Raw genomic sequence first — 103,818 nt, forward strand, 5'->3', positions numbered from 1 at the left:
GTTCTCGTTTGGAGGCACCCGTTTCGGCGGCAACTGCGGCGCACGCATTTTTGAGGCGTTCCCCCGCATTCACCCGTTCGAGGACGAGACTTACCACGTCTTGCGCCTGCGGAGTTTCGAGAGGCTCGGCGCCAGCAACCACAATCACGATTTCGCCGCGCACCTGGGTTTTGTGCGCCCAGTCGGCGAGTTCGTTCAGGGTGCCGCGCAGGGTTTCTTCGTGCAATTTGGTGAGTTCGCGGCATACGACGGCACGCCGTTCTCCTCCGAAAACCCGGGCAAAATCTGTGAGCGTGGCGGCTACACGATGCGGCGATTCATAGAAAATCATGGTGCGCTCTTCCGCCGCCAGGGAGTTCAGCCTTCTTGTACGTTCTGAGCCTTTACGCGCCAGGAACCCCTCAAAGGTGAACCGTCCGGTGGGCAGTCCAGAGAGCGCGAGCGCAGTCAATGCCGCTGAGGGACCGGGGATCACGGTCACCGGCAGGTCGGCGTCGGCAACGGCGGATGCGGCAACATAGCCGGGGTCTGAGATGGTTGGCATACCGGCATCTGAGAGCAGCAGAACTGTGTTACCGTCACTGACCGCTTGCACGAGCTGGGCACTGCGTTCCGCCTCGTTATGGTCGTGATTTACGATAATTCGTCCCGTGGTGCGCACCCCCAGCCCGGAGGCAAGGGTGCGGAGCTTTCGAGTGTCTTCGACGGCGATCACGTCGGCGGTAGTGAGCGTCTGCCGTAACCGGTCGCTGGCGTCTGAGAGGTTGCCGATGGGGGTCCCGCCGAGGATGAGAATACCTTCCTCACGCTCATCAGACGCTAGGGGCTGCGTTGTTCTATCGGCGGAGGTGGTACTTTGTGTATCGCGCTCATACATTTCGTTTTCGCTCACTCCCCCAGTGTATCGTGTGTGCTTTTCATCTCGGAGGTGCTCTATGCCGCCATAGCGCTTAGTTCCGCATGATGTCGGGGTAGTTTTATAGATTTTATATATGGTGTGAGCCAGGTTTTTGTGGTTTCAGGTATTGTCAAGAAGACGTGGAGGCTTACACCCTATAGGATTGATAGGTGATGTTAACCGCTAGTCTTTCTTTTACGAAGTCCAGAGTGCAGTACTCTCTGTCGAATCTTTTCGAGGCTCTGGGCGTCGCCCGTGTTTCGCTGCCCCGTTGGGGCTGGCTTGCACCGACCCTGATTGTACTCTTAGCGGGTGTGCTGCGTTTTTATAACCTGGCACACCCAAATGCAATTGTCTTTGACGAAACCTACTATGCCAAGGACGCCTATTCGTACCTGCACTACGGATATGAAGTTTCGTGGTCGAGCGGCGTGGATCACGCATTCGCTTCGGGGGATTTTAGCGGTATCTTGCCGGATAGCCCCGAGTATGTGGTGCACCCGCCCCTGGGTAAGTGGATGATTGCCTGGGGAATGGCGATTTTTGGTGAGAACGCCTTCGGTTGGCGTGTGAGTGCCGCGATTATTGGTACGCTCGCGGTGGCGCTTCTGGCGGTTGCCGGGTGGCTCATGTTCCGTTCTGTCACTGTGGCCTCTATCGCTGCGCTGTTGGGCGCCGTTGATGGTTTGATGTTTGTGGAATCCCGTCTGGCGCTTCTCGATATTTTCCAGATGTTCTGGATTTTAGCGACTTTTGTCTGTCTGCTTCTTGACCGACAAACAGCGCGTAGAAGGCTCGCGGCGAATGTTATGAAGATTGTGGATGCGCACGGCGAGTCGGGCTTGCAGAAGGTTGTTTTCGGCCCCGGCTCTGGTCTGCACCTGTGGCGGTTTGCCGCCGGTATATGCGCCGGTGCCGCCGTAGCGGTGAAGTGGAACTCTCTGTTCTTTATTGCCGCGATGGGTGTGCTGACGGTGTTTTGGGATATGAATGCGCGGCGCATTCTAGGGTTGAAAAATTGGGGTCTTGTCGCTCTGATTCGAGAGGGTATTCCTGCGTTTATTCAGATGATTGGCGTGGGTCTTATCGTCTATCTGACCACCTGGATTGGTTGGTTTAAGTCGTCAAACGCTTTCTACCGCCACTGGAGTAATCAGTTCCCCGATTCGGGTGCTGTGAAGTGGCTTCCCGAGGATTTGCGCCTACTCTGGGAGTATCATACATCCGCGTTTAAGTTCCATTCGGGGCTCAGCAGTGAACATCGCTACGCTTCGCAGGCTTGGCAGTGGCTTATTCTGGGGCACCCGACGTCGTACTACTATGAGGCGCCAAAGTTTGGGGAAAAAGGATGCACGGCGCTCAACTGTTCGCAAGCGATCCTCAATATTGGTAACCCGCTGATCTGGTGGGTGTTTATTCCGGCGATAATTCTCGCCCTAGTCATTTTTATCCTGAAGCGCGACTGGCGTTTTGGGGCTCTTTTGCTGGTTTTCGCCGCAGGCTATCTGCCGTGGTTCCTCTACCCGAACCGCACCATGTTCTTCTTCTACGCTCTCTCCTTTGAGCCTTTCCTCCTCATCCTCTTGGCGGGTTGTTTGGGCGTACTTTTGGGGAATCGTACCAGTTCCGTCAGACGCGTGCGCGTGGGCGTTTTGTGCGTAGGTGTATACCTGACGGCGGTTCTACTGGTGAGCGCATACTTCTGGCCTCTGTGGACTGGGCAGGTTATCCCGTATGAGCAGTGGTACGGGCATATGTGGATTCCGACCTGGATTTAGCGGCGGCATTCCCCAATAACCCGGGTCCAATCAGGATGCCGTACGAAAAAGGCTCTTGAGGTGAACAGGCGTTAGAAACAACGATTTGTTCACCTCAAGAGCCTTTTTATGCCGTAGGGACGTGTGCCGGGTACCCGCTAAGCCTCGATGTCGCCGTCACGTTCGGCGCGCATCGCCTTGATTTTCTGGCGAATCTGGTAGCGCTCTTTGTAGTACCGATTTTCCTTCACGAGGCGGTACCGTGTGGGCCAGGTGAACGCCAGCAGCACACCGATTATCAGCAAGGTTATCACCACAATGGCGAGCGCAGCATCAATCCAGAATTGCGGCGGGTATAGGCGAATGAGCGTATCACTCATGCGGAACTGCCAGTTGCCCTGCGGGAAGAAGGTCGTGTGGAAGGTGGTAAAGAGCCATTCCCAGCTGGTAGCGCCTATGATACCTAGCACCACGAGCATAATAACGGTAGCCCAGGCGCCAATGTACAGGCTGCGGCGGATAGTGCCGGGGGCGCGTTCCTTCAGCGAAATACTGCCGATTAAGGCCAGCACGCAGAATACCGCCACAGCGATGGTTGCGAAGAGCAAGACTCGTTTGACGTCGTGCATATGCTGAATTTCACTCTGGAGGAATGCCGGGGTGTTTGCCGGTCCGGTGGTGGCTTTCGCCAGGTAGTCTTCGGGGGCTAGGTTGGTCACGTAGTCCAGCCCATAGGAGCCCAGCCGCATGCGTTCGGCGAGGTCGAATCCGTAGCTGTCTTCGGGGAATCCGGGCCTGCGGTATTCCAGCCAGAGGAATGGTGCGGACGCGACGGCCCGAATAGCGATCATGAGCGAGAGAAGCGGTACCGCTGCCGCGATGAGGGCGGCACGGAACTTGAGCAGGTGTGGGCGTTCGGCGGCGGCTTCTTGTGCCGCGTCTTCTTCCCAAGCATTTGAAGTTTCGACGGTACGGGTTGTTTGCGTGCGGTATTTGGGGCGTGAACTCAGCGAGCCGGTTGAGATTTTTGTTCCCTTCTCCACGGTCACTAGGGTGGATTTTTGGGGTTTGTTATCGGCATCTTGGCTGGGTTCTGAGGCGGGTGTATCCGGCGCAGCTGCCTTTTCTACCGGAGCCGCGTCTTCGTTCTTTTTCTCGTCAAACTTCTGCACTAAAGTACTGAGCGTGGGGTGCTTCGGAGTTCCCTTTGCCTCACGAATGAGAGGAACAAACCCGGTTGAGACGCTGGTGTAGGTACGTACCCGCTGCCCTACGCTTTCCCCTTCCTGCTGACTCGTGTCATATACGCCGGATGCTAGATCGCTGGGAATATCGGGGTTGTCTGCAAAATCCGGAGCTTCGGTGTACATCTGTGCCGATGCTCCCAGCAGTGATTCGGGTGTTCTTTGTGTTGCGGGGGCGGAAGCACGCGCCGCCGCTTCTTCAACGGTTTCGGTGCCGATCGCGGAGCGTAGCGTGTCCCAGGCTTTCTGCCCTGAGGATACGGTACCGCTGTGACTTTCCTGTGCCATAGGTGTCTTTTCTGAATAGAGTGGTATAGATAGGGTGTTTGTCCTATTTTCATAGGAGAGGAACCTTCCGCTGAGCGGCGGAAGGTTCCTATGAAGGTTGTGAAGAGGCTGGCAGTACCTCAGGTTCGTTCAGCTCTAAGCTCCACCGTGTAGACGACTCGCCATCCTTGCGGTGCGGTTAATCGTGCCGCATGATAATCGCACAGATCGTAAGCGTGTGGCTCGCGGTACTCGGACAGCGGGCCGATCGTCGCCGTAGAGTCAGCGTATGAGTAGCTGAGGGTCACCGTGGCTTCATGTTGACAGGTCTGCCGGGAGCAGTGTCTAACTTTCTGCATGGGTACTGTTGTGCCTTCCTAGCGCCTTAGCTTGCCTGCTTACGTAGCCGGCGACGCTCGCGTTCTGAGAGACCGCCCCATATTCCGAAGCGCTCATCATTGTCCATTGCATATTTTAGACACTCTTCACGAACGGGGCACGATTCGCAGACGCGTTTAGCGTCACGAGTAGACCCTCCTTTTTCAGGGAAAAAGGCTTCTGGGTCGGTTTGGGCACACAGCGCATCAGTTTGCCAGGCGAGCTCTCCGTCATCACCTTCAGTTCCGTACATGCCTGCGGCGGCGGCCCACATATCGAGGCCTTCGACGCAGGTAAACATGTTGCCTACCTCAACTGTGGAAGCCGCAAAGCTACCTTCCTCAGTGGTTGCATCGGCAACGCTCAGGAACATATTTGCTTGTTCTTCTAGGGATTGCGCGGTTTGCATAGTATGTTGGCGGGTTCCGCCTGTGCGTTCACCGGCAATACCGGTGCTCAGGCGTGAATACCCAGCACAGGTGTATGAACCCATAGTTTTTCCTTCCGTGTTCTCATTGGCTAGATGAGTCTGCGGTGATTCGTTGGTGTGCAAACGAATCTTTTTGGCTCTGTAGATTTATAGTTTTTGGGCATGAAAGATGTTTCTGCAAATAAACCTACATAACTATTAGAAGGGCGACACGCCCATTCGTCAAACTGGACTTACAACTTTTATCCGTGTATGTGCAGATCACCGTCAAATATTTCAATGTTTATACGGTGTTAGACCACAAAATAATTACTTCATCGTGAAAGTTTTGGGCGTTATCTTCTGTATACATATTTTCCCCCACACCCCCTCCAAAACCCCCGAGATTACGCCTCGAACGAAGCTCTTTCAAACTCCTAAACACCTAGTCAAAACAGGTTTTTTATATCCTATTCAAAACCTAATCGTGTCACTTATTACATTTTAATAACTCATCCTCAAGATATTTTATGAACTTTACGCCCGTAATGCGCTCGTAATATAACTTCAGCATCCTTAAGAGTATATTTGCATCGCACGCAAATTTATGACTACAAATACTTTCTTCTTCAACTGTTATGACGTCAGGAAAAATATCTCATGATGTGGTCGCGTGTACTGCCGAAAGTAATATCATGCATCGAAATTTTGGGGAGTTTACACACGGTAAAGTTATTCTATGGCTGAAAATTTACTCTCGACCGTGGCAAATGCCCGCTCATTCACGCGTATTTTCGATGCTCTCGCGCGTGTGCAGACCCCCGCCCTTATCTGGCATGCCCGCGGGGGTGAACGCATCGAACTTTCCGGTCGCGTCTTCATGAATTGGGTGACAAAGAGCGCAAATCTTCTGGTGAATGAGTGCGAAGTTACCGAGGAATCTGGGGTGCAGATTACGGCTCCCCTGCACTGGCGTTTTATGGTTCTCGCCTGCGCGACTCTCTACGCTGGCGGCTGCTTCGACGATGAAGAACCGCTTGTAGGTGCCTCAGATACCACCGATCATGCTCAGAACCTCAATAACCCCGACTATCTTCTTCTCGTTGATCGCGGGCCTCTCTCGATGCGCTACCTTGGAGCCCTTCACGAGGCCGAGTCAATGATCGATGCCGAAGTTCTCGACTTCTGCGCGCTCGTGCGCAGCGAGGCTGACCAGTTCATCGGCTTGCCAGCTTCGACCTTAGCGCCCGTGGGCAATAACTTAACATCGGCAGAGCTAACGGCACGAGTGCTCTCTCGGGCACATGAACATGCTGGTCACGATTACCGTCTTCCTTCAGGGGAACGAGCATTAGCGCTTCGTCTTCGCCTTCCCTCAGAGTTCGACTCGGCACCCTCAGCCCTCATGATCGTGACAGAGGCGCTTGCCTGCCTCATCGCGGGTTATGCCGTATTCCTACCCGATCCGCTGGCTGAGTTTACCGATACCGAGTTAGACCCGCTCCTGCGTTCTGAGCGAGCTCTAGATCTCACCTTGGATCACCCTTAGAAAACGGCAGCGTAGTTCGCTCAGAGGGTAAAAACACTGCGGCGGATTCTCATAAAAAGAATCCGCCGCGGTATACAAACAGTCTATTTATTTATGAACGTTTACCGGTAGAGGGCTTATCAACATCGGTAATTTCAACGTTCTGTTGCGAACGCTGGGCCTGTGCCGCAGGGTCTACCACGGGAACCGAGCCGGTCAGCACGCCCGTCGCCTGGTTCAGAATGTACCCCAATTCTTCGTGCTCGGTAGCGTCCCCTTCATCCACCTGTTTACGGTGCTTGCCGTAAACCCAGAAACGGTAGAGGAAGTACCGCAGAATTGTTCCCAGCGCGGTGCCGATAATCGTACCGGAGATAAACGATGCTTCCGGCGAACGCAGCCCCAACACGTAGTTAGTGAAGAACACGCATCCGGCCTCAACCAAAATGCCAAGAATATTTACAAGGGCAAATTCGATGCCCTCACGTTTCCAGTTCTCGGATCGGTCTTCGCGGAAGGTCCACAGGCGGTTCATAATCCATGCAAAGATGGTAGCTACAACGCTGGCAATTACTTTTGCCTTGGTATGTGCGTTCTCGAAAGGACCAAGCATCAGCGCCCACACCACGGCGGCGTTTACCAAGAATGCGGCACCGCCAACGGTACCGAATTTGAGTACCTCTAGACCGTAGGTATTCCACAGTGATTTAAGACGATCACCCAGTGTAGAGCGAGAGTCTGAAGCCATATTCTCCATCTTTTCTGCCCGTTAAGATGACCTGGGCGTCTGTGAGTTAAATTTTGATAGCATCCCTAAAATACTAGTACAGCCGATCCCGTTTTACCTTATTTTATTGAGTTTTATCATGCACTTCCCAGGTTATTTTCAAGTCTGCGGTGCGGAATACTACCGATATTTGTGGGCATAAGAGTACACTTGAGTGATGTGACTTACCCTGTAACTGGACCTGTACTTGGCGTTATCGGAGGCGGCCAGCTGGCACGCATGATGGCTCCCGCAGCAACAAACCTTGGATTTGACCTTCATATTCTCGCTGAAAGCCCTACGGTGGGCGCTGTAGCAGCGGTGCGAAGCGCACCCGTGGGAGATTATAAGGATTTAGAGACTCTGCGGGAGTTCGCTCGTGGCAAAGATGTTATTACATTCGACCACGAGCATGTTCCCACCGAATTTTTGCACACGCTTATTGCTGAGGGGGTAAATGTACAGCCGCATCCGGATGCGCTGCAATATGCCCAGGATAAGCTCATGATGCGCCAGGCTGTAGAAGATCTTGGACTACCGAACCCGCGCTGGGCACGCGTTGAAACTTTGGATGAGCTTCTCACCTTTGGCGATGAGATCGGCTGGCCCGTGGTTTTGAAGACCCCGCGCGGCGGCTATGACGGCAAGGGCGTGATGGTGCTGGATTCTCCTCAGCACGCCCGTGAGCAGGCCGTTGCCTGGTTTGATGAGCTTCCTCACCGCACCGATTTTTCGGCGCTTTTGGCGGAGGAAAAGGTTCCGTTCACCCGCGAGCTTTCCGCTCTCGTGGCGCGCCGCGAGAGTGGGCAGGTTCTCCCCTGGCCTGTCGTAGAGACAATTCAGGTGAATTCGGTCTGTGATGAAGTTATTGCACCCGCACCGAGCCTCTCCCCCGCGATCGCCCGGGCGGCATCCGATGCAGCCGTTACCCTAGCCACCGAACTTGGGGTTACCGGCGTAATGGCGGCGGAACTCTTCGAGGTTCCGGGCTCTTCAGCAGGCTTCTACATTAATGAACTCGCGATGCGCCCGCACAATACCGGACACTGGACTCAGGAAGGTTCGGTAACCAGTCAGTTTGAGCAGCATCTGCGTGCGGTACTCGATATGCCGTTGGGCGCAACTACTATGCGCGACGAAGTTGCCATTATGAAGAATTACCTGGGCGGCGAGAATGAAGATATTTTCGGTGTGTACCCGCTTGCGCTCAGTGCCGAGCCACGCGCCAAAATTCATTTTTACGGTAAAGAAACCCGCCCAGGACGTAAAATTGGTCATGTGAATATTACCGGTCGGGCAGCTGAGACTCGGGCGCTACGCGATGCCGCCGCGAATGTGGCATCTATTGTGCGCGACGGTCGCCCGCTCTAAGAGTTTGCCGGTATATTTCGTGTCCGTAGTGTCTTATTAGCTCACAGGAAGGATTGTTCATGAGCTCCCCGTACGATTCAGATAAGCCCGTTGTTGGCGTTGTGATGGGGTCAGATTCCGACTGGTCCATCATGGAAGAGGCCGCTACGGTTCTTGAAGAATTCGGCATCCCCTATGAAGCGGATGTCGTCTCAGCACACCGTATGCCTGAAGATATGATCGCCTACGGTCAGCAGGCTCATCAGCGCGGTATTCGCGTAATCATCGCCGGTGCCGGCGGGGCAGCGCACCTTCCCGGCATGCTCGCCTCGGTTACCGCATTGCCCGTTATTGGTGTCCCGGTGCGGCTGAAGAATCTCGACGGCATGGATTCCCTGCTTTCTATCGTGCAGATGCCCGCGGGCGTTCCGGTAGCAACCGTATCCATCAACGGCGCACGTAATGCGGGACTTCTGGCGCTGCGCATCCTAGGATGCGCCACCGACGATTTCGCGCAACAGGTGCACTCCGATCTTCTCGATTTCTCGAAGGATCTGCGCCAGAGCGCGGTAGATAAGGGAACGGCTCTGCGTGCTAAGCTCGCCGAGCATCGCGCCCAAGTTGCCGAAGAAGAAAAAGTACAGGCACCGGCCGCTCCCAAACCCGCTCCAACCGCCGACTCTACACGTGATGAAGGGGACGAACCGCAGGCTTACGTACCCTAATGTATGGTCGTTTCTCGGTGTTATCGAGCCGTTCCGTATCTTCACGGAACGGCTCGTATTTTATCTACTTCCAAGGTCGCCTTCGCTCAGCGTAACCTGCGGTTGAGGCTAAAATAGTTGAATGAGCAATATTCTTCAATCCGATATTTGGGCACGTTTTCAGCAGTCTCTTGGTCATACCGTTATTCGCCACGAAGGCGAAGGCTGGTCCTATCTCGCTACCGTTGAGGGCGGGCGCACCGGCAAGTATCTTTACAGCCCCTACGGCCCGGTGGCACAGAGTGCGCAGGCTTTCGATGCCGCGCTCGACTCGCTGAAAGAAGAAGCAAAGGCTCATGGGTGCCTGTTTGTGCGCATCGAACCAATTGACTCCGCTATCTGGGGTTCGCAGGATGCAGCAGAGTTCCTGAAGGCACGCGGCGCTGCGTTGGCACCGCGCCAGGTTCAGCCTTCACACACGCAGATTATTGATCTTTCCGGCGACGAAGCTGCAATTTTGAAGGATATGAAGTCCAATAACCGCAATCTGCACCGTAATATCCACAAAAAAGGTGTCAGCATTGAGGTGTCTCAGAACCCCGAGGATATGAAGGTGCTCTTCACGTTCCTCTCTGAGACCGCCGACCGCAACGGGTTCAACCGTCAGCAGGACGACTATCTGATGCAGGTGGCAAAGACCCTCATGCCTGCCGATGCCGCATCCCTCTATATTGCTCAGCTGACCGGCGAGGATGGTTCCAAGGAGCCTATCGCGGCGGCATTTGTCTACGATTCAGACGATACACGCACCTATGCCCACGCGGCGGCCTCTTTTGCGCATCGTAAGCTCTCAGCAGGCATTCCGGTAGTGACCAATTTCATCTTGGACGCTAAAGCAAAGGGTCTGAAATATGTGGATCTTTTCGGCATCGCACCCGAAGATCAGCCTGATCACGAATGGGCGGGGTTCACCAAATTTAAGAAGTCTTTCGGCGGGCGTTCGGTTGAGTACCCCGGAACCTGGGACATTCCGGTGAACACGCTAGGCTACCGCGCCTACGGCTACGCATACCGCGCGCGTCCCGCACTCAAGAAAGCACTGGGAACCGCTCAGGAAACCGCGAAATCTACAGTAGCTAAGGTTCGCGCACGCCTGAAAAAATAACGATACTTCGGCAGCCTAGGTTCCCAGGCAGACCACGCTCGTACAATAAAGCTTGTGCCGCACTCTCAATGATTGAGAGTGCGGCACAAGCTTTATATCAAGGCGTTACTTTGTATGCGACAGAATCTCGCGCAGGCGAGAAAGGCGATGCTCAGCTTCCACGATACGCACGGTTCCCGAGGAGGAACGCATAACGAGCGACTGGGTGGTCACAATATTCTTGCCGTAGCGCACCCCGCGCAGCAGCTTGCCGTCGGTAATACCGGTTGCAGCGAAGAAGCAGTTATCGCTGGTGACCAGATCGTCAGTTGTGAGGATGCGATCAAGATCGTGCCCCGCAGCGAGCGCCTTCTCACGCTCGGCATCGTCGGTGGGTGCTAAGCGACCCTGAATTACGCCTCCGGTGGCCTTAATAGCGCACGCGGCGACGATACCTTCAGGGGTTCCACCGGTACCGAGCATCACATCAACGCCGGTTCCTTCACGGCAGGCCGCGATAGCTCCCGCAACATCGCCGTCAAGGATAATGCGGGTACGTGCACCGGCATTACGAATCTCTTCAATGAGCTTAGCGTGACGCGGACGATCCAGAACGCACACGGTCAGTTCGCTTACGTTCTTACCCTGTGCCTTAGCGACCAAGTGAAGGTTCTGTTTGACGGGCAGGCGAAGATCTACGAACTCTGCGGCTTCGGGCCCGGTCACCAGTTTTTCCATGTAGAACACGGCGGAGGGGTCGAACATAGAACCGCCGTCTGCCACCGCGATGACGGAGAGGGCGTTGTCCATGCCCAATGCGGTCAGACGAGTTCCGTCGATGGGATCTACCGCAATATCGAGGTTAGGGCCGATACCATCGCCAACAACTTCGCCGTTGAATAGCATGGGAGCCTTATCTTTTTCGCCCTCGCCGATCACAACGGTTCCGTTGAAGTGCACGGTCGAGAGACGGTAGCGCATCGCGTCCACGGCGGCACCGTCCGCGCGGTTCTTATCGCCTGCGCCCACCCAGGGACCGGATGCGATGGCTGCGGCCTCGGTGGCGCGCACCAATTCCATAGCTAGGTTGCGGTCGGCGTGGTTATTATCTTCAGTCATTGCTCACCTTCGAGGTCGTTGTCATGGCCGGCTGGCTGGTTCGTTCCAGCGCTTTGAACCGGCACCTCCTGTTTACTAGCATAACGCGCCCGGCGGAATGTTCGCGTGTATTGAACGGGTTTGCGGGGGCGCATGTACCGTGGTGAACATCCGCCCAGGTGGGTGTGGGAAACGGCATGTCTTAGAGCATATGAGAGAATGTGTGAGTGGAAAACTCTCAGAATCACGCGCATACACCGGCTGAGAGCGATGGTCAGAACGCTCATGCGCCGAAGGCTCACGCAGATGCTTCTACCGATTCATCTGTTGTGCCACAAATTACACAAAAACAGGCGAAACGCATTAATGCTCCGGCGCGCAATATGATTATTTCGATGCTGGCGATGGTGGCTATTCTCATTCCGGTGCTCTGGCTCATGCCACAGCCGGATAAGAATCCGTACCGCCCGCAGGTGAATTTATCGCAGGTCGCGGCTGAATCTACCCAGCAGGCGGGTTTTCCGGTGGCGGTACCGCAGCTTGAGAGTTGGCACTATAACTACGCGCGGTGGACGGGTAATACTCCCGATAATATCCCATACTTTAAGAGCGGACAGGTGACCAGTAAAAATCATTTTATTGAGTTGATCCAAGCGAAGGATACAAACCCTACCTGGGTGGCTCAACAGGTCGATAACGCTGCGAAACAGGGCACCGAATCTATTGGCGGCGTGGAGTGGGAAGTACGTTCAGCCACCTCGAAGAAGAACAGTGAAAAAGTGTACTCCTACGTGGCGCAGGTGCCTTACAGTGACGGCAAAACGACAACCGTGATACTCACCGGCACGGCAGACCCGGCGGAGTTCGCCCAGTTGGCGGATGCGACGGTCGCCTATATGAAAGCGCCGACGATGACGGTCTCCCCGGGTGCATCCAATACTTCTAATATTTCGTGATTTTCTCTAGCAAAATGTACGGTCTGCTTTCGGTAAAATAGAGGGAAGATACCTCTCACTTTAAGGAGCCTGCTCATGGGTTCTCGTCCGGTTCAACCCACCGCTGAGTATGTGTTGGAACGCCTGCAGGAGGGTAACGCACGCTTTGTACGGGGCGAGCTTTCGCATCCGCACCAGGATATGGCACGTCGCGACGAACTCACGGGTGGACAATTTCCTATCACTACGATTTTTGGGTGTGCGGATTCGCGTACGCCACCGGAACATATCTTTGACCTGGGTCTTGGCGATGCCTTTGTGGTACGCACCGCAGGGCAGGTTCTTGATGAAGGTGCCCTTGGTTCACTGGAATATTCCATTACCCAGTTCAAGACGCCGGTACTGATCATTATGGGCCATCAGTCTTGTGGAGCTGTTCAGGCTACCTGCTCGTCGGTGGAATCGGGGCAGCTTCCGGGCGGATTTATTACGCGAGTAGTTGAGACTATTCAGCCTACGGTGCTGGCCCAAGAACTTCCCCACGGCGAGAAGCCAAGCCAGCATATGAACGAGATGGTACGGGCTCATACGTCTGCGACAGTTTCCCGTCTGCTTCAGGAATCGCGCATTATTGCCGATGCAGTTGCTCGCGGCGAGACCATTGTGCTGGGCTACTTCTATCATTTGGATTCCGGCGCGGTCGATATTGTCTTTGACTCGCGCGAGATGAAGTAGTTCCCATGCGTTTTATATACGAAGGAGGCGGTGGTCGCTGCCTCCTTCGTGTTATCTACCCGAGAGAACCAACATAACCCCAGAAGCTCCAACAGGCTTTACTTGAGTTCATACGGTACCGCCACACAACCCCACAGCGTGGTGAGTATCATCATGCACGGTATTTCCCAAATGTTCCGATTTTTACACGAAGGGTATGAAAACCCGCCATTTTGCGCCCTAAACTAGAGTTATGGCTGAAAATATTGAATACCGCATTGAACATGACACCATGGGCGAAGTTCGCGTGCCCGCCAACGCACTCTACCGTGCACAGACTCAGCGCGCGGTCGATAACTTCCCGATTTCGGGGCAGACCCTCGAATCAGCCCATATTCGCGCTCTTGCCCTCGTTAAGAAGGCAGCCGCGACCGCCAATGAGGAACTTCAGGTGCTCGATGCTGAGCGCGCCCAGGCTATCCGCGAGGCGGCGGATCTGGTGGCAACCGGTGAGTACGACGAGCATTTCCCCATTGACGTCTTCCAGACCGGTTCGGGCACCTCGTCGAATATGAACACCAACGAGGTTCTGGCAACGCTGGCAACCCGTTCCCTGGAATCACGGGGCATTGAAGTTCACCCCAATGACCACGTGAATGCTTCTCAGTCTTCCAACGATGTTTTCCCCACCTCCGTTCACGTTGCCGTGACCGAGGCACTGGTCAAAGAGCTGGTCCCTTCCCTTGAAGTTCTCGCTGCATCGCTGGAAAAGAAGTCCGCAGAGTTCAAGGACGTCGTCAAGTCCGGACGCACCCACCTGATGGATGCAACCCCTATTACCTTAGGCCAGGAATTCTCGGGCTACGCCGCTACCGTACGTTACGGCATCGAACGTGTGAACGCTTCCCTGCCCCGTGTGGCTGAGGTTCCCCTAGGGGGCACCGCTGTGGGTACCGGTATCAATACCCCGGCGGGCTTTTCGGCACGTGTGATTGAGCTGCTTGCTGAAGAAACCGGTCTACCCCTGACTGAGGCACGTAACCACTTTGAGGCGCAGGCAAACCGCGACGGTCTGGTTGAGGTTTCCGGTCAGCTGCGCACCCTCGCATACGGTCTGATGAAAATCAGCAACGATATCCGTTGGATGGGTTCAGGCCCGAACACCGGTTTAGGCGAGCTGCACATCCCCGATCTGCAGCCCGGCTCTTCCATCATGCCCGGCAAGGTAAACCCGGTGATTTGTGAGGCTACTATTCAGGTTGCGGCACAGGTAATTGGTAATGATGCGACCATCGCGCTTTCCTCCACCAACGGAGCCTTCGAGCTGAACGTGGGCATTCCGGTGATGGCGGCTAACCTGCTCCAGTCCATCCGTCTGCTCGCCAACGTTTCTCGCGTGGCGGCTGAGAAGATGATCGACGGCCTGAGCGCCAACGTAGAGCGTTGCCGCTTCCTGGCGGAAGCATCGCCCTCGACCGTAACCCCGCTGAATAAGCTCATCGGGTACGAGGCCGCCGCAAAGATTGCCAAGTATTCCGTGGCAAACAAGGTCACTGTGCGCGATGCCGTGGTGGCTTTAGGCTACGTTGAACGCGGTGAAGTCACTGAGGCTCAGCTCGACGAAGCCCTAGACGTCACCAAGATGCTGGGAAACTTCTAAGCCGAATAATTTCGCAGCAACGTATACGATCGTTAAAAACTCGGGTGTGGCGATACCTGCCTCAAGGTATCGTCACACCCGATTCTTTAGCACCATTTTAGTGCCCTGATTCTAAACGCCTATATGTGGTTTGGTGCATAGTCTTAGCTGAACTGCCTCCAGGCAGATACATTACGCAGATTTGACCGAGCCATCGCCACAGCCTCAGCTGCCCCGCGATTCAATGCAATTTTAGAGAGTGAAGTGGCAAACCCAACAATCTGTTTTGCCTCTACCTCCGGCGGCATTGAAAGGGCATTGGGGTCAGTGATGATCTCAACAAGAGAGGGGCCCTGGTGCGCAAGCGCGGTCTGAAATGCGCCTTCCAGATCCTCGGCTTTTTCAACACGTTGTGCTTGAAAACCTGCGGCAGCTGCAATATCCGCATAATTGACGAGAGGCACATCTACACCGAAGTCTTCAAACCCTTGGACTAGCTGTTCAAGCTTCACCATGCCCAATGTGGAGTTGTTGAAAACCACAATGGTCAGCGGAAGGTTGTACATGGATGCGGTAAGGATATCTCCCAAAAGCATGGACAGTCCACCATCGCCCGAGACCGAAATAACCTGACGTTCGGGCATAGCGACCTGTGCGCCCAGAGCCATCGGCAACGCATTTGCCATGGAGCCGTGAAGGAAGGATCCCAGCAGGCGGCGTTTACCGTTAGGGGTAATATATCGCGCGGTCCATACATTGCACATACCGGTGTCGGCGGTGAAGATAGCATCATCGGCAGCTACCTCGTCCAGCACAGCCGCAGCGAATTCGGGGTGAATCTTTCCTTTGGAAGGATTGCGGGTATAAGCGCCGACGACCTTCGTCATGATCTTTTCGTTTTTCTTCAAAAGCTTCTCAAGGAACTTGCGGTCGCTCTTACGGTTCACATGAGGGATAACAGCCTTTAACGTTGCCGCAACATCCGCTTCTATCAGCAGGTCGGTATTGGTACGGCGTCCTAAGACTTCGCCCGCGCGGTCAATCTGGACGGTCTGCACGTTGGGCAAAAATTGGTCATAGGGAAAATCGGTTCCCAAGAGAAGCATCAGGTCAGATTCCTTCATGCCCTCAGCCGCTTCACCATATCCCAAAAGACCGGTCATTCCCACATCGAAAGGATTGTCGTACTGAATGTATTCTTTACCGCGCATCGTGTGTCCTACGGGAGCTGCGGCGAGGTCGGCAAGCTGAACAACCTCGTCATGCGCCCCGGCAACACCGGCGCCAGCAAAAATAGAGACCTTTTCGGCGGTGTTAATCCGATCAGCAAGATCGCGCACAGTCGCTTCATCAGGAATAATAGTACCGGGGCGATAATCGCCCCAGGCGGGTACACTATCGACGGCATCCTGAATTGCAATATCTCCAGGAATCGTCACAACAGCTACCCCACCACGCGCAATGGCGTGGCGCATCCCGGAGTTGATGATGCGTAGCGTCTGGTGCCCTGAAACCGCCATCTCGTTGTAGACCGAGCAGTCTTCAAAGATGCGTTCGGGGTGAGTCTCCTGAAAATATCCGGTACCGATCTGCTCGGATGGAATATGAGAGGCAATCGCCAGAACGGGGGCGTGAGAGCGCTGTGCATCGTAGAGACCGTTGATGAGATGGGTGTTACCCGGCCCGCACGAGCCAGCACATACAGCAAGTTTGCCAGTCACCTGCGCCTCAGCGCTTGCGGCGAATGCGGCGGCTTCTTCATGCCGCACGTGAATCCAGTCGATACCGCCGTTCTGCGTGCCGCCCGAGGCACGTACCGCATCCACAATAGGGTTCAGGGAATCCCCCACTACCCCGTAGATACGCTCAACGCCTGCTTCGATGAGCTGAGCAATCATTTGTTCTGCTAAATTCATAGTCGTCTCTTCGTCTCCTCTATACTCTTCAGGTAGAAAGCACCTTTAGAAAAGCGTTTTCTAAGCATTAAGCCTATCTCAGTTTCTTATCTAATTACAGGTCTTGCTCTTGAGAATTCCTGGGCATATATGAGTGAGAAAGATACATATGTAGCTGTTCATGAGGAGCGGAGAATGGCGGTTGTAGTCACGCGCATACTCATAGAATTTCAGACATACGCTCAAAGGCCCAAGTGGTGGGAGGTTTCTGCCTAGTCAGAAACCTCCCACCATTTGGGCTTAATCCGCACTGCACGGGCGGATAGATAAATCTCTATCTCAGAATTTTGCTCGGTCTATTTGCCTTGTTCGTACTGATAGATGAGTTCCGCGAAGTCGGCGCGAGTAACGGCGCCATCGGGCTGGAACCAGCTTTCAGACCAGAAAACTAGGCCCTTCTTCTTCAGCCAAGTACTCTCCCGGTAGAACGGGGAATCAGCCGTCATATCGGCATACAGGGATTGTTCCGGTAGGTTCACGCCAGGTTCCCCAGCGTAACGGTACAAAAACGCAGCCATACTGGCGTGAGATGCAGCCGCCTCGGGGCGGAAATGACCGTCACTCCAACCGAAGCTGATACCGCTTTCACGTGCCCAAATAATCTCCCGGTAGTGCGGGTGTTCCGGGGTAACATCCACATAGGGAGACTCCTGCGGAAGAGTAACATGAGGGCTTCCTGCCAGGCGGTAGAGGGCCACAACGGATTGTTCGCGGGTTATAGCATCGTAGGGGCGGTAATAGCCGTCCGCGCTATCGACAAGCTGCCGCTGCGAAGCCCAAAGAATCGCATCACGATGTGCGGTACGATCGCGCACATCCTTGAAATCCGATTCGGGTGTAGGTTTCTCACCGGGTGCGGGTTTGGGGTTTGGTGCGGGTTCGGGGCCCGGCTGGGGCTCTGCCGGTTTGGGATTTGGAACCGGTTGATCCGCAGTCGTTAACGGGAGCTTTTGGTGGGCTTCGAAGATAACATCGTCCTTCGGGTCCTTTGGATATACCCCCGTACTAAGCTCGTATACGTGCCCGGTTTTGAGGGTATTCGCGGGAATGGTGAAGGTGGTCTGGAAGGTACCGTCGGTAAAGCCATCGTAGAGGTCTTTCTCTTCCACCCGGTAGGTATAATCCACTGGATGAGTGAGAACCGCGCCCGTTGGTTTGCCAGTCTTCTGGTCTATCTCGTTAATAACGAGGTTCATACTCTGACCCTGTATCTCGGCGTTGCCAGAGCCGTAATATCCAGTACCGGTCACAGTAATCTCGGTATCGATGGTCGGGTTCACAGCGGGAACGCTCACGTTCAGCTGCGGTGCTTTACTCTCCGAGGAAAACTCAACATCCAGGTATTCAGTCAAAGCGTTGTTTGCCAACGTTCCGTCGGGATTGATGACCTGGGTTCCGATGCGGTAGCTGCGGCGTGCATCCAGACCTGCCGGATAGGGAAGCGCAGTTTCAAAGAGGCCGCTCTGCGAGAGCTCATCGGCAGAAACTTTCACCGATGACACGGTTCTTTCCTGAGTAACAACCTGACCTCTGGGCCAATCACCCTCAATAAGAGAAACCTGCAAGTATCCGCCTTGAGGAATAAACTTTGGGTCATAGCCGGTACCGCGCACCTTCACGGAGTCTTCCACCAACGAGTTAGGCTTACCCTCGACTTCCAGATTGGTGTTCTGGCGTGCGACCAGCACCGGTGCCTGGGTGTTGTATGCCGTGGTGGGCAAGATTTCATATCCTTGCGCCTGCTGCGTTGTCGAGGTCAGGGTACTGCTGACGACGTAATCGAGTTCCGGATGGAATTCGTTCAGCGGCAGCGGCTGGGTATTCAAATAGACCTCAAAGGTTCCGTCATGAATCTGCGATGCGGGAACATTCACATACCCCAGGTTATATACGCCGTATTCCGTAGTGAAATATGGGGAATTAGCTGGTGTATCTGAAGGGGTAACTTTGAGGCTGACCTGCTGATCTGCCGCCACACCGTAGAAACCGGTTCCTTTGATTTTGAGCGTCTTCCCGTAGTAGGGGTTGACTTCATCGGGGGTTTCGACCACGAGCTGCGGAGTTGCTTGAGGTTCCTGATCGGCCACAACCTGCGGGGTCACCGTAGCGGTGGATACAGGGGTTGAAGCACCAGGATCAGTGACAGCTCCCGCTGGGGTCAGCGGAAGCACTAAAGCGCCTGCCACCACGAGGGCACAGGCGCTACGTCCGAGAGCATTTCTGGCTCTTCCGGGCGATTCGTTAGGTGAATTGTTTGTAGGGTAGATAAGAGACATTATTATTCTCCATTTGTATAGATGTGGTTGGGAGTGAGCGAGTTAAATCTCTCAACACTCATATTCACCTTATCAAAGCTTTAACTCAAAATACAGGGTTTTCCTATTTAAAAATTTCTTCTGACACATAATTTAATTTTTATCCTAGCAATGCACACACTATAAATATTACCCACCCATCCAACCTACTTCCCTGAAATATCAACGATATATACCCCATAAAGCAACATATACTTTTCATAAATACACCACATGCTCATTATCACAATGTTATGCACAGGTTTATTTTTAACGGTGTGTTGCATCTGAAAAATACATAGATATTTTCGGTGGTAATCTTCTATAATTTACAGATTTTAGATTTTTACAAGAAGCCGAAATTAATGCATAAAACCCCCATTTTTATTTTTTCTCAGATATGAACAACGGTAAATACGAGAAAAATACTTAGATACAACCTTGGGAGTACACACGGTCTCCAACGCATCACACACAGGTATACACAGGCGCGCAGCTCACTTGCCTTGAGGACACGAGAGGGAATAATTTAGCGATTACCGAGAGGATTCAGGTCCATCTTTGGGTGCGTGAGATACATAGTCAAAACGGCAATGTCCGTCATAGTTCAACGCCGCATCAATGCGGTCAAGCATCCGCTCAGAGAGCATAGAACGCTCCTGAGGATCCGTCACATCTACCCATCGCACCTGGGAAGATTCCTCGTCATTCACTCGTGCCTGTCCGGATACCCACCGGCACAAAAACGTGTGATCTAAAAACTGGCAGCGATCCCCGTTGCTAAAGCGCATCGCGGGGTCAGCCTTGACCTGAGCAAGCTCTAGAACCTCAATACGCACGCCCGCCTCCTCATAGGCTTCACGTATGCAGGTAAGCGCCGGGTTCTCGCCAGGATCGACAATACCCGTCACGGGAGTCCACCTGCCGTTATCGCTGCGTTTAACCAGCAGTACCTTGCCATCCTCATCGCGACGGATCACTGCGGTAGCGCCCGAAAGCCATAAATATTCGTGACCAATTTTCTTGCGTAAATTCACGATGTACTCGGGGGTAGGCATCAAAGACCCTTTCGTCGATCGGTGGTTTTGGCCCGAGGCCTTTAGAACGATAGGAATGAGTAGCTTGGCACCAAAACCGCCGCTATCATTCCTATCAGCATAAACGGTCCGAAGGCTATGCGGGTGCGCCGTGTAACGGACCTGCTCAGTACCAAGACCACGGTGCATAATCCGCCCACAACAAAGGTCACCAACGTCGCCCACAATAGGTTAGCCCACGAGAAGTAGCCAATGAGCCCGCCAAGCGCGAGAGCAAGTTTCACGTCCCCTCGGCCCAGCGCCCCGAAGGAGAGCATCCTCATCAGGACGTAGAAGGCCCAAAGTACAAGACCACTCCCCCATACACGCAGGATAGTTCCCCACTGACCACTCAGAGCAGCAATAACCGGCAAAGCGGTGTGGGTGGCAAACACGAAAGGAAATACGATGCGGTTTGGTAGCCTGTGTTTCCGCAGATCCCAGCCCCATAGTTTTACCGTGCACCCAGCTGCGTACAGCAGATAAAGAATCAGCAGAATACCGGCGATACAGCCGGATACTCCCTGTGTAAAGAGTTTCGAGAGTTCTTGAAGCATGAGTGGCTAAGATCCAAAGCGGCGGGTGCGACCCGCATAATCCCGCAGGGCACGCAAGAAATCTACCCGCGTAAAATCAGGCCAGAGAGCCTGGCAGAAATAGAATTCCGAGTAGGCGCTTTGCCAGGTCAGAAAGCCCGAGAGGCGCTGCTCACCAGAGGTACGAATCAGTAGATCAGGATCGGGCATATCGCGGGTGTACAAGCGACGCGAAATATCCTCGACGTTCAGGGTACCTGCCAGATCGCGCATCGAGCGGCCCTGAACCTCGGCGTCAAGAATAAGTTCACGCACCGCATCCACAATTTCTTGGCGTCCGCCATAGCCAACCGCGATATTCACGCGCACCCCTGGCAGGGGCGCGGTCTCTGCTATAACCCGCTCCAGGGTGTTGCGAAGCTCGTGGGGAATAAGGGAAACATTACCAACCGCGTGCACGGGTCCCTGCTGCGCGGTATGCAGCCGCTGCAAAAATTCGTCGATAACGGCAATAAGCCCGGTAAGTTCATCGGCGGGTCGGTTGAGATTTTCGGTCGAGAGCATATATAACGTGACCTGAGGTATGCCCAAATCGGCGCACCAGCCCAGAAAGTCAATGATGCGCTCGGCCCCCGCCGCGTGCCCCTCACGGGTGCTCAGCCCCCGCTGTGCGGCCCAACGCCGGTTGCCGTCCACCAGCACACCGATGTGTGTGGGAAGCATCTGCGGGGTTAAAGAAGTTGCCATAGAGCGTTCATAGACGCTCGGTTCCGGGGAGGTTCCCGGTTCAGAGGGAACCCCGTGCACGGTAATAACGGGCAGCGCCAGAGTATCAGCGGGTGCCATGCTGATCGTCCTCGGACTCTGTATCCTGCTGGGCTTGGGCTTGCTCGGCCTCTTGAGCGGCTGCATATTGTGCACGGTACCGCAGACGGCGAGTACGCCGGGTCATGTCGATACCAAGAATAATGACGAGGAGGGATAGCGCCGCAGTCGCAAAGAAACCGCCAATACCGGGCGAACCTGCAACAGACCCATCGGGGTTGGCGGCTGGGGTGTTATCTGCTGCAAGCGCAACACCGTGAGCGGCAAATGCCACAAGGTCGGGGGCTGTGGCGAGCGTATCAAGAATGAGGTGGCTCATGACTATCCTTCTGAACATTCCGGTTTCTAGCGGTAAGCCGGTCATGTGTGATTGTCTAAGTCTTCATTCTACCGCGTGACATCTTGTATATTCCCGCCTGAGGTTCATGTTTCAGCTGGGAATGCGCCAAGAGTTTAGCTATGTTCACAGTACTCAAGGCCTGCAAGCCTCTGCATCGCCAAGGGGCACCGCATGATCGCTTGCGGAGGCTATAGGCTAGAAAAATATACCGTCACTCAGGGAATGCTCCGGCAGAGTTACCGGCACCCGCGAGTCGATAAGTGTATAGTCCTCCCAGGGCCAAATATGCTTCTGCTCATCGGTAGAGATCGCAAAGAAAATACCTTGCGGATCCACCTGTGAGGAGTGCGATAAAAGCGCCTGATCCCGATGGATGAAGTAGTCACTGCAGAGAATTCGCGTGGTGGTTTCGTGCCTGGTGCCGTCTTGTGCATCATTGAAACGGTGCGCCATATGTTCGATGAAACCTTCAAACACGCTTTCACCTCGCTGATCGAGCAGGTACTCGTGCAGAGCGACGGTGCGTTCAGGGTTGAAGGCACGATCATAGTAAAGCTTTAGGGGTTTCCAGGGCTCGCCTTCCCCCACGTATGCTTCGGGGTCACCAGCCTTTTCGTATGCCTCGACGGCAACCTTATGAGTCATGATGTGGTCGGGGTGCGGGTATCCTCCCACCTCGTCATAGCTGAGAATAATATGAGGCCTGTACTCGCGTACGAGTCTTACCAACGGTGCGGCAGCCTGTTCGAGAGGCAGTGTACCGAAGCTGCCGAAAGAAAGTGGGGGAAGAGGGTCGCCTTCAGGCAGACCGGAGTCCATGAACCCTATCCATCGATGTTCGATGCCTAAAATCTCAGCAGCACGAGCCATTTCGGTGCGGCGTAATCCGGGCAGGTCACGGTGTGCTCTGGGAGCGTTACGAATTTCTTCGTTGAGGATGTCCCCGCGTTCACCGCCTGTCATAGTGGCAACCATATAGCGGGCGCCGCGGAAGGTATAAGCGGCAGCAGTCGCGGAACCTTTAGAGGATTCGTCGTCCGGGTGAGCGTGGACGGCTAGGATACGCAGCCCTGCGTATTCCTCATCAAGAGGTTTAAGATCCTGCACTGCGGGATGTTCAGGCAGAATTGCTTTGATTTTTTCTAGCGCGTCGCTCACGTTAATCCTTATGATGACAAAGGGCTTATACTGTGGGGTTTAAAATGGTAGAGATTAAGAGCATCTCCTAAAAGTGTAATCATACAGAAATAGCGCAAGAAAACCACCCTAAATGAAACATTATGACGGTGTAAAGTATCGTGGTACAGGCCATCTTCTGTACCGTATCGTCCACTAGACACCACGAGAAGAAAGCTATGACAGATCCTTCACACACGCAGGCGAGCGAATCGGCAGCTGCCGATTCTCATGCCGATGCCCTAGCGCAGCGCTACGGCGCTAAACCTGTTCGGCAGCGTGCTCTCTCCACGCGAATGTGGGTGCTTCTTGCTGCCTGTATTACGGTTGTGGCGGGCGCTTTTGTGGTGTGGGTACAGATGGATTCTCAATCCCGCCCGAGTGCACGCGATACCGGGTTTACCCTCATTAGCAATGACGAGGCACAGGGGCGTTTTGAACTCTCTAAAAACCCACAAGACACCGCGGTTTGTTCGCTTAAGGCGCTTAATTCTTCCCGTGTTGCGGTGGGATGGGCCGACGTCGAAATTGGTCCTAACAGCGCCGAGCAGGGCAACACCCGAGTCACACAACACAGCGCGAACCTGCGCATACTCTCGGAGGCAACCACGGTTACCGTGGATTCCTGTCGGCTTAAATAGCCGTATCACACCCACGATTCGGTGAGCGCTCAGCGAAATGATACACGCCCTAACACTCAGATATTTAGGGCATGTGTACTTTCTGCCCTAAAATAGGGTGATACTTTCCAGGGGAGAACCCCCAGACCAACGCGCCGGTTTATACCGGAGCATAACCAAAGGAGAAGCATGGCTGAAAGCAACGGCGCATGGCTCACTCAGGACGCATACGATCGGCTGACTCAGGAGCTTGAATATCTCTCAGGTCCGTATCGTCAAGAAATCGTTGACCGCATCGCCGCCGCTCGCGACGAGGGAGACTTGCGTGAGAACGGCGGATACCATGCGGCACGCGATGAGCAGGGTAAAAACGAAGCTCGCATCAACCAGCTTAAGCATCTTCTGGAAAACGCCCAGGTAGGAGACGCCCCCAGCGATGACGGTGTGGTTGCCCTCGGCATGGTTATTGAGGCCGAAGTAGCTTCCCGTTCTATGAAGTTCCTGCTGGGCTCTCGCGAAATTGAGGAGACTCTGCCCGCTAACTCTGATTTGAAGGTCTTCTCGGAAAAGTCTCCGATGGGTGCGGCGATTCTGGGGGCCAAAGAAGGCGATGAAGTCACCTATCTTGCTCCCAACGGCAAGGAATTGACCGCGAAGATTGTTTCAGTCAAGCCTTTCCAGGGCTAGAGTCACGAAGCTTTAAACGCACGGTGGGGTTCGGTTATATGACCGAACCCCACCTTTATATCCTGTGGTTTTATGCCAGATGACCTCTCAAAAATTAGTACACCACGATGGGTTTGAAGCCTTCTTCCTCCAAGGCCGAGATAACCTGACGGCAGTGTTCCACACCTTTGGTTTCCATATCGATCGTAATAGAGACATCGCCCATCGACAGAGAACCGCCCACGCGCGTGTGATCCACGCCGGTAACATTCGCATCGTTCTCCGAAATGATGCGCGAGATCGTCGCCAGCTCACCCGGACGGTCTGAGAGCATCATCTTAATCGTCATATACCGACCCGCCGCCGAAAGACCACGCTGAATCACCTTCAGCATGAGCATCGGGTCAATATTGCCGCCCGAGAGCACACACACAACAGTTCCCAAATCGCCGTATGTTTCCTTGAGTTTGCCGTTCATGAGCGCCGCCACCGGAACTGATCCGGCGGGTTCAACCACCAGCTTATTGCGTTCCATCAAGAAGATAAGGGCCCTGGCGATATCGTCTTCACTCACCGTCGCTACATCGTCGACAAGCTTCTTGATAATGGAAAACGGCAACTGACCGGGGCGCCCCACAGCAATGCCATCTGCAATCGTCGAGACCTTCTTCAGCGGGACAAGCGCATCCGCAGCCAAGGAAAGCGGATATGCCGCCGCATGCTCAGCCTGCACACCAATAATGCGGATCTTTTTACCTAACTGTTCTTCCTTCGCACGGACCGCCGCCGAAAGACCAGCGAGCAGGCCGCCTCCGCCAACACCTACAATGATGGTATCGACCTCAGGCACCTGTTCCAGGATTTCCAAACCGATCGTTCCCTGACCCGCGATAATATCTTCATTATCGAAGGGATGCACAAACACCGCGCCGGTTTCTTCGGCATAGCGTTTTGCTTCAGCCAGCGCTTCGTCCACGGTCGTACCATGCAGTTCGACCTCGGCACCGTGGTCGCGGGTTGCGGTTACCTTCGGAAGGGCTGCACCTAGAGGCATGTATATACGCGCCTTGATACCCAGTTTCGCCGCTGCAAGAGCAACACCCTGCGCGTGGTTACCCGCAGATGCGGCCACCACGCCACGCTTCTTTTCTGCATCGCTGAGTTTTGCCATACGCACATAGGCACCACGTACTTTGAAGGAGCCAGCACGCTGCAAATTCTCACACTTGAAGAAAACTTCCGACCCCAGTTTGAGGCTCAGAGCACGAGAATGCGCCACAGGGGTTCGCTCGATAACCCCGTCGAGGAGCGACGCTGCTGTCTCGATATTCTCCAAGGTTACGGGTAGGTCGGTTAGGTGTGCGTTCACATCGGATCCGTTCTGTACGCTCTCATCAGCTTCTGCCATCTATTTTAAGCGATGAAGAAGCCTAATACAGAACAGAAAAGCCCGCGTTGTTCATCTCACGCGGGCTTTTCTAGAGGGAAACTGCACGATTACATATCGGCTTTGGAAGGCGAGACAGTTTTAGTCACCTGTGCAGAGCTAGTCTCAGGTACGGCGCCTTCGGAATCGTCCTCACCACGAATCACTCCCCGCGCCTGCGCAACAGATTTCTGTACTTTTTCTTCACGCTTCTTTGATTTCTCACGGCGCTCAATCTCATGCGGGAAGAGGAACTCTTCACGGCGCAACTCCGGGTCATCCTCCCACTGCCGTGCAGCCAAGTAGCGCACAACCGAATTCACAACGGCGAGCACGGGAACCGCAAAAAGCGCACCCGCTGCACCGAAAATCATGGAGCCGCCTGCCACCGCAAAAATCACGGCGAGCGGATGCAGCGAGACCGCTTTTCCCATGATGAGCGGCTGCAGAATATGCGATTCGAGCTGCTGTACCAAAAGCACAATGCCGATCATAATAAGTGCCTGAATCGGTCCCAAAGCTACCAGTGCCAGTAGGACGGCGACAGCCCCAGAAATAAGGGCGCCGATAACCGGGATGAAAGACCCTAAGAAAACCAGAACGCCCAGCGGAATCGCCAGCGGAACCCCCAAAATGGCGGCACCAACACCAATGCCCACAGCATCAATAGCGGCCACCAAGATCTGCACCCGCACATACGCGCCCAAAGACTTCCACCCTGCGCGACCCGCGCCGTTCACCGCATCACGTGACTGTTTCGGGAAGAGCTTGACGATAAACAGCCAGATGCGCTCTCCCTCCATCAGGAAGAAGACGAGGGTAAAAAGAGTAATAAGCACGCCGGTGGCAAACTCCGCAGCGGTAGAACCAACCTCTGATACGCTCCGCAAAACGGTTGAGGGGTTATTGCTTACCGCCTGTTCTATCTGATGAAGAATCTGGTTAAGCTGATCAGCGCCCAGCTCATACCCCATGCTCTTAAGCCAGTCCACGAGCTGCTGATACCCTTGAATGGCGTTGTTGGTAAGCGAGACAAACCCCCGCACAAGCTGCTGCCCGGTAAGGGCCAGTAAAGCGGCAATTCCTAAAATCATGCCAAGTTCGGCAATAGCGGTCGCACCGCCAGCACGAATACCGTGCTTACGCATAGCGTAGACGGCGGGGCCTAGAAGCGCAGCCAAAAGCGCAGCCACCATCGCCGAAATAATCAGCAGAGACACCTTTGAAAGCCCCTGCCATACAAGCCACACGGCACCGACCACCACGATCAGACGCCATGACCATGCCGCTGCGGTATTAAGAGCGTAGGGTACGCCGGTACGGGCTAATTTCTGTGCCCGCGCATCCTGTTCGCTCTCCCCTGCCGTTAAGTTTTGATGCGTGCTGCCGGTGTTCTGTCCGGCTACGGATTCGCTCACTCAAATCTCCTGAAAAGTCGGTGCTATAGAAATCGTCTCTCGCCCATGCCGTTGCTGCGGCATATAGTTATTCCGCAAGTCTAGCAGGCTCAAAACAAAGAATCGGCGGCACCCACCGGTTGTGAATACCGCCGTATCCTCAATACTGTTAGTCCCTGTTGACCATTTCGTTGATGTACATGAGAATACGCAGAATCTCAATGTACAGCCAGACCAGCGATGCGGTCAGGCCGAATGCCAAACGCCACGACTCGCGCTCGGGAAGACCTGCTTCCACCGCCTCGGCAGTGTTGGTGAAGTCCAGCAGAAGCGAGTAGGTTGCCATAGCAACAGTAAATAGCCCCACAATCAGGCCCAGCGGAATACCGCCGATGCTCAAGCTGCCCAGGGGCGAACCAAACAGACCCGCACCAAGCCAGGAAACAATGCCGTAGATCAGGTAAGCGAACATGCCGATCATGAAGATCTTGGTCATCTTCGGGGTAGCACGGATCTTACCGTTTGCGAAGAGAGCCAAGGTAAGACCGGCGACAATCACGCTAGCCAGCAAAGCCTGAATAGCGATACCCGGGTAGCTCTTATTGAGCAGACCGGATATACCACCCAAAAGCAGACCTTCGGACACGGAGTACAGCATAACCAGAGCCGGGGAAACCTTACGCTTGACGGCGTTAACGATACCCAGGATCAGACCTGCGATAAGTCCCACGAACATGAGGTAGGGCAGATACCAGGAAACTGCGGCACCGAGCACCACAAGAGCCAGGTTCAGACCGGTCTTCATGATCACGTCGTTCATGGTGAGGCGGTCGCCCTCGGCAACGGGAGCATAGCCGGGCTGTGCATACGGATCGTACTGCGCCTGCTGGTACTGGTCATAGTTCGCTTGCTGCGGCTGAGCATAAGGCTGCTCGTACTGAGCATACTGGTTCGGCTGCGGCTGACCATAACCGTAGGTCTGCTGACCGTACTGCTGCGGTTCACTGGAGTAGTTCGGCTGTGCCTGATACTGACCCTGCGACGAGGAACCACCCGCACCAAAACGCCCGAAACGGGGATCGCCTTGCCTATTTTGCTTGGCGATTGAATTAATAAACGGGTTACCCGCCATCATTCTCTCCTTCGGTGAGATTTACAAAGAGTTTCTCAATATTCTATCGAATTCTGAGAAATTCCGGGGATTATTCCTCCATAAAAGCTCATATTCCAGGGTAATTTTGAGGTGCCATCATGTCTTTTTCACCCTAAGCTGTACTCCCCCACAGTTTAAGACTTCTGCAGGCTCTCAAAATTATGGATCTCACTCAAACTAGCCAGTTGTTGATTCGCGAAGCGGCCGCGAGTGAAAGCAAAGCCAGAATCAGGAAGCCCACCAGCAAAAGTATGAGAGTGGTGAACGCCAAGGGGAAAGCGCCAATAACAGGTCCCAGGCTTGCTCCCGCAAACAGAACAAAACCGTTAAGCGCCATGCCGCTGGCACGATGCGGCACCGCTGCATCGCCATAGAGAGTAATCATCGAGGGAATTGCTAAAGCAACACCCGCAACATAGATGAGGCTGCATATGACGATGCCAGCAAGTACCTGTGCGCACAGTACCCCGCCCAGCAGTCCAAGAACAGATAAAACGTATCCAAGCTGCGCCACGCAAAGAACCCCATATTTTTTCGCATAAGAACCCGCATAAAGGCTTATCAGCATTGCCGGAAAGGCAGCAAGACGCACCCAAACAATGCCAGATGCCGCAACTCCCAGGGTTTCAAGATGCCGCCCAAGCCCCGTATATAAGGCTACAAAGACGAAAAGAAGGGTTATATGGGCAAGACCGTACAAGAGGAAAATAGGCTTGGCACATAAGGAGCCGAGGGTCACGTATTGTTTCCACAACGATGTCGTTTGTCCAGTGCGGGGGCGCTCAAGCATCGTACATAGAACTAGGGAAACGGTTCCGATAAAAATAAGACCGCACAGCCCGAAGAACCATCGCCAGCCAAGGCTCAGGGCAATAATAGAGGCGAGTACTTGCCCGAAAATTCCAGCCGCTAAGAACGCAGTGGACATTGCACCGATAGTTCGGGGGCGATCGGCGGGCAGTACAGATTCCGTGAGATACGCCAGGGCGACAGGTGCGAATCCAGCGGCAGTCATACCTTGGCAAGTCCGAAGAATAGCGAGCACGCCGAGCGTAGGAGCGAAGGCGCATCCAAAAGTGGCTAGGGTAAGCACGCTCAGGGAGATTACTATAACCCTTTTTCGTCCGTAACGATCCGAAACCGGTCCCCAGATCAGGAACCCCACAGCATAGGCAAGACTGAAACACAGTGACAAGGCGAACGTTGCATCAGTTCGAAAGGTAGACGAAACCGGGGCAAGTAGCGGTATAGAAGCGTATAGCTGCGCCAGAATAAACAGCGCCGTAGATACCAGAATTGCTACTGCAGTCCGTGTAGCAGGATATTCTTCGGAGACTGAAGACACCGATGCAGTGGTGCTTGTTGTCGTGTTCTCTGCATGGTAATACATGAGTAAACTCCAATCCAACGGAAGCGTTGGAATTAACCCTAGTACCATTAAGACGTAAATTGCAACCATAACGTTGGAACTATCGAAAGAGGGTATTACAGATGATGGCTTGGGATACCGAAAGTACGAAACAAAAGATCAAAGATGCGGCTCTCGCCGAATTTACCGCACATGGCCCCGATGGGACGACCGTGGAGCGTATCGCCAAGAGGGCGAAGGTCAATAAGGAGCGTATCTACAACTATTTCGGAAATAAACAAGAGCTCTTCAGGGGCATTCTGTGCGAAGAGCTCGAACAAATCGCCCAAACCGTTGGTCTCACGTCATTTGCCTCAGAAGATATTGGTGATTACGCCGGACGCATGTACGACTACCACCGTGAACATCCCGATCTAATGCGTCTGCTGCGCTGGGAATCCCTCACAATTGATGGTGAAGTCCCCCATGAGAAATACAGGCGCGGTCACTACACCTTCAAAGCGAATGCGGTGCGCGCTGGGCAAGAGGCAGGTTCCGTCACGGACGATATAGACGCCGCCTATCTTGTACTTTTTATTCTCGCTATCGTGGGGTGGTGGTCGGCTATGCCGCAGGTATCTCGCATGCTCTGCGGCGAACCGACCGAAGAGGAACACCGCAAACGTCGCGCCGCCGTAGTGGAGGCAGCGCGGAGGCTAGGGCGCCCACATTGCAAGTCGGATAAGAGCTAAACTCCTTTATTGGTACGGGGGGCTTACCCGTCTAATTCGTCGAGCATGCTCTCTAAATAGTCGAGCACCGCACCGTCATTATGCGAGCCGATCACCCGCTGAGACACAGTCTTGAGCTCGCCTGAAGCGTGGGCCATTGCCACACCGGTACCGGCGAACGAGAGCATCTCAAGATCGTTATCGCTATCGCCAAAGGCTACTATCTGAGTAGGGGTTATCCGCAAACGATCACACAGGTCTTTCAGCCCCGTTGCCTTATTCACACCGGCACGCACCAGGTCGATTGCACCGAAACCACTAACGAGCGGGGTTACCGTCTGCGGCAGGGTACGCCGTAACTGTGCTGTAGCATCCGGCAGATCCCGATGCGTTACTTGCAGAGAAAATTTGATGGGAACACCACGCACCTGCTCGTAAGAGCTAATACGCTCGGTTCCGGGATAAAACATACTGGCAAAAGCGAAGGGATCAATATTCTGCGGCAACGGCTTACCCTGCACCTCAAAATAGTCCCGGATAATGTTCATAACCGCTTTTTCGCGGTTTTCCAGTATAAAGCTGCTCTCTGCCGTACACACAACGATCCCAAGCTGAGGCATACCGTTCAGTATCTCGTACACACGCGGCAGATCCTCGGCAGCAAAATGATGCACCGCAAGTTCCCCGGAATCATCCGCTACATAGGCACCATTTTCTGCGATATAAATAATGTCTCGATGTTCAAAACCATGCATATACTGGCATAATTTCGTGTAGGTATTTCCGCTTGCCACCACAAAATAAATTCCATGCCGAGACAAGCGGGTTAGGATTCTCTCAAAACGCTCAACATCGAACGTCTTATCATCATTCAGGAAAGTACCATCCATGTCTACGGCAACCATACGCACGGGCTTGTTGCTGCGGTTTTCCTGCTGTGTGGGCATTGGGGTTCCTCTAATAATCGGCATGTACAAAGGCTACGTTTATAAACACAAGCTGACTGTACGCGGGAGAGAATATCGTTCTGCTCCGCACATTTCTCCATTCATTTTAGTTTCTTTATATACACAAATCGTGTGACATCACCAAAAATTCCCCCTTTACGGGCGTTTTCTTTCTATACTGTGAAAAGCATTCACTCTATGCACACATACAATCTCTAGGAATCATTGATGTTAAAAATACTGTCATCGCGCTCTGGTGCGCATGTCTTTTGGACCTCTGCATCAGGTCAAGGGCATTCCTTGAAACTCGGCACAAGATTTTCCGCAGCTTTTCTAGCCCTAGGACTTGCGCTGAGCGGATGCTCCTCTGAAACTATCACAATTTCTGAGTCAACCGTCTCTGCGCCCAGCACCCCCTCAGCGAACTCGGTAGCTGAACATTCTTCTACTTCTTCACAAAGCGCAGAGGCCTCACAGCAACCCACGGTTTCCGCGCAGGAATCGGAACAAACACCCACCGTGACTGAGGTAGGTGAATCACCTGAAGAGAATAATGCCGATACTTCGACGGCTCATCCGGGTTCCCAAATTCGCCCCGGAACCGTCACTATCGTCAATCCCGATACCAGCTCCGTTGAGCCTCAAGGAACGGCGCCTATAGGATCTGACGAGGCTAGTGAGGCCCTGCGCATCCTCAATACCCTTCCCGTTAAAGGCCGCGCCCCTAAGACCGGGTACTCCCGTGCCCAATTCGGAGATGCCTGGAGCGATATCGACCATAACGGATGCGATACCCGCAATGACATTCTCAACCGGGATCTCACCGCAAAACAGCATAAAAACTCTCGCGGATGCGTGGTGATATCGGGCATTCTTAACGATCCTTACACCGGGAAGGTCATCAATTTCATGCGTGGGAAAGATACCTCGGAGCAGGTTCAGATCGACCACGTTGTGGCACTTTCTGATGCCTGGCAGTCGGGCGCTCAGGAGATTTCGGCTCAAGAACGCTTACAACTCGCCAATGATCCCGAAAACCTTCTGGCAGTTGATGGCCCTGCGAATCAGCAGAAAAGCGATTCGGATGCCGCCACCTGGCTGCCAGCAAACGCATCGTTCCGCTGCTCTTATGTGGCACGTCAGATTCGGGTGAAAGCTAAGTACCACCTGTGGGTCAAACCAGCCGAAAAAGAGGCTATGATCAACGTTCTTACACCCTGCGCAGGAGCCGCAGCGAAGCCTGCTCCTGTGCCCCAGGTGGATACGCCTCCCGCACAGAACCCCGCCCCGGCTTTGGCATTTCAAACCTGCGCTGATGCCCGTGCTGCGGGATATCGTAATATGCACCGCGGTGCACCGGGGTATTCCGACCATCTTGATCGTGACGGTGACGGCATAGCATGCGAGTCACGCTAAGTCTCTGAGCCTTACCTCCGTCTACACTCACCTACAGATACACATACCCCCGCCCTGACAAGCAGTAAGGGCGGGGGTTTACTGTCACAATTCTTCATCTTGAGGTCCATATAGACTCTTTAAGAGTGCAGCATCACGCCGAACCTGTGTTTAAGCTGTGTAGAACCTATGTAAAAAAGATTTATAGATGTTTACCTTTGTTTGATAAAACTTTACCTGACAACCTTGTAGTCATGAAGAATGAAATAACTAAATCTGTTGGCACCCTAATTTTCCGCGTAGCGCTGGGCTTCACCTTTGTCATGCACGGTTTCCAGAAGGCATTCCTGATCGGTCCCGCAGCAGAAGGTGCAGCGTTCGCCAAAATGGGTATTCCTGCACCCGAGCTTTCGGCGTACTTTACCATTGGTGCCGAGCTTATTGGCGGAGCTCTCTTGATCCTTGGTTTAGGAACTCGTTTTGCGGCCGCCGCCATCGCAATCGCTATGGCAGGTGCTTTTATTTTTGTTCACATCAACGACCCCTTCATCACCGATCAGAAGACCGGCGCAGGCTTCGAGTACGTTTTCGTCTTGGGCATGGCAGCTATCATGTTCATTCTAACCGGTGGAGGCAGGTACTCACTAGATTCGTTCTTCAGTCGCAATAAGGCTTAACCGCCTGAGCATTCTTCCAGAACGTATCTATCACTCATTCGTCTACCCACCCGGAAGGCACCGTCGTCGCGACGGTGCCTTCTTTATATACCGTGGATTCTCCCCTACCCAGCGATCCCATGATTCTCATAAGGTAGAGATACACTCGCCTCCCAAGGCATACAAATAGCCCGTCGCATCCGAATACACATTGGATGCGACGGGCTATTATAGTGTGCCCCCAGTGGGACTCGAACCCACACTGGACGGATTTTAAGTCCGCTGCCTCTGCCAATTGGGCTATAGGGGCAAAGTCTAAACCCGCAAGACCATTACTAAGAATAGCATTAGTTTGCGGGTTTCGACGCTATTAGGCTCGTTTAGAGCTTTGCCTTAGTCTTCGCCGGTGCCGTTCCGGTGGCCTCTTGGAAAGCGAGACGCGGGGAACGTTGGTGGCGAATCGTCGTGGTGTCACGGCCAAAGAGCTGGTTGAGTGCCCAGGTCGTCATAACGCGCACAGTACGCTCGGTCGTGGGGATTGCAGAACCGTGGTAGCCGCGGTGCATAATCCATGCGAGCGGACCTGCAAGAGTCTTGCCCTTGAAGTTTGCAACGCCCTTCCACAGACCTAGTCCGGCAACCACACCGATGGTCTCGTGGTAGTAGTCGGTCAGAGGCTCGCCGCGGCGTGATGCCAGAATATTCTTGGCGAGAACCAAAGCCTGACGAGATGCGTGCTGTGCGTTTGGTACGCAGAAGCCGCCCACGCCGCCTCCGGAAAGGTCGGGAACGGCAGCGTTATCGCCAGCCGCCCAAGCGCCCTCAACCACACCATTATCGCCAGCCACACGCAAATCTGCGTTCACGCGAACGCGACCGCGTTCGTCGATCGGGAAGTCAGTGTTCTTGAGCATCGGCGATGCAGCAACACCAGCAGTCCAAATGAGCGTATCGGTATCCATCTCACCAGCGGGCGACTTATCTGTCATGTTGATGAGCTGCAGGTGACCGTCGGTAGCGTCCGAGAGGGAGGTATTGAGCAGAACCTCAATGCCGCGAGCGCGAAGCTCAGCCACAACCTTCTCGGCACGGTCTTCTGGAACCTCTGGCATGATGCGCGGTGCAGCTTCGATCATCACGAAGCGCAGGTCGGATACGCTCAAACGGTCGTTACGATTAACAGCTTCGCGAGCCATGTCTTCCAGTTCGGAGATGGTCTCAACACCGGCGAAACCGCCGCCTACGACGACGACGGTCAGGGCGCGGCGGCGAGCATCGGGGTCATCCAGTACGGAGGCAACCTCAATACGTTCCAGCACCCAGTTACGCACGGAGACGGCTTCTTCGACAGTCTTCATGCCGATAGCAACTTCGGCAAGACCGGGGATTGGGAAAGCACGGGTCACGGCACCAGCGCCGAGAATGATCTCATCATATTTCAGATCGAAGGGTTCGCCATTGTCGATGGGTTCAACCGTAGCGGTACGCTCTGCATGGTTAACGGAGACAACATGCCCGGGAATCAACTCGGTATCGCGCAGGTGCTGGCGGAGCGGAACGGTAGCGTTACGGCCTTCCATCGAACCCGCAGCGACTTCGGGCAGGAACGGCTGGTAAGTCATATAGGGGTTGGGCTCTACGATGGTTACCACGCCACCGGTTTGTTTGATAGCCTTCTGGATTTTCTTGGCGACGGTAAAGCCTACGTAGCCACCACCGACAATAAGAATACGGGGACGATCCTGTGCCTTATGAAACGACATATATTGCTACTTCCTAGATTTTGTTTACCCGCTGCGCTTTAGCGCGCGAGCATTCAATGATACGTTCACATGCGCTTCCCAGGGTGCAGGATACATGGACATGTGAACGAACAGAAACTCTTAAGCTTTCTCCGTAAGCCCCGATGTTCGGTGCCGCAAACGCGAAAACACTATTTTTCCTGCATGTTGTATACCACTATTTTACGCGTTTATCCCGAGGAAAACACATTTATGTAGGCATACGAAGTAAAGAAAACCGCCCTTGGATGATAACGTTTCGCATTTATGCGCCGAGGTTTTGCCCCGTCAGCGGGGTTGCGTTCCGCATCATGTAGCGCGTCCTTAGGGTGTTTTAAACCTTTGCTCTACCCACAGACCAGGTGTTAGGAGTCACGAAGTTTTCTTCCACATTTTTATCGGAAATGTTTATTAACTGCGTGCTTTTCACTATCACTAGGAGGAGCTAGGATTCCGTGGCTCAGGTTCGTGAGCCGATGAAGGCTCTGGAATACCAGATTCCGGCGCGGCGGGTATTGAGGAACGCCCCGAAGCGGCACCCTGAGGACGTAGGCGCGACGAGTTAGCCGTCTTCTTGCGCGGCGTGCCAGTATTATGTTTCTTCTGGGCGGAAGCGACCTTTCGCGGTGCTGAAGCCGGGCGACTGTCCTGCCCCGTAGGATTCTGTACGGATGCTGAACTCGCTGCCTCGTCAGGAACATCTGGAACACCTGTTTGCGGAACTTGGCGCTTAATCCCGGAAATATGAGGCAGACGAGGTTTCCGATGCGGAGGTAACGGACCCCTACTTAAACGGTGGGCTCGATGCTGTGCCGTACCGTTCTTCTGAGCGGGTTGGTGCGAAGCTTTCCCGATCGTATCTGCCGATACCTGTGACGCTTCAGGATCGGAGGATTCCTGCACTACGGTCGAGTCCTTAACCGGCTCGGCGGCGGGACTCTGCGGGGTGCGAGATACGCCCTCGCTCTGAGCTACAGTCTGAGCCAGGGCAGGTTTTTCTGATTCCTGAGGTTCAGGTGCGGCGGGCTTTTGCTCGGGCGCAGGCACATTCTCCTGGTCCGCCGGTTGAGTCGCTTTCGCGGGTGCGGCAGGAGTCTGCGCTACCGTATTGTGCTGGTCGGTCTGCTGAGACTCTGCCGGTTTCTGCGTCTGAGGTAATGGTTGTCCTGTAGCCACCGTTGACTGTTCAGCCACGCTTGATGCTGATGCCGCAGGTTGTACTGCGCCGACGTTCTGTGCCGAGTCAACATTGTGCTCCGTTGTGCCAACGTTCTGCACGGTGGCAGGAGGCTGCGTGGGCACGGCGTTCTGCTCGGTACCCGCTGCGACTGCGCTCTTTTGACCCGTAGGTGCATCCTGTTGTTTATCTAGGCTCTGATCCGCCGCGGGGTGGGGATCGAGGGTGGAGGGCGCCGACGGCATCGCGACTGCGGCGTCTGGTGCCGGGGAGGGAATAGAGACAGGTGCAACCTGTGTTTGTGCCTGCGCAGCAGTCTCAGGTTCGGGGCTCTGGGGCGCGCTGGCAGCGGGCGACTGAATGGCAGGAGCGACCGGAGCAGGAGCATCCGGAACAGCAACCGAAGCTGCGGAGGGCTTGGAATGTGAAGCTTGCTTTGGCTCACCGTGCCCGTGCAGATGAGGATGCGGCACTACATCGCGCACATTAACGTGCAAGCGATGCAGACGACGAACGCTGCGTACCGTGAGCAGCCCCAAAATGACAAAGAGAGCCCCCACGATGATAAACGGCAAAAATCCGCGGTCCTCAACCGGGCGGCTGGGCTCTGGGATCTTCGCCTTAACGATAGTCTCGCCTTCTTCATGCACCGGTGTGGCCGAAGCATCGGCGGGAGTTGGCGCAGGCACCTCTTGACGGCGGTGCACTGCAATCCATGCCTTCAGCGACCCTAGCGGATTCTCCGTAGCATCCTGCGGGGTTGAAGGGTCCAGAGCCATCAGCGGATTTATGATGCCAAACCCGTACACCGGGTCACGCCCGGCAGCGCCAGTGTCGTCGGCGCTTTCAGTAATACGCTGAATAATCTGAGCCGCACTCAGATTGGGGTATTTAGACTTAATCAATGCCGCAAGACCGGAAACCAGCGGAGCGGATGCCGAAGACCCCGACCATATCATGTACTTATTCCCCGGTGCGGCAGCAATCATATCATTGCTCGGTGCCGTCACGCCAATAGAAATGCCCTGAGTCGAAGAGCCTTTGGAAGCCTCACGCTGACGGTCCACGCCGCCAACCGTCAGTACACCCGGAATAGTCGCCGGGGCACCCACCTGGGTAATACCGCTGCCACGGTTACCGGCGGATGCTACGACGACCACGCCCTTCTCTTCGGCGTAGGCAAAAGCATCGTCCCAGCTCTTGGGCCAGGTCGTCTTATTCGAGCCGATAGAAAGATTGATGACCTGCGCGCCATGATCTACCGCATAACGCACGGCGGCGGGAATCTGCTCATCAATACTTTTCTCAGCATTTGAGACCATGTTAAGGGAGATAGGCAGAATCTTGGCATCCGGCGCCACGCCGATAACGCCCGCAGGTTTACCAGGCTGACCGGCAATCTTAGGAATACCGGAAACATTATGACCGTGACCGGCAATCAGGGATGCAACTTCGGTGCCGTGCATGGGTTCTACACCCAGCCCCTGCCAACCGTTAGGAGAGCCCTCGCCAGAAGCGTCATAACCCTCCAGCACGTTATCTACGAGATCCGGGTGGGTGCCGTCGACGCCGGTGTCAATGACGGCAACCGTCACGCCCGATCCCGTCGATTGTTTCCACGCATCCACAATCCTGTAGTCGGTAAGCCAATATTCGTGCTGACGAACGTCGTCCTTACCTAGAACGGCGGCTTCAGCGGGAGTGAGCGTTATAGGGGTTGGTGAGGCCGTCGGAGCGGCAGATGCAGGAGCTCCGGACAGGGCTAAACCGGTCGCGAGCGCCCCGCATCCGAGAAGCGCTACGACCCGACGTATGCTTGTGCGCGTCATCGTGACGATGTGGTTGGAACGCGTCATACCTGTGTACCTACCGTCGTTGGGTGTTAGTTGTACATGCTTAACGTACCTGGGATAGTGCTATGCCGTCCAGAATGTCATGTTCGCTCACCGTCACAGAATCGATGTTTCCTTCGGTGATCTCACGCAGACGAGTCATGATACGGGCGTAAATGGTAGCCCCGGCGCCAATAACATCAACCCGACCGGGGTGCATATACCCCAGCGCGGCGCGCTCCTCGCGGGTCATAGAGCGCAGCATCTCTGCCGTTTTCTGCACCGTATCTACAGAGATGGAAGAACCGTTAATAACCTCGGAATCATAGGTCTTTAGCCCCAATGCTGCGGCGGCGATCGTGGTTGCAGTACCGGCAACGGCAACGGCCCGGGTAGCCTTTTCGAGAGGAACGCTCTGCAATACGCTGTCGATTGCCGCATCGGTGTCAGCTTCAACACGTTGAATCTGATCCGGGGTTGCAGGGGCAGATGCCATGTGCCGTTCGGTCAGGCGCACACACCCGATATTTACGCTTCTTGCCGCCTGCACGCCGTCTTCGGTCCCAAGTACGAATTCGGTAGACCCGCCGCCCAGGTCAAAGACTACGGTCTTAGACTCATCGGCACCGACCGCCAGTACGGCGCCCGCAAACGACAGTTCCGCCTCTTCGTCGCCGGTAATCACCTCGGGTTCAATACCCAGAATGTCACGAATACCATCCATAAAAACCTGACGGTTTCCGGCATCGCGGGTGGCACTCGTCGCCACGAAACGAAGCTTCTTGACCTTGTGTTTACGCAAAAGTTTTGCGTATTCCCGCGTTGCTTCAAAAGTGCGGTCCAAGGCCTCTTGAGCAAGCCATCCAGTGGCATCAACCCCCTGCCCCAGGCGGACGATACGCATCTGCCGCACCACGTCGTTGAGACGGGTTACCGTGCGACCGTTAACGGTTTCGGTGCTGGCGTCAGCGATCAGAAGACGGATAGAGTTGGTACCGCAGTCAATTGCGCCAACACGCATAATGGGCTCCAATCCACGCAAGGCGTGAGGTTCTAAAGTTATCTAGCCTGCCGCAGATTAATGCGTCGAGCTACTTACATATTAGGTGCCCGTACCGGTTACAGTGAACGGCACGGGCAAAGTTCTTAAAAATGGCTGAAATTAGGCATCCCGCCATGATGGTTCACATGCGCAAACCTGCGGGGTCCACCAATCGGCGATCTCATCCAGACCCCAGTCCCCCATAGGGTTAATGCCGCGGCCCACCGCCAGGGTGTGACCAATCACGGCATGCAGGCATTTGACGCGCGTGGGCATCCCGCCCGCCGAAATATTCTCAATTTCGGGCACCTCATCGGTTCCGCTGATCAAACGTATGCGCTCACGCTCGGCTAGGTAGTTTTCGTGTGCTAGGGTGTATCGGTTCGCAAGTTCGGTATCGGCCGCGAGCGCATCGGTCATCTCGTACATGAGGCCCCCCGCTTCCAGGCGGGATGCGGCCGCAGTAATCGCCGGATGCGCCAGGTAAAACACGGTTGGGAACGGGTTCCCGTTTGATAGCCTCGGCGCTGTAGCAGCAACGAGCGGGTTACCGCATACACAGCGTGCGGGAATCTCAATAACATCCCGCACAGTACGGCCCAACTGTGCTGAGAGCACTCGGATATCTTGGTCGGTGGGCGTCAAGGTTTCTACGGTAACGCCGAAACCCTGCGGGGCGCGGTTTTTGAGGTCTTCTACAGTGCTCATAGATCTTTCTTGAAGAATCGGTACGTCAGGTTTTATCGTACAGCACGGTTCACGTGTACAGCCGTACCGGCGTTACTTATCAGCAGGTTTAGGCGAAGGAGCCTTACCATCGTTCAGGGACCCCCAAAGTTTGTTCGTCCACGAATCTTCGGGAGCATTTTTCCCGGAGGCAGAGGTGCTGTCAGCCCGGCCGTCATCCGAATCTATACCGGTGACTGTATACGGGGTATCGCCCGGCGCCACATAGAATAGACGGCTGCGGGCCTGCTGGCGCACATAGTCGTCGTCTTGCCACCAGGTTTTCTCGGCTTGAAGCTGCACGTTTTCCTGTTTGAGCTCAGCAATGCGGGCGCGGGTAGTGTTAATTTCTCGCTGCTGATCAACATAGTTAGTCAGCGGGTATGCGGTACCCAGCAGGAGCACTGCGATCATAATAAGAATGCCCAAAAATTTTCCGCTAAAGCGATGTGCCGCGACGGGAGTCTCATAATTCTCATCGTCATCGTGTTCGCGGTGGATGCGGCGTTCACGTGCATCGCGTTCCCTATCGGTACGATGTGCCCGGGTACGGGCGCCGAAGAAGCTGTTAGCGGCGCGCATCCAGGCGGGACGCTGCAAATACGAGCGGTCTTCAACGGTTCGATGGTTTGCGGTGCTGTGGGGTTCCTTCGCCGCAGGTGCAGAATATTTGACGTTTGTGGACGTAGCCTGCCGCTCGTGTGCCTCACGATGCGCTGGCTGCGGGGGCGGCAGGGTGGCCTTCGAGCGCCGCGCAGTTGGCTTCTGCTGAGCCCGCTTATCTGCGGTGTTGGTCGTGCGGGATGAACCGGGTTTATGCGCCTTCTGCTTGCGGGCACGGGATTTACGGGCAGATGCTGGAGCATCGGAAAGACTTTCGCGCGCGGCGGCGGACTGGCTGCCACGTGATGTGCGACCTCGACGCGGTTCCTGCCCCGCCGGGCTTTTGCGTCGTTCACGTCCGTCGCGCTGAGCCATCATGTAGTTTCCTTCCCTGCCCCTAAGTCTTTGATTACCATTCTAAGCTACCGTGAACGTTCAGACGGAGTTATCCCCCGAAAAAGTGATATACCCGAATTATTGCTGGCACATTCCCCTAACCCCTAGGGAAAACTGAGCTGTTAGATTTGGAGGGATACATGTTCAAGAGCCATAAGCACGCCGTCGTTGTAGGCACCCTTATAGAGAGAGTCTACGAAGAAAAACAGGAGATAAAAAATCTGGTGCTCTCGCAGGTCATGGACCAGTCGAGAGCACCAGATTACAATGTATACGGTTCTAGCCGTCCGTATATTATCGCGTTACGCCTTCTTGAAGCGGGGGAATGCTGACTTGCCAGCGTAAACAGCGGCATCGCCCAGTTCTTCCTCAATGCGCAGCAGCTGGTTATACTTTGCCACGCGCTCGGAACGTGCGGGCGCGCCGGTCTTGATCTGACCCGCGTTAGTCGCCACAGCAAGGTCGGCAATGGTGACGTCCTCGGTCTCACCGGAACGGTGCGAAACCATGCAGCGGTATTCGTTGCGCTGTGCCAGTTCCATAGCATCCAGGGTCTCGGTGAGCGAACCGATCTGGTTGACCTTCACCAGCAGAGCGTTTGCCGCACCCTCGTTGATGCCCTTCTCAAGGCGCTCGGGGTTGGTCACGAATAGGTCGTCACCGACGATCTGAACCTTGTCGCCAATCTGCTCGGTCAGGGTCTTGTAGCCTGCCCAGTCGTTCTCGTCTAGCGGATCCTCAATGGAAACCAGCGGGTACTTCGCCACAAGATCAGCATAGTATGCGCTCATCTCTTCGGCGGACTTCTTCTGACCCTCGAAGTCATAGGCACCGTCATTGTAGAACTCGGAGGACGCAACATCCAGTGCGAGAGCAACCTGCTCGCCGGGCTTGTAGCCAGCCTTCTCGATTGCCTCGATAATGAGGTCAAGAGCCGCAGCGTTGGATTCAAGGTTCGGTGCGAAGCCGCCCTCATCACCCAAACCGGTGGAGAGACCACGGTCGTGCAGCACGGACTTGAGCGAGTGGTAGACCTCGACACCGGCGCGCAGCGCATCCGAGTAGTTCTCGAAACCGATGGGAGCAATCATGAACTCCTGAATGTCAACGTTGGAGTCTGCGTGAGAGCCACCGTTGAGGATGTTCATCATGGGAACGGGAAGCACGTGGGCGTTGGGGCCACCCAGGTACTTGTAGAGGGGAAGGTCTGCGGACTCTGCGGCTGCCTTAGCGACGGCCAGAGAAACACCCAGAATTGCGTTAGCGCCGAGTTTGCCCTTGTTGTTGGTGCCGTCCAGAGCAATCATGGTTGCATCAACAGTACGCTGATCAGCGGCGTCGATACCGATAATTTCTTCCGAAATCTCTTCAATAACAGATTTGACGGCACCCAGAACGCCTTTGCCTAGGTATACGGACTTGTCGCCATCGCGACGCTCGACTGCCTCCCACTCGCCGGTGGATGCGCCCGAAGGCACAGCGGCACGTGCGAAAGCACCATCTTCGAGCAGAACCTCAACCTCAACGGTCGGGTTGCCGCGGGAATCCAAAATCTGACGGGCGTGAACTGCGGTAATAACAGCCATGAAATTGCTCCTTAGAGAGTACAGGATATGACGGCTCGCTCCTGTGATGTTGGGCGAGTCCCGTTGCCCTAAATTTTACCAAAACTCCCACACAAACACACTAGTTACCACGGGATTTTTTGCGATTCCTGAGGGTATCCAACACCTTTAGTCCCTTGTAAACTCGCCTCTCAAAAGTCATTCCCCCTGTGGACGCAGCATGTCCTCGCACCGCAGGCACCAATTCGAACCCCAACCGATAACGACAAAGTTCTTTATCACACTCTACTAAAACGATTGAACATCTTTAGAGCCGGTTTCTACATCGCGCAACACAGGTGTGCAGTGCTTTATGTCCCACCCACGAATGTAACCAGTGGAGCTCTATTTCAGGGCATAAAACAGACACCTTTAGATGCGAAAGACTTTCGCATCTAAAGGTGTCTGATAGATACTCTTCAGCCTACGCGGCCACGAGGCTATTGGTTGTACTCAATAAACTTGCGGGTGTAAGTACGTAGGGCACGTTCCGCATCCAGCCCATTCTGACGCGCGCGGCACACAAGCGAAAAAAGTAGCTCACCGAATTCTTCCTCACTATAGGTAAAAGGAAGATCGTCGTCCAAGGAGGTAGGCTCCGGCGGAAGCACAATGTCGGCCTTGCGGGCCTTAGCAATCGTCTTCTCCGCTAGGGCCAGTGCAGGAAGATGAGGGGGAATGCCGTCAAGCGGACCTCGATCGGATTTCTCCGTCTTCTTAAGCTCATCCCAGAAAACCTGTTGTTCGGCGGCGGTCATCCGAGACTCGTCCGAAGAATCGCTGAAAACATTCGGGTGCCGATCGTGAAGTTTTGCGTCCAGATCCTCGATCACCTGCTCGATCGTAAAGCCGCCCGGTTCTGCCGCCGCAATATCGGCATGGAAGAGAACCTGAAGCAGAACATCGCCCAACTCTTCGCGTAGAAGCTGCAGGTTTGTACCCTCGGGTGCCTCGACAGCCTCCACGACCTCATAGGATTCCTCAATGAGGTATCGAATGAGGGACTGATGAGTCTGTTCGGCATCCCAGGGGCACCCGTCGGGGGCTCGCAGGGCTGCCATCGTCTGCACCAGACGCTCGAAGGCTTTCCCCGCGCGTGCGGCAACTTCAGCTACCGTTTTCTCAGAAACTCTATCTTCATTCACGGGCAGGCTTCTCCTACATGCTCCAGTGAGTCAGAGCATTCGCCATATGCGCCGGAATCTTAGCCCCCAGACGCGGGAACATGCGCAGTTCCTCTACGTAGCGATCGGCCTCAAGCTGGCGGGGGTACCGTACGAAAGCTTGCTCATTCGAGTAATCGAATGCAGACTGCACGGGCACGCCCGGGGTGAAGGTCAGGCTCATGGCGAGTGGCGACCCTTCACCTTCGCTGTAGGAATCGGCCTTGAGCGTGGGAATACCCAAATCTTCTTCCGAAACTAACTCGAAGGTTCGTACCTGCTCCCAGAATCCGTTGCGGCGCACGTGGGTGAGCACATCGTAGTAAGAGCCCACCGAACGCACCCGGATCAACACGGTCGTTGCATCCTTAGCGCTACCATTCTCGCCGAAAAGAGCTTCGGTCACCGGTGCCAGATGCTCAATCACCTTAGCATCGGTAAGTACTAGGTTACCCTCGGCAAGCGCATCGCCAGCGAGCACGGAGGAATGTGCCTGATGCGCGGGGGTATCCGGCTCGGCCTCTGCGGGAGGCAAGTCTGCGGATTCGTGCTGCGCGGTCTTACCGTCTGCAGTTGAGGTTTCAGACTGAGCAGCAACAGCGTATGCGGTCTGCGCGGCAGGCGCATCCTGCTTATTCGACGCCGATTCCTGAGGCTTCGTGTCAGTCGAGCCTGTCAGCGAGTCCTTCTCGACTTCGGGGACGAGAGCGAGGTCATCCACATGCTTGGGCAGTGCAGAGGAACTGTCGGTACTGGTGGTGCCAGCCTGGGATTCCTCCACAGCCTGAGTTACATTCGCACTCTGATTCTCTGAGGTGTAACCCGCAGTAGTCTTGGCATCACTCTCAGCCTTGACGGGGCTTTCGGAATCAGCCGCCTTCTGTGAGTCCTCGTTCGTCTTATCAGCAGCGGACTTCGAGTCGGTACCCGAGGTCTTCACCGCAGCAAAAGTATCCGCAGCGTCTTCCTTCGCGTTCGATGCAGTCTTCTTCGCTTCGGAGGATGCCACGATAGTCGCCAAAGCCGCCTGCATGCTGTTGAGTTCTTCTTCGTCTTCAGAAGATTTCTCAACCTTGGTTTTCTCTACCTCAGCTTCGGGGGTGGAGAGATCGGAAGAGTCCTTGGCTACGGATACGCCAGACACCGACGATTTCTCGGATTTATCGGAGACAGCACCGGCTTTAGCACTGTCAGTCTCGGTCTTGCTCTGCTCAGCAGCTTGAGCATTGTGACGACCGGTGACATTCTGCGGATCCGCATCGTAATCGTATTCGTAGCGCGAATCCTCGCGGTCGCTCTTCGACGATGCCGCGATCCCGGCGGCTGTCACGCCTGCGGCGCCAAGGGTACCTGCAGCGAGCGCGCTTGAACTGCTCTTGGTCGATTCTGCTGTAGCAGAATCAGACTTTGCAGTATCTGCTTTAGCCTTCGCAGAAACTTCCTGCGCCTTGTCCTGAGCCTCGGAGGACTTCTTCTCGGAATCTACGGTATGTTCGGATTTCTCAGACTTCTGTGAATCTTGAGTATTGGCTTTGTCGGCATCAGCAGACTTGACGTTCTGGGTGTGGTCATCAAGATCTTTCGCCTTCTGAGACTCAGCAGTCTTAGCCTGTTCATCGCTCTTATCCTGAGCGAGCTTTGCCTCAGATTCCTTCTGCGAAGAGGTATCATCGGAGGAATCAGCCAGCGCTGAGGTCTTCGCGGTCGACGTTTTCTGATCTGCAGCATTGGTGGATGTGGTGCTCTGGTCGGCGGAGGACTTTGCCGATTCGGCGCTTTTCGCTGATGAGTCTTTCTGTGAAGCCGAGTCTTTCTCGCTCGTTTCGAGAATGTAATCCGTGGTGTAGCTCGATGCATCTGCGGTGTTCGTGTACGAAGCCTGTACCGCTACTAGCCCGTTCTCGCTGGGGTTTGCTACCACGAGGGCACGGTTCCACACCCTGCCCGCGTCCTGTGCTCGCACGTAGAGCGAGGCAATCGACGAGAACCACGCATCGGTCGGAACCACAACACCCTGTTCGACTTCGCTGCCGCGATGGAAAATCCGGTAGTGCATATCGTCGCCCAGCTGACGCAGTTCGTAGGACACCTTCCCGGAGCCGTATCCGCGCATCGCAGTTACGAGGTCGTGCAGCGGATTCTCGGGGGTGAGAACCTCCGCTTTTTCGTTCCCTTCAACGGATGCTGCCGCCGCATGCGATGATGCGGCTGCGGCGCCGCTCTGAGAGGCTTTTTCATCGCGCGCAGTTTTTTCGACGTCCTGCTTCTTGGAGTCTTTATCTGTGGAAGAGTGGGCTGAGACCTCATCGGCCACGGTCTTCTCGTGCTGTACAGCCATCTTCTCGGCAGAGGTCTTCTCAGCCGAAGTTTCGACGCTGCGATTCTTCTCGGGAGCCAAGGTTTCAGGGTCGTTACGGTCATCAAGATGTTTGGCGGAACCCGTGACTCCCGAACCGACAAACTCGATCTTGTCGGACTTCTTCGAGGCTGACGGGGTGCCCGAAGACTCCAACCCGCTCGTCGCCTGAGCCTCAGGGCTAGGTGACTTTTTCTCGTGTGCAGAGGCTTTTACATCCGAAACAGATTCGGATTCTTGGGGTGTGGACTCAAGCGTAGACTTCGAGTCGGCGTTCGCTGTCTTCTTATCGTTTGAGTTCTTAGACTCAACACCGGGCGCGGGAACAAAAGCAGGCTTCTCTTCGGCATCGGTAGGCACGACTCCTGCGGCAAGTTTCTCCCGCTCACGATCCTCAACGTTCGGGGTCTTGACGCCCACAGATTCTTTCTCTGCAGAAAAAGACGGGGTGGCAGCCGCATCGGCATGTGAGGATACTGAGGAGGTATTCCCCTCGTGCTCGGTGCCGTATTTCGTCTCGTTAAATTCTTTAAGTGCGTCCTGCACGTTTTGTTTCTGGGAGCCTGCTTCGCTCTGTACCGATGCGGTACCCGAAACAGATGCCGCATCTGATGAGGGAACCGCAGTGGCGGAAGAGTTAGTCTCAAATGCATCCGCAGGCATACTCGTTGCGCGGTACTCAGAAATCTGGGGTGCACGTTTCGGGGTGGAAGCGTCGGATGTCTGGGCTGATTCTTGTGTGAAAGAACCCTTCTGGGCGGCATCTGCGTTCGCAGCCTGTGAGGAAGCACCCACGGTTTTCTTGCCTTCTGCTGACCCGGAAGTCTTCGCTTCGCCTGCTATGGATGCCGAAGGCTCAGCAGAAGAGCCGCTGTGCTGCGCGGACTGTTTCAAAGCATCGACGTTAAGGTCAGAAGTATCTTTGCTCTTCTGCTCTTCCTGTTGCATGCGAGTGCTCTCAGCCTGCACAAACCGGCGCAGGGAATTCTCCCAACGCTGCTGTTCATTCACACGTTCCGCGAGGGTACGATCCGATGCCTCTGCATCGGAGTTAGGGAGGGCGGATTTTACGTCGTCAGCCTGTGCTTCTGCCTCAGCCTGGGCGGCTTTCGCCTGCTCTTCCCACTTCTTCTTACCGATTCCAAAGAATCCCACAGAGTTCTCCCACTCGTCAGCTGTTCGGCGCCCCGCAATGACGCGGCGCGGTTCGGTCATCCCCTATAGTTTATCCTGCAAATGTTATTCATGAGTGGGTATGACGCAGGTTTTGACGTTCATGCGCGGCTTAACACCGTTTTTTCTAGTGTAGACATCACTATTTTGGTTTTTCAGACGCAACCCCACTCCCCCGGCAGATGCCCGCTATTTCGGCGATGCACCCGCACTTGACGTATTCCTCCTGTGACGAAATCCGTTCTTTCATAAAGTTTTCGTAAAGATTTGGCGGAGACCCCCATAAATATTTCTCGGTGCTGCGTGCTCCGGCGCCAGTGCCCGGAATATCCTCTATTACAGGTTGTCCGTAATATTAACGCGCCTCATCCCGCACCGGGTTCGCGGCCTTCGCAGCCTTCGCGAGCTCAAAACGCACGGCACGCAACGCGGTCGCCGCCATCACGCGCACACCCACGCCAATCGCCTGCTCATTAGGAGCGTAGTCCCCCTGATGTAAGTCGTAGACAGGATCTTCCGGGGCGCGAGTTCCTAGGCGGAACATCGAGCCTGGAACCTCCTGCAGAATCCACGCGAAGTCTTCTCCACCCATTGATTGCTCAACCAACACGATGGACTCTTCGCCTAATTCGGCGCGCGCCGCGTTTTCCAACATGGTGGTTTCCGCGTCGGTATTGACGACCGGGGGCACGCCGCGGATATGTTCGACCCTTGCTTGTACACCGAAGGGAACCGCGACTTGCTCGATTACCTCGTCCAGCAGGTTGCCCGCCTGACGCCACACCTCAACATCCAGACATCTCATGGTGCCCGCCAAATAGCCTTCAGCGGGAATAGCGTTCGGGGCAACCCCGGCGCTCACCTGCCCCCACGCGACCAGCACGCCGGAACGCACATCGGTACGGCGTGTGAGCACGGAAGGAACCTGCACGGCAATCTGACTCATCGCGTAGATAAGGTCCTCAGTCAGATGCGGTCGAGAGGTATGACCACCGTGACCACTCAGGTGAATCTTAATCGTGTCTGAAGCACTCGTAATCGCCCCGATGCGCGTGCCAATTTTCCCCAGTTCAACCTTCGGATCGCAATGCAGAGCAAAAGCACGTGGGATATTGCGTAAAAGACCTTGCTCAATCATCTGCACAGCCCCACCCGGCAACTGTTCCTCGGCGGGCTGGAACAGGATACGCACGCTACGCCCCAGCGGAGTCTTTTCGTTCAGCTCGTGAAGCGCTAAAGCAACCCCAAGCATGACGGTCTGGTGAATATCGTGCCCGCAGGCGTGCATCACCCCGGGTATGGTCGATGAATAAGGCAGATCCGTCTGTTCGACGATGGGAAGCGCATCAATATCAGCGCGAAGAGCTAAAGCAAACGGTCCGTTTCCGATATCGACGTAGCAACCGGTACCTTCGCAGGCAATAGGGTTCAGCCCTGCCTCACGCAGCGTCGTCATAATGCGTTCAGTCGTTTTCACCTCGCGGAATGAGAGCTCCGGGGTGCGGTGCACCTCGCGGCGAAATTCCACAAGGGTAGGCATCATGCGAGCCACCCAGTCGTCGAAGACAGGGGTCGAAAGATCGTAACGTGAGTTTGCAAAAACCATAGTTCGAGAATAGCGCGAATCCGAAGTCAGTACACACCTTCTGGCTGCCTTCTTACGTTCGTTGAAGTTTTTGTACGAGACGTGACGAATCATCGCGTTGTGTGGCGGGTTTATGACATTGTGACTGATTGTGACGAGGCTGAAACCGCCGCCTGCAGACGCGGAAATTAACTAGCGGGTACCAGTTCGCACTAATATCGCAAACAAAAATGCGGTGTGGGCGTCACCAATCTTGCGCCCACACCGCATATTTTGTGTCTCTACGAGTTCTCCAGTCGCCAGGCTTAGAGGGCTCGCGCCAAAATAGCCTGCTTGACCTCGGCAATAGCCTTAGTGATCTGAATGCCACGCGGGCAAGCCTCGGTGCAGTTGAAGGTTGTGCGGCAGCGCCACACACCTTCTTTATCGTTGAGGATTTCCAAACGCAGATCCCCAGCGTCATCGCGCGAATCGAAGATAAAACGATGCGCATTCACGATGGCAGAAGGACCGAAGTACTGACCGTCCGTCCAGAAAACGGGGCAAGAGGAGGTACAAGCCGCGCACAGAATACACTTTGTGGTGTCGTCGAATCGGGCGCGTTCTTCCGCAGACTGCAGACGCTCACGTTCCGGTTCATTCGAGTCATTGATGAAGAAGGGCATGATCTCGCGGTACGCCTGGAAGAAAGGCTCCATATCGACAATCAGGTCCTTTTCGCAGGGAAGACCCTTAATCGGCTCAACGATAATGGGCTTGGTAATGTCCAAATCCTTGAGCAGGGTCTTGCACGCTAGGCGGTTACGTCCGTTAATGCGCATCGCATCCGACCCGCAGATACCGTGTGCGCAGGAACGACGGAATGAGACCGAGCCGTCGAGCTCCCACTTGATCTTATGCAATGCATCCAGCACGCGGTCGGTGCGGTACATGGTCAGGTTGAAGTCATCCCAGTATGCTTTATCCGATACTTCGGGGTTGTAACGGCGCACGCGAATCGTCACGTCATAGGTGGGGATGTTCCCGGAGTCTGAACCGGACATACCTTCAAAGAGCTTGACCGATTCCGGTTCGGGAGTTTCGTGTTCAGCCATTTTAGTACTTACGCTCCTTGGGTTCGTAGCGAGTGTAGACAACGGGCTTGGTATCAAAACGCAGACCCTGCACACCCTCAAACTCAGACTCGGGATCTAGATAAACCATCGAGTGCTTCATGAAGTTCACGTCGTCGCGCTTCGGGAAGTCCTCACGGTAGTGACCACCTCGGGATTCCTGGCGGTGCAGTGCGCCCACCGACATCACCTTGGCAAGCTGTAGCAGGAAGCCGAGCTCAACGGCCTCCAACAGGTCAAGGTTGAAGCGCTTGCCTTTATCCTGAATCGAGATATTTGCGTAGCGCTTTTCGAGTTCGTCAATGGCGGAGAGAGCCTTGCGAATGGTTTCTTCGGTACGGAACACCTGCATATCGGCTTCCATCACACGCTGCAGCTCGGTGCGGATAGCGCCAACCTTTTCGGTGCCCTGCCCGTCACGAATACTATTGAGCATCGCGAGAGTGCGATCGGCAGCGTCGTCCGGAACAGGCACGAAATCTGCGGATGCGGCGTATTCTGCGGCGCGGCGGCCAGCACGCTTACCAAACACGTTAATGTCCAGAAGTGAGTTGGTTCCCAAACGGTTTGCACCGTGTACCGACACGCAGGCTACCTCACCGGCTGCGTATAGTCCTGGAATAGTCTCTTCGCTGTTGCGGTACACCTCGGTATCGTTGTTCGTGGGAATACCGCCCATCGCATAGTGCGCGGTGGGGAACACCGGAATAGGCTGGTGGTGCGGCTCAACTGCCAGATAGGTACGCGCGAATTCGGTAATATCCGGCAGTTTCTCGTCGATATGCGCGGGTTCGAGGTGAGTGAGGTCTAGGAGCACATAGTCTTTATGCGGTCCGCAGCCGCGACCTTCACGCACCTCGTTCGCCATTGCACGAGCCACGATATCGCGGGGGGCTAGGTCCTTAATGGTCGGTGCGTAACGTTCCATGAAACGCTCGCCCTCGGAGTTACGCAGAATACCGCCCTCACCGCGGGCACCCTCGGTCACGAGAATACCCAGGCCCGCAAGGCCGGTCGGGTGGAACTGCACGAATTCCATATCCTCTAGGGGAAGACCTGCACGCAAGGCGATTGCCATGCCATCACCCGTAAGGGTGTGCGCGTTTGAGGTAGTTTTGAAAATCTTGCCGCATCCGCCGGATGCGAAAATCACGGATTTCGATTGGAAAACGTGTACTTCGCCGGTTGCCAGGTCGTAGGAGACAACACCTGCAGGTCGGGGGTTGCCGTTTTCGTCTTCTGACATAATGAGGTCGAGCACGTAGAACTCGTTGTAGAACTCGACATTGTGACGCACACAGTTTTGATAGAGGGTCTGCAGAATCATGTGGCCCGTGCGGTCGGCAGCGTAGCATGCGCGACGCACGGCGGCTTTACCGTGATCGCGGGTATGCCCGCCAAAACGACGCTGGTCGATGCGCCCCTCGGGGGTACGGTTGAAGGGAAGACCCATTTTTTCAAGGTCGAGCACGGCGTCAATGGCTTCTTTCGCCATAATCTCTGCCGCATCCTGATCGACAAGGTAGTCGCCGCCCTTGACGGTGTCAAAGGTATGCCACTCCCAGTTGTCTTCCTCAACGTTAGCTAAGGCGGCGCACATACCGCCCTGTGCCGCACCGGTGTGCGAGCGGGTGGGGTATAGCTTCGTCAGCACCGCGGTTCGTACGCGCTGCCCCGCCTCAATAGCGGCACGCATACCTGCGCCGCCAGCGCCAACAATCACTACATCGTACTTATGTACCTGCATGATGCTCTCTCTCGTATGTCAAAAATCTTTAGTGTTTTACCCTTAGTGGGCCGGGCAGAAGCTAGGCAGCAGATTAGCCGCCGCGCCTGAGGGGCAGGGATCGAAAGCGAAGATCGTGAGAGTTCCGACCAGCAGCACAAAAGCTGATGCTGCGAAGAGGATAATCTTCAGCCACACACGCACACGATCCTTTTCGGCGTAATCGTCAATGACCACGCGGATGCCGTTGGTGCCGTGGAGCATAGCCAGCCACAGCAGCAGCAGATCCCAGATTTGCCAGAAGGGGTTTGCCCATTTACCGCCCACGAAACCGAAGTCGATCGCGTGAATGCCGTCCCCCACCATGAGGTTCACGAAGAGGTGCCCGAAAATCAGCACCACCAGCACAACACCGGAGAGGCGCATCCCCAGCCAGGCGAACATTTCAAAATTGTTGCGCTTGCTGGAGGAACGGTTATATTTCACACCATCAATCTTGTTATCGCGCAGGCGAGGAACCGAAACACGTGATTTGAGTGGAGTAGACATGGCTTAGTGACCTCCAAGGTGTGAGAATACGATCGGCAGGTGACGAGCCGCGAATCCTGCAACGGTAATCGCCCACAGGAACAGAACAACCCACAGAATCTTAATGTGCGCATAGGTAGCCTTCTGGTTGATTTCGGGAGAACCGTCTTTGCCTTTGCTCATCACGTGCTCGACTTTGGCGTTAGTAGCTGTTCCCCAGAAGTCGATAAGAATAATGCGAATACCGTTGAAGGCGTGGTACACGATAGCTGCCACGAGCGCGGTCTCTCCCAGACCCATCACGGGGTTTTTGTAGAGACCGAGAACGCTATTGTATGCCTCGGGAGAGATACGGACAACGGCGGTATCAAGTACGTGAACCAGTAGGAAGAAGAATATAGCGATACCTGTCACACGATGAGCGACCCAAGACCACATGCCCCATCGGCCGCGGTACAGGGTCCCCTTTGAACTATTCAGCACTGAATAACCTCCTGTCGCCGCTGAGACGACGTCGGGGTCTGTGTGTTTAACCTCGGCGGGAAGCGCGCTCAGCAACTCCTGTGATTTCATATTGTTAGTTTCAAGATACCAGGTAATTCACAGGCTTATTGACACCTCGTCGCTCTATTTACAGGAAACTACAAGGTTAATTACGAAATAGTTATTTTGCGATACCCCTCCGTGGGCTGATTTCATGCGGAACTAATCTTTACCTAATGTGATGCATCTCTTGATATTTTTTATCTGAGACTTTCCTGGAAATCACTCTAAGAATTCGGCATATTACAAAAGCCCCCGGTATTCTGGAACTGATGAATACTGCATTAACCCGTTTCCGCCCGCTTATTCCAGCTGGCGGTGTTGGTTCGCGTTTGTGGCCGCTTTCGCGTGCTCAGGCGCCGAAGTTCCTTCTCGACCTCACAGACTCAGGTAAATCGCTCTTGCGTGATACTTACGACCGTCTCATTGATTTGAGCAACGGCTCCGTGATGGTCGTGACCGGCACTTCTCATGCCAACGCTGTAACCCAGCAGATTCCCGAATTACGAGCCTCCGACCTCGTCTTGGAGCCCTCCCCGAAGGATTCTGCAGCCGCTATTGGTTTAGCGTGCGCTATTATTTACGAGCGTGAACCGGATGCGATTATTGGCTCCTTTGCCGCTGATCACGTCATCAACCCCGTTGATGAATTTCAGCGCGTGGTGACCGAGGCGGTTATCACGGCAGCTTCAGGAAAGATTGTCACTATCGGCATTACCCCCACCGAGCCGTCGAGTGCGTTCGGATATATTAGAGCGTGCACTCCATTGGGGCTTGCTCACGCACCGAATGCCCTTGCGGTCGAGTCTTTTGTTGAAAAACCCGATAGCGAAACCGCTCAAAAATACCTAGACTCCGGGGACTACACCTGGAACGCCGGCATGTTCGTGGCACCCGTATCCCTGATGCTGCAGCATCTTGAAAAGAACGAGCCCGAGCTTTACGCCGGGGTTATGAAGATCGCCAAGGCTTGGGACACTCCCGAGCGTGAGAGCATTATGGAACAGACTTGGGGAACTCTTCCCAAGACCGCAATCGACTACGCCGTTGCTGAACCTGCCGCTGCTGCTGGCGATGTTGCGATGGTCCCCGGCTCCTTCAGCTGGGACGATGTGGGAGATTTTGATGCCGTCGCCCGTCTTAACCAAGAGAAGCATGGTGAAGGCCTCACAATTCTCGGTGACGAAGACAATGTGATCAATCAAGGCTGCAGCGGCATTGTTGTCGCGAACAGCAACCGCAAGATCTCGGTGATTGGCCTTGACGATATCGTGGTGGTTGATACCCCCGATGCGCTCCTCGTCGCACCGCGTGAGCGGGCTCAGGCCGTGAAAGACACAGTTACCGAGCTCAAAGATCGCGGCTTGGCTGATCTTCTCTAAAAGCGGCCATCGTTTAAATAACCACGTCGTATGGCGTTTATAACATTCTCAACACTCACTCATCGGGTGGATCGGCATGATATTCATGCTGATCCACCCATTATTTATATCCCGGCTCTTACTAATTCAATAATGATTCTCATGTGTGATAGTCTCTGTGTATGTCCAACACACGAAAATCATTTTTGATGTCACTAAGTTCACTCGGTCTCGTATCCTCCCTGCTCCTTGCAGGATGCGCGGGCGGCACATCCTCTGCAGGCTCCTCAGAGCCTTCCGCAGGAGCATCCTCAGGGGATTCAAACGCAAGCGCCTCGCAGTCTCCCATCGTTGAAGGCAAAGGCCCGTCAACCCGCCTCGCCATCACTTATGACGGCGGAGTGATGGTGTACGACGGTAAAGATATGAAGCTTCTGCAGGATATTCACAAAGATGGTTTCCTGCGCCTGAACGATGCGGGTGATAACCGCCATCTGATCGTAGCCGACGGATCCAGCTACACCTTCCTCGACACCGGCGCATGGTCGGTAGCACATGGTGACCACTCGCACTACTACACCACCGCTCCCAGCCTCTCGACACTCTCACTTCAGGCCGACCATACCGGGCATGTTATTGCCGATAACGGTAAGGTTGCGGCATTCGCAGACGGTACCGGTACCTTCGACGTATACGACCCCGCAAACCTGGTATCCAATAAACGCACGGCAACTAACCTTGAAACCAAGCAGGTTAAGCTCCCCAATCCTCACCACGGATTCGCTATCCCCCTGCCGAATGACCAGTACCTCGTAGCAGTCGGGGATTCCAAAACCCGCACGGGCGCAGCCGTGGTAGACGCTAACGGTAAGACCATAACAGAGAACAAGGAATGCCCCGGTGTACACGGCGAAGCTATCGCGCGGGATAATACCTTCACGATCGGATGCACCGACGGCGTACTCATCTACCGGGATGGCACTTTCACGAAGGTGACAAACCCCCAAGATCCCTACTCACGCTCGGGCAACCAGGCAGGAACGGCAGACTCCCCTTACGTTCTGGCGGATTATAAGACGGATAAGGACGCCAAGCTTGAGCGCCCCGAGAAGTTTGCCATCATTGATACGGTCGCCCGCACGCGAGAGGTATACTCACTCCCCAAAGGAGTCAGCTACACCTTCCGCTCCATGGGCCGCGGACCTAACGGTGAGGCTCTGCTGCTCACCACGGACGGTAAGCTGCGTATCTATGACCCGGCAAACGGCACCGAGCTTGGGTCTGTACAGCTAATGAATACGTGGACCGAGTCAGAAACCTGGCAGGATCCTCGCCCGGCATTGTGGGTAGACGGTAAAACCGCCTACGTGACCGACCCTGAGACGAAGAAGCTTCATGCGGTATCACTCTCGGACGCTTCTCATCCAAAGACCCTCATGAGCATCGACCTGCCGCAGGTTCCTAATGAACTCAGCGGTGTCTCTTCAGCGAATGCGGCACCCGTAACTGCGGACTCCCACTAGGAAGAAGTTAGCGATCCCAAGCCCCGATACCGGTTTAGGTATCGGGGCTTGCTCTGCTAGGTATATATATTTAAGATTGTGGGGCGCAGCTAAGACTGAAGAGATAGTGCTCCCAGAGGTTCCCAATCCGCGCCATCATAGGCATATACGTGCAGAGTATCTACCGTGAACGAACGTTCTTGTTCTGGTAAATTATCGAAAATCCGATGCGCCTGCCGCACCTGATCCGGCGTCAAAGAACGCCCCAAGGTGATATGCGGAACGTAAGGGAAAGGCGATGCCCACTGCCCTAACTCCTGCACGCACGCGCCATGAAGTTCGGCAAAAGTATCGGCGCCTAAGATAACGTCCAGATACTCGATCTCAGAGTTTGGGCGGAAGGTGCACACTCCCCCAGCGCGCGCCTGCACCGCGCCAATTGCGGCGAGTGAATGCGCCAGCGCATCCGAACGCCAGTCGTTCTCGTTCTGCTCGGTCAGCTCACTAACATACACAGTCACATGATTACTCAAATCAGTGGGAAGAGTCATGCCGGTTCTCTTCTTCCAGTCCACAAGACGCTGCCCCAACGGTCCGTTCACGTGGGCGATCAGACTCAAATAACGCTGCCCGGGGTGAAGAGTGGGCGATTCCTCAGTGTGTGATAGATTCTCGCAGGTGTTCTTAACAGTCACAGCGTACCTCCTTCGGTCTAGCCGCGCTGTGCGGGCAAAAAACCCACTTTATCGTAGACATTCTCGATAGTAACAGTCGCTATTTCACGAGCTTTCTGAGCGCCCAATGCCAGCAAGCGGTCAAGCTCGGCGGGGTCCGCCATAAGCTCTAGGGTACGCTCACGCAGGGGCGAAAGTTTCTCGACCACAACATCCGCCAAATCAACCTTGAGATGACCGTACATCTTACCCTCATAACGTTTGACGAGAGAGTCGATGCTCTCACCAGTCATCGCGGAATAGATCGAGAGCAGATTAGAGACGCCAGGTTTCGCCTCACGATCATAAGCAATAATGGAGCCGTCGTCAGTCACGGCAGACTTAATCTTCTTCACAGTCGCCTTCGGCTCATCCAAAAGTTTGATAAGCCCCTTATCGGAGGTGGCAGATTTCGACATCTTCGAGGTCGGCTCCTGCAAATCATAAATCTTGGCGGTTTCCTTCATAATAATGGGTTCGGGCACCACGAAGGTTTCGCCAAAGCGCGAGTTGAACCGTTGCGCCAGGTTGCGGGTAAGCTCTAGGTGCTGGCGCTGATCCTCGCCCACCGGTACGCCATCGACCTGATACAGCAGAATATCCGCCGCCATCAGCACCGGGTAGGTAAATAACCCCACCGAGGCGTTATCAGCACCCTGCTTCTGCGATTTGTCCTTGAACTGGGTCATGCGTGATGCCTCACCAAAACCCGTGAAGCAGTTCAGTACCCAGGCAAGCTGCGCGTGCTCAGGCACCTGCGACTGCACAAAGAACGGGGAACGCGCAGGGTCAATACCGGCGGCAATATACTGGGCGGCGGTCAGGCGGGTGCGTTCGCGCAGGGACTGTGGGTCTTGGGGCACGGTAATAGCGTGCATATCGGGGATAAAGAACAGGCACTCGTTGGCGGGGTCCTCCTGCAGGGCAACCCAGTTGTTCACCGCGCCAATATAGTTGCCCAAATGCATCGAATCTGCGGAAGGCTGCGCACCGGAGTAGACACGCACACGATCCAAAGACGCATTGGGAATGAGTGATTTATCCTGTTTCTTTTCGTCAGACATGATAGATACTTTCTTCAAGGGGCGCACGATGCGGGCGGCCGGTTAGCCAGCGCATCCGGCATCTTATCGGCGGGTGAATTCTAGAACTGGTAATCGACGACGAGCGGCGCGTGATCGCTGAACCGTTCATCATAGGAGGCGGCACGATCGACCGTCGCTTCCACGGCTTTCGCGGCGAGCGCTGGGGTAGCCATATGGTAGTCGATGCGCCACCCGGCGTCGTTATCGAAAGCTTTGCCGCGGTAGGACCACCAGGTATAGGGCCCGGGCACTTCACCTGCGAGTTTGCGCGCCACGTCCTCGTAGCCGATTTCGCCGAAGAATTTATCGAAGTATGCGCGTTCTTCGGGCAGGAAACCGGCGCGTTTCTGGTTTGCCTTCCAGTTTTTAATGTCGAGCTCGGTGTGCCCCACGTTGAGGTCTCCCACAATGAGCACGTGATCCGAGTGCTGAGCGAGTTCGGGCAGGCGCACGAGCATGCGGTCGAGAAAGCGGTACTTGTCATCCTGGCGGGGCGTTCCAACCTCACCGGAGTGCACGTAGGCGCTTACGACGGTCAGGGTTTCGCCGGTGGGCAGGGTGTAGTCCGCCTCAACCCAGCGGCCAGCGTCCGCGAAATAGTCTTCGCCGATCGTGGAGCGGGTGGCGACAGGCTGGTTTTTCAGCAGTTCACCGTTCGCGTTGGGGTGCTTGCGGGTTGCCACCAATACCCCGGCGCGTCCTTTGGCGGCGGCTTCGGCGTGCAGAATATTCCAGTCGTCTTCGTTGAGAAGTTCGCGCACGATCTTATCGGGGGCACGAACCTCCTGCAGGCAGAGAATATCAACGTCGCGGCCAGCGAGCCACGTGGCCATATCTTTCCTGTAGGCGGCACGAATACCGTTGACGTTCACGCTGGCGACGCGCAGAGTTTTAGCGGCGCGGCTCATTCTTCACCCCTCATTTCGTCGTTGACCATTCCCATCCCATTGGACGCTGTGGTGTTAATAGTATCTAAAGCCCGCTCGATCATGGCGCGAGATTCTTCGCTGTCGTCCGTGAGGTAGTTGGCAATTTCGCGGGACTGCACAAGCACGATCTGAAAGCTGTGGGCAAGTTTATCGGCGAGCATCGCATCCAATTCTTCGCGGTGGATGCGGCTAAGTTCGGCACGATCCTGTTTGATGGACACCAGTACGATACGCACTAAGTAGACGGCGAGCGCCAGCCATCCGAGAATAAGGCCTGCCAGGATCCAACCGAGCACGCTGTTGGCGTTGAAAATTGCTAGAACGAGAAGAAGTACAAGGAGCCCAACGCCGATGCAGGACCCAACGATGGCTTTACGCACGGAGGCGTTATCGGAGTCGGCGGTGGTCACAGAATGTTGCTCGCGTGTGTGCATAACATCAATTATGCCAGGATAAATGCCTCGACATACACGTGGTGCAACGCTTTTAGGGTCGGATAGGCGTAAACTATCTGTGATGACTCATTCACTCAACTTTTCAGGTTCTTTCTCTAACTCGGGTTCCCACGAGGCACCCGAGGCTTCTGCACGTGGTTCTATGATGGAGAACGCTGAGGACCTTCACGACGATCCCACCATGCTTCCGCCGGTTCCTGGCCCTAAATATGAGCAGGTTATTCGCTACCTGGAACAAAAATATGTGATTCCGGGTTCTCCCGGAGATAAACTCCCGACTGAGCGCGCTATTCAGGAGAAGTTCAAGGTAAGCCGTCAGACGGTGCGCAACGCTATCAAGGCTCTGCTGGAGCGCGGTCTTATCTATAACGTTCAGGGTTCTGGAACGTACGTTGCCGATCGTTCTCAGGGAAGCTATATTCCGCGGGTATGCTCGTTCGCTGAAGATATGGAGCGGCGCGGGCTGCAGGCTTCGACCAGAATGCTTTCGACCCAGTGGGTTGGGGCGACAGAAGAAATTTCACGTCATTTGAGTGTCACCATAGATTCTCCAGTGCTTTTGGTTAAGCGTCTGCGCTTAGCTGAGGGCGAGCCTATCGGTTTTGAGCTCGCCTATTTAGCCCCGGAGGTTGCAACATCCCTGCTTGAAGCGATGTCCTCCGGCGGTTCACGCAAAGATCCTCACGACCATTGCGAATACACAATCGAACACGGCATGATGCGCATGGAAGCAACCCTGATGACCGAGGCAGATGCGGAAGCCTTCAATCATCTGCCAACCGTGGGTGCCGCCGCTTTCAAGGTGACCACCACCAGCTATACCTCGCAGGGTTCACCCGTTGAGCACAGCGTGACGCTCTATAAAGGGGATGCCTATTTTTACGAGATGCTGCTGTAAAAAACTCCACAGCAGGCATAAGACGTGCGATAACAGTGCCCGAGTGCGACAACAATATGCACCCGGGCATTGTCGTACCTAGCGTGTTTCACAATGGCGCGCGGTTATCCTCAGAGCCCTCTCGCGTGCTGCGGCATGGAACGTTGAGCTGACGGCCAGGCTAGTTCTTCGCTGCCTGACGTTCTGCGGTCTCTACGACATTCACCAGTAGCTCTGCGCGGGTCATGGGACCCACACCGCCGGGGTTCGGGGACACCCAAGATGCCTTCGCGGCCGCCTCGGGGGAAACGTCGCCGAAGAGTTTCTTCTTGCCGGTTTCGGGATCTTCGGCACGGGAGACTCCCACATCCAGCAGAATTGCGCCGTCCTTCACCTGATCCGCTTTGAGCACATGCGGCACACCCACGGCGGCGACAATAACATCCGCCTGGCGCAGAACCTCGTCAAGGTTCTGGGTACCGGTATGCGCCAAGGTCGCGGTTGCGTTGATCTCACGGCGGGTCAGCAGCAGCCCCAGAGGACGACCCACGGTAATACCGCGACCGAGCACAACCACATTCTTACCGTTCCAGTCGATACCGTGGCGTTTCACCAGCTCAATCACACCGTTCGGGGTGCACGGCAGGGGCGAATCCAACGGCTCCGAAACGTTCAGCACCAGCTTGCCAAGGTTAGTGGGGTGCAGGCCGTCAGCGTCCTTCTCAGGCGCAATCTTCTCCAAAATACGGTTAGTATCCAGGTGCTTGGGCAAGGGAAGCTGCACAATATAGCTCGTGCAGGCAGGGTCGTGATTGAGCTTATCAATCTCGGCTTCAAGCTCTTCCTGAGTAATATCGGCAGGCAGATCCACACGGATCGAGTTAATGCCGATCTCCGCGCAGTCGCGGTGTTTAGCGCCCACGTAGGAGTGTGAGGCGGGGTCATCCCCCACGAGTACCGTTCCCAAACCGGGGGTAATGCCCCGTGCTTTGAGCGCCTCAACGCGCTCAGTCAGCTCGGATTTAATGGCGGCTGCGGTTGCCTTACCATCAAGAATCTGCGGCATAGCAGTTTTCCTTTCTCTTCACGTCACGGATTCAACCGTGAAAGATGTACATAGGCAAAAGACCCCGCAGACGCTTTACGAAGCGTACAACGGGGTCTTCATAAGTTTTACCAGCTCTCACTTCCCACATAGAGCGGGTACTTATCGCAGAGCTTATTCACACGCTCGCGCAAGGCGGCGATATCGTGCTGCGGCAACAGTACCGAAGCGATAATATCGGCGACCTCGGTAAAGCCTTCGACATCGAAACCGCGGGTCGCCAGCGCCGAGGTACCGATGCGCAGCCCGGAAGTCACCATCGGCGGGCGAGGGTCGTTCGGCACCGCGTTGCGGTTAACGGTAATACCCGCGTCGTGCAGCAGATCTTCAGCCTCTTTACCGGTGAGCTCGTGGTGGCGCAGATCGACCAGTACCAGGTGAACGTCGGTACCATCGGTGGCGATGGAAACTCCCGCATCGCGCATATCCTGGTGAGTCAGGCGCTCTGCCAAGATGCGCGCCCCCTCGATTGTGCGCTTCTGACGGTCTTTGAACTCTTCAGTTGCGGCAACCTTGAACGCGGTCGCTTTCGCGGCAATCACGTGCATGAGCGGTCCGCCCTGCTGCCCGGGGAATACGGCCGAGTCGATCTTTTTCTTGAGCTCTTCGGTGCACAGGATAAACCCGGAGCGGGGTCCGCCTAAGGTCTTGTGCACGGTTGAGGAAACCACGTGGGCGTGCGGTACCGGGTTGGGATGCAGACCCGCCGCTACCAGACCGGCAAAATGGGCCATATCAACCCACAGGTAGGCACCAACTTCATCGGCAATCTCACGGAATTTCGCGAAATCCAGCTGACGGGGGTACGCCGACCACCCGGCAATAATAACCTTGGGACGCTCAGCGAGTGCGAGCTGCCGAACCTGTTCCATATCGATCCGACCATCTTCGCCTACCTCATAGGCAACAACCTCGTAGAGCTTACCCGAGACGTTCAGTTTCATACCGTGCGAAAGGTGCCCACCGTGAGCCAGCGAAAGACCCATGATCTTCTCACCGGGGGTCAGCAGAGCGTGCATGACGGCGTTATTCGCCTGGGCACCGGAGTGAGGCTGTACGTTGGCGTGTTCGGCACCGAAGAGTTCCTTGACCCGTTTAATAGCCAGCTCTTCGACGATATCGACGAATTCGCAGCCACCATAGTAGCGGCGGCCCGGGTAGCCTTCCGCATATTTATTGGTCAGCACTGACCCCTGCCCCTGGAGTACGGCACGCGGCACGAAGTTTTCGGAAGCGATCATTTCCAGGGTGTTTTGCTGGCGCTTACGTTCCAGATCGAGCGCTTCGGCGACCTCAGGGTCAAGCTCCGCGAGGGGAGCCTCAAGCACGGTTCGAGTCTGCTCGGTCATACCACTCCTCAAAGTGTGATTCTTCATAAAATGTGATGAGAGTTTATGATGTGACTCTCATCTTACCGTATAGGTTAGTGCCTGCACAGATATGAAGCCCACCGTATGAGACGCCATACCAAGGGCTCTTTGGCATGTTCGCGGCGATCCTTGCGGGCGAGTTTTCCATGCCGAACCATGAGTATTGTTGCCCCGAAGGAGGCAGACGCGCGCAGGCGGCGCATCTACACCGGGTTATTCCTGAGTCAAAATAGCGGTTGCATATGCGAAATAGGCTTCACGGTTTTCTTTTCCGAGAAGCTGAGTCTGCACCACATACCCGCTAAGCACCGAAAGCACCGCCGCACCCATGACATTAAGCCACTGCTCAAGCTCTTCAGCGGTTACGTCGAGTTCGCGTTCACCCCAGGCACGGTAACGTTCCATTGCCATGGCGCGCAGTTGATGCATTTGCTCCCCCACTACGGCATTGATAGCAGGCATTGAGACAGCCTCGCCCCAGGTGGCGAGCAGAAAGCGGCGGGTTTTTGCCGTATCAAGAATCTTCAAGAACCCCAGAACATAATCCCACGGAGAATCCGCACGCACTTTCTCGAAGGGAGCCATGTCAAGGCGTGCGGCCTCTACCATAATCTCTTCTTTCGAGGAAAAGTGGTTGTAGATAGCTCCTGCAGAGAGCCCGGTGGCGGCAATAATCTCGTTCATCGAGGTCTTTTGATACCCGCCTTTAATAAAGCATTCACGGGCGACATCGACAATCTGTATACGCCTGTTCTTTTTGTATTCTTCACTGACTTTAGGCACGTCTTAATCCTATCGAATATTTACCCCGTATGCGTGCCAACCCAACCCGTGCACACCATAACTTTTGCAGCCGGATTGGGTTGGCAATATTCACCGTGCATCAGCCTACCCAGCTGGCGCATTCGATTGTTGAGACAATGCCGAAATTTAGTGGAAGAAGTGGCGGGTTCCAGTCAGGTACATGGTGACGCCCGCATCCTTCGCGGCCTGAATAACTTCGTCATCACGGATCGAGCCGCCGGGGTGCACGACCGCACGGATACCGGCGTCGAGAAGAACCTGCAGGCCGTCCGCAAAGGGGAAGAAAGCATCGGATGCGGCAACCGCACCGCGGGCACGCTCATGGCCTTCTCTGCCGAGCGTATTGGCACGCTCAACCGAGAGTTTGCACGAATCCACGCGGTTAACCTGCCCCATACCGATACCCACGGCGGCACCGTTATCGGCGAGCATAATCGCATTCGATTTAGGGGCACGCAGGGCACGCCACGCGAATTCAAGATCGCGCAGAGTGGCTTCGTCGGCAGGTTCACCGGCGACCAACTGCCAATTCTTCGGGTTATCACCCTTGGCGTTAAGGCGGTCGGCTTCCTGAAAGAGCGCGCCTCCGGAAATCGAGCGGTACTCGATAGTCTCACGCCCAAATCCTTCGGGAAGCACCAGCAGACGCAGGTTTTTCTTGGTTTCCAGAATTTCGAGGGCTTCCGGTTCGTATCCGGGCGCCACAATAACCTCGGTGAAAATATCTTTAACGGCCTGCGCCATGCCCTTGGTGACCGGGCGGTTTGCCGCAATCACGCCACCATAGGCGGACAGCGGATCGCAAGCATGAGCCTTAGCGTACGCATCGGCAATCGGGTCTGCGGCGTCAGGGCTTGCAATTGCAATACCGCAGGGGTTGTTGTGCTTAATAATAGCGACCGCAGGCTCATCAAAATCGTAGGCGGCACGCAGGGCGGCATCGGCATCTACATAGTTGTTGTAGCTCATCGCCTTGCCGTGAATCTGCTCAGCCTGGGCGATACCGGGGGCTGCTGCGGGATCCACATACAGAGCCGCACGCTGATGCGGATTCTCGCCGTAACGCAGGGTCTCGCTGCGTTCAAAGCCCAAACCGGCGTATGGAGGCCAGAAGTTAGCGTCTTCATCCTGCTGGAACTGCGCGGCGGTCCAGGTAGCGACGGCGGTATCGTAAGCGGCGGTATGGGCAAAGGCGCCGGCGGCCAGGCGGCGGCGCTCCTCTAGGGAAAACCCGCCATCCTGGGCGGCGGTCACGGTGCGTTCGTAGTCTTTGGGGTCTACCACGACGGCAACCGCATCGTGATTCTTCGCGGCGGCACGCACCATTGAGGGGCCGCCGATATCAATTTTCTCGATAATAGCGTCTTGGTCAGCACCGGATGCCACGGTCTCTGCGAAGGGGTATAGGTTCACAACCACCAGGTCGAAGGGCTCAACGTCGAGCTCGTTAAGGGTGTCGATATGCTCCTGCTTGCGGCGGTCGGCCAAAATACCGGCGTGGATGCGCGGGTGCAGGGTCTTCACGCGGCCCTCCAGGCACTCGGGGAACTCGGTAACCTCGGTAACTTCGGTGACGGGCACACCGGCGGCGGCGATCGTGGATGCGGTCGAACCGGTAGACACCAGCTTCACGCCTGCCTCGTGCAGACCGCGAGCGAACTCCACCAGATTAGTCTTGTCGTACACGGAAATGAGGGCGCGGCGCAGGGGCAGACGATCGAGCTTCTTCATAGACACTAATTACTCCGTTGCTTCTTGCTCGGTGAATGGGTGGTACCCCATGGCGGGGTATTGATACTGCCCGCATGCACCGGGATGCGGCACCATGCGGGCAGGAAGTTCTAGGGGTTTTGAGTTTTGGGGAGGGCAGCGAATTCTGCAAGGGTCCGCACTAAGAGCTGACGTTCTTGCACCTTGATGCGCTCATGCAGGCTTTCTTCGGTGTCACAGTCCTCGACGGGCACCGCAGCCTGGGCGATAATCGTGCCGGTATCAACCCCGGAATCCACGAAATGAACCGTCAGCCCGGTGATCTTAACGCCGTGGGCGAGCGCATCCCGCACACCGTGTGCCCCGGGGAATGAGGGCAGCAACGCGGGGTGAGTGTTGATAATCCGGTTCTCGAAGCGGGCGACCAGCTGCGCATCCACAATGCGCATGAACCCGGCGAATACAACGTAATCGGGGGTGTAGGAAGCGATTTTCTCTTCGAGAGCGCGGTTCCATTGCTCGCGGTCAGCATAGTCTGCCGGTTCGATCAGAAAGGTTTCAACCCCGGCTGCGGCGGCTCGGTCAAGGCCAGTACAGGGCTTATCTGCGCCTACGGCGGCGATCTCTGCGTTCAGCTCGTCAGCCTTCACGGCGTCGAGAATAGCTTGCAGGTTAGTACCGGACCCGGAGACCATTATCACAATTCGCACAGCAATAGTTTAGCGCATCACATAGCGGCTGGGTAGCACCTATGCCACGGGCACCGCACCAGAAATTCTTGTAGTTAAGCCAATTCCGAAACGATAAGCTGGCGGTTCTCCCCCAGTCCAGATTTTCAGGGTTTCACGGTGATTCTCGTGACCGCAGACCGCCGCAGGGAGGTACCCTTAACCTATGTCAAATATGCCCCCGTCTTACCCCCAGATGCCACCGCAGCAACCGATGCCGCCTGCGCCGAAGCGTCCGCAGCTCACCCCTAAGGAGCGCCGCCGCAAGCTGATGCGCAGTTTATGGCTATTGCTTGCGGGTTCTATGCTGACCCTATCGGGAACCCCCTTCTTGCTGAGCCCCTTCCCCCTGTTTCTTCTGCTTTTTGTCTTGGTATTTCTGGGGATTGGGCTGACCATTATGGCGATAGTGCGCAATGCCCAAGGGCGGGGACCGTGGATTCTCTACGTTGCCGCGGGGCTAAGTCTTCTTTTTGCGGGGTGGACGCTTCTTTCGGGGCTTGTCATGGCGTTGAGCCCGGATGCACAAAACTATCGGCAGTGTTACTCCCACGCCCTGACGGATACCGATATGAAGCAATGTCAAGAGTCCTTCGACCGTGCAGTGCGCGCCAATACTTCTGTATCGATTGGCGAACCTGCTCCTTAAGTTCTTCTTGGGGGGAAGCTTTTCAAACAATTGTGCCGAGTGAATCTTAAGGATTCACTCGGCACAATTGTTATATTCCGCTGTGCTCCCAGCCCTCTAGGTGTTCCCAAGTATCGACATCTCGGGTGCGAAAGTTATTTCTTCCTCTTCTTCTGCGAGGAATCCTGCCCCGTGGCGGGTTCTTCCTCCGAAGATTCGTCCTCGGTCGACTCAGGGGTTCCGAAGATAACAGCCATCGCCTGAGTGGGCGTGAGCTGACGCTTCTCCTGAACGGTAGTCTCGTGCGACTGCGCCGAACCTTCCGTACTCTCCTGATCGGAGGATGCGGGTGATGCGGCAACCGGGCGCGGCACGGCAAAACGCTTATACCCGGGCTCGTGGAACTCCGCTGGCGATGAGGCTTTCTGCGACCCAGACTCCCCTGTACGAGCGCTCTGCTCTCGTGTTTCCCGATCACCCTTAGTATCACCGCCATTACCGGAGGTTTCGGGGCGGGGAACACGGTTAAAGAACGGCTTCCCCGGGGCTTTCTCACGCTTGCCGGGCCTGACCGTGCGCGGCGCATCCTCGGTACTCCCACCGGATTTCTCAGAGGCATCAAGTTCCACAGTGGGTTCATCCGCTCCCGCCAGCTCGATGGTTTGTTCGTCAGATGCCGCATCCTTCGAGTCCGCAGCTTCGGCAGAACCATCTTCACGCAAGGATTCTTGTTCCGTTTTGATACCTAAACTATGCGCTCGCTGTGCTTCTTCCTGCTCGGCAAATTTATTGAGTTCTGCACGGCGGGCGTGCACCTGTTTGACGCGTTCGCGCCGCTGCTGAGCCCGCTCACGCGCCTGCTCTTCACGTTCTTGTACCTCGCGTTCCTGCTCATCGTTCCTGAGCTGTTCACGCTCCGCCCGCGCCGCGCGACGCTGCTGCAGCATCTCGCTCATGCGACTGCCCAGATTGGGACGTTCATCGGCAAAACGCGGCAGCTCACGACTGCTGTCGGGCAGAAGCACATGGCACAGCAGGTTACCCAACGCGGTACCCGCGCCCAAAGTTATTGCGGTCGCCACGGCGAAAGCTGCGGGCGATGCGCCTACCTCGGTAAAACGCCCCACGCCTAACGATCCGCTGGATATCCAACCCAAAATATAAGCCCATACGCCACAGAGCACACCCACCAGCGACCCCAACACGAGCGAAGAAAGCGGCAGCGCAATCACCCGGTAACGTACCTTCATGGTGATCCACTCGTCCACGTGGTCTTCACCTTCACGCAAGAACCACCAACCGGCAACGGCCCCGGCGCCCAGCGAAACCGCTAGACCCGCATACCCTATCCAGCCCAGGCTCTCAGGGATAGCACCCAGAACCGGAAAGAGCGGAAGATCGCCCATCGTCGTCTGCGACCAGCCCACATGCGTGTCAACGCCGAACGCGAACCCGGCGCCGGTAGTCCACGACATCGCGTAAATCACCAAGTTCGGAAGGTAACCAAGCTGCAGCAGGGTCACGGCGAGCGCCCCCACCGGCCCGGCGTGAAGTTCCTGGTAAATTGTTGCGATCTGCGACCAACGCATCATCATGGCGATCACCAGCACTAAAGCACCGCCCATAATGAGCGAGAAAATCGCCACCATGGAGGCACGCACAATCGACCACACATAAGAACTCGCCCACCGCGAGTACTGGCTCATCTGCGAAATCTGTTCAGCGGTGTTCACGCCCACCATACGGGCGAGCGAACGCGATTCATAGTAGCCGCCCCAGATCAACCCGACCAGCACCACTATCTGCGGAATCAACGCCGCACCAACAATACCCAGCAAATGCCGTTCGGTACTCGCCCACGCAAAGGCGACGGCAGCAAAAATACCGTAGGCAGCGCACCCTAATAGTACGGGTTTGAAGAATTCCCCTTCATAGGATGCGCGCGCCAGTTTTCGCCCAGACCTAAAGCATAAGAGCACCGGAATAATGCTCAGCCCCATGGGCACCAGTGTGAGCATGCCGTGCGGCAGGATAATACCGAAAGCATTCGGAATATTCAGCGGCACACCGTGCATGAGCAGCCACAGGTGGGAGGCAAGAGTTGCGAGGGCGGGAAAATCCATGCGGTTAAAACCGTTGGTAAACCACACCGCCATGAGCAGAACGAGCACAAGCCCGAAAGAAAGCGCGGCGGTAAAAACTAATTCAACGATGCCCTGCAGCCAGAGTGGCATAGGGGCAGAATACCGGGATGTAGAAGAGCTACTTTTCATCGTTCTTCCATCATGCCATGAAACCCGCCAGCTCGTGTGAGCCTGCTGAGCTTTCGGGGAAATAGTTCCGGTTAATTGGCGGCTAACCTTCGTTAACCGCTCACCGTGAACAGAGGGGTTACACGAACGTTACCGATGCGCTCTCACCGATGCGGCAGCGCGTACAGCTAACTGTGCCGAGCATTTCTCACGGCTTTCTCGAACACGCAGGTACTCCCCCGGCGCTTACGGTGAAAATACTGTGCGGAAGATTTAGTCTTCAATCCACGGATTCACCGCGGGCACGCCCCAGGACCGGTACACCTCAGCCTTTGAAGAAACAATTTCGAGGTCATGGGCTTGGGCGCTCGCCGCCATCAGACCTTCGAGGGCAGCGGTGGGCAGGGGCTCGGCATCTTTACGTCCGTGACTGTGGGTGCCGCGCGGAGCGATGCGTCCCGCCCATTCGAGGCTTACGCGCGCATCCACGTTGATGATGTGGTCGGCGAATCTGTCGAGAAGTTCGGCAATCCAGCGGTCGGTCTCTGGGTAGGGGTAGAGTCCTTTAAGCTCGCCTACGCTCAGCACCGAAATGTAGAGGTGTTTATAGGCGCGGCGGCGCAGAAAGGCAACAACTTTGGGATCTGGTGTGGCTTTACGGATCTCGGCGAGAACATCCGAGTCGAGAAGCAGTCCTGAGGCGCTCATACCCCTATGCTACGCGCAGACCGGCATATTCGACGGCGGGAATACCCTCGGGGTTGGGAAGAAGCAGAAAATTGAGGAATTCGTCGCGCTTAGAAGAAATACGTGCGTAATCCTGAATGCTTACTGCCTGGTAACCGCCGCGTGCGGGTACGGATGCGGCACGCAGATTTTCCTGATAAGAGCGTGCAGGAGTAAGGGGGGATGCTGGAGATGAAGAGCTGTTGTACATTGACAACCATGCGCCGAATGCGCGTTCCTTTCGCGTTGCTCTTGCCTGTACCAAGTGCCACCTGAGGCGGCGAATACAAACCGCTTCGTCATCCGAGCCACCCGTGAACATGGGGTTGGCGTTCGACCATAGTCGGAGCTTATCAGTCGAAACTCTTGAAGCTGAATCCAGGTTACAACAGCTTTCAGGAATCTGTAAACGTGCGAACCGGTCAAACTCTTGTGATTTACATAACGCGATTATGAATGCATACCTGTATATAGCCGCCTCATGGTGGCGAATCGATTGATCTCTCCCGTGCATACCATTGCGCAGATACGAAGTTTTACCCAGCTTTGCAAGTCAGGAGTTCCCATGCTCCGCAGCCTTCGCCAAGCCACAGCTTTATTAGACACCTTCAGAGATCCTCCAGAAGATAATAGTCGTACCAATAAAAGATTATGAGGCTCTAATGTATGTTAGAGCCTCATAATCTTATAGTTTATTTAGTTATTAAGGGTTACATTTATCTTTTAGATTTAACTGCAAGGCCCAATGCTTTGAAGGACGCCATGATTCCATATTATATGTTTCCGGCTCAAAGTAATTACCCGCAACATGACACAGGAACTGCTCTCGAATAGTCCCATCATTATCATCTACAAGGTGTGCATCATCACCAAGTTTATCTTTAAGTTCGTCCACATGAGCCGAATGGGTTGCCAAACCGTTAAAGGTACGACCCCAACCTGTAGGATTAACATTCACGACGCGTCCTTCAGGCGCATCATCAACCCAAACACGGTCTATAAGATCCGCACCCAGCCAAGGATCAGCAACAATAGGGTACTTATAGTCTTGTGAAGTATGACTAATGACTTGAATAAGTTCATTCCCTTGAAGGACATATTTAGTGTCCACAGAAGTACCCTGAGCATCAACAGCCCACGGCTTACTCACCGCGCTGATCATCTTGCCACCACCATCAAGAATAAGTACACTTCCATCTTCTTGATGAACCAATTTTGCCCCCTGAGGCACCCCCATAACATACTTATACTCGGTGGGAGCATCACGATTATCAATCTTGGTAACCATTTGCAAACTACCGTCATTCTTAGCAACAGGGATAGTTGAGGATCCATTCTTATTATCATAAGAGGCAATCCCCTGAGACACAGACGACGCATCGCTCGCCCTATCAGCATACGGGAGATCTACGTGAACCGATGCTCCCCCAAGCTTCTTGTTGCTGATAGAAACACCGCCCTTTGGGTTCTTCTGAACTGACACAGTAGAGCTAGAAGCATCATGCTCCATCTTCTGATTCTCATCTGATAACTGCGCAGGTGCTACATCCTGAAGAGGCGCAACAGAGCCATACTCAGTACGCTGAACCTTCTCAAGCTCAGTCATCGTCTGCTGTTTCTTGTCTCCCTGAGACTGTTGGTCCACATACCCATGAGAAGACGCAATTACTCTATTTACCAACACAAAAGAAGTAATTACCACCAACAAACTCCGTATTTTCATTACAGACCTCCTAATTACTATATCTATATTATTTCAAACGGAAATTTAAACATATTTAACACCGTACATACTCAATACACCTGAGGTCAAGATGGCTATCTAATTTTTATCAAAATATATTTATATTTAAAATATTAACTTCTGCTCAATAAAGTAATTAGATATATTTATATATTGTAGAAATAAATCTGCTTGGGGTTGTGTATCTAGGGTTTACAGGATAAAGTAGTGGAAGTAACTCACAGCAGATAAAATATTTTTATGAAGAAGTTTAAAATATTTTAATGAGTGAGTATGAAAACTGTACGTCAAGTAACCGCCACTCTCGCCATGATTGTCTTATGCATTGGCTTCCTCACCACCATCATTACTTTTATTATGTTCTTCACAATAATCATCGAAAACGCACATAAGAAACGTACAGCCCATCTTGAACGGATCAAAACCCCTCTGGAAGAATACCAGAGCCAGATTGATTCATAGAGTCAGCATCTAAGGAGCGCCCATGAAAAAAGCTATCTACATAGTTGGAGCAGTAGCCGCAGTACTTCTGGTTATCGGGTTTGGATTGCTCATCCTAGCCGGCTGGGGTTCACTCGTGGAATACCACGCCTTCGAGTGGAGGGGCATCGATCCCGCAGGAGCAAGTCCGCTCGTCATGGCGACTAATAATCTGAGCCTATGGTTCCTAGGTATTGGTTTCCTCACCGGCATTATCACCTTTATTCTGCTCTTCACAACGGCGACCAAGAAGGCACGCAAGGCACAAAACAAGCATGCTGAGCAGAATAAAACACCCTTGGCAAAAGAACGGGACCAGATGAATCCATAAAGTCAGTTACTCAAGGGGAAAGCATGAAAACTGCACGTATGGTCGGGGCAATAGCTGCACTATTCCTCATTCTCGGTATTGGATTGTTCATCCTAGCGGGCTGGGGAGCAGTCGTTGAGTACCATGCCCTCGAGTGGAGGGGCGTTCAGCCCAAGGGGTCGAGTCCTCTCACACAGGCAGCCGCTACCCTTGCCGTGAGCGTCTTATGCGTTGGCTTCCTGACCACCATCATCACTTTTATTATGTTCTTCACAATAATCATCAAAAATGCACGTAAAAAACGCTCAGCCCATCTTGGACAGACATCATAACGAATTACCGCGCGCTTCTTTGACACCGTTGAGATAATGGAACGGTGAGCACGCCAAACCCTTTTCCCGATATCCCCGTTACCGTTGCGCAGATTATTCGGCAGGCGGGGCATAAGGCATACCAGCGCGGGCTTGCTTATGCCCGTCAGCGTGAAGTGGTGCGCTACACCTATGATGAAGATGAAAACACGCTGGAAGGTCTGGTGAATGGGAGCACCCCTATTCCCTATGAGGTAGATATTCGCTTCTTCCCGGGTTCTGACGCCGATTCCAATCTTTTCAACGCACGATGCACATGCCCGGTCGCCGCCGACTGCAAGCATGCCGTCGCCCTCATGCTCACCGCACTCGACCGCGCCAAGACCGCGCGGAAAGCCCTGGACAATGCGCCCGGTGGCCGCATCCGCCAGCCTATGAATCAAGAGAGCCCAGAAGATACCGCGCGACAGGTTGCGGCGACAGCCGACGATCCCCTGGCGGCGTTGCGCGCATCGGGGGCGATTCGTTCGGCAAGCTCGCTCACCACCGAACCCGAATCTCTCCCCCTGAACGACCACGAGAATACGCATTCTTCGCCCTCGAAAATTTCGGTGTGGCGGCGCGATATGGCGCAGGTTCTCGCTGCCCGGGGTGAAGCATCCGGTATTGATTCGGCACGGGTTCCGGGTGCGCTCGACCTTTCCTTCAGCATTTCGGGTTCGTATGCGCGCGGGCGCAATATTCCCGGTGCAACCCCGCCTATCAATTTGCTGGCGCGGCCGCTGATGCAGTCCAAAACCGGGCGCTGGATCAAGGGCGGGCTCAGCTGGGAGACCTTCGCCTCCAGCGTGGGTGGGCCGGTCGGTCGTCACGAAGTGTACCCCGAGCACGAACGGTTCTTCGCCGAAATATACGCTATCGCGCGCCCGTGGCAGAATATGTACTCTTCGCATCGGGACTGGATTTCACTCACCGCCACGAATTCCACGCTGCTGTGGGATGTTCTGGCGCGTGCAGAGCAGATTGGCCTGCCGATTCTTCTCGAAGGGTTTGAGGTGACTACGGCGGTTCTGCCACCCGCCCAGGTGAGGGTGCATGCCGGAGCTGTTGAGGCCGAGTCCCGACAGAACGCAGAGGCTGCTATGAGCGAAGATTCCGCTCCTGACCTGGCTCTTCATGCCGCCTTGGGATGGGAAACCCGCGAAGATAACCGGGTGCGGCAGCTCTGGTTTGATGCCGCGCACTGCCACCCCATCGGCTCGCCACGCTCAGGATTTTTCGCGCTCGGTTCTCTTGTGCAGCGTATTTACGAGGAACAGGCGCATCGGGTGCATTGGAAGAGCACGCGCAAGGGCGCCTTAGATACGCCGCATCGCGATATTTTTCAGGCTCAATCTTCGCAAGAGCAGGCGAACGAGAGCGCGGGCGAAAACGAAAATTCTGAAACGCAGACGGGCGGGCTCATTCCCGAGCTTTCACTCGAAAACACAGCGACACCGACTATTCCGGATCTGCCGGAGGGTCTTAACCTGGCGTTTATTCCGCTTGCCGAGCCTTTGGACGCAACCGCAGAATCGTTGGTATCTCGCGGCGAAATGCGTATTCCGGCGAGCGAGCGCGAGGCTTTTCACCGCGAGTTCTTGCCTACCCTCACGCGGGCCGTCCCATTCCTTACCCCAGACCCGGCTTTGGCGCTGCCGAAGGTTCGTTCGCCCTATTTGGTGTTTGAAGCGCATTTTGATGATGAGATTTCGCACGATGCGCTCCTGAATTGGTATTGGGAGTACCCGAAGAACCCACTTGATGAAGAAGGCACAGACTCGGAGGTTCGCCGCCTGCCGGCGCTGGGCTTGGGCACAGAACGCGACGAGCGTTTTGAGGCACGGGTGCTGCGCGCAGTACGGTCGGCGACCGCATCCAACCCGGTGTTGGCAGGCGGGTTCGGGGAACGCCGCTCTCAAGGGTGGGAAACCCGCGATATTCTCGCTCATGTGCTGCCCGCCCTGCGGCGTATTCCCGGGGTTCGCGTGCGGCTGCTCGGTTCCGTGCCTGAGTTTACCGAGGCAACCGACGCCATGATTGAGGTCAAGGTGACCGAGGGTAATTCGCGTGACTGGTTCGGGCTGGGTATCGCTATTAAGGTCAATAACTGGACTGTGCCTTTCGCCCAGGTTTTTGAGGCGCTCGATCGGAATCAGGATCGTATTTTGCTGGGTAACGGCACCTATTTTTCGCTCAATCGCCCGGAGTTTTCGGCACTGCGCACCCTCATTGAGGAGGCTCGCACGCTCAACGAGACCGGCGGTGAGCTGCGTATTAACCGGCATCAGGCGGGGCTGTTCTCTGAGCTGGAATCGCTCGCTTCGAGTGTGGAAACCGTGGCTTCTTGGGATGCGCAGGTCAAGAGTCTTCTCGCCCTTGTGGAGGACGCCGACCGTGCGGGTGAGACCGCCGATTCCGAAGAAGTTTTAGAGAACGAACATTCCGATTCTTTATCTGTTTCTTCCGGCGTATTTTCAGCGAATCACCTGCCCTCTCCCCCGGGTCTTACGGCAGTCCTGCGACCTTATCAGCTTGAGGGTTTCCGCTGGCTCGCGTTCTTGAGGCAGCACCGGCTGGGCGGGATTCTTGCCGACGATATGGGCTTGGGCAAAACCGTGCAGGTGCTCGCTCTGCTTGCCCAGGCGATCGCCGAGCATGAGCAACGCGCAGATCACACCGATTTTGAGCCTTTCCTTGTAGTTGCACCAACATCCGTAGTGGGTAACTGGGCGCAGGAGGCCGCGCGATTCGTGCCGGATGCGAAGGTGGTGACTATCACCGAGTCTACGGGCAAAAGCGGCAAGAGCATCGCCGAGCTGGTACAGGGTGCGCATCTGGTGCTCACGAGCTATGCGCTGTTCCGCCTCGACGAAGATGGATACACCGAATTCGGTAACCACGTTCCCGAAAACGCAGAGAAGAGCACTTCCCCGCATGCAGGGTGGGGTGCGTTGATTTTGGATGAGGCGCAGTTCGTGAAGAACACGAAAACTCGCGCATGGAAGGTGGCGCGTGCCCTAAACGCGCAGGTGAAACTCGCCATCACGGGCACCCCGATGGAGAACAACCTCATGGAGCTTTGGGCACTCTTGGCGATTGTGGCGGATGGGCTGTTCCCCTCGGCGCGAATGTTCCGCGACCTGTATGCACGCCCCACCGAGTCCGGTGAGGACCCGCAGGTTATCGAAAAATTACGCCGCCGGGTTCGCCCTCTGATGCTGCGCCGCACGAAGGATGTGGTCGCCGCCGATCTTCCCGAAAAGAACGATGTGCGGGTAAACGTGCCGCTCACGACGGCGCATCGGCATATTTACGATATGCATCTGCAGCGTGAGCGGCAGAAGGTGCTCGGGCTTTTAGATGATATGGATAAGAACCGGTTCACGATTTTCCAGTCGCTCACGCTTCTGCGGCGTCTAGCGCTTGACGCCACGCTTATCGACCCGGACGAATACGCCGGGGTGGCTTCCGCCAAGCTCGAATATTTGGTGGAGCATCTGCCCTCGCTCTTAGGCGACGGGCACCGGGTGCTGGTGTTCAGCCAGTTCACGGGATATCTGCGCACAATTGCTGAACGGCTGCAGGCTGAAGGCATCGACTACCTATACTTGGACGGCACAACCCGCAACCGCCCGCAGGTTTTGAAAGATTTCGCCGAGGGTGCGGCGCCGGTGTTCCTGATTTCGCTCAAGGCGGGCGGGTTCGGACTGAACCTGACGGAGGCAGATCACTGTTTCATTATGGACCCGTGGTGGAACCCGGCGGCTGAACAGCAGGCGGTGGACCGCATCCACAGGCTGGGGCAGGAACGCGATGTGCACGTGTACCGGCTGGTGGCTGAGGGCACCATTGAAGAGAAGGTCATGGATTTGAAGGCATCGAAAGCGGCGCTGTTTGATGCGGTCGTCAACGACGGTTCCTTCGCTTCGTCCCGGGTGGATGCGGAACAGATTCGTGAGCTTTTCACACCGACCGATTCCTAAATCCCCTGCTAAGAAGGCTCTTTATAAGCCCATCGCCCCCCCTTATACATAAGGTCAGGTCAAATCCAACCGTTAGTACGCGCCGTGTGAGCGGCCTCTACACGCGAAGTACAGTGAAGAAGTTGAATGGCTTCAGATAGGTAATTCTTCACAGTACCGTGAGAAAGATATAGTTCCCGTGCAATTTGATTGACGGTTTTTCCTTCCATAGTCAGTTTTAGAACATCCTGATGTCTGGGTTTGAGTGGATTAGCTGGCAGTGTAGCACCACTAAGAAGCAGCGCAGAATCAACCACTACCTTCCCAGAATGTATATCTCGAATAATATTTGATACTTCTTCAGCATCTTGATCTTTTGTTATAAAAGCACAAGCACCGCTTTCAAGAGCACGACGAACGTAACCAGGAGATTGAAAAGTCGTCAGAATAGCTATTTTCGTGTTTATGCCTTGCTTCTGAACTTCATCAAGAACATCTAGACCGTTAAGTTTTGGCATTTCAATATCAAGAAGCGCTACATTTGGAATATATGTGACAATACTATCCAGAGCTTCCTGTCCATCTCGACAAACACGCACAATTTCCAAATCTTCTTCTTCATTAATGAGGCTGGCGAGCGCGCTACCGAACATCGTCTGATCATCAGCTATAAGAACAGTAATCATAGTTTTATGCCCCTCCAGTAATGATGTTAGAAGCTGGAATCCTAGCTTTGACTTGGGTTCCGCCCTCAGGTGCGGCACCAAGAGTTGTCTCTCCGCCTATATGTTGAATGCGGGTATTCATATCTGCTAAACCGGCACCGGTATTCCGCATAGAACTTTCTTTCAGCCCTATGCCATCATCCGCGATAATAAGCATATAGTCACCCGAAGAATGTTGTTTTAGACTCACCCAGCAATTTTTTGCACCGCTATGTTTAAGAACATTGGTGATAGCTTCAAGAAGCACCCAATACAGTGCTGTGAGGGTACTTGGGTTAAGGACCTTGAGAACATTCTGCTGAATATCCATGTGGGCTTGAATACCACGATATGACAGTAATGACGGTACAGCATTGAGTTGATGCGAGAAATCAACTGTATTAAAGCCTTCTACAACGTCGCGTAAATGAGCTATAGAAGAACGTGTCATTTTCTGTATCGCACGCGCTTCATATGCCACATCTGAATCAAGAGGTTTTAAGGTACGTACCAATTGTTGCAGGCGAATATTAATAACTGTTAAATCATGCCCTATAAGATCATGAAGGTTCGCCGCAATCTGGGTCCTAAACTCTGCCTGTAGGTTCTGTTCACGTAACTCTTGGTTCTGCTCAGCAATATAAAGTTCTTCTTGAAGCCGCCGATGTGATACTCGGCTAATCCGAAGATTCATGAAGAGAAACCCCACGATGGCAACAATAGCTGGATCATGGGAACTGGTGTTGATCTCCCAGCTAGGTTCTAAAGTCTGCAAATAGTTAAGAACCACGACAACTGCCAAGGTTATAATAGCGGCTATTTTTGTATTCCGTACTCCGGTAACTGCTATAGCACAACATAAAATCCCCACCGGGAGCATAGATTGCTTAATGCCTATAATACCTACTAAGGAAAAGATAATAATAATGATAGAAACAATACTATGAATCTTCCCTACGGTAGGACGCTGGATTCTGAGGTACCCAATCCAGACCACAGCAAACACAAGAGCACACCAAGCCAGAGCGGTCCATATACCGTAAGTATCAAACATGGGTGTAAAACCTTACCGTAGAAGCTAGGAACTCACGAGAATCTCGCCCACAGGAACCAGTCTATCGGATGAAATGCCTGTGAGTGTTTCAAACGCGCGGGCATCGCCACCGCCTAAAGGGCATACGTTGAGCGGTATTTCTTCCGCAAGCAGGCAGGCCGTTTGCATCCATGCTCCTACGTGTTTGAGGGTAAGAGAATATGCGACTCCTTCATACGTTGAAGTCACAAGGTCAAAATCAGCAGCTAATAAAACAAGCCCCTGTACATCTTCAGTCTTTAGCCTTGCCGAACTTGCATAGGTACTCAATAGACGCATGTACGCGCTCTGAGTTTTCTCCTCAACAACCGCAATCTGTTCATACTGACGAGTATGTAAGTTTGCATACCATAGCCCTTGTTCCAGCCCTTCGATATTCTGAGCAATGATGAAGGGGTAAAGCTCGTGAAGAGCGCCACCGCTGGGAAAAGGCAGCCGTGTTATATTTTCACTCTTATGGGAAGTTTCACGCAGGCTTTCTTCCAACAGTGCTGTCAGAGATTCAAGACTTAACGAAGGTTTTTGCGGTATGCGCCGGGATGTTCGTTGTAGAAGCGCCTGATCCAGAAGAAGTTGGCGGCGGCAAGAATCAACTTTGGGGAGGGGAACTTGTCGAAGAGAGACCAAGTCTTTGAGCAAGGTTGTGTTGTGCTCACGTGTTCGAGTAGCGCCATACCCTCCGGTTGCTGTATCAAACCTGGAACGTCGGTACATAAAATAGTCATGAGGTTCCCAACAGTCCCAAGGACCATATTTATGATGCTGTTCTTCAGGCGCAAAAATCCCTGTAAACTCCAGAATTTGGTGGGTTACGCCACCCGTCATAGCATCTAACCAGGCTTGGGTATTGAGAGTTACTCGTAAAGGCCGATGCGCTATTTCAAGGCGAGTATTTCCATTCATCCCGTAAATAACAACGCCCGGCGTAAGAGTGCAGTCAGTATGACCAAGCGGATAATTTGCCTCGTCAAGAACAGGTTCCAGCGCGTCTTCAGTCAGCAGGAGCTCAAAGCCGGAAATCTCTATGCTTGCTCCGGTTTCAGGGTTGATAAGACGTTGTATAAGGTTTCTTGACGAGCTCTGCCGAGTCAATATCAGAGCGGCCTGCTGTGCAGATACGTCTAAGTTCTGAGCCCAGTCTTCTAAAGTTCCGAACTTTCCATTGTTTTGAGGATGCGTCTGTTTCAGCTGATATTCACAATGAATCAAAGGTATTTTGTGTGGATTCAGGTGGGTCTTTGTCACGGGGTAACTCCCTCTAGAAGAACATGGAGGTCGGATTGAGGTCAGTTTCTTGGGTGGGCTGGGCAAGCCATCCGCATTGAACCGGCACATCGTAGAGTCGTCCCGTTGCTAAGCGCCTCCACCACGGACGCAGCCCCGGGACTAGAGCACGTACTACAGGAAGCCCAATATAAGGACGTGTAAGCTCTTGAAGGTACACAGGTAAACCGACATCTTCTAGACGCGCAATAATACGTTGGGGGTCGGCTTGCTTCCACGGTACATGCTCTACGTTAAGTGCCTGTGGATCAGGTACAAGATGAGGATTATCGTCTAGTTTAGCGTTTTGAAGCCAATGACTAGCAGCATCATCTACCGAAATTTTAAGGAGGTCTAGATCCATACCTTCTGCGGTCCTAAATTGCGCTGGCAGGGCACACATAAACTGCAGAGCCTCTGTTACTGCACGGGTTGCAGCAATTTCAGGGTTAGGATGCGCGCCGAACCCCAGAATGATCTGATCGGACACACCCCCAGGTTTAGGGGCTACAGCGGCAGCTACAGGAATACCTATGTCTGTTGTGATATCTAGAATCTCTAGGTTGCGGCCAATACTTCGCAGCCATTCTCGGGTACGCTGAATAAAAGGTGTATTCGTAAACTCTGGTGCCATTATCTGGCGGGGAATTTTGTTGTACCACCAAATAGCAACGGCATCGCGCTCAATAAGTTCAAGCAGAGCCTGCGCGGCGGCATCGCCTGGGGTAGAACCGCTTGCGAGACCGTTTGAATCTGAGCGCATCATTTTCTGTCCAAGCGGGCATTTTGCACCTGGCAGCATCGCTCCATGATCAAACATGAATAACGAGTATGCTGCAGGAATCCAGGCAGTTTCATCACATGCGGGCCGCCAAACAGGCATCCAATCAATCTCTGCTGTGGGATCGAATTTTTCTGGAACCCAGTGATATGGATCCTTCACTTGGTTGAGAACATCCCGTTGCTCGTATTGATCCTGAGAGAACTGTGTCAGGGTTCGAGGGTCTAGAGCGTGCTCCCCCAAGTCTTTATAGCTGGTGTGTAAACGGGCTTCAGTGCCGTCAGAGATCGCACTATGACGTTCAATAGCTTCTGCCAAACCGGATACTCGGGCACCTAAATCGGTGGTTCCTTTACCCGAAGAACGACCGCGTAAGCTACGTGTGAATTCTTCAGAGCTTCCATGATTGAGTGCCCAGTTATGTCCCGCCCCATAAACGTGTACCAAGAGTTCTTCGTCCTCAGGTACCAAACGTTTAAGGCTTGACACGACTCCTGTTACATCAGATACAAGATGTCGATAGGTTTCCCAGGTCTCTCGGGTAGATTTTGCGCGTCCAGCGTCGTTGACGGGATTGAAGCTCAGGTCAATTTTTTTAGCCTGCGCGTCAAGGTTCAACGGTTGAGCTTTAGTAGTCTTGGCACCCGTCATGACGTAGTGCTCCCCTTCAAAGAGACCGTTTTTAAAACGTAAGACTGTACGCTCTGCGGGCTCTGATGTCTTCATTCGCTGAATTGCCAACCAGATAAGTGAGCGCACCACGGAACGCGGAGTTACTGAGGCCGCCCCCATAACATTGTCTAGAAGTTTACCGCCCGAAAGAGCATACTGTGCGTTAACTTGAAGACTATGCTTGAGCTGGTCATAAGGTACGCTCGACGAAGTCCCCAGCACTGGGCTTATGAGAGCATCCGCTCCCTGTAATTGCACTAGGCAGTACAGATGCCCCGCCGCTTCATACTTCCGAGACAGCTTTTCGGCAGCGGGAGAAATCATATCTTCGCAGACAATCACCGCTGGCAAACCCGAATTCACCCTAGGAACTGTGTGCCCATCAATAACTCGTATGCCGTCTTGAGGCGAGGCAGAGAAAGACTCAAGAACTCGGGCACGAGTAACGTCAATAATCTCAATATTTCCCTGCGTAGTATGGTCTGAAAGTTGAGTCTCAGTCATAATAAGCCCGCGATACTGCAGCTGAGCCGCAAGAGCAAACATGAGTGGAAGATCCGCTGCCCAGCGGGGTAAACGCATCATATCTTCCAAGGTTTTCCCGTCAACTTCAGCGATGAATTCAGCCTCAGTCCCTTCAAGCAGCACTGTTGTTTCGGGCGAAGAAGCAACAACTGTCGTGCGATTTTCCCGGGTCTGCTGAGTAAAGTGGAATTGTGGGTTCCTTACATATCGTTCAGTTCCTTGGGAATATAGCTCAGCGGTCTCAGAATGGTTATCTAACGATGCGGTTATCATAGTTCTCTCCTAGTGTTGTCGGGGATCCCACCGGAATTTAGTAATCGCAAAAATAAGTGAAACTGCACACCATAAACCAATAACCAGCATCCCTTGAGTACTGATGAACTGGGTTCCTGAAGGGATGGTTAATCCAGTATCACTTACCTGCGCGTGTGCCACATCGAGCCCGAACCACGCGGAACGTAATGCATCCGTTAAGTGCACAAGGGGGAACCATCCTGCAAAGTCTCGTAGGCCAGCTGGGATAGTCCATACAGGTTGGAAGATACCTGAGAGGAACATCAAAACTAGAGCAGGCGGTAACAGCATAATCTGAGTTGCTTCTGCACTGGGAATAAACGATGCGTACGCAGCACCGATGAGCGATAGCACCACCGTAGTCAGCAGAATAACCAATATCGTCAGTGGAATATTTTTAGGCATAGGCAGGTGATACACCGCCATACCAAAGACAATAAGGATTAAAGTACACGCTAGGGCAATGATGGATGCAGTCACAATGTAACCAGCGATTACTGCGGCATCCGATGTGCTCCGAAGTCGCAGGCGTTTCAGGAGAGAGGTCGAGCGCTGCGCCGCCATATCACCTGCTACACGCACAAATGTACCCATCAAGAGCGTGTAGCAGCACAAGCCCACGATAGTCCAGCTTGCCATTGTTACGTTAATTCCCTGCTGAGCGGGAATATTAGCCTGTCCTGAAGATCCACTGGCGAAGAGCACGATCATCATAATGGGGAAGGCTAAGGTGAAAAAAACACTCCGCATATTGCGGATAAAGACGGTCAGCTGCATGGCTATTTGCGCATACAGACTCCGTGCGAAGTTTGAGATTGTGGCACTCACGTAAGTGGCCTTCCTAGTCCGTGCGGGTACTACCTATACCCTGCGGGGCATCCGTAGATCGCACAATGCTGCCGTACGCGTTTTCAAGTGAATAGTCGCTGAGCGCAAAATCAAGGACAGCATCACGATATGCGGATGTTGCAAATAAGTTTTGTAGACCTGTTGGGGACTCTACATCGAATGAAACCGTGGCATCATGAACACGTATATTCTTGTACCCGCTCTGCGAAGAAAGTTCTCCACCAAGGGCTTGGGCGTTCTGGCAGTCCGAGAGTTCTACCCAGCCTTGCCGTGTGTGACTGTATTCTTTAGCAATCTGCGCTGGGGTTCCGCTCGCAACAATCTGCCCGTTAAGGAGAATAGAAAGTTGCTGACAGAGAGCCGAAACTTCATCAAGATAGTGAGAAGTAAGCAATATGGTAGTACCTGTTTCGGCAAGATGCTGAATAACCTCCCACACATCTCTACGTGCTAACGGATCAAGTCCAGTTGTGGGTTCGTCAAGAATAAGCAGAGAAGGATTGCCCATCATAGCCAGATACAGGTCAAGTTTGCGCCTTTCGCCACCGGAAAGCTCATGGATTCTACGATCCGCTAGTTTCTCAAGATCGAAAAACTCAGGCACTGTGTATTCTGTTGCAGACATATAACGCTGCCAGCAGGTGACAGCATCTTTGACTTTGAGCCCAGTCGGGAATGCCGCTTCCTGCATCACAATACCCATATGCGAACGCACAAGGGCAGAGTTACGATGCGGATCAACGCCGAGGACCTGCATCGTACCGCTTGTAGGTTTAGAAGATCCGGTGCACAAATCCACAAAGGTGCTTTTCCCCGCGCCGTTAGGCCCGAGAATACCGTGAACTGCTCCCCTTTCGACCGCGAGGTTGACGCCTTTAAGCACCTTCACATCACTATAATTTTGGTGAATGTTCTCAGCGATAACACTGTATTGCTCATATCCCTGCATAAAGATTCTCCCCAGAGATTGAAGGTATAAGGTGTACTGGCATTTGGATCCACGTAGAGTTAATCATCTCCGGTAGTGGTTCAGGATTTTCACCAAGCCGTAAAGTACACGCAGATTCTGCGATTTTATGGGCAACTGACCCCATGAGAGGACGGGCGATGGGGAATCCGAGGCATGCGTGAGGTCCCATCCCAAAGGTTACTTCTGACGCATGCGGCCTACCGGGCGTAAACTCATCGTGGTTTGGGAACATTCTGGAATCGTGTTGTGCGGCATGAAGTAAACACACGATTAATTCCCCCGCATGAATGGACGTTCCATCTATTTTGGTATCGACAGTAGCGAGGCGTCCTAACGCTGCAGTAGGCGTGTATAGGCGCAGTGCCTCATCAACCATAGCGATAGAGTTCTCGTAATTTACTGTTTCCCAAAGGTTACGCTGTGTCAGTACGGTCAAAACGTTAGTCATAGCCCATTGCAAGCTCTCATGGGTGATTGAGGCGAGCATACTGACAATTTCGACTGCTGCATCGTGGGGCATACCGTCGTGACGATACTGATGGTAGAACCCTCCTGCACCCATAACGTCTTCGGCGAAGAGCTGATGCGCATCTGGAGCAGAGAGTTTCCCCTCTCGTTTGCTCGGGACAGCACCCCGTTTTCGGCACCATCGAGAAAGCTCGATAATATCTCCTTCATACCCGATAAGAACACTAATCAGGGATACCGCGAGATCATCACACCACCCTGCAAGATCTAGTTTTTTCGATTGCGCGAGCATCGTGACGGACTGCTCAATAGCATCTCGACAACGTTCTACCGCTTTCTTAGAATTCGCAGCGGTAAAAGGCGTACGTAACCTTTTGCGCATCTGGCGAAGAGGTGATCCATCCATATGCGCTAAGAATCTTTGCTGAGTTTGAGGGATCTGAAAATCTGCAGGCTCAGGTTTCGCGTAGTGTGCCTGAGACTGCATTTGGCTCAAATATTTTTGTCCCACGGCAGAGAACCTTTGGTCATCATGCAAAACCGTTTTAACACTCTCAAACCGAGTGGCCAACAAAACGCCAGAAATATCTGATGCCCCAATGCCCTCAGGAGCGTGGCTCTGCCAGGCTAGAGCACTCGAAATAGGAGATTCGTACCAAGCGGATGTAAAAAGATGCGGGGGTTCAGGCATCTGAACTAATCCGTTGTCATATGTAAAAGTCATAGGAACGGCCACCAATGATTGGCTGAAGCGTTAATAAGCAAAAATCCGACAAGTAACGCTCCACGAAAAACCCAACGACCTGTTGAACGCTTTTTCATGATCTTCCTTCACTGTGTATCCGGGGTGGGAACCAGGCTAGTACTCAAGCTTTAATAGCCTGGTTCCCATCGTTGTTTATAGCCCTTCAGAACTTAGCAAGGGCAGCAGCAGCACCAGCAAATACCGTCTTCAGGTGAATCGGTGGTATCAAGCTCTTCTTCGACAGCGGGAGCGATTGCGATGACGAGTTCTTCCCCGTCATTAACAACCTTGTGATGCCCCAGAGTTAGGGTTTCATCTTCTACCAGGCGAACCTGAGTTCCTGAGGGAACAACGCCTGCTTCAGCCAAAACCTCGCTGGGGTTTGCCACAAGTGCACGGCGGTGAGCGGGGCTACCCGCTGCCGTCCCGAAAGTACGTGCAGCTGCAAGAGCATTGACTTTAGTGGTGACTAGTGCAGTCATCATATTCTCCTTAGAACACCGATTGGATAGAAACCTTTTCTATCCCGGCTATTCCAGTCTCTCGAAGAAGACTCTCTACAGGCAGTGCCGTAACGTCAGTAAGAATGTATGACTATAGTCATGTGACTTACTGCTCGACAGGAATCAAATCCCGTTTATCTCTACAGCTCATACTTTTTGTCTTTTCTGAATCTAAAAGGCTCTTGATGGCGAATAAAGCGGGATTTTTCACGCTTTATATAAATAAAGGCTCTTTTTATGCGCCTGGGAGGGGCTTACCGGTTTCGCGCTGGGCTGGATGCGCCCGTCACCCTAGCGTGCGAGCGCATCCAGGGGTACCGTTGAAAACGTCAGTCCCCATCAACTTTCAGGAGAAGTAATGGTCAAAAACATCACGTTCAATGACGGCAACAGCATCCCTCAGCTTGGGTATGGTGTGTGGCAGATTGAGGATAATGGTGCCGCCGATGCTGTCGGTACGGCTCTCGAAGCAGGTTACCGCCACATCGATACTGCATCCATCTATGGGAACGAGGTTGGGGTAGGTCGCGGTATTGCCGCCAGCTCCGTGCCGCGCGAGGATATTTTTCTCACCACCAAGCTGTGGAACTCGGATCAGGGTTTTGAGAAGGCTATTGCCGCGCTTGATGCATCGCTAGAGCGGCTCGGCACCGATTACGTGGATCTGTATCTGATTCACTGGGCTATGCCGCAGCAGGGCACCTATCTGGAGTCGTGGCGGGCGCTCATTGAGTTGAAAAAGCAGGGTAAGGTGCGTTCGATTGGCGTCTCTAACTTTCCGCAGGCTCAGCTGCGCGAAATTATCGCCGATACCAGCGTGACCCCGGCGATTCACCAGATTGAGCTGCACCCGTATTTCTCACAGGAAGATATGCGCGCGGTGCACAGTGAGTTTGGTATTGTGACTGAGGCTTGGTCGCCGCTCGGTCAGGGTGGCGAGATTCTGAAAGACCCGGTGATCGTTGAGATTGCGGGTAAGCACGGTATCTCTCCGGCGCAGGCTGTGCTCGCCTGGCATCTGGCGAAGGGGATCGTGGCGATCCCGAAGTCGGTTACTCCTGCGCGCATTGCCGAGAACTTTGCGGCCGCTAATGTCACCCTGGATACAGCAGATATTGCGGCGATTGATGGGCTTACGCGGAAGGATGGTCGCATAGGTCCGGACCCTGAGAATCCTAAATTCTAGGCGCAACGTACCGCGAAGCTCTGCCGTGAGTTGTTGCGGAAGCGCAGTGAGGAGCGAACGATCACATCCGCAACAACTCGCGCCGGGTAAGTACACGAGACTCTAAGAAGATGGATGTGGTTCCAGACGCACCGAAAGCGCATTACAAGAGGACTGAGGTCGCCCCACGACCGAAGGACGGACATGCACTAAGGTGTCGTCGGGTGCCGCATCCAGAATACGCGCTACCGGATGCCCGTTCCTGCGACGCGCATTCGGGGTTCAACCCTATTAAGAACGTTTATTCGTTTTCTTATGCGCCGTCTCCGAGCGACCCGAGCCACCCTCATCTACCAGCAGCGAGAGCGAAATACGGCGGCGAGACGCATCCACCTCAACAACTCTCACAGTCACGATATCGCCGCTTCGCACAATATCGTGCGGGTTCGCAACATACTCGCGGCTCATCTGCGAGATATGAATCAGTCCGTCTTGGTGCACTCCGATATCGACGAAGGCACCGAAAGCCGCGACGTTCGAGACGGTTCCCTCAAGCACCATCCCAACGGTTACGTCCTCAAAGCGAGAGATATCCTCAGAGAAGTGTGCGGTACGAAATTCGGGGCGCGGGTCACGCCCGGGGCGGCGCAACTCCTCAAAAATATCGCGCACGGTGTATTCACCGATGCTCTCGTTCACATAGTCGGCGGGGTCGAGCGCGGTGAGCGGGTCTTCCCCGTCACTGCCGATAAGCCGCCCGGATTGCCAGAGCGCCCCGTGATTCCGCCGCGCATCGGCGATAATACGCCGCGCAACAGGGTACGACTCGGGGTGCACGGCAGAGGCATCCAGCGGTTCGGTACCGTGCAGAATCCGCACGAATCCCGCCGCCTGTTCATAGGCTTTAGCCCCTAACCGAGGCACGTTCAGAAGCTCTTCCCGGGTGGTGAAAGCCCCATGTTCGTCCCGGTACGCCACGATATTTTCGGCAATCGTGCGGTTAAAACCGGCAACACGCGCAAGCAGTGCGGCGGATGCGCTGTTTAGGTGGACCCCCACCGCGTTTACGCAGTCCTCAACCGTATTATCGAGGGCGCGTCTTAAAGCGGTCACGCTGACGTCATGTTGGTACTGCCCCACGCCTAAGGACTGGGGATCAATTTTGACGAGTTCGGCGAGCGGGTCTTGCAGCCGCCGAGCGATCGAGACCGCGCCGCGTACCGTTACGTCAAGATCGGGCAGCTCTTCGCTGGCGATTTCAGAGGCCGAATATACGGATGCCCCCGCTTCTGAGACGGTAACCTTCTGCGCCGCCTTATACCCCTGAGAACGCAGCTTCGCCAGCAGCTCGGCGGCAAGTTTATCCGTCTCACGTGAGGCGGTGCCATTGCCAATGGCGATAAGTTCCACGCCGTGGGTGAGCACCGCATCCTCAAGGGCAGCGAGCGCACCGGCACGGTCGTATCGAGGCGCGTGCGGGTACACCGTAAAAGTTTTCAGAACGTGCCCGGTGCCGTCAATAACTGCGCATTTCACGCCGTTACGCAGCCCCGGGTCAAGCCCGAGGGTGACTTTTTGCCCGGCGGGCGCGGCAAGCAGAAGGTCGCGCAGGTTCGAGGCGAAAACGGTGATGGCTTCGCGTTCTGCCATCTCGAAGAGGGCATTGCGTATGCGGTCTGCCAGGCGGGGGTGTAGCCGTTTACGCCATGCGGTGCGCACGGTTGCGGCAAGCCAGCCGAGCACACGGTCTTCACTGTCGACGGTGTTGAGAACCTGCACGGGTATGCGCAGCGCGGCGGCAACTTCACGCTCGTATCCCGAACGAACGTTCTCGTAATTTTCGGCGAGGGCAAGCGCAGCAGCACGCGCTTCTCCGCGGAGTTTGCTCAGGGGCGGAGCTGGTGTGGCACCGTCAATACTGAGCCGCACGATTCCGGCTTCTTTGGCGCGAAGCAGGGCGAGAACCCGGTGCGGGCGGATACGCCTGATACTATCGGAGAAGTCGAAATAGTCGGCAAATTTTGCCCCTTCGGCTTCTCTCCCGGCGATAACTCGACTAGAGATCATTCCGGTGGCAACCATTCTTTCGTGAAGACGTTCGGCGAGCGTTGGGTCGGTCAGCGCCCGGTCGATCAGGATAGCGCGGGCACCGTCAAGGGCTTCTTCCACCGTTGTAATTCCGGTGTCTTCGGATTTTCCGGCATCTGCAGCATGTTTATCGTCAGTTTCATCCGGTTCGTCCACATAGGCTGCGGCAATATTGTAGACCCCGGCAAGCGGAACTTCGAGCAGATCTTCAACGAGCGCCTCCAGACCTGCCGCGCGGGCACGCTGCGCCTTGGTGATGCGCTCACTCCGGTAGGGCGCGTAGAGCGCTTCGAGGTCTTGTTTACTGGATGCCGCCCCCACCCCCGTGATGAGTTGTTCGTAGGTAAGCGGATCGATCAGCCCGTCTTCGCGGCGTTGAGCAAGCGAGCTGAGAATATTCTCGCGGCGAGTTTCGAGCGCACGCAGGGCATCAAGCCGGGTGCTGATAGCACGCAGGTGGGTGTCGGTGAGCGCGCCCGTAGCTTCTTTGCGGTATCGAGCGATAAACGGAACCGAAGATCCGGAGTCGAGCAGGTTTACGGCGGCACGAACACGCGTGGGTTTGAGGTCTAGTTCGTTAGAGAGCATCGTCAGGATGCGGGTGTTCGTAGCTTCGGTGCGCTCGTGTTTTTCGCTCATTCTCTCAGTTTCGCATTCTCGGGGGTGCTGTGCCAGTCTTGCGGGGCGTGCGGCGCGGGGTATGTTGCGCATCGGAGCGTAATAAATTTTACAGCTATGGTCCCGCATCTAGAATGGGTAATAACATCACATCGCTATTTTTCAGATAGTCCGGCGATTGTGCAGAAGTTATGCGCCGGGGCATAGAAGATGACATGACGGTAGCCGGTTCACGGTGGACTGGCTGAAATAGCCGCCCGAAAGAAGGTTTCGCATGTATGGTCGTGCTGACGATCGCGCACAGGCGCCTTCACGTTCGTCCTTGCCGCCGGGGTACGCCGAATTTCATCAGCAATTTGGCACGCTGATTACCGCATTGGCTGCGCAGGGCTGGACTCCGAGCGAAACGCACCGGCGTATTCGTGTTCTTTTTCCGCAGGTTAACCGGGAACATCTTGATTTTGCTTTAGATTCTGGCATGTGGGAGTTTGGTTCACACGGCGAGCAGACTCCCACCCATGTTTTGCTGGCGACCGCCGTCTGGTATGCGGTAGCAGAGGCTTACGGTTTGGCACCTGATGGTTCCTATGCCGCAACAACTCTGGATGCAACGGTCATGGCGGATATGCTGCGCTTATTGGAGAGCGCACGGGTTTCACCGCAGAATATCGCCCTGATTCTAGGGAAGGTGGGTGCTGGACTCAAGTACTTGGCGCTGCATCCATATACGCAGCTTGACGAGCTTACCTACCGCGATGTGTGCCAGCATCTTCCGGCTGAGTCCCAAGACGTGGCGCACGGTTCGTTTGTATGGCCGCCCTCCTGCGAGAGCATTCGTGATCAGCTGGGTGATGGCGGATGGTCAACCGCCATGCTGCGCACCGGTGTGTGTCCGCCCGATTATGAGGAATACAACTGGCAGCTGGGCGGTACTTCGCTCACGGATATGGAATTCCGCAACCAGCTGGGCAGTTTCATGAGTTACTGTATTCGGTATGATCGGCAGCCGACGGTGCTTGCCTACGGAACCTGGTCTACCATGCGCAGTAATCTGGGCCGGGTGCCGTTTCTAGCGGCGGTGCGCGCGAAGTACGGGTCGTGGCGTACCGCCTTGCAGGTGGGCCGCACAATGGTGACCGATGCCCTGCAGATGACGAAGAGAGAGGTCGCACCGGTGCGGGTGCCGCCACATCCGCCCAGTATTTCGCCCGAGCAGCTTGCGGTGCAGGGTATTGGGGTTGTGAAGTCTGAGCAGACGGTTTCTGTCCGTGACCGTTGGGACGAGGTGACGAACTCACTCGGTCAGCGTTTGGCGAGCCTGCCCTGGAGCAGGCATCTGCGCACCTACTATGTGCTCACGAGCGCCGCGCATGCTAACGCGATGCCGCTTGTATGTATCTACCGCTCCCCCGCCGGGTTTCTGTGCGAAATCGCAATGGAGGCTGAGGTTCTGCCCAAGTTCAGTACCAATTACCTGCGTTCGCACGGGTGGGCGGCGCCGACCCCCATGCAGCCTATGTGGAATCGGAATGTTTTTGACCCGCATGAGGCCGCGCAGGATGTAGTACAGGCGATGCGCTGGGGTATGGGCTGTTCCCGTTGGGACTACTACCGCACGGATGACCTGGTGTTGGATGCCGAGGATACCTCGGGTACCGAAGCGGGTTAAGCCGGGGCGCGGATTCTTCCGTTTCTCCTCCCCTATAGCGCTAAAAGGCTCTTGATGTGAATAAAGCGTTAGTAACGCCGCCCTAGTCACATCAAGAGCCTTTTTATACCGGAAGTAATGCGGAACAGATATTCGCCGAAGTGTCCTTACTTGTTGTTCTTCGGTGCCTTCATATCCACCACCGGATGCGACTGCGTAATGCTGGTCTCCGGGATTTCGGGGTTGATGCTGTTCTTCACGAACCACCCGATAGTCAGCAGGATGAACCAGATGGGCATGAGCATCAGACCGGTGAGAGTGTCTTTATCGGTAGCAAGAATCCCAATGATGAAAGCAAAGAACGCAAGCACGATCCAGCATGCCACCACGCCGCCGGGCATGGGATAGGTGGTTTCCCGGTGCAGGTTGGGGCGCTTCGCGCGGTAGCACAGATAGCTGACGAGGATCATCGACCATACGAAGATCACAAGTACTGCCGCCATCGTGGTGACCAGCGTGAACGCCTCAATAATCGAGTCGCCAGCATAGAGCAGGGCGATGCTGGAGAGTAGCAGAATCGAGGTGAGGAACAGCGCATTGCGGGGAACGCCGCCACCGGAAAGGTTACCAAGGAACTTCGGCGCGTAACCTTCTTGGGAGAGACCGTACACCATGCGCGAGGTCGAGAAGATACCCGAGTTCGCCGATGATGTTGCCGAGGTCAGCACCACAACGTTCACGATATGCGCCGCAATGGCAATACCGGCGAGGGTAAACATGGTCACGAAGGGGCTCTTGGCCGGATCAATTTCACGCCAGGGGTTTACCATCAGAATAACGATCAGGGCACCCACGTAGAAGATGAGAATACGAACCGGCACTGAGTTAATAGCCTTCGGCAGGGTCACCGTGGGGTTCTGGGTTTCGGCGGCGGTAGTACCTACCAGCTCGGACCCCATAAAGGCGAAGACCGCGATCTGGAAGGCGCCTAAGAATCCGGTGGCACCGTTGGGGAAGAACCCACCGTCGTTCCATAGGTTGGCTACCTGAGCGTGAGCACCGCTGGGTGTCGTGAAGCTCGTAGCAACCATAATGGCACCCACGATAATGAGGGCGCAGATGGCAACAATCTTAATCATGGCGAACCAGAACTCGATCTCACCGAAGTTCTTCACCGAGGGCAGGTTCAGCGCTAGCAGCGCAATAATCACGACGAGTGCTGGAACCGCTTTCGGTAAATCGGGCCACCACAGCTCGGTATAGCCCACGATTGCGATAATATCTGCGACCGCGGTGACTACCCACATGAACCAGTACGACCACCCGAGGAAAAACCCTGCGGGGCGCCCGATCAGGTCGGTAGCAAAGTCTGAGAATGACTTATATTTCAGGTTTGATAGAAGGATCTCACCCATCGCACGCAGCACCAAGAAGATAGCGGCGCCGATAACCATGTAAACCAAGAGGATAGATGGACCGGCTTTAGAAATTGCTTTACCGGAACCCATGAAGAGCCCGGTACCAATAGCACCGCCGATAGCAATGAGCTGGATGTGTCGGTTGCTCAGCCCGCGGTGCAGTTCTTCAGCATTATCTGTCGTGTCTGCCGCCGATGCGGCATTATCGTGAGGTTGCTGCATGACAGTTCCTCTTTCGTGGTTGGGTCCCGCAGCCGAGCGGGACAGCCCCGGCTTTCGGGGCGGCAAGTGCAGCACTCAGCCCGTAAGATACGGTGAGCTATCACAACTTTTGAATATATATTCTACATAACAGGGACGGTATTGTGTAATTATCTCCAAGAAGTGTGTCGCGTATCTATAGCATGCGTCACGAATAATAAAATCTTTATATCGAAATTCAAAAAATTTCGGAAGGAATCTGTGAAAAACCCTTGACAATAAGCCTTACTTTCGGAAAACACAGCGCACGTGAGGTACATCCCTTTATTGCCTAGCTCGCCACATTCTCAAAAGAAAAATTCTCATCATATATGATTTCTATACAAATTTAAGAATATCTATACATATTGGGGTCTGTTCTGGTACATGCCGTATGCCATCGCCCCATAAGATACAGCGGGCGGGATGCCGCACGTTTTCTCTACGCACCGCATCCCGCCCGCTAATAAGGAATAAATAAGACTCGCTACTCAGATTCCGCCCGCGCCGACTCCGTAAGAAGGCGCTTACGTGCATGACGGCGCACCATCACCTCGTACCCAAGCTCGACGCCGATAAACCATATAGGGCTAAGCGCCAGAGCCAACCCGGTTTCTGGCTGCAAGCTCAGGGCATAGATCATCAGAGCGAAGAACACCAAGCCAACCCAGCTCATCGTGCGACCGAACGGCATCTTATACTGAGAGGATTCATGCCGTTGAGGGAACTTCTTGCGGTATACCAGGTACGACACCAGAATCATCGACCATGTGAAAATACCCATAATTGAGGCCACCGAAGTCACGACAGTAAACGCTTCCAGAAGCTCACGCCCAAACGCCAGCATCACCAGGCTAAAGAGCAGAAGAACCGTCGTCAGGTACAGGGCGTTCGTGGGTACGCCGTTCTTCGAGAGCTTCTTCAGGAAGGAAGGCGCATTCCCATCCTCCGCCAGCCCATACACCATGCGCGAGGTCGAAAAAATACCTGAGTTCGCCGAAGACGTTGCCGACGTCAGCACCACAAAGTTAATGAGCGAGGCGGCAATTGACACACCCGCCAGTGAGAACATCCCCACGAAAGGACTCATATTAAGGTCGAGTTTATCCCAGGGAGTCACCGCAAGAATCGCCGACAGCGGCAGCACATAGAACAGCACCATGCGCAGCGGCACGGCGTTAATTGCGCGCGGCAGGGTACGTTCGGGGTTCTTCGTTTCTGCCACGGCGGTACCCACCAGCTCAGCGCCCACGAACGCGAACAACGCAATCTGGAACGAGCCTAAGAACCCCGTCAGACCGTGAATAAACACCCCGTTGCCCGAAGGTCCCGGACGATCCCACAGGTGCGTGATCGAGGCGACCGTTCCATCCGGGCTCGTAAACCCGAACACGACCATCACGGCACCCACGGCGATAAGCGCCAGAATCGACACGATCTTAACCATGGAGAACCAGAACTCGATCTCACCGAAGTTTTTCACCGACGGCAGGTTCAGTGCCAACAGCGCCCCGATCACAATAAGTGCAGGAATAAATGAGGGCAGCTCGGGGAACCAGTAATGCGTGTAATCCGTAATCGCCAGCACATCCGCAATACCCGTGGTCACCCAGAAGAACCAGTACGACCAGCCGACGAAAAAGCCCGCGCGAGTACCCAAAATATCAGATACGAAATCGGTAAATGACTTGTACTTAGGGTTCGACAGCAGAATCTCGCCCATCGCACGCAGCACAAAATAGATAATGATGCCAATAATCGCATAGACAAATACGATGGAAGGGCCCGTCAGCGAAATAGTCTTCGCCGATCCTAAAAATAACCCCGTACCAATTGCACCGCCGATAGCGATGAGCTGGATATGCCTGTAACTTAATCCACGCTGCAGGCTCTCTTCACCCGTGGAACTCTCATTCTCGGTAACTGTATGCTTGGAAGGCCGCTGTGTCACTATTCCTCTTTTCTGTGTGTGCTCTGCCCTGCGGGCTACAACCTCAACAGGAAGCCCCGACCTTCGGGGCATCACGATGCAGTTCAGATTTTCGCACGAGCACGGCTCACGGAAAATCGCATCGTTACGCCATGACTACACAGAATTCTACCCGCAAAAGATGCATACCTCGCATGAACCTTGGCTAAGCCTATGCTATCTGGGGGTGGCGACACGCCGACGATGCTTCTCTCAGCCAGCACTCTCCCCCGCTAAAACGCTGAAAAATAATGCTTACCGCAAAAATTATGTTAAAACTTTACGATTAAATAAACTTTCCTGAGGTTTGCCGCTACAATTGCAATGCCCGGTGCGGAAACACCGCATCACTCATCTCATCACAAAACATCAGGAGGACACTCACTCATGGGTAAACTATCAAATGCTGCACTGCGCCTCACCACGGGCGCGCTCGTGCTCGATGCAGGCATCAAGAAACTCGGCGCCGACGAAGGTACCTACGCATATCTGCAGCAGATGGCGGCATCCGGTGTGCCCGCCGTCGCCAAGCTCGACCCCAAAACCTTCGGCAAACTTATTTCCTACTCGGAAACCGCACTCGGCGCCACCCTGCTGACCCCCTTTATTCCTGCCCGCCTCGCGGGTGCAGGGCTGACAGCCTTCGGCGCGAACCTCATGACCATGTACTTCCGCAACCCCGACATGCATGACGGCGCATTCCGCCCCACCCTGGATGGGCAGCAGCTCGCCAACAACATCGTGATTCTCGGCGCGGGTCTGGCGTTGCTGTTCTCCAGCAAGAAAAAGTAGCCTGCACGGCGAATTTGCGGTCGCAAAGGCAAAACGGGGGCAGTTTCTTCAGTACAATGAAAAACTGCTCCCGAAATTTTTAACTCCCCAGAATTTTTAACAGTGCCTCTCTCCGCGCGCCGCTACGTTATCCTGATAGGTATGTCATCTCAAGAGCAGAACGCGCAGACCACCGCATCGGCTAACGCCGATGCATCCCAGACGCCCGAGAAGAAAACGGTACCGCCCGAGTTCTTCCGCCAGCCTTATTCCTTCGTGCGCCGCGGCGACCGCCTGACCTCGCGCCGCCAAAAAGCGTGGGACACCTACTCCCAAACCCATGTGCTCGATATACCCCGGCTGCGGGCAGATACCTCTGTAGCCCCCGAAGCCACCTTCGACCCGGTCACAATCTACGGGCGCGAAGCCTACCAGGTTGTCGAAATCGGTTCCGGGCTGGGCGAAGCAATCGTGCACCGCGCCTCCGAAATGCCCGAGGCAAACTTCCTTGCCGTTGAGGTCTACACCCCCGGCATTGCGGATCTGCTGCTCAAGATGGGGCAAGCCGGGGTTGAGAATGTGCGCGTCGCTCAGGCTAACGCCCCCGAACTGCTCGATAACATGCTGGAAGAAAATTCGGTTGATGAGCTCTGGGTTTTCTTCCCCGACCCTTGGCACAAGTCACGCCACCACAAACGCCGCCTGGTCTCCCCCGCTTTTGCCGACAAGGTTGCGCGCGTGCTCAAACCCGGCGGAATCTGGCGCCTAGCCACCGACTGGGAAGAATACGCCCACGTAATGCGCGACGTCATGGAGGCGCACCCCGATTTCGAGAACATGCATGCCGGTGAAGGCGCTACCGAGGACGACCCCGTGGGTGGTTGGGCGCCGCGCTGGGAGGGGCGCATCCTGACTAGCTTTGAGAGGAAGGCTCGCGAGGCGGGCCGCCGTGCCCACGACCTGACCTACAGGCGTAAATAAGTTATCTGCTTGGGAAGGGGTAACGATACCATGTTGCCCTTGCTCAAACAGCCGGAGGCATACTCGCTTCGCTGCGTTAACTCCGACAACTCGCATATAGGCAAAGGATATCGCTGCCCCGAAAAGGATTACGCCGTGGTCGGGTCAGGCACGCCGCCCGCCTGACACTCGTAAAGAGTGAAGTAAGCACATGGCTAAGCTGACATGTCACGTTACGTTGTCGTCGGTTGAGAACCACCCACGGTAAAACTATTTCTGCCGGTACAGCACCACCGCCGAGGAGCGTTTGCGCGGTGCCGGGCGCCGCCCCCGCTGGATGTTCACCACATCCCCGCGGGTGCTGGCTGCGAACACTCGTTCCGCCAGCCCCAACTTGGCGTGCGCATCCTCAAGCTGGGCCTGCAGGCGGGCAATATGATCCCGGTGTTCCTCCACCATCTCTTCAAGCTCAATAATCCGGCGGATTCCCTCAAGCGAAACGCCCTCCTGCGAGAGCTGCTGAATACGCTGAAGTAAATCCACATCGCGCTGCGAATAGCGCCTGGTCTTGCCCGGCGCACGCGAAGGCTGCACCAGCCCCAAGCGGTCGTATTGGCGGAGTGTCTGCGGGTGCATGCCCGCCAGCTCCGCCGCCACCGAAATCACAAAAACCGGCCGGTCGGCGCTGTAGGCAGACGCCGATGACTGCTTATTATGGGCACTCATAAGCTACCTAACTTTCTTCAAAAGGTCCTCACGGGGGTTCTCCTGTGGCGCCAGAGCAATGAACTTTTCGAAGGCTTCCTTCGCCTCATCGCTTAGGTTCTGCGGCAGGTGTACCTCGGGGATCACCAGCAGGTCGCCGGTGCCTGACTTGGTTGTGAACCCGCGTCCTTTCGCACGCAGTTTACGACCCACGCTGCCGGGGGTCAGCCGCAGTTTGACGGTTTTACCGCCGGGTACGGGCACTTCCAGCACACCGCCATTGACTGCCTCATCCAGGGTGACGGGGGCGCGCAGCACCAGGTTGTTTCCTTCGCGGCTGTAGTGCGGGTCATCCGAGACGCGCACGGTCACGATCAGGTCACCACCAGTTCCGGGGCGTCCCTTGCCACGCACACGCACTTTCTGCCCGTCCTTCACGCCCGCCGGGATGCGCGCCTCAGTACTCGTGCCGTCCGGCAGGAACACGGTCGCCTTGGTGCCCGTGTACGACTGCGGCAGGGTAATGCGCGTGCTGGTGGAAAGGTTGTTGTCCTGCGGGGCATGTTGGCGCCCGCCGCCAAAGCCTTGAGCGCCCCCGAACCCGGTGGCATCCCCAAAGTCGGCACTCGTGAACCCGGCGGTACGGCGTGAACCACCCGCTCCTCCAGCACCACCACCGAAGAGCCCGCCAAGCAGGTCTTCAATGTTGATGCCTTCGGCGCCGCCGCCGGTGGTGAAGTGCACGTTTTGGCCGTTAAATCCGCCGAACCCACCGGCACCGCCAAATCCGCCAGCGCCCGCACCGAAGCCGCCATTGGCGAACCCTGCGGCACCGTATTTACGAATCTGGTCGTATTCTTCGCGCTGCTTCTTATCCGAAAGCACATCGTAGGCTTCGGAGACTTCCTTGAATTTCTTCTCGGCTGTCTCGTTCCCGGGGTTTAGGTCGGGGTGGTATTTGCGCGAGAGTTTGCGGTAGGCCTTTTTAATATCAGATTCAGAGGCGTCTTCTTTCACGCCGAGCGTTTTGTAAAAGTCTTCTGACAACCAGTTTTCGCTTGCCATGTGTTCTCCTTTCCCGTCGTCCGGGGTTCTTGTAACGCCCCGTCCAAAGGGGCACAACCTTAGTTTTTAATCCTATATAAAGTTTAGTCTACTAGACTCAATTTTGGAAGAGAAATCCCAGAAAATCCGCGGAAATATGCGGCAAACGGGCGGGTTCTCAATTTCTCAAGAACCCGCCCGCTGTATGCTCTACGGAGTGTTTATTCGGCGGCAGCCACCGCAACCTGGGCGGTGCGTACCACGCGCTCTTTCACGCGGTACCCGTATCGCAGAACCATCGAAATGTGGTCCGGTTCTACCTCGCTGGTCGGCTGCTGCATGACCGCTTCGTGAATATTCGGGTCGAAGGGCTCGCCCACCTCACCGAAGCGTTCCACACCCTGCTTGCTAAGAGTTTCCTCAAGCTTGGTGGCAATCGCGGCGAAGGGGCCTTCCTGCAGGTCGCCATGCTTGCGTGCGGCATCAATATCGTCGAGCACCGGCAGAAGCAGGCTCACAATATCGCTCGCCACGAACTCCCGAAGCTGCTCCTTCTCGCGGGCGGCACGGTTCTTGAAGTTCGTGAACTCCGCCTGCAGGCGAAGCAGGCTGTCCAGGCGTTCTGCCGCGAGTTTCGCATCCTCTGAGGGTGCTTCCTCACTCGGCTCGGGGGTTTCCCCCGCCGCAGCCTGATCGGTTGCGGCAGGGGCTTCCTCGGCCTCGGGGTGACCCTCGGCGGCAGGGGCGTTGAATGCCTCCTCCAGCGGGTCTCCCGCAGTGTTTTCGTGTTCAGCCATGATTACTTCTTCTCGTCTTCGTCCTCGTCGATAACCTCGGCATCTACCACATCTTCATCATCTTCCTTGGAGGAAGAAGCGGAGTCTGCGTTAGCCTCTGCCTGTGCGGAAGCGTACAGAGCCTCGCCCAGCTTGGTCTGGGATGCCTGCAGCTTCTCAAGAGCGGACTTCACGGCATCGTCGTCATCGCCTTCAAGAGCTTTCTTGAGCTCGTCGACATCGCCCTGAACCTCAGTCTTGACGTCTTCGGGCAGCTTCTCGCCGTTCTCCTTCAGCAACTTATCGACGGAGTATGCCACAGACTCGGCTGCGTTGCGGGTGTCGGCTGCCTCGCGGCGTGCCTTATCCTGCTCTGCGTGAGCCTCAGCATCCTTGACCATGCGGTCAATGTCTTCCTTCGAGAGGGAGGTACCGCCGGTGATGGTCATGGATTGCTCAGCACCGGTGCCTTTGTCCTTTGCGGAGACGTGCACAATGCCGTTGGCGTCAATATCGAAGGTGACCTCAATCTGGGGTACGCCACGCGGTGCGGGGGCGATACCGGTCAGCTCGAAGGTACCCAGGTTCTTGTTGTCGCGGGTGAATTCGCGCTCACCCTGGAACACCTGAATCGACACGGAAGGCTGGTTGTCTTCAGCGGTCGTGAAGGTCTCAGAACGCTTGGTCGGAATAGCGGTGTTGCGCTCGATCAGCTTGGTCATCACGCCACCCTTGGTTTCGATACCGAGGGACAGCGGGGTCACGTCGATCAGCAGAACGTCCTTGCGGTCGCCCTTGAGCACGCCTGCCTGCAGGGCTGCACCCATTGCCACAACCTCATCGGGGTTAACACCCTTGTTGGGTTCGCGGCCGGTGAGTTCCTTCACCAGGTTAGCCACTGCGGGCATACGGGTGGAACCACCCACGAGCACGACCTCGGAAATATCCGAGACCTTGATGCCTGCTTCCTTGATAACGTCTTGGAAGGGCTTCTTGGTGCGTTCGAGCAGGTCGCTGGTGAGGTCCTCAAACTTTGCGCGAGAGAGCTTCTCGTCCAGGTGAATCGGGCCTTCGGGGGTTACCGAGAGGTACTGCAGCGAAATGTTGGTGCTGGATGCGCTGGAGAGCTCCTTCTTAGCCTGCTCAGCTGCCTCCTGCAGACGCTGCAGAGCGATCTTGTCTTTGGAGAGGTCTGCACCGGTCTTGGACTTGACCTGCTCAAGCAGCCAGTCCACAACGCGCTGATCCCAGTCGTCGCCGCCCAGGCGGTTGTCGCCGCTGGTTGCGCGCACCTGAATGGTGGAGAAGCCATCTTCGTCCTTGCCAACTTCAAGCAGGGAGACGTCGAAGGTACCGCCGCCAAGGTCGAAGACCAGAATCAGTTCGTCTTCTTTACCCTTGTCCAGGCCGTAAGCCAGTGCAGCTGCGGTCGGCTCGTTCACGATACGCAGAACGTTCAGACCTGCGATTTCGCCGGCTTCCTTGGTGGCCTGGCGCTCAGCGTCGTTGAAGTATGCGGGAACGGTGATAACCGCATCGGTCACCTTGTCGTTCAGGTATGCTTCAGCGTCGTTCTTGAGCTTCTGCAGAATACGTGCAGAAATTTCCTGCGGGGTGTATTTCTTGCCGTCAATTTCCGTCGTCCAGTCGGTGCCCATATGGCGCTTGACGGACGAGATGGTGCGATCAACGTTAGTGACCGCCTGGCGCTTTGCTACACTGCCCACCAGAACGTCGCCATCTTTGGAGAATGCGACCACGGAGGGGGTGGTGCGGGCGCCTTCAGCGTTAGGGATAACTTCCGGTTCGCCACCTTCAAGGGTGGATACGACCGAGTTAGTGGTGCCGAGGTCAATACCAACTGCACGTGCCATGTTTTGTACTCCTTAGTGTTATGCCCCGCTTCTTGGCGAGGCGGGTTCCTTGGTTAAATCTTCGGGGCGTAAGGGGTTTTTAGACCGAGCGCATGCACAGTGAAGATGTGCTGGGATGCTGCCCGGTGAGTGACCCCTTGAGCCTCATGTACTCAAGTCTTACACATGTTTGGGTGTATGTCAACAGACTTGAGTGAAAAAGACTCAATTTTTTGAAGTGGATGGGGGTTAGGGTTAGGCGGCAAGGGTCGATGTGCTGGTGATTCTGGAGCGACAAGACACGAAAACTAAGGGATTTATGGGCAATAATCCACGCGATCACCAGGGCAACACTGCCTCTACCTCACGCAGTGCGTGAGGTTAACAACGGAAAATCCGATACATAGGGTCACCCTCGCCCTATGATGGAGGGTGAGTGTTCGCTCTAGGTTGAAGGAAAGGCTGGAACAGATTTGGGTGCAACAAACTCCAGAACAGCATTTTGGGCTCTGGTGATTGTAACGGTACCCCTGGTACTTATAGCTATTGGGCTTGTAATCCTGTCAGTCATGAGATATATACAAAAACCCGAAAAGGTAATAAAAAAATTTGAATGGCTGAGAACGTTTTACATATGGCTTGGAGCACTTGCCATTCTCGGCGGCACGTGGGCATTTTTCCTTCCAATAGTCCTCAACTCAGGTTTCAACAAAGATGATGACGGTCCTGTATTGCGCCAACTACTGATATATACAGTAGGTGGACTCTTAGGTGTCATCACATTAGGAGAGACACACCGCAAGAATAATCTTGAGAAAGATAAAAACGACCAAGACCACACTCGACAGGTACATGCTGAACGCCGCAGCCGATATACCAAAGCAATCGAACATCTATTCAACGAGAATATTTCTGTTCGCCTTGGAGGTGTTTACTCTCTTGCTGGTTTAGCTGATGAGTGGTTGACTGATGAGAAGACTCTTCCCAACGAAGAAGAACGCCGTAAAGAAACACAAAATATTATTAATAATCTATGCGCATACATCCGTTCTCCATTCCCACTTGCAGAACGAGCTAACCAACTAGATAAACCCTACGCAAAATACCTACAGAACGATTTTGGCGGGGATATAGAAAAGTTTGATGCAGACAAACGATCCTTCGCCCGAGATAAAGCTACGTTAGAAGAAGAACGTCAGGTACGAAAAAGTATTATCAAAGAGATACGCGAACGATTACAAGACATCGGCGCACCAGGCCCTTGGTCAAAATTTGATTACGACTTCTCAAATGCCCTTTTCTTTTACTCTACCAATTTTATGTTTAGCCACTTTGACGCTTTCTCAAACTTTCATGGGGCAACATTCGCCCAGAGTGCTGGCTTCTCCTTGGTGACCTTCGCTAAGGATGCTGACTTCTCCTTGGTGACCTTCGCCCAGAGTGCTGACTTCTACCGAGCGACTTTCGAAAACAAACCAATATTTGAATACACACTAGACAATAAAAACTATAAAGCGAGGTTCTCATGTAATGCTGAACCACGAAATTATAACTTCGAGGTTTCGGATTATAGCCCCTATAAAATTGATACCAAAGAACAAGAATATAACGGCATTAAGTTCATCATCCCTAAAGACGCAGAGCTCTTCGACCCAGACGTTCCTCACGACCAAGATCGCATACGGCAGATACACGCCGAGCGACGCAGCCGGTACGTCACAGCAGTCAAGCAACTTTATAACGATGAGGCATCTGTTCGCCTTGGTGGTGTCTACTCTCTCGTAGGGTTGGTAGATGAGTGGTTAGCAGATGAAATAGCCATCCCCAATATTGAGGGACGCTGCAAGGAGAGCCAGGTCATTATCAACAACCTGTGCGCCTATATCCGCTCACCTTTCCTTCTTGCAGAACGCGCCGAGCAACTAGATAAGCCCTACACAAAAGATCTACAGAAAGATTTCGCCGGAGATAAAGAAAAGTTCGATGCTGATAAGCAAACCTTTAAGCAACACAAAGCAACGCTGGAAGAAGAACGCCAGGTACGTCTAAGCATTATCAAAGAGATGCATGAGCATCTACACGATGCCGAAAAACCAGGCCCTTGGTCAGCTTTTAATTATGACTTCTCAAATACAAAATTCTTCTATCCTGTTAATTTTGAGAGCAGTCATATTTGCACATTTTTAGATTTTTCTGGGGTGACTTTCACTGAGAAGGCTGACTTCTCCAAAGTGACTTGCACCGGGGAGGCTGACTTCTCTGGGGTGACCTTCGCCAAAGCTGCTGGTTTCTCCGCAACGATCTTCATCCAGGTTGCTGACTTCTCTGGGGCGGACTTCACTCAGGATGCAGACTTCTCCAGGGCAAAATTCACACGAAACACTAACTTCTCCAGGGCGACTTTCACTCAGGATGCAGACTTCTCCGAGGCAATCTTCACACGAAACGCTGACTTCTTCGGAGCGAGGTTCTCCCGTAAGGTCAATCCAGAAGGTTATAACTTCAATGTATCTTCCGATAGTCGACAAATTACTCTTGAAGACCCCCAGCCGGAATATAACGGCATTGAGTTCACGATTCCCAAAGGTGCGATACTTTTCGACCCGGACGGATCTTCAGAGCAGAAAGATGACAATGACAGCTAACGGTATACCCACATAAAATGACAGATTAGATTTCCTTGTAACAAAGAAAATCATTGCTCCTTAGGAACACATCAAGATGACAGAGACACCAAGAGAACATGAAGAAACCAACATCACTAATCCTGTTGGTAAAGTCGAGAATTTTGTTAGCAAGCACTTTGTACGACTATTAGTCTGGCTTGCAGTTAGTGGTGGTGCTCTGGCAATTTTTGGACCCTGGTTACTCTACGTTACAGGTTTAACTGGTGAAACCGACGCGAATCTTCGCCTTCATATCCTCTATGTCACCGGTGGCACTATTGCTGTTCTGGGGCTCGTGGAAACTCACCGCAAAAACACAACAGACAGAATAAAAGCAGATGCCGATATTCAGAACTATCAGGCATCGCAAGACCACCAGGCAAAGACACTCGCCGAACAAGCTCGCCATTTTACCGAAACCATCGCAAAAGAACGCGAAAAAATTGAAGCAGATAAAGCTAAAAACGAGCAAGATCATATACGACAGGTACATGCAGAGCGGCGCAGTCGATACACTACAGCGATCGAGCAGCTGTCCAACGATAAAGCTTCTATCCGTCTTGGCGGTGTCTACACTCTCGTAGGGTTAGTTGATGAATGGCTAGCAGATGATAAAACTATCCCCAATGTTGAGGAACGCCGCAAAGAAGGTCAGGTCATTATCAACAACCTGTGCGCCTATATCCGTTCCCCTTTCCTTCTTGCAGAACACGCTGAACAACTAGATGCGCCCTACGCAAAAGATCTACAGAAGAATTTCGGCGGTGACATAGAAAAATTTAATGAAGATAAACAATATTTTGCCCAAGAAAAAGCTGCTCTGGAAGAAGAACGCCAGGTACGGCAAAGCATTATCAAAGAAATGCGCGAGCATCTATCTATAAATTATTCAAAATCAGGTCCCTGGTCAGATCTTGATTATGACTTCTCAGATGCGCATTTCTTCTATCCTGTTAACTTCAACGACAGTTATTTCGGTACTTCAATAGTAAATTTCTCCGGGGCGACCTTCACCCAGGGGGCTGACTTCTCCTGGGTGACCTTCGCCCAGGAGGCTGACTTCTCCGGGGCGAAATTCACCCAGCATGCTAACTTCATCGGGGCAACCTTCACCAGGGCTAACTTCTCCAAGGCGACCTTCACCCAGGGGGCTGACTTCTCCTGGGTGACCTTCGCCCAGGAGGCTGACTTCTCCGGGGCGACCTTCACACAGGATG

At 54.5% G+C, this 103,818-nt stretch carries 86 protein-coding genes, 1 tRNA gene and 1 riboswitch (1 of these 88 running past the window's edge); of the genes, 27 read left to right on the forward strand and 60 right to left on the reverse strand.

Going from position 1 to position 103,818, the window contains the following annotated elements; genetic code table 11:
• On the reverse strand, positions 1-892 hold the 5' portion of the coding sequence (rsmI, locus tag HMPREF2756_RS04835) for a 16S rRNA (cytidine(1402)-2'-O)-methyltransferase (protein WP_080974328.1). Its footprint begins 41 nt before the window's first position; only the first 892 of its 933 coding nucleotides appear in the window; its start codon is at positions 890-892; its stop codon lies beyond the left edge, outside the window.
• 179 nt (positions 893-1,071) lie between these two features.
• Between rsmI and HMPREF2756_RS04840 the strand changes: the two genes are divergently transcribed.
• Positions 1,072-2,676: a dolichyl-phosphate-mannose--protein mannosyltransferase gene (locus HMPREF2756_RS04840; RefSeq protein ID WP_048754415.1), complete on the forward strand. Its 1,605-nt coding sequence runs from the start codon at positions 1,072-1,074 to the stop codon at positions 2,674-2,676.
• A gap of 137 nt (positions 2,677-2,813) precedes the next feature.
• Here HMPREF2756_RS04840 and HMPREF2756_RS04845 read toward each other — a convergent pair whose 3' ends face one another.
• The 3 genes from HMPREF2756_RS04845 to HMPREF2756_RS11455 form a co-directional block, all read right to left on the reverse strand.
• On the reverse strand, positions 2,814-4,187 hold the full coding sequence (locus tag HMPREF2756_RS04845; RefSeq protein ID WP_053089330.1) for a TIGR01906 family membrane protein: 1,374 nt from the start codon (positions 4,185-4,187) through the stop codon (positions 2,814-2,816).
• Positions 4,188-4,306: 119 nt separating this feature from the next.
• A complete protein-coding gene (locus tag HMPREF2756_RS10995) occupies positions 4,307-4,525 on the reverse strand; it encodes a DUF3499 family protein (protein WP_080974329.1) in 219 nt (72 codons plus the stop codon).
• 26 nt (positions 4,526-4,551) lie between these two features.
• The gene (locus tag HMPREF2756_RS11455; protein WP_013398598.1) at positions 4,552-5,037 is read right to left on the reverse strand and encodes a WhiB family transcriptional regulator; all 486 of its coding nucleotides are present in this window, start codon (positions 5,035-5,037) and stop codon (positions 4,552-4,554) included.
• A gap of 655 nt (positions 5,038-5,692) precedes the next feature.
• On the opposite strand from HMPREF2756_RS11455, the gene HMPREF2756_RS04855 reads away from it, so the two are divergent.
• Positions 5,693-6,502, forward strand: coding sequence for a TIGR03089 family protein (locus HMPREF2756_RS04855; protein WP_048754416.1), 810 nt, complete (start codon positions 5,693-5,695; stop codon positions 6,500-6,502).
• Positions 6,503-6,593: 91 nt separating this feature from the next.
• On the opposite strand, the gene HMPREF2756_RS04860 is transcribed toward HMPREF2756_RS04855, so the two are convergent.
• Positions 6,594-7,229, reverse strand: coding sequence for a GtrA family protein (locus HMPREF2756_RS04860; RefSeq protein WP_004006095.1), 636 nt, complete (start codon positions 7,227-7,229; stop codon positions 6,594-6,596).
• A 198-nt stretch (positions 7,230-7,427) separates the two neighbouring features.
• Between HMPREF2756_RS04860 and HMPREF2756_RS04865 the strand changes: the two genes are divergently transcribed.
• From HMPREF2756_RS04865 to HMPREF2756_RS04875, 3 genes are all read left to right on the forward strand, one after another.
• Positions 7,428-8,618: a 5-(carboxyamino)imidazole ribonucleotide synthase gene (locus tag HMPREF2756_RS04865; RefSeq protein WP_070619050.1), complete on the forward strand. Its 1,191-nt coding sequence runs from the start codon at positions 7,428-7,430 to the stop codon at positions 8,616-8,618.
• Positions 8,619-8,677: 59 nt separating this feature from the next.
• Entirely contained in the window at positions 8,678-9,322 is a 645-nt protein-coding gene (gene purE / locus HMPREF2756_RS04870) for a 5-(carboxyamino)imidazole ribonucleotide mutase (RefSeq protein WP_070618891.1), read from the forward strand.
• A 121-nt stretch (positions 9,323-9,443) separates the two neighbouring features.
• Positions 9,444-10,466 (forward strand): lipid II:glycine glycyltransferase FemX, encoded by a 1,023-nt coding sequence (locus tag HMPREF2756_RS04875; protein ID WP_070618894.1) that lies wholly within the window; start codon positions 9,444-9,446, stop codon positions 10,464-10,466.
• Positions 10,467-10,571: 105 nt separating this feature from the next.
• Here the strand turns inward: HMPREF2756_RS04875 and glpX are convergent, their stop codons facing one another.
• Positions 10,572-11,564 (reverse strand): class II fructose-bisphosphatase, encoded by a 993-nt coding sequence (gene glpX, locus HMPREF2756_RS04880; protein WP_070618897.1) that lies wholly within the window; start codon positions 11,562-11,564, stop codon positions 10,572-10,574.
• A gap of 206 nt (positions 11,565-11,770) precedes the next feature.
• Here glpX and HMPREF2756_RS04885 point away from each other — a divergent pair, with 206 nt between their 5' ends.
• The 3 genes from HMPREF2756_RS04885 to HMPREF2756_RS04895 all read left to right on the forward strand — a co-directional run bounded on the left by HMPREF2756_RS04885 (position 11,771) and on the right by HMPREF2756_RS04895 (position 14,852).
• Positions 11,771-12,499, forward strand: coding sequence for a DUF4245 domain-containing protein (locus HMPREF2756_RS04885; protein WP_070618900.1), 729 nt, complete (start codon positions 11,771-11,773; stop codon positions 12,497-12,499).
• 75 nt (positions 12,500-12,574) lie between these two features.
• Positions 12,575-13,213: a carbonic anhydrase gene (locus HMPREF2756_RS04890; RefSeq protein WP_070618903.1), complete on the forward strand. Its 639-nt coding sequence runs from the start codon at positions 12,575-12,577 to the stop codon at positions 13,211-13,213.
• A 232-nt stretch (positions 13,214-13,445) separates the two neighbouring features.
• On the forward strand, positions 13,446-14,852 hold the full coding sequence (locus HMPREF2756_RS04895; RefSeq protein ID WP_070618907.1) for a class II fumarate hydratase: 1,407 nt from the start codon (positions 13,446-13,448) through the stop codon (positions 14,850-14,852).
• Positions 14,853-14,995: 143 nt separating this feature from the next.
• On the opposite strand, the gene HMPREF2756_RS04900 is transcribed toward HMPREF2756_RS04895, so the two are convergent.
• The 7 genes from HMPREF2756_RS04900 to mca all read right to left on the reverse strand — a co-directional run bounded on the left by HMPREF2756_RS04900 (position 14,996) and on the right by mca (position 23,015).
• Positions 14,996-16,747, reverse strand: a complete 1,752-nt coding sequence (locus HMPREF2756_RS04900) for a pyruvate dehydrogenase (RefSeq protein ID WP_070618910.1) — start codon at positions 16,745-16,747, stop codon at positions 14,996-14,998.
• Positions 16,748-17,082: 335 nt separating this feature from the next.
• Entirely contained in the window at positions 17,083-19,062 is a 1,980-nt protein-coding gene (locus tag HMPREF2756_RS04905) for an S-layer homology domain-containing protein (RefSeq protein WP_070618913.1), read from the reverse strand.
• A 554-nt stretch (positions 19,063-19,616) separates the two neighbouring features.
• Positions 19,617-20,138, reverse strand: a complete 522-nt coding sequence (locus tag HMPREF2756_RS04910) for an NUDIX hydrolase (protein ID WP_004006086.1) — start codon at positions 20,136-20,138, stop codon at positions 19,617-19,619.
• 41 nt (positions 20,139-20,179) lie between these two features.
• Complete coding sequence (locus HMPREF2756_RS04915; protein ID WP_070618916.1) at positions 20,180-20,713, reverse strand: prepilin peptidase; 534 nt, start codon at positions 20,711-20,713, stop codon at positions 20,180-20,182.
• A gap of 6 nt (positions 20,714-20,719) precedes the next feature.
• Positions 20,720-21,538: a polyprenyl diphosphate synthase gene (gene uppS, locus HMPREF2756_RS04920; RefSeq protein WP_070618919.1), complete on the reverse strand. Its 819-nt coding sequence runs from the start codon at positions 21,536-21,538 to the stop codon at positions 20,720-20,722.
• Complete coding sequence (locus HMPREF2756_RS04925; protein WP_246825846.1) at positions 21,525-21,836, reverse strand: hypothetical protein; 312 nt, start codon at positions 21,834-21,836, stop codon at positions 21,525-21,527. The genes uppS and HMPREF2756_RS04925 overlap by 14 nt, the downstream gene beginning before the upstream one ends.
• Before the next feature lie 216 nt (positions 21,837-22,052).
• Positions 22,053-23,015, reverse strand: coding sequence for a mycothiol conjugate amidase Mca (gene mca, locus HMPREF2756_RS04930; RefSeq protein ID WP_070618926.1), 963 nt, complete (start codon positions 23,013-23,015; stop codon positions 22,053-22,055).
• Positions 23,016-23,212: 197 nt separating this feature from the next.
• Here mca and HMPREF2756_RS04935 point away from each other — a divergent pair, with 197 nt between their 5' ends.
• On the forward strand, positions 23,213-23,674 hold the full coding sequence (locus HMPREF2756_RS04935) for a DUF4307 domain-containing protein (RefSeq protein WP_048778515.1): 462 nt from the start codon (positions 23,213-23,215) through the stop codon (positions 23,672-23,674).
• A gap of 168 nt (positions 23,675-23,842) precedes the next feature.
• Complete coding sequence (greA, locus tag HMPREF2756_RS04940) at positions 23,843-24,340, forward strand: transcription elongation factor GreA (RefSeq protein ID WP_004006080.1); 498 nt, start codon at positions 23,843-23,845, stop codon at positions 24,338-24,340.
• Positions 24,341-24,434: 94 nt separating this feature from the next.
• Here the strand turns inward: greA and ilvA are convergent, their stop codons facing one another.
• From ilvA to HMPREF2756_RS04960, 4 genes are all read right to left on the reverse strand, one after another.
• Positions 24,435-25,727: a threonine ammonia-lyase gene (ilvA, locus tag HMPREF2756_RS04945; protein WP_141747821.1), complete on the reverse strand. Its 1,293-nt coding sequence runs from the start codon at positions 25,725-25,727 to the stop codon at positions 24,435-24,437.
• An 89-nt stretch (positions 25,728-25,816) separates the two neighbouring features.
• Positions 25,817-27,163 carry an AI-2E family transporter gene (locus HMPREF2756_RS04950; RefSeq protein WP_070618928.1) on the reverse strand — a complete coding sequence of 449 codons (1,347 nt, stop codon included), beginning with the start codon at positions 27,161-27,163 and terminating at the stop codon, positions 25,817-25,819.
• Positions 27,164-27,311: 148 nt separating this feature from the next.
• Positions 27,312-28,274 (reverse strand): Bax inhibitor-1/YccA family protein, encoded by a 963-nt coding sequence (locus HMPREF2756_RS04955; protein WP_004006077.1) that lies wholly within the window; start codon positions 28,272-28,274, stop codon positions 27,312-27,314.
• Positions 28,275-28,467: 193 nt separating this feature from the next.
• Positions 28,468-29,685 carry an MFS transporter gene (locus tag HMPREF2756_RS04960; protein WP_070618931.1) on the reverse strand — a complete coding sequence of 406 codons (1,218 nt, stop codon included), beginning with the start codon at positions 29,683-29,685 and terminating at the stop codon, positions 28,468-28,470.
• Between the two features lie 101 nt (positions 29,686-29,786).
• Between HMPREF2756_RS04960 and HMPREF2756_RS04965 the strand changes: the two genes are divergently transcribed.
• A complete protein-coding gene (locus tag HMPREF2756_RS04965; protein ID WP_070618934.1) occupies positions 29,787-30,395 on the forward strand; it encodes a TetR/AcrR family transcriptional regulator in 609 nt (202 codons plus the stop codon).
• Between the two features lie 23 nt (positions 30,396-30,418).
• On the opposite strand, the gene HMPREF2756_RS04970 is transcribed toward HMPREF2756_RS04965, so the two are convergent.
• A complete protein-coding gene (locus tag HMPREF2756_RS04970; RefSeq protein ID WP_070618937.1) occupies positions 30,419-31,321 on the reverse strand; it encodes a Cof-type HAD-IIB family hydrolase in 903 nt (300 codons plus the stop codon).
• A gap of 228 nt (positions 31,322-31,549) precedes the next feature.
• Between HMPREF2756_RS04970 and HMPREF2756_RS04975 the strand changes: the two genes are divergently transcribed.
• Both HMPREF2756_RS04975 and HMPREF2756_RS04980 read left to right on the forward strand, forming a co-directional pair.
• Entirely contained in the window at positions 31,550-32,737 is a 1,188-nt protein-coding gene (locus tag HMPREF2756_RS04975) for a GmrSD restriction endonuclease domain-containing protein (protein WP_246825847.1), read from the forward strand.
• Between the two features lie 233 nt (positions 32,738-32,970).
• Positions 32,971-33,393: a DoxX family protein gene (locus HMPREF2756_RS04980; protein ID WP_070523281.1), complete on the forward strand. Its 423-nt coding sequence runs from the start codon at positions 32,971-32,973 to the stop codon at positions 33,391-33,393.
• A 215-nt stretch (positions 33,394-33,608) separates the two neighbouring features.
• Here HMPREF2756_RS04980 and HMPREF2756_RS04985 read toward each other — a convergent pair.
• From HMPREF2756_RS04985 to sdhC, 14 genes are all read right to left on the reverse strand, one after another.
• Positions 33,609-33,682, reverse strand: a tRNA-Leu gene (locus tag HMPREF2756_RS04985).
• Between the two features lie 70 nt (positions 33,683-33,752).
• Entirely contained in the window at positions 33,753-35,135 is a 1,383-nt protein-coding gene (locus HMPREF2756_RS04990; protein ID WP_048754431.1) for an NAD(P)/FAD-dependent oxidoreductase, read from the reverse strand.
• 453 nt (positions 35,136-35,588) lie between these two features.
• Entirely contained in the window at positions 35,589-38,186 is a 2,598-nt protein-coding gene (locus HMPREF2756_RS04995; protein ID WP_070618940.1) for a S8 family serine peptidase, read from the reverse strand.
• A 40-nt stretch (positions 38,187-38,226) separates the two neighbouring features.
• Positions 38,227-39,183, reverse strand: a complete 957-nt coding sequence (locus tag HMPREF2756_RS05000) for a Ppx/GppA phosphatase family protein (protein WP_070618943.1) — start codon at positions 39,181-39,183, stop codon at positions 38,227-38,229.
• Positions 39,184-39,324: 141 nt separating this feature from the next.
• A complete protein-coding gene (locus tag HMPREF2756_RS05005) occupies positions 39,325-39,912 on the reverse strand; it encodes a DUF501 domain-containing protein (protein ID WP_070522800.1) in 588 nt (195 codons plus the stop codon).
• A gap of 72 nt (positions 39,913-39,984) precedes the next feature.
• The gene (locus HMPREF2756_RS11460) at positions 39,985-40,911 is read right to left on the reverse strand and encodes an FtsB family cell division protein (RefSeq protein WP_246825848.1); all 927 of its coding nucleotides are present in this window, start codon (positions 40,909-40,911) and stop codon (positions 39,985-39,987) included.
• A 320-nt stretch (positions 40,912-41,231) separates the two neighbouring features.
• Positions 41,232-42,515, reverse strand: coding sequence for a phosphopyruvate hydratase (gene eno, locus HMPREF2756_RS05020; protein ID WP_004006066.1), 1,284 nt, complete (start codon positions 42,513-42,515; stop codon positions 41,232-41,234).
• A gap of 458 nt (positions 42,516-42,973) precedes the next feature.
• A complete protein-coding gene (locus HMPREF2756_RS05025; RefSeq protein ID WP_070618948.1) occupies positions 42,974-43,678 on the reverse strand; it encodes a nucleoside triphosphate pyrophosphohydrolase in 705 nt (234 codons plus the stop codon).
• Between the two features lie 13 nt (positions 43,679-43,691).
• Positions 43,692-47,267 (reverse strand): hypothetical protein, encoded by a 3,576-nt coding sequence (locus HMPREF2756_RS05030; RefSeq protein ID WP_070618950.1) that lies wholly within the window; start codon positions 47,265-47,267, stop codon positions 43,692-43,694.
• Positions 47,268-47,580: 313 nt separating this feature from the next.
• Positions 47,581-48,831: an amidohydrolase gene (locus HMPREF2756_RS05035; protein WP_041321697.1), complete on the reverse strand. Its 1,251-nt coding sequence runs from the start codon at positions 48,829-48,831 to the stop codon at positions 47,581-47,583.
• Between the two features lie 284 nt (positions 48,832-49,115).
• Entirely contained in the window at positions 49,116-49,904 is a 789-nt protein-coding gene (locus tag HMPREF2756_RS05040; protein WP_013398564.1) for a succinate dehydrogenase iron-sulfur subunit, read from the reverse strand.
• A gap of 1 nt (position 49,905) precedes the next feature.
• Positions 49,906-51,669 carry a succinate dehydrogenase flavoprotein subunit gene (gene sdhA / locus HMPREF2756_RS05045; RefSeq protein WP_070618953.1) on the reverse strand — a complete coding sequence of 588 codons (1,764 nt, stop codon included), beginning with the start codon at positions 51,667-51,669 and terminating at the stop codon, positions 49,906-49,908.
• A 42-nt stretch (positions 51,670-51,711) separates the two neighbouring features.
• Positions 51,712-52,197 (reverse strand): succinate dehydrogenase hydrophobic membrane anchor subunit, encoded by a 486-nt coding sequence (locus tag HMPREF2756_RS05050; protein ID WP_013398562.1) that lies wholly within the window; start codon positions 52,195-52,197, stop codon positions 51,712-51,714.
• Between the two features lie 3 nt (positions 52,198-52,200).
• The gene (sdhC, locus tag HMPREF2756_RS05055) at positions 52,201-52,659 is read right to left on the reverse strand and encodes a succinate dehydrogenase, cytochrome b556 subunit (RefSeq protein ID WP_080972594.1); all 459 of its coding nucleotides are present in this window, start codon (positions 52,657-52,659) and stop codon (positions 52,201-52,203) included.
• Positions 52,660-52,991: 332 nt separating this feature from the next.
• On the opposite strand from sdhC, the gene HMPREF2756_RS05060 reads away from it, so the two are divergent.
• Both HMPREF2756_RS05060 and HMPREF2756_RS05065 read left to right on the forward strand, forming a co-directional pair.
• The gene (locus tag HMPREF2756_RS05060) at positions 52,992-54,101 is read left to right on the forward strand and encodes a mannose-1-phosphate guanylyltransferase (RefSeq protein ID WP_070618956.1); all 1,110 of its coding nucleotides are present in this window, start codon (positions 52,992-52,994) and stop codon (positions 54,099-54,101) included.
• A gap of 188 nt (positions 54,102-54,289) precedes the next feature.
• Entirely contained in the window at positions 54,290-55,603 is a 1,314-nt protein-coding gene (locus HMPREF2756_RS05065) for a hypothetical protein (RefSeq protein WP_371440701.1), read from the forward strand.
• 89 nt (positions 55,604-55,692) lie between these two features.
• Here the strand turns inward: HMPREF2756_RS05065 and HMPREF2756_RS05070 are convergent, their stop codons facing one another.
• From HMPREF2756_RS05070 to HMPREF2756_RS05085, 4 genes are all read right to left on the reverse strand, one after another.
• A complete protein-coding gene (locus tag HMPREF2756_RS05070) occupies positions 55,693-56,277 on the reverse strand; it encodes a 2'-5' RNA ligase family protein (RefSeq protein ID WP_070618961.1) in 585 nt (194 codons plus the stop codon).
• Positions 56,278-56,294: 17 nt separating this feature from the next.
• Positions 56,295-57,359, reverse strand: a complete 1,065-nt coding sequence (trpS, locus tag HMPREF2756_RS05075) for a tryptophan--tRNA ligase (protein WP_070618964.1) — start codon at positions 57,357-57,359, stop codon at positions 56,295-56,297.
• 80 nt (positions 57,360-57,439) lie between these two features.
• Positions 57,440-58,288 carry an exodeoxyribonuclease III gene (locus HMPREF2756_RS05080; protein ID WP_013398556.1) on the reverse strand — a complete coding sequence of 283 codons (849 nt, stop codon included), beginning with the start codon at positions 58,286-58,288 and terminating at the stop codon, positions 57,440-57,442.
• Positions 58,285-58,719 carry a hypothetical protein gene (locus HMPREF2756_RS05085; protein WP_246825849.1) on the reverse strand — a complete coding sequence of 145 codons (435 nt, stop codon included), beginning with the start codon at positions 58,717-58,719 and terminating at the stop codon, positions 58,285-58,287. Before HMPREF2756_RS05085 ends, HMPREF2756_RS05080 begins: the two co-directional genes overlap by 4 nt.
• 106 nt (positions 58,720-58,825) lie before the next feature.
• Here HMPREF2756_RS05085 and HMPREF2756_RS05090 point away from each other — a divergent pair, with 106 nt between their 5' ends.
• Positions 58,826-59,662: a GntR family transcriptional regulator gene (locus HMPREF2756_RS05090; protein WP_246825852.1), complete on the forward strand. Its 837-nt coding sequence runs from the start codon at positions 58,826-58,828 to the stop codon at positions 59,660-59,662.
• Between the two features lie 160 nt (positions 59,663-59,822).
• On the opposite strand, the gene HMPREF2756_RS05095 is transcribed toward HMPREF2756_RS05090, so the two are convergent.
• The 5 genes from HMPREF2756_RS05095 to purN form a co-directional block, all read right to left on the reverse strand.
• A complete protein-coding gene (locus HMPREF2756_RS05095) occupies positions 59,823-60,707 on the reverse strand; it encodes a bifunctional methylenetetrahydrofolate dehydrogenase/methenyltetrahydrofolate cyclohydrolase (protein WP_013398553.1) in 885 nt (294 codons plus the stop codon).
• Positions 60,708-60,814: 107 nt separating this feature from the next.
• The gene (gene glyA, locus HMPREF2756_RS05100) at positions 60,815-62,095 is read right to left on the reverse strand and encodes a serine hydroxymethyltransferase (RefSeq protein ID WP_070618975.1); all 1,281 of its coding nucleotides are present in this window, start codon (positions 62,093-62,095) and stop codon (positions 60,815-60,817) included.
• A gap of 234 nt (positions 62,096-62,329) precedes the next feature.
• Positions 62,330-62,899, reverse strand: a complete 570-nt coding sequence (locus HMPREF2756_RS05105) for a TetR/AcrR family transcriptional regulator (protein WP_070618978.1) — start codon at positions 62,897-62,899, stop codon at positions 62,330-62,332.
• A gap of 147 nt (positions 62,900-63,046) precedes the next feature.
• Positions 63,047-64,651, reverse strand: coding sequence for a bifunctional phosphoribosylaminoimidazolecarboxamide formyltransferase/IMP cyclohydrolase (purH, locus tag HMPREF2756_RS05110; RefSeq protein WP_070619063.1), 1,605 nt, complete (start codon positions 64,649-64,651; stop codon positions 63,047-63,049).
• A 110-nt stretch (positions 64,652-64,761) separates the two neighbouring features.
• Complete coding sequence (purN, locus tag HMPREF2756_RS05115) at positions 64,762-65,325, reverse strand: phosphoribosylglycinamide formyltransferase (protein ID WP_048753251.1); 564 nt, start codon at positions 65,323-65,325, stop codon at positions 64,762-64,764.
• Between the two features lie 199 nt (positions 65,326-65,524).
• Between purN and HMPREF2756_RS05120 the strand changes: the two genes are divergently transcribed.
• Positions 65,525-66,007 (forward strand): hypothetical protein, encoded by a 483-nt coding sequence (locus HMPREF2756_RS05120; RefSeq protein ID WP_246825850.1) that lies wholly within the window; start codon positions 65,525-65,527, stop codon positions 66,005-66,007.
• Between the two features lie 134 nt (positions 66,008-66,141).
• On the opposite strand, the gene HMPREF2756_RS05125 is transcribed toward HMPREF2756_RS05120, so the two are convergent.
• The 4 genes from HMPREF2756_RS05125 to HMPREF2756_RS05140 form a co-directional block, all read right to left on the reverse strand.
• Positions 66,142-68,259, reverse strand: a complete 2,118-nt coding sequence (locus HMPREF2756_RS05125; protein WP_070618981.1) for a cell division protein PerM — start codon at positions 68,257-68,259, stop codon at positions 66,142-66,144.
• 252 nt (positions 68,260-68,511) lie between these two features.
• Positions 68,512-68,946 (reverse strand): PIN domain-containing protein, encoded by a 435-nt coding sequence (locus HMPREF2756_RS05130; RefSeq protein WP_070618983.1) that lies wholly within the window; start codon positions 68,944-68,946, stop codon positions 68,512-68,514.
• Between the two features lie 4 nt (positions 68,947-68,950).
• Complete coding sequence (locus HMPREF2756_RS05135) at positions 68,951-69,229, reverse strand: nuclease PIN (protein WP_238382392.1); 279 nt, start codon at positions 69,227-69,229, stop codon at positions 68,951-68,953.
• A riboswitch (SAM riboswitch) is annotated at positions 69,208-69,336 on the reverse strand. (Overlaps the previous gene by 22 nt.)
• 331 nt (positions 69,337-69,667) lie before the next feature.
• The gene (locus tag HMPREF2756_RS05140; protein WP_168163746.1) at positions 69,668-70,666 is read right to left on the reverse strand and encodes a DUF2599 domain-containing protein; all 999 of its coding nucleotides are present in this window, start codon (positions 70,664-70,666) and stop codon (positions 69,668-69,670) included.
• A gap of 315 nt (positions 70,667-70,981) precedes the next feature.
• On the opposite strand from HMPREF2756_RS05140, the gene HMPREF2756_RS05145 reads away from it, so the two are divergent.
• The 4 genes from HMPREF2756_RS05145 to HMPREF2756_RS05160 are packed head-to-tail and all read left to right on the forward strand — an operon-like array spanning position 70,982 to position 75,834.
• Positions 70,982-71,170 (forward strand): hypothetical protein, encoded by a 189-nt coding sequence (locus HMPREF2756_RS05145; RefSeq protein WP_141747822.1) that lies wholly within the window; start codon positions 70,982-70,984, stop codon positions 71,168-71,170.
• Positions 71,171-71,192: 22 nt separating this feature from the next.
• Positions 71,193-71,519, forward strand: coding sequence for a hypothetical protein (locus HMPREF2756_RS05150; protein ID WP_070618989.1), 327 nt, complete (start codon positions 71,193-71,195; stop codon positions 71,517-71,519).
• 23 nt (positions 71,520-71,542) lie between these two features.
• On the forward strand, positions 71,543-71,830 hold the full coding sequence (locus HMPREF2756_RS05155; protein WP_070618992.1) for a hypothetical protein: 288 nt from the start codon (positions 71,543-71,545) through the stop codon (positions 71,828-71,830).
• Between the two features lie 44 nt (positions 71,831-71,874).
• The gene (locus tag HMPREF2756_RS05160; RefSeq protein ID WP_070618995.1) at positions 71,875-75,834 is read left to right on the forward strand and encodes a DEAD/DEAH box helicase; all 3,960 of its coding nucleotides are present in this window, start codon (positions 71,875-71,877) and stop codon (positions 75,832-75,834) included.
• A 59-nt stretch (positions 75,835-75,893) separates the two neighbouring features.
• On the opposite strand, the gene HMPREF2756_RS05165 is transcribed toward HMPREF2756_RS05160, so the two are convergent.
• The 8 genes from HMPREF2756_RS05165 to HMPREF2756_RS05200 form a co-directional block, all read right to left on the reverse strand.
• Complete coding sequence (locus tag HMPREF2756_RS05165; protein ID WP_048753247.1) at positions 75,894-76,499, reverse strand: response regulator transcription factor; 606 nt, start codon at positions 76,497-76,499, stop codon at positions 75,894-75,896.
• Between the two features lie 4 nt (positions 76,500-76,503).
• A complete protein-coding gene (locus HMPREF2756_RS05170) occupies positions 76,504-77,571 on the reverse strand; it encodes a sensor histidine kinase (protein ID WP_070618998.1) in 1,068 nt (355 codons plus the stop codon).
• A gap of 24 nt (positions 77,572-77,595) precedes the next feature.
• The gene (locus HMPREF2756_RS05175; protein WP_070619000.1) at positions 77,596-78,855 is read right to left on the reverse strand and encodes a SagB family peptide dehydrogenase; all 1,260 of its coding nucleotides are present in this window, start codon (positions 78,853-78,855) and stop codon (positions 77,596-77,598) included.
• 13 nt (positions 78,856-78,868) lie between these two features.
• Complete coding sequence (locus tag HMPREF2756_RS05180; protein WP_070619002.1) at positions 78,869-81,124, reverse strand: YcaO-like family protein; 2,256 nt, start codon at positions 81,122-81,124, stop codon at positions 78,869-78,871.
• A 9-nt stretch (positions 81,125-81,133) separates the two neighbouring features.
• Entirely contained in the window at positions 81,134-81,973 is an 840-nt protein-coding gene (locus HMPREF2756_RS05185) for an ABC transporter permease (protein WP_070619005.1), read from the reverse strand.
• Between the two features lie 13 nt (positions 81,974-81,986).
• On the reverse strand, positions 81,987-82,943 hold the full coding sequence (locus HMPREF2756_RS05190; RefSeq protein WP_070619008.1) for an ABC transporter ATP-binding protein: 957 nt from the start codon (positions 82,941-82,943) through the stop codon (positions 81,987-81,989).
• On the reverse strand, positions 82,930-84,156 hold the full coding sequence (locus HMPREF2756_RS05195) for a cytochrome P450 (RefSeq protein ID WP_083301672.1): 1,227 nt from the start codon (positions 84,154-84,156) through the stop codon (positions 82,930-82,932). The genes HMPREF2756_RS05190 and HMPREF2756_RS05195 overlap by 14 nt, the downstream gene beginning before the upstream one ends.
• Before the next feature lie 191 nt (positions 84,157-84,347).
• Entirely contained in the window at positions 84,348-84,662 is a 315-nt protein-coding gene (locus tag HMPREF2756_RS05200) for a hypothetical protein (RefSeq protein WP_141747823.1), read from the reverse strand.
• Between the two features lie 376 nt (positions 84,663-85,038).
• Between HMPREF2756_RS05200 and HMPREF2756_RS05205 the strand changes: the two genes are divergently transcribed.
• A complete protein-coding gene (locus tag HMPREF2756_RS05205) occupies positions 85,039-85,866 on the forward strand; it encodes an aldo/keto reductase (RefSeq protein ID WP_013398540.1) in 828 nt (275 codons plus the stop codon).
• 270 nt (positions 85,867-86,136) lie between these two features.
• On the opposite strand, the gene HMPREF2756_RS05210 is transcribed toward HMPREF2756_RS05205, so the two are convergent.
• On the reverse strand, positions 86,137-88,572 hold the full coding sequence (locus HMPREF2756_RS05210) for a Tex family protein (protein WP_070619015.1): 2,436 nt from the start codon (positions 88,570-88,572) through the stop codon (positions 86,137-86,139).
• Between the two features lie 253 nt (positions 88,573-88,825).
• On the opposite strand from HMPREF2756_RS05210, the gene HMPREF2756_RS05215 reads away from it, so the two are divergent.
• A complete protein-coding gene (locus tag HMPREF2756_RS05215) occupies positions 88,826-90,220 on the forward strand; it encodes a TY-Chap domain-containing protein (RefSeq protein ID WP_246825851.1) in 1,395 nt (464 codons plus the stop codon).
• 146 nt (positions 90,221-90,366) lie between these two features.
• Here the strand turns inward: HMPREF2756_RS05215 and HMPREF2756_RS05220 are convergent, their stop codons facing one another.
• Entirely contained in the window at positions 90,367-91,839 is a 1,473-nt protein-coding gene (locus tag HMPREF2756_RS05220; RefSeq protein ID WP_070619017.1) for an amino acid permease, read from the reverse strand.
• A 505-nt stretch (positions 91,840-92,344) separates the two neighbouring features.
• Entirely contained in the window at positions 92,345-93,808 is a 1,464-nt protein-coding gene (locus HMPREF2756_RS05225) for an amino acid permease (RefSeq protein ID WP_070619019.1), read from the reverse strand.
• A 405-nt stretch (positions 93,809-94,213) separates the two neighbouring features.
• Here HMPREF2756_RS05225 and HMPREF2756_RS05230 point away from each other — a divergent pair, with 405 nt between their 5' ends.
• Both HMPREF2756_RS05230 and trmB read left to right on the forward strand, forming a co-directional pair.
• Positions 94,214-94,618, forward strand: a complete 405-nt coding sequence (locus HMPREF2756_RS05230; RefSeq protein ID WP_070619022.1) for a hypothetical protein — start codon at positions 94,214-94,216, stop codon at positions 94,616-94,618.
• Between the two features lie 141 nt (positions 94,619-94,759).
• Positions 94,760-95,578 (forward strand): tRNA (guanosine(46)-N7)-methyltransferase TrmB, encoded by an 819-nt coding sequence (trmB, locus tag HMPREF2756_RS05235; RefSeq protein WP_070619072.1) that lies wholly within the window; start codon positions 94,760-94,762, stop codon positions 95,576-95,578.
• Between the two features lie 249 nt (positions 95,579-95,827).
• On the opposite strand, the gene HMPREF2756_RS05240 is transcribed toward trmB, so the two are convergent.
• The 4 genes from HMPREF2756_RS05240 to dnaK form a co-directional block, all read right to left on the reverse strand.
• Positions 95,828-96,283 (reverse strand): heat shock protein transcriptional repressor HspR, encoded by a 456-nt coding sequence (locus HMPREF2756_RS05240; RefSeq protein ID WP_070619029.1) that lies wholly within the window; start codon positions 96,281-96,283, stop codon positions 95,828-95,830.
• 3 nt (positions 96,284-96,286) lie between these two features.
• Positions 96,287-97,327, reverse strand: coding sequence for a DnaJ C-terminal domain-containing protein (locus HMPREF2756_RS05245; RefSeq protein WP_070619032.1), 1,041 nt, complete (start codon positions 97,325-97,327; stop codon positions 96,287-96,289).
• Between the two features lie 200 nt (positions 97,328-97,527).
• Positions 97,528-98,103, reverse strand: coding sequence for a nucleotide exchange factor GrpE (locus HMPREF2756_RS05250; protein WP_070619035.1), 576 nt, complete (start codon positions 98,101-98,103; stop codon positions 97,528-97,530).
• 2 nt (positions 98,104-98,105) lie between these two features.
• Positions 98,106-99,956: a molecular chaperone DnaK gene (gene dnaK, locus HMPREF2756_RS05255; RefSeq protein WP_048778456.1), complete on the reverse strand. Its 1,851-nt coding sequence runs from the start codon at positions 99,954-99,956 to the stop codon at positions 98,106-98,108.
• Positions 99,957-100,408: 452 nt separating this feature from the next.
• Here dnaK and HMPREF2756_RS11465 point away from each other — a divergent pair, with 452 nt between their 5' ends.
• Positions 100,409-102,580: a pentapeptide repeat-containing protein gene (locus HMPREF2756_RS11465; protein ID WP_070619038.1), complete on the forward strand. Its 2,172-nt coding sequence runs from the start codon at positions 100,409-100,411 to the stop codon at positions 102,578-102,580.
• A gap of 76 nt (positions 102,581-102,656) precedes the next feature.
• On the forward strand, positions 102,657-103,818 hold a 1,162-nt coding region (locus HMPREF2756_RS05265), incomplete at its 3' end, for a pentapeptide repeat-containing protein (RefSeq protein ID WP_210393528.1).

Source organism: Rothia sp. HMSC067H10 (assembly GCF_001810635.1).
Lineage (GTDB): Bacteria > Actinomycetota > Actinomycetes > Actinomycetales > Micrococcaceae > Rothia > Rothia dentocariosa.

Bases quoted from the DNA above. Each gene is read 5' to 3' on its own strand.
- HMPREF2756_RS05165 (WP_048753247.1), bottom strand. From the start codon at position 76,499: ATGATTACTGTTCTTATAGCTGATGATCAGACGATGTTCGGTAGCGCG.
- HMPREF2756_RS04845 (WP_053089330.1), bottom strand. From the start codon at position 4,187: ATGGCACAGGAAAGTCACAGCGGTACCGTATCCTCAGGGCAGAAAGCC.
- purN (WP_048753251.1), bottom strand. From the start codon at position 65,325: ATGGTCTCCGGGTCCGGTACTAACCTGCAAGCTATTCTCGACGCCGTG.
- HMPREF2756_RS05150 (WP_070618989.1), top strand. From the start codon at position 71,193: ATGAAAAAAGCTATCTACATAGTTGGAGCAGTAGCCGCAGTACTTCTG.
- uppS (WP_070618919.1), bottom strand. From the start codon at position 21,538: ATGGCACCCGCTGATACTCTGGCGCTGCCCGTTATTACCGTGCACGGG.
- HMPREF2756_RS05080 (WP_013398556.1), bottom strand. From the start codon at position 58,288: ATGAGCCGCGCCGCTAAAACTCTGCGCGTCGCCAGCGTGAACGTCAAC.
- eno (WP_004006066.1), bottom strand. From the start codon at position 42,515: ATGGCTGTTATTACCGCAGTTCACGCCCGTCAGATTTTGGATTCCCGC.
- glyA (WP_070618975.1), bottom strand. From the start codon at position 62,095: ATGACCGAGCAGACTCGAACCGTGCTTGAGGCTCCCCTCGCGGAGCTT.
- HMPREF2756_RS05210 (WP_070619015.1), bottom strand. From the start codon at position 88,572: ATGAGCGAAAAACACGAGCGCACCGAAGCTACGAACACCCGCATCCTG.
- HMPREF2756_RS05125 (WP_070618981.1), bottom strand. From the start codon at position 68,259: ATGAAAAGTAGCTCTTCTACATCCCGGTATTCTGCCCCTATGCCACTC.
- HMPREF2756_RS04970 (WP_070618937.1), bottom strand. From the start codon at position 31,321: ATGCCCACACAGCAGGAAAACCGCAGCAACAAGCCCGTGCGTATGGTT.
- HMPREF2756_RS11455 (WP_013398598.1), bottom strand. From the start codon at position 5,037: ATGGGTTCATACACCTGTGCTGGGTATTCACGCCTGAGCACCGGTATT.
- HMPREF2756_RS05245 (WP_070619032.1), bottom strand. From the start codon at position 97,327: ATGGCAAGCGAAAACTGGTTGTCAGAAGACTTTTACAAAACGCTCGGC.
- HMPREF2756_RS05215 (WP_246825851.1), top strand. From the start codon at position 88,826: ATGTATGGTCGTGCTGACGATCGCGCACAGGCGCCTTCACGTTCGTCC.
- HMPREF2756_RS05065 (WP_371440701.1), top strand. From the start codon at position 54,290: ATGTCACTAAGTTCACTCGGTCTCGTATCCTCCCTGCTCCTTGCAGGA.
- trpS (WP_070618964.1), bottom strand. From the start codon at position 57,359: ATGTCTGACGAAAAGAAACAGGATAAATCACTCATTCCCAATGCGTCT.
- HMPREF2756_RS04990 (WP_048754431.1), bottom strand. From the start codon at position 35,135: ATGTCGTTTCATAAGGCACAGGATCGTCCCCGTATTCTTATTGTCGGT.
- HMPREF2756_RS05130 (WP_070618983.1), bottom strand. From the start codon at position 68,946: ATGAGCGCCTCAGGACTGCTTCTCGACTCGGATGTTCTCGCCGAGATC.
- HMPREF2756_RS05200 (WP_141747823.1), bottom strand. From the start codon at position 84,662: ATGATGACTGCACTAGTCACCACTAAAGTCAATGCTCTTGCAGCTGCA.
- HMPREF2756_RS05205 (WP_013398540.1), top strand. From the start codon at position 85,039: ATGGTCAAAAACATCACGTTCAATGACGGCAACAGCATCCCTCAGCTT.
- HMPREF2756_RS05170 (WP_070618998.1), bottom strand. From the start codon at position 77,571: ATGTTTGATACTTACGGTATATGGACCGCTCTGGCTTGGTGTGCTCTT.
- purE (WP_070618891.1), top strand. From the start codon at position 8,678: ATGAGCTCCCCGTACGATTCAGATAAGCCCGTTGTTGGCGTTGTGATG.
- HMPREF2756_RS10995 (WP_080974329.1), bottom strand. From the start codon at position 4,525: ATGCAGAAAGTTAGACACTGCTCCCGGCAGACCTGTCAACATGAAGCC.
- HMPREF2756_RS11460 (WP_246825848.1), bottom strand. From the start codon at position 40,911: ATGATGGCTCAGCGCGACGGACGTGAACGACGCAAAAGCCCGGCGGGG.
- HMPREF2756_RS04855 (WP_048754416.1), top strand. From the start codon at position 5,693: ATGGCTGAAAATTTACTCTCGACCGTGGCAAATGCCCGCTCATTCACG.
- HMPREF2756_RS05090 (WP_246825852.1), top strand. From the start codon at position 58,826: ATGACTCATTCACTCAACTTTTCAGGTTCTTTCTCTAACTCGGGTTCC.
- dnaK (WP_048778456.1), bottom strand. From the start codon at position 99,956: ATGGCACGTGCAGTTGGTATTGACCTCGGCACCACTAACTCGGTCGTA.
- HMPREF2756_RS04955 (WP_004006077.1), bottom strand. From the start codon at position 28,274: ATGGCGGGTAACCCGTTTATTAATTCAATCGCCAAGCAAAATAGGCAA.
- greA (WP_004006080.1), top strand. From the start codon at position 23,843: ATGGCTGAAAGCAACGGCGCATGGCTCACTCAGGACGCATACGATCGG.
- purH (WP_070619063.1), bottom strand. From the start codon at position 64,651: ATGAAGAAGCTCGATCGTCTGCCCCTGCGCCGCGCCCTCATTTCCGTG.
- ilvA (WP_141747821.1), bottom strand. From the start codon at position 25,727: ATGGCAGAAGCTGATGAGAGCGTACAGAACGGATCCGATGTGAACGCA.
- HMPREF2756_RS05060 (WP_070618956.1), top strand. From the start codon at position 52,992: ATGAATACTGCATTAACCCGTTTCCGCCCGCTTATTCCAGCTGGCGGT.
- HMPREF2756_RS04860 (WP_004006095.1), bottom strand. From the start codon at position 7,229: ATGGCTTCAGACTCTCGCTCTACACTGGGTGATCGTCTTAAATCACTG.
- HMPREF2756_RS05000 (WP_070618943.1), bottom strand. From the start codon at position 39,183: ATGCGTGTTGGCGCAATTGACTGCGGTACCAACTCTATCCGTCTTCTG.
- HMPREF2756_RS04910 (WP_004006086.1), bottom strand. From the start codon at position 20,138: ATGCCTACCCCCGAGTACATCGTGAATTTACGCAAGAAAATTGGTCAC.
- glpX (WP_070618897.1), bottom strand. From the start codon at position 11,564: ATGACTGAAGATAATAACCACGCCGACCGCAACCTAGCTATGGAATTG.
- HMPREF2756_RS04895 (WP_070618907.1), top strand. From the start codon at position 13,446: ATGGCTGAAAATATTGAATACCGCATTGAACATGACACCATGGGCGAA.
- HMPREF2756_RS04975 (WP_246825847.1), top strand. From the start codon at position 31,550: ATGTTAAAAATACTGTCATCGCGCTCTGGTGCGCATGTCTTTTGGACC.
- HMPREF2756_RS05050 (WP_013398562.1), bottom strand. From the start codon at position 52,197: ATGTCTACTCCACTCAAATCACGTGTTTCGGTTCCTCGCCTGCGCGAT.
- HMPREF2756_RS04900 (WP_070618910.1), bottom strand. From the start codon at position 16,747: ATGAATTTAGCAGAACAAATGATTGCTCAGCTCATCGAAGCAGGCGTT.
- sdhA (WP_070618953.1), bottom strand. From the start codon at position 51,669: ATGCAGGTACATAAGTACGATGTAGTGATTGTTGGCGCTGGCGGCGCA.
- HMPREF2756_RS05035 (WP_041321697.1), bottom strand. From the start codon at position 48,831: ATGGTTTTTGCAAACTCACGTTACGATCTTTCGACCCCTGTCTTCGAC.
- HMPREF2756_RS04840 (WP_048754415.1), top strand. From the start codon at position 1,072: ATGTTAACCGCTAGTCTTTCTTTTACGAAGTCCAGAGTGCAGTACTCT.
- HMPREF2756_RS05145 (WP_141747822.1), top strand. From the start codon at position 70,982: ATGAAAACTGTACGTCAAGTAACCGCCACTCTCGCCATGATTGTCTTA.
- HMPREF2756_RS05155 (WP_070618992.1), top strand. From the start codon at position 71,543: ATGAAAACTGCACGTATGGTCGGGGCAATAGCTGCACTATTCCTCATT.
- HMPREF2756_RS04965 (WP_070618934.1), top strand. From the start codon at position 29,787: ATGATGGCTTGGGATACCGAAAGTACGAAACAAAAGATCAAAGATGCG.
- HMPREF2756_RS05040 (WP_013398564.1), bottom strand. From the start codon at position 49,904: ATGGCTGAACACGAAACTCCCGAACCGGAATCGGTCAAGCTCTTTGAA.
- HMPREF2756_RS05005 (WP_070522800.1), bottom strand. From the start codon at position 39,912: ATGAGCACTGTAGAAGACCTCAAAAACCGCGCCCCGCAGGGTTTCGGC.
- HMPREF2756_RS04925 (WP_246825846.1), bottom strand. From the start codon at position 21,836: ATGAGCCACCTCATTCTTGATACGCTCGCCACAGCCCCCGACCTTGTG.
- HMPREF2756_RS05190 (WP_070619008.1), bottom strand. From the start codon at position 82,943: ATGCAGGGATATGAGCAATACAGTGTTATCGCTGAGAACATTCACCAA.
- HMPREF2756_RS04875 (WP_070618894.1), top strand. From the start codon at position 9,444: ATGAGCAATATTCTTCAATCCGATATTTGGGCACGTTTTCAGCAGTCT.
- HMPREF2756_RS05030 (WP_070618950.1), bottom strand. From the start codon at position 47,267: ATGACCGAACCGCGCCGCGTCATTGCGGGGCGCCGAACAGCTGACGAG.
- HMPREF2756_RS05250 (WP_070619035.1), bottom strand. From the start codon at position 98,103: ATGGCTGAACACGAAAACACTGCGGGAGACCCGCTGGAGGAGGCATTC.
- HMPREF2756_RS05195 (WP_083301672.1), bottom strand. From the start codon at position 84,156: ATGACTTTTACATATGACAACGGATTAGTTCAGATGCCTGAACCCCCG.
- HMPREF2756_RS04980 (WP_070523281.1), top strand. From the start codon at position 32,971: ATGAAGAATGAAATAACTAAATCTGTTGGCACCCTAATTTTCCGCGTA.
- HMPREF2756_RS04995 (WP_070618940.1), bottom strand. From the start codon at position 38,186: ATGACGCGTTCCAACCACATCGTCACGATGACGCGCACAAGCATACGT.
- HMPREF2756_RS05240 (WP_070619029.1), bottom strand. From the start codon at position 96,283: ATGAGTGCCCATAATAAGCAGTCATCGGCGTCTGCCTACAGCGCCGAC.
- HMPREF2756_RS04905 (WP_070618913.1), bottom strand. From the start codon at position 19,062: ATGTCTCTTATCTACCCTACAAACAATTCACCTAACGAATCGCCCGGA.
- HMPREF2756_RS04935 (WP_048778515.1), top strand. From the start codon at position 23,213: ATGACAGATCCTTCACACACGCAGGCGAGCGAATCGGCAGCTGCCGAT.
- HMPREF2756_RS05230 (WP_070619022.1), top strand. From the start codon at position 94,214: ATGGGTAAACTATCAAATGCTGCACTGCGCCTCACCACGGGCGCGCTC.
- HMPREF2756_RS04915 (WP_070618916.1), bottom strand. From the start codon at position 20,713: ATGCTTCAAGAACTCTCGAAACTCTTTACACAGGGAGTATCCGGCTGT.
- trmB (WP_070619072.1), top strand. From the start codon at position 94,760: ATGTCATCTCAAGAGCAGAACGCGCAGACCACCGCATCGGCTAACGCC.
- HMPREF2756_RS05120 (WP_246825850.1), top strand. From the start codon at position 65,525: ATGTCAAATATGCCCCCGTCTTACCCCCAGATGCCACCGCAGCAACCG.
- HMPREF2756_RS05095 (WP_013398553.1), bottom strand. From the start codon at position 60,707: ATGCCGCAGATTCTTGATGGTAAGGCAACCGCAGCCGCCATTAAATCC.
- HMPREF2756_RS05220 (WP_070619017.1), bottom strand. From the start codon at position 91,839: ATGCAGCAACCTCACGATAATGCCGCATCGGCGGCAGACACGACAGAT.
- HMPREF2756_RS04890 (WP_070618903.1), top strand. From the start codon at position 12,575: ATGGGTTCTCGTCCGGTTCAACCCACCGCTGAGTATGTGTTGGAACGC.
- HMPREF2756_RS05180 (WP_070619002.1), bottom strand. From the start codon at position 81,124: ATGATAACCGCATCGTTAGATAACCATTCTGAGACCGCTGAGCTATAT.
- HMPREF2756_RS04960 (WP_070618931.1), bottom strand. From the start codon at position 29,685: ATGTATTACCATGCAGAGAACACGACAACAAGCACCACTGCATCGGTG.